Annotated in this window: 86 protein-coding genes; 30 read left to right on the top strand and 56 right to left on the bottom strand. The window is 74.6% G+C overall.

The features are described from left to right. Positions 1 to 312 precede the first annotated feature (312 nt). Positions 313 to 1,767: an OmpA family protein gene (locus Ani05nite_RS11750; RefSeq protein ID WP_203767848.1), complete on the top strand. Its 1,455-nt coding sequence runs from the start codon at positions 313 to 315 to the stop codon at positions 1,765 to 1,767. A 453-nt stretch (positions 1,768 to 2,220) separates the two neighbouring features. Here Ani05nite_RS11750 and Ani05nite_RS11760 read toward each other — a convergent pair whose 3' ends face one another. From Ani05nite_RS11760 to iolC, 11 genes are all read right to left on the bottom strand, one after another. Then, positions 2,221 to 3,081: a sugar phosphate isomerase/epimerase family protein gene (locus tag Ani05nite_RS11760; protein WP_203767850.1), complete on the bottom strand. Its 861-nt coding sequence runs from the start codon at positions 3,079 to 3,081 to the stop codon at positions 2,221 to 2,223. Further along, positions 3,078 to 4,106: a Gfo/Idh/MocA family oxidoreductase gene (locus Ani05nite_RS11765; protein ID WP_203767852.1), complete on the bottom strand. Its 1,029-nt coding sequence runs from the start codon at positions 4,104 to 4,106 to the stop codon at positions 3,078 to 3,080. Before Ani05nite_RS11765 ends, Ani05nite_RS11760 begins: the two co-directional genes overlap by 4 nt. Continuing rightward, positions 4,103 to 4,918, bottom strand: coding sequence for an ATP-binding cassette domain-containing protein (locus Ani05nite_RS11770; protein ID WP_203767854.1), 816 nt, complete (start codon positions 4,916 to 4,918; stop codon positions 4,103 to 4,105). The genes Ani05nite_RS11765 and Ani05nite_RS11770 overlap by 4 nt, the downstream gene beginning before the upstream one ends. A 90-nt stretch (positions 4,919 to 5,008) precedes the next feature. Then, positions 5,009 to 6,076, bottom strand: coding sequence for an ABC transporter permease (locus Ani05nite_RS11775; RefSeq protein WP_203767856.1), 1,068 nt, complete (start codon positions 6,074 to 6,076; stop codon positions 5,009 to 5,011). Between the two features lie 66 nt (positions 6,077 to 6,142). After that, entirely contained in the window at positions 6,143 to 7,138 is a 996-nt protein-coding gene (locus Ani05nite_RS11780; RefSeq protein WP_203767858.1) for a sugar ABC transporter substrate-binding protein, read from the bottom strand. 35 nt (positions 7,139 to 7,173) lie between these two features. Further along, positions 7,174 to 8,073: a sugar phosphate isomerase/epimerase family protein gene (locus Ani05nite_RS11785; RefSeq protein ID WP_203767860.1), complete on the bottom strand. Its 900-nt coding sequence runs from the start codon at positions 8,071 to 8,073 to the stop codon at positions 7,174 to 7,176. Positions 8,074 to 8,083: 10 nt separating this feature from the next. Then, positions 8,084 to 9,580, bottom strand: coding sequence for a CoA-acylating methylmalonate-semialdehyde dehydrogenase (locus Ani05nite_RS11790; protein WP_203767862.1), 1,497 nt, complete (start codon positions 9,578 to 9,580; stop codon positions 8,084 to 8,086). Positions 9,581 to 9,593: 13 nt separating this feature from the next. Beyond that, positions 9,594 to 11,447 (bottom strand): 3D-(3,5/4)-trihydroxycyclohexane-1,2-dione acylhydrolase (decyclizing), encoded by a 1,854-nt coding sequence (gene iolD, locus Ani05nite_RS11795; protein WP_203767864.1) that lies wholly within the window; start codon positions 11,445 to 11,447, stop codon positions 9,594 to 9,596. Beyond that, on the bottom strand, positions 11,444 to 12,319 hold the full coding sequence (gene iolB, locus Ani05nite_RS11800; protein WP_203767866.1) for a 5-deoxy-glucuronate isomerase: 876 nt from the start codon (positions 12,317 to 12,319) through the stop codon (positions 11,444 to 11,446). Before iolB ends, iolD begins: the two co-directional genes overlap by 4 nt. Next, positions 12,316 to 13,185, bottom strand: coding sequence for a Cgl0159 family (beta/alpha)8-fold protein (locus Ani05nite_RS11805; RefSeq protein WP_203767868.1), 870 nt, complete (start codon positions 13,183 to 13,185; stop codon positions 12,316 to 12,318). The genes iolB and Ani05nite_RS11805 overlap by 4 nt, the downstream gene beginning before the upstream one ends. Next, entirely contained in the window at positions 13,178 to 14,128 is a 951-nt protein-coding gene (gene iolC, locus Ani05nite_RS11810) for a 5-dehydro-2-deoxygluconokinase (protein WP_203767870.1), read from the bottom strand. Before iolC ends, Ani05nite_RS11805 begins: the two co-directional genes overlap by 8 nt. A 173-nt stretch (positions 14,129 to 14,301) precedes the next feature. Between iolC and Ani05nite_RS11815 the strand changes: the two genes are divergently transcribed. Continuing rightward, on the top strand, positions 14,302 to 15,066 hold the full coding sequence (locus tag Ani05nite_RS11815; protein ID WP_203767872.1) for a GntR family transcriptional regulator: 765 nt from the start codon (positions 14,302 to 14,304) through the stop codon (positions 15,064 to 15,066). Between the two features lie 14 nt (positions 15,067 to 15,080). Here Ani05nite_RS11815 and Ani05nite_RS11820 read toward each other — a convergent pair whose 3' ends face one another. The 6 genes from Ani05nite_RS11820 to Ani05nite_RS11845 form a co-directional block, all read right to left on the bottom strand. After that, a complete protein-coding gene (locus Ani05nite_RS11820; RefSeq protein ID WP_203767874.1) occupies positions 15,081 to 15,908 on the bottom strand; it encodes an aminoglycoside phosphotransferase/kinase family protein in 828 nt (275 codons plus the stop codon). Positions 15,909 to 15,949: 41 nt separating this feature from the next. Continuing rightward, positions 15,950 to 16,579: a hypothetical protein gene (locus Ani05nite_RS11825; RefSeq protein ID WP_239129707.1), complete on the bottom strand. Its 630-nt coding sequence runs from the start codon at positions 16,577 to 16,579 to the stop codon at positions 15,950 to 15,952. A gap of 9 nt (positions 16,580 to 16,588) precedes the next feature. After that, the gene (locus tag Ani05nite_RS11830) at positions 16,589 to 17,320 is read right to left on the bottom strand and encodes a class I SAM-dependent methyltransferase (RefSeq protein ID WP_203767876.1); all 732 of its coding nucleotides are present in this window, start codon (positions 17,318 to 17,320) and stop codon (positions 16,589 to 16,591) included. 76 nt (positions 17,321 to 17,396) lie between these two features. Then, positions 17,397 to 17,984 carry a GNAT family N-acetyltransferase gene (locus Ani05nite_RS11835; RefSeq protein ID WP_203767878.1) on the bottom strand — a complete coding sequence of 196 codons (588 nt, stop codon included), beginning with the start codon at positions 17,982 to 17,984 and terminating at the stop codon, positions 17,397 to 17,399. Beyond that, complete coding sequence (locus Ani05nite_RS11840) at positions 17,981 to 19,480, bottom strand: APC family permease (RefSeq protein ID WP_203767880.1); 1,500 nt, start codon at positions 19,478 to 19,480, stop codon at positions 17,981 to 17,983. Before Ani05nite_RS11840 ends, Ani05nite_RS11835 begins: the two co-directional genes overlap by 4 nt. Before the next feature lie 26 nt (positions 19,481 to 19,506). Continuing rightward, on the bottom strand, positions 19,507 to 20,154 hold the full coding sequence (locus Ani05nite_RS11845) for a GOLPH3/VPS74 family protein (protein WP_239129710.1): 648 nt from the start codon (positions 20,152 to 20,154) through the stop codon (positions 19,507 to 19,509). Positions 20,155 to 20,491: 337 nt separating this feature from the next. On the opposite strand from Ani05nite_RS11845, the gene Ani05nite_RS11850 reads away from it, so the two are divergent. The 4 genes from Ani05nite_RS11850 (at position 20,492) to Ani05nite_RS11865 (ending at position 24,937) form a co-directional block, all read left to right on the top strand. After that, the gene (locus tag Ani05nite_RS11850; protein WP_203767882.1) at positions 20,492 to 21,760 is read left to right on the top strand and encodes a DUF1800 domain-containing protein; all 1,269 of its coding nucleotides are present in this window, start codon (positions 20,492 to 20,494) and stop codon (positions 21,758 to 21,760) included. Positions 21,761 to 21,773: 13 nt separating this feature from the next. Next, a complete protein-coding gene (locus Ani05nite_RS11855) occupies positions 21,774 to 22,997 on the top strand; it encodes a DUF1501 domain-containing protein (RefSeq protein ID WP_203767883.1) in 1,224 nt (407 codons plus the stop codon). A 62-nt stretch (positions 22,998 to 23,059) separates the two neighbouring features. Further along, on the top strand, positions 23,060 to 23,830 hold the full coding sequence (locus tag Ani05nite_RS11860) for a dioxygenase family protein (protein ID WP_239129712.1): 771 nt from the start codon (positions 23,060 to 23,062) through the stop codon (positions 23,828 to 23,830). Between the two features lie 108 nt (positions 23,831 to 23,938). Further along, positions 23,939 to 24,937 (top strand): TerC/Alx family metal homeostasis membrane protein, encoded by a 999-nt coding sequence (locus Ani05nite_RS11865; protein ID WP_203767885.1) that lies wholly within the window; start codon positions 23,939 to 23,941, stop codon positions 24,935 to 24,937. A 74-nt stretch (positions 24,938 to 25,011) separates the two neighbouring features. On the opposite strand, the gene Ani05nite_RS11870 is transcribed toward Ani05nite_RS11865, so the two are convergent. From Ani05nite_RS11870 to Ani05nite_RS11880, 3 genes are all read right to left on the bottom strand, one after another. After that, positions 25,012 to 25,257, bottom strand: a complete 246-nt coding sequence (locus tag Ani05nite_RS11870) for a hypothetical protein (protein WP_203767886.1) — start codon at positions 25,255 to 25,257, stop codon at positions 25,012 to 25,014. Between the two features lie 255 nt (positions 25,258 to 25,512). Then, complete coding sequence (locus Ani05nite_RS11875) at positions 25,513 to 27,744, bottom strand: M4 family metallopeptidase (RefSeq protein WP_203767887.1); 2,232 nt, start codon at positions 27,742 to 27,744, stop codon at positions 25,513 to 25,515. A gap of 89 nt (positions 27,745 to 27,833) precedes the next feature. Further along, the gene (locus Ani05nite_RS11880; RefSeq protein ID WP_203767888.1) at positions 27,834 to 30,620 is read right to left on the bottom strand and encodes a helix-turn-helix transcriptional regulator; all 2,787 of its coding nucleotides are present in this window, start codon (positions 30,618 to 30,620) and stop codon (positions 27,834 to 27,836) included. Between the two features lie 192 nt (positions 30,621 to 30,812). On the opposite strand from Ani05nite_RS11880, the gene Ani05nite_RS11885 reads away from it, so the two are divergent. Further along, entirely contained in the window at positions 30,813 to 31,595 is a 783-nt protein-coding gene (locus Ani05nite_RS11885; protein WP_203767889.1) for a thioesterase family protein, read from the top strand. 237 nt (positions 31,596 to 31,832) lie between these two features. Here Ani05nite_RS11885 and Ani05nite_RS11890 read toward each other — a convergent pair whose 3' ends face one another. From Ani05nite_RS11890 to Ani05nite_RS11925, 8 genes are all read right to left on the bottom strand, one after another. Continuing rightward, positions 31,833 to 32,243 (bottom strand): VOC family protein, encoded by a 411-nt coding sequence (locus Ani05nite_RS11890; protein ID WP_203767890.1) that lies wholly within the window; start codon positions 32,241 to 32,243, stop codon positions 31,833 to 31,835. A gap of 48 nt (positions 32,244 to 32,291) precedes the next feature. Beyond that, positions 32,292 to 32,684, bottom strand: a complete 393-nt coding sequence (locus Ani05nite_RS11895; RefSeq protein ID WP_203767891.1) for a helix-turn-helix domain-containing protein — start codon at positions 32,682 to 32,684, stop codon at positions 32,292 to 32,294. A gap of 30 nt (positions 32,685 to 32,714) precedes the next feature. Then, positions 32,715 to 33,299 carry a hypothetical protein gene (locus tag Ani05nite_RS11900; protein ID WP_203767893.1) on the bottom strand — a complete coding sequence of 195 codons (585 nt, stop codon included), beginning with the start codon at positions 33,297 to 33,299 and terminating at the stop codon, positions 32,715 to 32,717. A gap of 8 nt (positions 33,300 to 33,307) precedes the next feature. Next, positions 33,308 to 34,504 carry an ABC transporter permease gene (locus Ani05nite_RS11905; RefSeq protein ID WP_203767894.1) on the bottom strand — a complete coding sequence of 399 codons (1,197 nt, stop codon included), beginning with the start codon at positions 34,502 to 34,504 and terminating at the stop codon, positions 33,308 to 33,310. Then, positions 34,501 to 35,238: an ABC transporter ATP-binding protein gene (locus Ani05nite_RS11910; RefSeq protein ID WP_203767895.1), complete on the bottom strand. Its 738-nt coding sequence runs from the start codon at positions 35,236 to 35,238 to the stop codon at positions 34,501 to 34,503. The genes Ani05nite_RS11905 and Ani05nite_RS11910 overlap by 4 nt, the downstream gene beginning before the upstream one ends. Next, positions 35,235 to 36,401, bottom strand: coding sequence for an efflux RND transporter periplasmic adaptor subunit (locus tag Ani05nite_RS11915; RefSeq protein WP_203767896.1), 1,167 nt, complete (start codon positions 36,399 to 36,401; stop codon positions 35,235 to 35,237). Before Ani05nite_RS11915 ends, Ani05nite_RS11910 begins: the two co-directional genes overlap by 4 nt. A 65-nt stretch (positions 36,402 to 36,466) precedes the next feature. Continuing rightward, positions 36,467 to 37,996, bottom strand: coding sequence for a sensor histidine kinase (locus Ani05nite_RS11920; protein WP_203767897.1), 1,530 nt, complete (start codon positions 37,994 to 37,996; stop codon positions 36,467 to 36,469). 7 nt (positions 37,997 to 38,003) lie between these two features. Then, positions 38,004 to 38,756, bottom strand: a complete 753-nt coding sequence (locus Ani05nite_RS11925; RefSeq protein ID WP_377880423.1) for a response regulator transcription factor — start codon at positions 38,754 to 38,756, stop codon at positions 38,004 to 38,006. Positions 38,757 to 38,947: 191 nt separating this feature from the next. On the opposite strand from Ani05nite_RS11925, the gene Ani05nite_RS11930 reads away from it, so the two are divergent. Then, on the top strand, positions 38,948 to 39,916 hold the full coding sequence (locus Ani05nite_RS11930) for an aldo/keto reductase (protein ID WP_239129714.1): 969 nt from the start codon (positions 38,948 to 38,950) through the stop codon (positions 39,914 to 39,916). Positions 39,917 to 39,951: 35 nt separating this feature from the next. Here Ani05nite_RS11930 and Ani05nite_RS11935 read toward each other — a convergent pair whose 3' ends face one another. Beyond that, on the bottom strand, positions 39,952 to 41,223 hold the full coding sequence (locus Ani05nite_RS11935; protein ID WP_203767899.1) for an efflux RND transporter periplasmic adaptor subunit: 1,272 nt from the start codon (positions 41,221 to 41,223) through the stop codon (positions 39,952 to 39,954). A 165-nt stretch (positions 41,224 to 41,388) separates the two neighbouring features. Between Ani05nite_RS11935 and Ani05nite_RS11940 the strand changes: the two genes are divergently transcribed. After that, positions 41,389 to 41,937, top strand: a complete 549-nt coding sequence (locus Ani05nite_RS11940; RefSeq protein ID WP_239129716.1) for a hypothetical protein — start codon at positions 41,389 to 41,391, stop codon at positions 41,935 to 41,937. Positions 41,938 to 41,996: 59 nt separating this feature from the next. Here the strand turns inward: Ani05nite_RS11940 and Ani05nite_RS11945 are convergent, their stop codons facing one another. Then, a complete protein-coding gene (locus Ani05nite_RS11945) occupies positions 41,997 to 42,461 on the bottom strand; it encodes a hypothetical protein (protein ID WP_239129718.1) in 465 nt (154 codons plus the stop codon). Between the two features lie 116 nt (positions 42,462 to 42,577). Here Ani05nite_RS11945 and Ani05nite_RS11950 point away from each other — a divergent pair, with 116 nt between their 5' ends. Next, complete coding sequence (locus Ani05nite_RS11950; protein ID WP_203767901.1) at positions 42,578 to 43,561, top strand: asparaginase; 984 nt, start codon at positions 42,578 to 42,580, stop codon at positions 43,559 to 43,561. 3 nt (positions 43,562 to 43,564) lie between these two features. On the opposite strand, the gene Ani05nite_RS11955 is transcribed toward Ani05nite_RS11950, so the two are convergent. Then, the gene (locus Ani05nite_RS11955) at positions 43,565 to 44,566 is read right to left on the bottom strand and encodes a LacI family DNA-binding transcriptional regulator (RefSeq protein WP_203767903.1); all 1,002 of its coding nucleotides are present in this window, start codon (positions 44,564 to 44,566) and stop codon (positions 43,565 to 43,567) included. Positions 44,567 to 44,659: 93 nt separating this feature from the next. Between Ani05nite_RS11955 and Ani05nite_RS11960 the strand changes: the two genes are divergently transcribed. Continuing rightward, positions 44,660 to 47,083: a glycoside hydrolase family 3 protein gene (locus Ani05nite_RS11960; RefSeq protein WP_203767904.1), complete on the top strand. Its 2,424-nt coding sequence runs from the start codon at positions 44,660 to 44,662 to the stop codon at positions 47,081 to 47,083. A 32-nt stretch (positions 47,084 to 47,115) separates the two neighbouring features. On the opposite strand, the gene Ani05nite_RS11965 is transcribed toward Ani05nite_RS11960, so the two are convergent. Continuing rightward, positions 47,116 to 48,336 carry an MFS transporter gene (locus tag Ani05nite_RS11965; protein WP_203767905.1) on the bottom strand — a complete coding sequence of 407 codons (1,221 nt, stop codon included), beginning with the start codon at positions 48,334 to 48,336 and terminating at the stop codon, positions 47,116 to 47,118. A gap of 43 nt (positions 48,337 to 48,379) precedes the next feature. Here Ani05nite_RS11965 and Ani05nite_RS11970 point away from each other — a divergent pair, with 43 nt between their 5' ends. Continuing rightward, complete coding sequence (locus Ani05nite_RS11970) at positions 48,380 to 49,465, top strand: ROK family transcriptional regulator (RefSeq protein WP_203767906.1); 1,086 nt, start codon at positions 48,380 to 48,382, stop codon at positions 49,463 to 49,465. 16 nt (positions 49,466 to 49,481) lie between these two features. Here Ani05nite_RS11970 and Ani05nite_RS11975 read toward each other — a convergent pair whose 3' ends face one another. The 8 genes from Ani05nite_RS11975 to Ani05nite_RS12010 form a co-directional block, all read right to left on the bottom strand. Continuing rightward, complete coding sequence (locus Ani05nite_RS11975; RefSeq protein ID WP_203767907.1) at positions 49,482 to 50,048, bottom strand: histidine phosphatase family protein; 567 nt, start codon at positions 50,046 to 50,048, stop codon at positions 49,482 to 49,484. A gap of 53 nt (positions 50,049 to 50,101) precedes the next feature. Continuing rightward, positions 50,102 to 50,716 (bottom strand): FMN reductase, encoded by a 615-nt coding sequence (locus Ani05nite_RS11980; protein ID WP_203767908.1) that lies wholly within the window; start codon positions 50,714 to 50,716, stop codon positions 50,102 to 50,104. Further along, positions 50,713 to 51,813 carry an LLM class flavin-dependent oxidoreductase gene (locus Ani05nite_RS11985; protein ID WP_203767909.1) on the bottom strand — a complete coding sequence of 367 codons (1,101 nt, stop codon included), beginning with the start codon at positions 51,811 to 51,813 and terminating at the stop codon, positions 50,713 to 50,715. Before Ani05nite_RS11985 ends, Ani05nite_RS11980 begins: the two co-directional genes overlap by 4 nt. A 156-nt stretch (positions 51,814 to 51,969) precedes the next feature. Further along, entirely contained in the window at positions 51,970 to 53,322 is a 1,353-nt protein-coding gene (locus Ani05nite_RS11990; protein ID WP_203767910.1) for a carbohydrate-binding protein, read from the bottom strand. Positions 53,323 to 53,413: 91 nt separating this feature from the next. Beyond that, the gene (locus tag Ani05nite_RS11995) at positions 53,414 to 54,517 is read right to left on the bottom strand and encodes a winged helix DNA-binding domain-containing protein (protein ID WP_203767911.1); all 1,104 of its coding nucleotides are present in this window, start codon (positions 54,515 to 54,517) and stop codon (positions 53,414 to 53,416) included. 9 nt (positions 54,518 to 54,526) lie between these two features. Further along, positions 54,527 to 54,928, bottom strand: a complete 402-nt coding sequence (locus Ani05nite_RS12000) for a hypothetical protein (RefSeq protein WP_203767912.1) — start codon at positions 54,926 to 54,928, stop codon at positions 54,527 to 54,529. Between the two features lie 95 nt (positions 54,929 to 55,023). Further along, a complete protein-coding gene (pgi, locus tag Ani05nite_RS12005; protein ID WP_275410534.1) occupies positions 55,024 to 56,655 on the bottom strand; it encodes a glucose-6-phosphate isomerase in 1,632 nt (543 codons plus the stop codon). Between the two features lie 80 nt (positions 56,656 to 56,735). Next, a complete protein-coding gene (locus Ani05nite_RS12010) occupies positions 56,736 to 57,110 on the bottom strand; it encodes a DoxX family protein (protein ID WP_203767914.1) in 375 nt (124 codons plus the stop codon). A 99-nt stretch (positions 57,111 to 57,209) separates the two neighbouring features. Here Ani05nite_RS12010 and Ani05nite_RS12015 point away from each other — a divergent pair, with 99 nt between their 5' ends. Continuing rightward, positions 57,210 to 57,677: a MarR family winged helix-turn-helix transcriptional regulator gene (locus Ani05nite_RS12015; protein ID WP_203767915.1), complete on the top strand. Its 468-nt coding sequence runs from the start codon at positions 57,210 to 57,212 to the stop codon at positions 57,675 to 57,677. A 12-nt stretch (positions 57,678 to 57,689) separates the two neighbouring features. On the opposite strand, the gene Ani05nite_RS12020 is transcribed toward Ani05nite_RS12015, so the two are convergent. The 3 genes from Ani05nite_RS12020 to Ani05nite_RS12030 are packed head-to-tail and all read right to left on the bottom strand — an operon-like array spanning position 57,690 to position 60,878. Next, entirely contained in the window at positions 57,690 to 58,301 is a 612-nt protein-coding gene (locus Ani05nite_RS12020; RefSeq protein ID WP_239129720.1) for a TetR/AcrR family transcriptional regulator, read from the bottom strand. Continuing rightward, entirely contained in the window at positions 58,298 to 59,176 is an 879-nt protein-coding gene (locus Ani05nite_RS12025; RefSeq protein ID WP_203767916.1) for an NmrA family NAD(P)-binding protein, read from the bottom strand. The genes Ani05nite_RS12020 and Ani05nite_RS12025 overlap by 4 nt, the downstream gene beginning before the upstream one ends. A gap of 43 nt (positions 59,177 to 59,219) precedes the next feature. Further along, entirely contained in the window at positions 59,220 to 60,878 is a 1,659-nt protein-coding gene (locus Ani05nite_RS12030) for an FAD-binding dehydrogenase (protein WP_203767918.1), read from the bottom strand. Between the two features lie 85 nt (positions 60,879 to 60,963). Here Ani05nite_RS12030 and Ani05nite_RS12035 point away from each other — a divergent pair, with 85 nt between their 5' ends. Both Ani05nite_RS12035 and Ani05nite_RS12040 read left to right on the top strand, forming a co-directional pair. Then, positions 60,964 to 62,178, top strand: a complete 1,215-nt coding sequence (locus tag Ani05nite_RS12035) for a PucR family transcriptional regulator (protein WP_203767920.1) — start codon at positions 60,964 to 60,966, stop codon at positions 62,176 to 62,178. 23 nt (positions 62,179 to 62,201) lie between these two features. Next, entirely contained in the window at positions 62,202 to 62,678 is a 477-nt protein-coding gene (locus Ani05nite_RS12040; protein WP_239129721.1) for an anthrone oxygenase family protein, read from the top strand. A gap of 9 nt (positions 62,679 to 62,687) precedes the next feature. Here the strand turns inward: Ani05nite_RS12040 and Ani05nite_RS12045 are convergent, their stop codons facing one another. Beyond that, positions 62,688 to 65,384 (bottom strand): putative bifunctional diguanylate cyclase/phosphodiesterase, encoded by a 2,697-nt coding sequence (locus Ani05nite_RS12045; protein ID WP_203767922.1) that lies wholly within the window; start codon positions 65,382 to 65,384, stop codon positions 62,688 to 62,690. A 281-nt stretch (positions 65,385 to 65,665) separates the two neighbouring features. Between Ani05nite_RS12045 and Ani05nite_RS12050 the strand changes: the two genes are divergently transcribed. Beyond that, on the top strand, positions 65,666 to 67,483 hold the full coding sequence (locus tag Ani05nite_RS12050) for a diguanylate cyclase domain-containing protein (protein WP_203767926.1): 1,818 nt from the start codon (positions 65,666 to 65,668) through the stop codon (positions 67,481 to 67,483). Positions 67,484 to 67,541: 58 nt separating this feature from the next. On the opposite strand, the gene Ani05nite_RS41825 is transcribed toward Ani05nite_RS12050, so the two are convergent. Beyond that, on the bottom strand, positions 67,542 to 69,290 hold the full coding sequence (locus Ani05nite_RS41825; protein WP_275410535.1) for a CBM96 family carbohydrate-binding protein: 1,749 nt from the start codon (positions 69,288 to 69,290) through the stop codon (positions 67,542 to 67,544). Positions 69,291 to 69,533: 243 nt separating this feature from the next. Here Ani05nite_RS41825 and Ani05nite_RS12060 point away from each other — a divergent pair, with 243 nt between their 5' ends. The 3 genes from Ani05nite_RS12060 to Ani05nite_RS12070 all read left to right on the top strand — a co-directional run bounded on the left by Ani05nite_RS12060 (position 69,534) and on the right by Ani05nite_RS12070 (position 72,162). After that, positions 69,534 to 70,742 carry a dipeptidase gene (locus Ani05nite_RS12060; protein ID WP_239129722.1) on the top strand — a complete coding sequence of 403 codons (1,209 nt, stop codon included), beginning with the start codon at positions 69,534 to 69,536 and terminating at the stop codon, positions 70,740 to 70,742. Between the two features lie 133 nt (positions 70,743 to 70,875). Then, a complete protein-coding gene (locus Ani05nite_RS12065) occupies positions 70,876 to 71,730 on the top strand; it encodes a polysaccharide deacetylase family protein (RefSeq protein ID WP_203767928.1) in 855 nt (284 codons plus the stop codon). 195 nt (positions 71,731 to 71,925) lie between these two features. Continuing rightward, positions 71,926 to 72,162: a GntR family transcriptional regulator gene (locus Ani05nite_RS12070; protein ID WP_203767930.1), complete on the top strand. Its 237-nt coding sequence runs from the start codon at positions 71,926 to 71,928 to the stop codon at positions 72,160 to 72,162. A gap of 8 nt (positions 72,163 to 72,170) precedes the next feature. On the opposite strand, the gene Ani05nite_RS12075 is transcribed toward Ani05nite_RS12070, so the two are convergent. The 8 genes from Ani05nite_RS12075 to Ani05nite_RS12110 form a co-directional block, all read right to left on the bottom strand. Beyond that, positions 72,171 to 72,875 (bottom strand): VOC family protein, encoded by a 705-nt coding sequence (locus Ani05nite_RS12075; protein WP_203767932.1) that lies wholly within the window; start codon positions 72,873 to 72,875, stop codon positions 72,171 to 72,173. A gap of 35 nt (positions 72,876 to 72,910) precedes the next feature. Continuing rightward, the gene (locus Ani05nite_RS12080) at positions 72,911 to 73,567 is read right to left on the bottom strand and encodes a response regulator (RefSeq protein ID WP_203767934.1); all 657 of its coding nucleotides are present in this window, start codon (positions 73,565 to 73,567) and stop codon (positions 72,911 to 72,913) included. Continuing rightward, positions 73,564 to 74,847, bottom strand: a complete 1,284-nt coding sequence (locus Ani05nite_RS12085; protein ID WP_239129724.1) for a sensor histidine kinase — start codon at positions 74,845 to 74,847, stop codon at positions 73,564 to 73,566. The genes Ani05nite_RS12080 and Ani05nite_RS12085 overlap by 4 nt, the downstream gene beginning before the upstream one ends. Positions 74,848 to 74,907: 60 nt before the next feature. Beyond that, complete coding sequence (locus tag Ani05nite_RS12090; protein WP_203767936.1) at positions 74,908 to 76,836, bottom strand: response regulator; 1,929 nt, start codon at positions 76,834 to 76,836, stop codon at positions 74,908 to 74,910. Positions 76,837 to 76,839: 3 nt separating this feature from the next. Next, the gene (locus Ani05nite_RS12095; protein WP_203767941.1) at positions 76,840 to 77,277 is read right to left on the bottom strand and encodes a response regulator; all 438 of its coding nucleotides are present in this window, start codon (positions 77,275 to 77,277) and stop codon (positions 76,840 to 76,842) included. After that, positions 77,274 to 78,407 carry a sensor histidine kinase gene (locus tag Ani05nite_RS12100; RefSeq protein WP_203767943.1) on the bottom strand — a complete coding sequence of 378 codons (1,134 nt, stop codon included), beginning with the start codon at positions 78,405 to 78,407 and terminating at the stop codon, positions 77,274 to 77,276. The genes Ani05nite_RS12095 and Ani05nite_RS12100 overlap by 4 nt, the downstream gene beginning before the upstream one ends. Before the next feature lie 71 nt (positions 78,408 to 78,478). Next, positions 78,479 to 79,792, bottom strand: coding sequence for a hypothetical protein (locus Ani05nite_RS12105; protein WP_239129732.1), 1,314 nt, complete (start codon positions 79,790 to 79,792; stop codon positions 78,479 to 78,481). A gap of 86 nt (positions 79,793 to 79,878) precedes the next feature. Then, positions 79,879 to 80,718: a formate/nitrite transporter family protein gene (locus tag Ani05nite_RS12110; RefSeq protein ID WP_203767945.1), complete on the bottom strand. Its 840-nt coding sequence runs from the start codon at positions 80,716 to 80,718 to the stop codon at positions 79,879 to 79,881. A gap of 130 nt (positions 80,719 to 80,848) precedes the next feature. On the opposite strand from Ani05nite_RS12110, the gene Ani05nite_RS12115 reads away from it, so the two are divergent. From Ani05nite_RS12115 to Ani05nite_RS12130, 4 genes are all read left to right on the top strand, one after another. Further along, on the top strand, positions 80,849 to 81,748 hold the full coding sequence (locus Ani05nite_RS12115; RefSeq protein WP_203767946.1) for an ABC transporter ATP-binding protein: 900 nt from the start codon (positions 80,849 to 80,851) through the stop codon (positions 81,746 to 81,748). Next, entirely contained in the window at positions 81,745 to 82,545 is an 801-nt protein-coding gene (locus Ani05nite_RS12120) for an ABC transporter permease (RefSeq protein ID WP_239129726.1), read from the top strand. The genes Ani05nite_RS12115 and Ani05nite_RS12120 overlap by 4 nt, the downstream gene beginning before the upstream one ends. Before the next feature lie 37 nt (positions 82,546 to 82,582). After that, on the top strand, positions 82,583 to 82,849 hold the full coding sequence (locus Ani05nite_RS12125) for a hypothetical protein (protein WP_203767947.1): 267 nt from the start codon (positions 82,583 to 82,585) through the stop codon (positions 82,847 to 82,849). A gap of 86 nt (positions 82,850 to 82,935) precedes the next feature. Next, complete coding sequence (locus tag Ani05nite_RS12130) at positions 82,936 to 85,041, top strand: M6 family metallopeptidase (protein ID WP_203767948.1); 2,106 nt, start codon at positions 82,936 to 82,938, stop codon at positions 85,039 to 85,041. Here the strand turns inward: Ani05nite_RS12130 and Ani05nite_RS12135 are convergent. After that, positions 85,014 to 85,820, bottom strand: a complete 807-nt coding sequence (locus Ani05nite_RS12135) for a cyclase family protein (protein ID WP_239129730.1) — start codon at positions 85,818 to 85,820, stop codon at positions 85,014 to 85,016. The two genes, Ani05nite_RS12130 and Ani05nite_RS12135, sit on opposite strands and share 28 nt — an antisense overlap. A 102-nt stretch (positions 85,821 to 85,922) precedes the next feature. Between Ani05nite_RS12135 and Ani05nite_RS12140 the strand changes: the two genes are divergently transcribed. Together Ani05nite_RS12140 and Ani05nite_RS12145 are read left to right on the top strand one after the other, a co-directional pair. Next, positions 85,923 to 86,534, top strand: coding sequence for a uridine kinase family protein (locus Ani05nite_RS12140; RefSeq protein WP_203767950.1), 612 nt, complete (start codon positions 85,923 to 85,925; stop codon positions 86,532 to 86,534). A gap of 341 nt (positions 86,535 to 86,875) precedes the next feature. Further along, on the top strand, positions 86,876 to 87,340 hold the full coding sequence (locus tag Ani05nite_RS12145; protein ID WP_203767952.1) for a hypothetical protein: 465 nt from the start codon (positions 86,876 to 86,878) through the stop codon (positions 87,338 to 87,340). Positions 87,341 to 87,355: 15 nt separating this feature from the next. On the opposite strand, the gene Ani05nite_RS12150 is transcribed toward Ani05nite_RS12145, so the two are convergent. Next, a complete protein-coding gene (locus Ani05nite_RS12150; protein ID WP_203767953.1) occupies positions 87,356 to 88,960 on the bottom strand; it encodes a sensor domain-containing diguanylate cyclase in 1,605 nt (534 codons plus the stop codon). Between the two features lie 118 nt (positions 88,961 to 89,078). On the opposite strand from Ani05nite_RS12150, the gene Ani05nite_RS12155 reads away from it, so the two are divergent. From Ani05nite_RS12155 to Ani05nite_RS42120, 4 genes are all read left to right on the top strand, one after another. Beyond that, positions 89,079 to 89,687 (top strand): MerR family transcriptional regulator, encoded by a 609-nt coding sequence (locus tag Ani05nite_RS12155; protein WP_239129734.1) that lies wholly within the window; start codon positions 89,079 to 89,081, stop codon positions 89,685 to 89,687. Further along, entirely contained in the window at positions 89,684 to 92,011 is a 2,328-nt protein-coding gene (locus tag Ani05nite_RS12160; RefSeq protein ID WP_203767955.1) for a VIT domain-containing protein, read from the top strand. Before Ani05nite_RS12155 ends, Ani05nite_RS12160 begins: the two co-directional genes overlap by 4 nt. A 127-nt stretch (positions 92,012 to 92,138) precedes the next feature. Further along, positions 92,139 to 93,044: a ricin-type beta-trefoil lectin domain protein gene (locus Ani05nite_RS12165; RefSeq protein WP_203767956.1), complete on the top strand. Its 906-nt coding sequence runs from the start codon at positions 92,139 to 92,141 to the stop codon at positions 93,042 to 93,044. 89 nt (positions 93,045 to 93,133) lie between these two features. Beyond that, positions 93,134 to 93,463: a hypothetical protein gene (locus Ani05nite_RS42120; protein WP_203767957.1), complete on the top strand. Its 330-nt coding sequence runs from the start codon at positions 93,134 to 93,136 to the stop codon at positions 93,461 to 93,463. A 158-nt stretch (positions 93,464 to 93,621) separates the two neighbouring features. On the opposite strand, the gene Ani05nite_RS12175 is transcribed toward Ani05nite_RS42120, so the two are convergent. Continuing rightward, positions 93,622 to 93,780, bottom strand: a complete 159-nt coding sequence (locus tag Ani05nite_RS12175; RefSeq protein ID WP_203767959.1) for a hypothetical protein — start codon at positions 93,778 to 93,780, stop codon at positions 93,622 to 93,624. 316 nt (positions 93,781 to 94,096) lie between these two features. Here Ani05nite_RS12175 and Ani05nite_RS12180 point away from each other — a divergent pair, with 316 nt between their 5' ends. Further along, on the top strand, positions 94,097 to 94,546 hold the full coding sequence (locus Ani05nite_RS12180) for a DUF4383 domain-containing protein (RefSeq protein WP_203767961.1): 450 nt from the start codon (positions 94,097 to 94,099) through the stop codon (positions 94,544 to 94,546). The last annotated feature ends 87 nt before the right edge of the window (positions 94,547 to 94,633 follow it).

The raw sequence follows: 94,633 nt of genomic DNA on the forward strand, positions 1-94,633 counted from the left end.
CCGGAGCGGGCCGGACAGGGTGGACCGGAAGGAGGAGCGGTCGGGCCGGATCTTGCGCACGTGGGTCGCCGTGGCGCGGCCGTCTAGGGTAAGGCGCGGGTCACCCTCGTCACGGGAGGTCAGGTGCGGCGCTCACTCGCCTTGGTCGCAGCCGGAGCGATCGCTGTTCTCGTCGCGGCCTGCAGCGACGACGCGGGCATCCCCGGGGGCGCGGCTTCCACATCCGCTGCGCCGGTCATGTCGTCCACGTCTGCGACCGGCGCGAGCAGCCCGCCCGCCCGGACCGTTCGGGCCGCCGGGGATGTTCTGCAGATGAGCGTCGGGCCGCTGGTCCGCTCCGGTGACGCCGTCGTCCTCACTGTGCAGACGCGGCTGGACCAGTCCGCCACGGGCGGCGCCCGAGTGCTCAGTCAGCACTTCTCGTCGCTGCTGACCACCTCGTTCGATGCCGTCCGGCTCGTCGACGAGAACGGGCGGCGGGTCTACGTCGTCTCCCGGCAACGCGACGGCAGTGGCTGCGTCTGCACCGGCACCGTGCGGTTCGAGGTCGGCGAGACCCGGCCGCTGCAGGCCGTCTTCGGCGGGGTTCCCGCCGGCGTGCAGCGGCTGTCGGTGATGCTGCCGTACGCCGGGGTCTTCACCGATGTGCCGATCGTCGACGGGGTGGTGCCGGCGCCACCCGCCGAGCGCACCAAGACCGGGCAGGTGCAACAGCCGCTCGACCCCGCGTCGGCCGCGCCGGCGTTCACCGCCGCCCTGGATTCGTACACCGAGCGGCTGGACGTGGCGGTGCGGACCCGACGGTCCGCCGAGCGGGTCGACATCAGCCTGGACACCGACGTCCTGTTCCGGCTCGACAGCGCCGAGCTCACGCCGGGCGCCGGCCGGTCCATCGCCGCGGCGGTCGCCGACCTGCGCGCCGCCGGTCCCGTGCCGCTGACCGTCACCGGCCACACCGACAGCACCGGGACCACCGCGCACAACAAGACGCTCTCCCGGAAGCGGGCCGAAGCGGTGACCGCGGCGCTGCGCACGGCGCTACCGGACGGCGAGTGGCCCAAGACCGTCGTGGCCGAGGGCGAGAGCAAGCCCGCCGTGCCGAACGACTCGGACGCCCATCGCGCCCTCAACCGCCGGGTCGCCATCACCTACCGGGCGCGGACCCAGAACCCGGTGACCGCGACCCCCACCGCGACCTTGGCGACCGCGCCCGCGACCCCGCTCACCGCGACCCAGGCCGCCGCCACCGCAACCCGGACCGCCGCGAATCCGTCGACCGGGGCTACGGCGCCGGCCCCGGCCGCGCTGCCGAAGACCAAAGGCAAACAGGGCCGGGCTCCGGACGGGGTCGAGGTGGCGATGCCACTCAACCGGGGCACCATCCGCTTCGTGCCCGGCCCGGTCACGGTACGGGGGCCGTACCTGCTGATCCCCCTCACGGCGCGCAACGTGGGCGACAAACCGGCGACCATCCTGGACTTCCTGGGCCAGGGCGTGTTCACGGTTCGCGACGAGTTCGACCCCTACGCCCGGTACGGCACCGCGGGCGTCCGCCTCCTGCAGGGTGACACCGCCGCCTACGGGCTCGACTACGAGTCCGCCCCCGGGGCCCACCGCTGCCTCTGCGACCGGATCCTCACCAAGGCCATCCCCGTGGGCGGCGAGCAGCTTCTCTCCCTGTGGTTCCCGGCGCCGCCCGTCGGCACCGGCGCCGTCACCCTCGACGTCCCCGACCGGATGAGGATCACCGACATCCCCCTCCCGTGACACCGCCTCACCCGGCACGGGGCGAGCCGTCACCGGCCCGGCGACCCTGCTCGGTGCCGAGGCCGCGCGTCGCGGAAGCCCGCAACGCCGGCAAGCCCGCAACGCCGGCAAGCCGGAAACGCCAGCAAGGCCGGAAAGCGCGGGAAGGCCAGGAAGGCCGGCAAACCCGGCAAGCCCGGGAAGGCCGCGATGGCGAGGAAGGCCGGCAAGTCCGGGAGGGCCGGCAAGTCCGGGAAGGCCGGCAAGTCCGGGAAGGCCGGCAAGGCCGGCAAGGCCGGCAAGGCCGGCCCGACGCGGCCAGCGACAACCGCTCCCTTCGGAAGATGCCGTCCCTTTCCGAGAAGAGAGCAAACGCCACCCCACCCGGACAAGGAACAGAGGCCGTCGCCCCCCCAACTAGGCGAGAACAGCCTCTGCCCGACATAAGCTGCCGCGACGGCTATGTAGACCCCCTCACAGGCCGTACTTGGCCGCGTACCGGTTGACCTGCTCCAGGTTGAACCGCCCGCTCTCCGCCGCCCGCTCCTCCCAAGCGAACACGCACACCGTCGCGATCCCCTCGAAGTTCACCTCCGCCAGCGTGCGGAAGAACAGCTCCCAGTCGACCTCGCCCTGCCCGATGTCCAGGTGCTGGTGCACCCGCACCGTCGAGCCCGGCGGGTTCACGATGTAGCGCAGTCCCGACGAGCCGCGGTGGTCGAACGAGTCCGCGATGTGCACCTGGGTCAGCAGCGGGCCGGCGTGCCGCACCACCGCCGCCAGGTCGCCGCCCTGGTGGAACGTGTGCGGGGCGCAGTACAGGAAGCTCACCAGCGGCGAGTTGATGCCCTTGACCAGGTTCACCCCGGCGATCCCGTCCTCGACGAAGTCGTCCGGGTGCGGTTCCAGGACCAGCCGCACGCCCTCGCGTTCGAAGATCGGCAGCAGTTCCTCCAGTGAGCGCCAGAACTGGGCCTCGCTGGCCGCCGCGGCTTCCGGGCGGCCGTTGAACTCCGAGTTCATCACGTCCACGCCGAGGTCCACCGTGATCTCGATGGCCCGCTTCCAGTAGCGGACCGCCGCCTGGCGTTCGTCCTCGTCCGGCCCCGACCACTTGTACAGCGGCAGCACCGAGGCCACCGACACCTCCGCCGCGGCCAGTTCCCGCTTGAACGCGGCCACGTCCGCCGACGACGCCCGCGGGTGCAGGAAGAACGGCAGGAAGTCGTCGCGGGGTGACAGCTCGATGTGGCGGTAGCCCAGGTCCGCCACCACGCGCGGCAGCGAGAGCAGCGGCACGGTGCGCAACATGTACGGGTCCAGCGCGATCCTCACGGCAGCACCGCCACGGTCCCGTAGAGGGCGGGCCGGGGCGCCAGGTCCACCGGCACCCGTTCCCCCGTGCGCAGCGCCGCCACGCCCGCGTCCGACACCACCGCCGCCGCGTAGCCGTCCCACGCGTTCGGGCCGACCGGGGCGCCGCCGCCGGCCAGCGAGTCGATCCACTCCTGGATCTCCACGTCGTACGCGCCCAGGAACCGTTCCCGCCAGTCCACCGGCACCGGCGTCGAGCGTTGCCGCGCGGTGCGGACCACGACGGGGCTGAGTTCGCCCAGCGCCGCCGTGCCGTCCTCGCCCACGACCTCGCCGCGGATGTCGTAGCCGTACCGGATGTTGACCGAGATCTCCACGTCCACCAACGCGCCGCCGGCCATCTCCAGGATCAGCAGCAGCGGGTCCTGCAGCGGGCCGCCGTTGCGGCTGCGGCGCGGGATCAGCACCCGCGCCGCCGAGATCTCCTCGCCGAACATCCAGCGCACCATGTCGATCTCGTGCACCGCGGTGTCGGTGATGGCGCTCTCCTTCTCGTAGAAGGACGGCACGCTGGCGTTGCGGTGCGCGCAGTGCATCATCAGCGGCGTGCCGATGGCGCCGCTGTCGACCACCTGCTTGAGCGCCCGGTACGCCGCGTCGTACCGGCGCATGTAGCCGACCTGCACCAGCCGGCGGCCGGCCGCCACCTCCGCCCGCACGATCCGCAGGCAGGCGTCCTGCGTGGTGGCCAGCGGCTTCTCGCAGAAGACCGGCTTGCCGGCGGCGATCGACGCGAGCACGTACTGCTCGTGGGTGGGTCCCCACGAGCAGACGACGACCGCGTCGACCGCCGGATCGGCGATGAGGTCCTCGCCGGTGGCGTGCAGGGTGGCGCCGGGCAGGCCCTCGGCCACCTTCTTGGCGGTGTCCACGTCGACGTCGGTGACGGCGGTGACCGCCACCCCGGCCAGCACCGTGGTCATCCGCCGGATGTGGTCGCGGCCGATCATCCCGGTGCCGATGACCCCGACCCGCAGCACGCTCATCGGCCGAGCTCGTGGGAGAGTTCGGTCAGTTCGTCGCCGCCGGCCATCTGGGTGGTCAGTTCGTCCAGGCCGACCTCGGAACGGTTCTTGTCCAGCACCGTGCCGCCGAGCTTGAGGATGATGAAGTGGTCGCCCACCAGGTAGGCGTGGTGCGGGTTGTGGGTGATGAACACGACGCCCAGCCCGGCGTCGCGGGCCGCCGCCGTGTACTTGAGCACCACCCCCGACTGCTTGACGCCCAGCGCGGCGGTCGGCTCGTCGAGGATCAGCACCCGGGCGCCGAAGTAGACGGCCCGGGCGATCGCGACGCACTGGCGCTGGCCGCCGGAGAGCGTGCCGATCGGCTGGTTGATGTCCTTGACGACGATGCCCATCTTGCGGAGCTCCTCGTCGGCGATCCGCTTCATGTCCCTGATCTTCATGCCGGCCAGCGGGAACCTGCCCGCGGTCAGCTCCGAGCCGAGGAAGAAGTTGCGCCAGACCTCCATCAGCGAGACCACGGCGAGGTCCTGGTACACGGTGGCGATCCCGTGGTCCAGGGCCTCCCGCGGGGACGCGAAGGTCAGCTCCTTGCCGTCGACCTTGAGGCTGCCCTCGTTGTGCGGGTGCAGCCCGGACATGATCTTGATCAGGGTGGACTTGCCGGCGCCGTTGTCGCCGAGCACGCAGGTGACCTCGCCCGCGTTCACCCGCAGATTGATGCCGCGCAGGGCCCGGATGGCCCCGTAGCTCTTGCCGATGCCGGTCATCTCGATGAGCGGCTCGCCCTTGCGCAGGTGCGAGTCGGCGTGCTGGGCCAGGGTGTCGGTCATGACTGAACCTCCTTCGACAAGCCCTCGTGGCCCTCGCCGACCAGGCCACGGCGCACGGCACCCCGGTGCCGCTCGGTGCAGTCGGTCATGTCATCCCACCTTCCGTGCGGTGGACATCCGCTTGACGTACAGGTTGACCAGCACGGCGAGCAGCAGCATGACGCCGAGGAAGGCCTTGAACCAGTTCGGGTCCCAGCCGGCGTAGACGATGCCGAGGCTGGTCATGCCGAAGATGAACGCGCCGATGGCGACGCCGATCGCGTTGCCGTACCCGCCGGTGAGCAGGGTGCCGCCGACGACCGCGGCGATGATGTAGAGGAACTCGTTGCCGACGCCGTTGCCGGCCTGCAGGGTGTTGAACCGGTACAGCGTGTGCATGCCGACGAACCACCCCAGGAACGACACCGTCATGAACAGGCCGATCTTGGTGCGGATCAGCGGCACGCCGACCGCGCGGGCGCTGTCCGGGTTGCCGCCGACCGCGTAGATCCAGTTGCCGGTGCGGGTGCGCTGCAGGATCCAGGCCGCCAGGGCGACGAACAGCAGCCACCAGATGACGGTGATCCACACGGTGACCGGGCCGACCTTGAAGCTGGACGCGAAGATCTTCTGCAGCGAGCTGAAGCCGTCGATCTGGCTGATGTCGGTGCTGGACACCGAGCCGGTGACCAGCTTGGTGACGCCGAGGTTGGCCCCCTGCAGCACGAAGAACGTGCCCAGCGTGATGAGGAAGCTGGGGATGCCGGTCCGCATCACCAGGAACCCGTTGACGAAGCCGATGAACAGGCAGAACGCCAGCGAGACGACGGCGCCCACCCACAGGTTCATCCCGACGTACCAGCAAAGCATGGAGTTGACCAGGCCGGCGGTGGTGGTGATGACGCCGGCGGAGAGGTCGAACTCGCCGCCGATCATGAGCATGCCGACGCCGACCGCGACGATGCCGATCGTGGACGACTGGTAGAGGACGGTGAAGAAGGACTCGCCCGACCGGAACGCCGGGGCGGAGACCAGGAAGAAGATGAAGATCAGGACCGCCGCGACGAGCGCGCCGACCTCGGGCCGGGCCAGCAGGCGGTTGGACAGGCCGAGGCTGACCCGGTTGGACGCCTCGGAGGGCGCCGCGGTGGACGGAGGGGATGTCTGGACGTTGGTCATGACTGTGCTCCGATGACAGTGCCGGGAGAGGTCCCGTCGCGACCCGGGAACTCCCCCGGAGAGCGGCTACCGGGTGTTGGTCTTGGTGAACGGCAGGATCTTGTCGATGTTCGACTTGTCCACGAAGGACGGCCCGGTGAGCACCGGCTTGCCGCCGCCCATGTCGTTGCCGTTCTTCAGGTTCAGGTAGAGCGCGCTGACGGCCAGGTAGCCCTGCACGTACGGCTGCTGGTCGATGGAGAACTCCACCTTGCCGTCCTGGATGCGCTGGGCGACCTCGGCGTTGAGGTCGAACGTGATCAGCTTGGCCTTGCTGGCCGCGGCGTCCATCGCCTTGAGCGCGTCGACCGCGATCGGCGCCCCCAGGGTGACGATGTAGTCGATGGACTTGTCCTGCGACAGCTTCGCCTGCAGCGTGGACACCACGGAGGAGTCGTCGGCCCCGTTCACCTGGAGGTTCTCCGTGCCGGGCACCGCGCTCTTGACGCCGGCGCAGCGGGCCTCCAGGGCCACCGAGCCGGCCGCCTGGATCACGCACAGCGGGTGCTTGGCGCCGGCCTCGCCGATCCGCTTGCCGGCGGTGGAGCCGGCCAGGTTCTCGTCGGAGCCGAAGTACATCAGGGCGCCGAGCCGCTGGTACTGGTCGATGCCGGAGTTGAAGCCGACCACCGGGATCTTCGCGTCGGTGGCCGCCTTCACCGAGCCGGCCAGCGCGTCCGGGGTGACCAGGGTGGTGGCGATGCCGCTCACCTTGGAGTCGACCGCGTTCTGGATGAGCACGGCCTGCTTGGACGCGTCCGGGTCGTTGGAGTACTTGAGCGTGACGCCCTCGTCCTTGGCGGCCTGCTGGGCGCCGGACTTGATCTTGTCCCAGAAGGTGTCACCGGGGGTCTCGTGCGTGATCATCGCGATCGTGTAGCCGGAGCTGCCGGCGGCGTTGCCGCCCCCGCCGGAGTTGTCGTTGGTGGCCTGCCGTCCGCCCTCGCTGCAGGCGGTCAGGCCGAGGGCGGCCACCGCCGCCAGGGCCAGCAGGCGCGCACCACGGATGCGACTCAGCGTCATGAGTTTCCTTCCTTCACACACGGGTGGAGCGGCCGTCACAGGCCGACGGAGGTCAGATAGGCACGGGTACGGGTGGCGATCGGCAGGGGCACGTCGAAGTCGACCGGGTACATGTCCTGCTCGACGACGACGAACAGGTCGGCGTCCAGTTCGCCGAGGGCCTCGAGCACCGACGGGATGTCGGGCCGGCCCGCCGGCGGCTCGACGCTGGCGCCCAGCGCGACGGCCCGGCCGAAGGCCATGTCCTCGCGCGCGGCCCGCTCGGCGATCGCCGGGTCCATCTGCTTGATGTGCACGTAGCCGATCCGCTCGGGGTACTTGCGGATGACGGCCGGGACGTCGGCCCCCCGGTAGGCGAGGTGGCCGGTGTCGAGGCAGAGCGAGACGTACCGCGGGTCGGTCTCCTCCAGGAAGCGCTCGGTCTGCGCCTGGGTCTCCACGTGGTAGTCGGCGTGCGGGTGGAACTGCATGGTCAGGCCGTACTCCTCGGCCAGCATCCGGCCGAGCGTGTTGCTGTTGTCGATCAGCGCCCGCCACCGTTCCGGGCTCAGCTCGGCCGGCTCGTGGTAGGCGCCGGTGACGTCGTCGCGGTAGCCGGGCACCGGGACGAAGATGAGGTGCCTGGCGCCGAGCGCCGCGGTGAGCGCGGCGACCTTGCGGGTCTCCGCCAGCACGGCGTCGAAGTCCTTGTGCGGGCCGCCGGCCCCGGCGACGGTGCCGCCGGCACAGGTCAGCTCCCGCCGGTCGAGCTCGTCGCGCAGCTGCGCGGGGTCGGTGGGCAGATAGCCGTACGGGCCCAGCTCGAGCCAGCGGTAGCCGGCGCCGGCCAGCTCGTCGAGGAACCGCTGCCACGGGGTCTGCCGGGGGTCGTCGGCGAACCAGACGCCCCACGAGTCGGGGCAGCTGCCCAGCCTCAGATTGCGGATCTTGTTCATGTGTCCGTCCTCAGCTCGCCGTCGGGAAGTGCATGCTGGCGCCGTGCGCGGCCTCGACGTGCGGCCAGCGGGAGGTCACGACCTTGCCGCGGGTGTAGAACGAGACGCCCTCGGGGCCGTGGATGTGCTTGTCGCCGAAGAGGGAGTCCTTCCAGCCGCCGAAGGAGTAGTAGGCCATCGGCACCGGGATGGGCACGTTGATGCCGATCATCCCGACCCGCACCCCGCGCTGGAACCGCCGGGCGGCCTCGCCGCTGCCGGTGAAGATGGCCGTGCCGTTGCCGTACGGGTTGGCGTTGATGATGTCGATCGCCGCGTCCACGGTGTCCGCGCGCACCACGGACAGCACCGGCCCGAAGATCTCCTCGGTGTAGACGTCCATGCCGGTGCGCACCTGGTCGATGACGGTGGGGCCGACGAAGAAGCCGTCCTCGTAGCCCGGCACCTTCAGCCCGCGGCCGTCGACGAGCAGCTGGGCGCCCTGCCGCTCGCCCGTACCGATCAGGCCCTCGATGCGGTCGCGGGCCGCGGCCGTGACCACCGGGCCCATCTCGCTCCTCGGGTCGCGGCCGGCGCCCACCACGACCTCGTGGGCCTTGCGGGTCAGGATGTCGCTCAGCGGGTCGCCCGCCCCGCCCACGGCGACCGCGGCGGAGATCGCCATGCAGCGCTCCCCGGCCGAGCCGAACGCCGCCGCGGTCAGGTGGTTCGCGGCGTACTCGAGGTCGGCGTCCGGCAGGATGATCGCGTGGTTCTTGGCGCCGCCGAGGGCCTGGACCCGCTTGCCGGTCGCGGACGCCTGCTGGTGGATGTAGCGGGCGATCGGCGTGGAGCCGACGAACGACACCGCGGCCACGTCGGGGTGCCGCAGCAGCGCGTCGACGGCCACCTTGTCGCCGTGCACCACGTTGAAGACGCCGTCCGGCAGCCCGGCCTGCCGCCACAGGTCGGCGACGAAGTTCGACGCCGACGGGTCGCGCTCGCTGGGCTTGAGCACGAACGTGTTGCCGCAGGCGATGGCGACCGGGTACATCCACATCGGCACCATCACCGGGAAGTTGAACGGGGTGATGCCGGCGCACACGCCCAGCGGCTCGCGGAAGCTGAACACGTCCACGCCGGTCGAGGCCTGGTCGGAGTACTCGCCCTTGAGCAGCTGCGGGATGCCGCAGGCGAACTCGATGACCTCCAGGCCGCGCTGCACCTCGCCGGCCGCGTCGCTGAGCACCTTGCCGTGCTCGTCGGAGACCAGCTCGGCCAGCGCCGGGACGTTGGCGTTCACGAGCTCGCGGAAGTTGAACATGATCTTGGTGCGGGCGCTCAGCGACGCCTGGCTCCAGGACGCGAAGGCCGTCCGGGCCGCCGCCACGGCCGCGTCCACGTCGGCGTCCTCGGCCAGCACGACCTCGTGCTGCTGCCGGCCGGTGGCCGGGTTGTAGACCGGGGCGCGGCGGGTGGCGGCGCCACCGGTGAGGCTGCCGCCGATCCAATGTTCGATGGTGGTCAAGGCACTGCCCTCTCTAGAGATACTGCCGCTGGCCGCGCTTGGCCGTTTCGTAGGCGGTCCGGGCCGCCCGGGTGCTGTCCAGCGCCGAGACCTCCGAGACGGGCACGTCCCACCAGCTCTCGCTGGACGGCACCGGGGACAGCGGGTCGGTCTCGATGTGCACGACCGTGAGCCGGTCGGCCTCGCGGGCCCGCTTGAGACCCTCGCTCAGGTCGGCGATCGTGCGGCAGCGGATGACGTTCGCGCCCAGGCTCTCGGCGTTGGCGGCCAGGTCGACCGGGAGCCGGTCGCCGTCGTAGTCGTCGTCCGCGCCGCGGAAGCGGTAGCTGGTGCCGAAGCGCTGTGAGCCGAGCGACTCCGACAGCGCGCCGATCGAGGCGAACCCGTGGTTCTGCACCAGGACCACGATCAGCTTGATGCCGTCGGCCACGGCGGTGACGAGCTCCTGCGCCATCATCAGGTACGAGCCGTCGCCGACCAGCGCGTACACCTCGCGGGAGGGGTCGGCCAGCTTGATGCCGAGCGCGCCGGCGATCTCGAAGCCCATGCAGGAGTAGCCGTACTCGACGTGGTACTGCTTCGGGTCCCGGGCGCGCCACAGCAGTTGCAGGTCACCGGGCATGCTGCCGGCCGCCTGCACGACCACGTCGCGCTCGCCGCAGGCGTCGTTGACCGCGCCGATCACCTCGCTCTGGGCGGGCAGCGGGCCGTGCCCGAGGTGGTAGGCGTGGTCGACCTCCCGCTGCCAGGCCGCGACGTCCTCCCCGTAGGACAGGTCGGACCGGTACCCGTCGAGAGCGGGGGTGAGGGCAGCCAGTCCGGCCCGGGCGTCGGCGACGACGGACACCGCACTCTGCTTCGCCGCGTCGAAGCCCGCGACGTTGATGTTGACGAACCGGACGTCGGGCGCCGCGAAGGCGGTCCGGGAGGCGGTCGTGAAATCGCTGTAGCGGGTGCCGATGCCGATGATCACGTCGGCCTCGCGGGCCAGCCGGTTGGCCACCGGCGTGCCGGTCGAGCCCACTCCCCCGACCGCGTTCGGGTGGTCCCAGCTCAGCGCGCCCTTGCCGGCCTGGGTGTCGGCCACCGGGATGCCGGTGGCGCGGGCGAAGGCGTCCAGCTCGGCGGAGGCTTCCGCATAGATCACCCCGCCGCCGGCGATGATCAGCGGACGGCGGGCCGCACGGATCAGCTCGGCGGCGCGCTCGATCGCGGCCGGCTCGGGGACCGGGCGGGCCACGTGCCACACCCGCTTGGCGAACAGGGCGTCCGGGAAGTCGTACGCCTCGGCCTGCACGTCCTGCGGCAGGCAGACCGTCACCGCGCCGGTCTCCACCGGATCGGTCAGCACCCGCATCGCGCCCAGCAGGGCCGACGCGAGCTGCTCGGGCCGCCACACCCGGTCGAAGAAGCGCGACAGCGGCCGGAACGCGTCGTTGACCGACACGTCGTAGCCGCGCGGGTCCTCCAGCTCCTGCAGCACCGGCGCCGCGACCCGGGTGGCGAAGACGTCGCTGGGCAGCAGCAGCACCGGGATCCGGTTGACCGTGGCCAGCGCCGCGCCGGTGAGCATGTTGGTCGAGCCCGGCCCGATCGAGGCCGTGCAGGCCATCGCCGAGAGCCGGTTCCTCATCCGGGCGTAGCCGACCGCGGCGTGCACCATGGCCTGCTCGTTACGGGCCAGGTGGTAGGGCATCTGGGCGGAGTGGGTGCGCTGGGCCTGCAGCAGGGCCTGGCCGACCCCGGCGACGTTGCCGTGGCCGAAGATGCCGAAGCAGCCGGCGATCGCGCGCTGCTCGGCGCCGTCGCGCTCGGTCCACTGGTTGGCCAGGAACGTGACGACGGCCTGGGCGACGGTGAGTCTCACGGGCGCCTCCTCTCGGTTGCGGACGTCAGGGGCAGCCGGGGGTCCATCGCCTGGTCGTTCCAGGCGCCCCGGACCCAGGCGTGGGCCGGGTCGTCGGAGAACAGCCACCGGCGCTCCCCGGGGCCGGCCATGACGTTGAGGTAGTAGAGGTCGTAGCCGGGGGCGGCCATCGAGGGGCCGTGCCAGCCGTAGGGGATGAGCACGACGTCCCCGGTGCGCACCTCGGCGCAGATGTCGATCGGGCGGTCGGGGTGGCCGTACACGCGCTGGTAGCCGGCCCCGGCCGCGCCCGACGGCGAACCGGCGACCTCGAAGTAGTAGATCTCCTCCAGCGCGGTCTCGCCCTCGCCCGGCGCGTCGTGCTTGTGCGGCGGGTACGACGACCAGTTGCCGCCCGGGGTGAGCACCTCCACCGCGATCAGCCGGTCGGCGGCGAACGAGTCCGGCGTGCAGAAGTTGTTGACCTGACGGCTGGCCTGCCCGGCCCCCCGCAGCTCGACCGGCACGTCCTCGGCCGGGCCGTAGCGGAACGGCAGCCGTTGGTCCGCCCGCGCCGCCGGCAGGGCGAACCGGCCGCCGTTGGCCGCCCGCACGGTGACCGCGGCGTCGCGGGGCAGGTACGCGAAGTCGGTGACCCGGCTGAACACCGACCGCCGCCCGGTGAGGGTGACCCGTTCGTCGTCGCAGGTGACGTCGCAGCCGCCGGCGAGCGGCAGCACGATCATCTCCTCGTCGCCGGTGGTGAAGCTGACCCGGGCCCCCACGGCCAGCTCGACGATCCGCAGCCCGCTGAAGCCCCACCCCGCGCGGCCCGGGGTGATCACCGTCTCGAACGGCTTGCCGGCGGCGTCGCCGCGGCGCAGCAGCGTCATAGCAGGCTCACCGCCCGGTCGACCGCCCCCGCGACGTCCCCGCCGGGTGGGTAGAGCAGGCTGCGCCCGATGACCAGGCCCTGCACGGTGGGCTGGGCCAGGGCCTTGCCCCACTGCGCGTACGCGGCCTCGGCGTCCTCGGCGACCTCGCCGCCCAGGATCAGGGCGGGCAGCGTGGTCGCCGCCATGACCCGCTCCATCTCCGCGACCACGGGCACCTTCAGCCAGGTGTACGCCGAGGTGGTGCCCAGCCCGGCGGCGACCGTCATGGCCCGGATCATCGACTCGGCGCTGAGCTCGTTGCGCACCCGGCCGTCGACGCGGTGCGAGATGAACGGCTCGACCATCGCCATCAGCCCGTGCCCGGCCAGGTCGCCGACGGCCCGGCCGCAGCTCTCCAGCGTGGCCACCGTGCCGGGGTCGTCGGGGTCGATGCGCAACAGCATCTTGCCGCCGGCGAACCCGGCCGCGGCGAGGCTGTCGCCGTCGTACGCGGTGAACCGGTCGTCGATCTCGAAGCTGGTGCCGGCCAGCCCGCCGCGGTTCATCGACCCGATGACCACCTTGTCGTCGAGCGCGCCGAGCAGCAGCAGGTCCTCGAGGATGTCCGGGGTGCCCAGCACGCCGTTGACGCCCGGGCGTTCCAGCGCGGTGCAGAGGCGCCGCAGCAGCTCCGCGCGGTTGCCCATGGCCAGCGGGTCGGGCCCGGCGCGCAGCGCGCCGCGGGCGGGATGGTCGGCCGCGATGATCATCATGCGGCCGTGCGCGCCGCGCCAGCTCGCGGGCCGGCGGCGCGCGGCCGCGGCCCGGGCGACGGCCTCCGGGCGGTCGGCCCGGAGCGTGACCAGTTCGTGGACGTCAAGCACGGCCGGCCTCCTCGAGCAGCGTGCGCACCTCGGACTCGGTGGGCATGGCGTCCGCGCAGGCCAGCCGGGTGGTCACGATCGCGCCGGCGGCGTTGCAGAAACGCATCACGGCCTCCAGGTCCCACCCGGAGAGCAGGCCGTGGCACAGCGCGCCGCCGAACGCGTCGCCGGCGCCGAGGCCGTTGACCACCTCGATCGGCACGGGCGGCACCTGCACCTCCTCCTTGCCGTTGGAGGCGAGCACCCCGAGGGGCCCCTGTTTGACCACGGCCAGCTCGACGCCCGCCTCGTGCAGCGCCCGCGCCGCGGCGCGCGGCTCGCGGACGCCCACCGCGGTCTCGCACTCGTCGAGGTTGCCGACGGCGACGGTGACGTACGGCAGGGCCCGGCCGATCCACTCCCGGGCCTCCTGCCGCGACGACCAGAACATCGGCCGGTAGTCGAGGTCGAGCACCGTGATGCCGGCCCGGTCGCGCTCGCGCAGCGCGGCCAGCGTGGCCTCCCGCGACGGGGACTGGCACAGGCCGGTGCCGGTGACCCAGAAGACGTCGGCCGACCGGATCGCGGCCAGGTCCAGCTCGGACCCGGCGATCTGCAGGTCGGGGGCCGTCGGGAAGCGGTAGAAGTAGAGCGGGAAGTCGTCCGGCGGGAAGACCTCGCAGAAGGTGACCGGGGTGGGCAGGCCCGCGACCGGCGAGACGAAGCGGTCGTCCACCCCGAAGCCGCGCAGCGCGTCGTGGACGAACTCGCCGAACGGGTCGGCGCCGGTGCGGCTGATGACCGCGCTGCGGCGGCCGTAGCGGGCGGCGGCGACGGCCACGTTGGTCGGGCTGCCGCCGAGGAACTTGGCGAAGGTGCGGACCTCGCGCAGCGACACGCCGACCTGTTGCGGATACAGATCGACGCCGATGCGGCCCATGGTCAGAACTTCATCTGCGGGCATGCGTCCCCCTCGTGACAGTGGGATGGACGTGGTGAGCGGCGCCTGGCGTGTCGTGCCGGTGACGGCGCGAGGAAGATTCGGGTGCGGGAGAGCTCGGCTCGTTTCGATGTAATAACGTGGGGGCTTCCACGTCAATACTTTGTCATGACAAACTGAAAAACCAGGGGGGACTCATGGCAGCCGATCTTTCCTCAGCCCGCAGCCCGGTACGCCCGGTCGAGCTCGACCGGACCAGTCCCGTGCCCCTCTACTTCCAGGTGGCCAGCCGCCTGCAGGAGCTCATCGAGCAGGGCGAGATCGGCGTGGGCGCGCGCATCGAGAACGAGGTCGACCTGGCCGAGCGGCTCGGCGTCTCCCGCCCGACCACCCGCCGCGCGATCCAGTACCTGGTGGAGCGGGGCATGCTGGTGCGCAAGCGCGGGGTCGGCACCCAGGTCGTGCACCCCAAGGTGCGGCGCCCGGTCGAGCTGTCCAGCCTGTACGACGACCTGGTCAGCGCGGACCGCCGGCCCCGCACCGAGGTGCTGGACCTGCGCGTCGCGCCGGCCCCGGACGCGGTGGCGGAGGCCCTGGCGCTGGCCCCGGGCAGCGAGGTGACCTGGATCGAGCGGCTGCGCTACGCCGGCGACGAGCCGCTGGCGCTGATGCACAACGCGATCCCGGTGGACCTGATCCGGCTGGAGGCGGCCGACCTGGCCGCGTACGGGCTGTACGAGCTGCTGCGCCGGGCCGGCTTCGTGCCGCGCATCGCCACCCAGGTGATCGGGGCCCGCTCGGCGACCACGGCCGAGGCGCGCACCCTGCACGAGAAGCGCGGGGCGTCGCTGCTGACGATGACCCGGACGGCGTGGGACGCGGGCGGGCGGGCGCTGGAGTACGGGTCGCATCTGTACCGGGCCAGCCGGTACAGCTTCGAGCTCAACCTGTCGGCGGGCTGAGCCGGTCGCGCGCCTCAGGCCAGGGCCCGCCCGAGGAGATGGCGGTGGCGGGCGATCCAGGAGGCGCTGCGGGCCCGCCAGGTGATTCCCCAGAGGACGGGATAGCCGTCCGCGGCGACGGCGGCGGTGCTCTGCGCGGTGACACCGTGGGCGAGCGCCTCGGCCCGGGCGCTGTGCACGGCGACGTCCAGCAGACGCTCGGGGAAGCTCGCGCGCTGCGCCCGGGCGAGGCCGTAGCCGTCGACGATCGCCCGGGCCTGGCGAGCACGCGTCGCCGCGTCCGGCAGGCCGTGCAACGCGGCGATGTCGTCGTCGTGCAGCTGCGCGTTGAGCCAGGTCGCCGCGGCCAGCTCCCAGACGGGATCGACCGGCCCGGCGAACTCCCAGTCGATGAGCGCCCGGGGCGAGCCGCCGACGCCGACGATGTTCCACGGGCCCGGGTCGCAGTGCCCGTGGACCGTCCGCTCGCCGTCGAGCTCGCGCAGCCAGCTCGGCTGCCACTGCGCGCCGACGGGCGGCCGGAAGCCGGCCGTGGCGCTGTGCAACCGGCGGAGCAGCCGGCCGATCTCGGCGGCCGCCTCCGGCGACCACGCCCGCGGATGGGCGCTCCCGCCGGGAACGTAGGTGACCGCGAGCCGGCCGTCGGGCGCATACCCGTCGCCGACCACGCGCGGGGCGCCCTCGAAGCCCTCGTCCTCGAGGTGGCGCAGCAACGCGATGACCCCGGCGGCCCACGGACCGGCCTTCTTCAGCACCACACCGCCGGAGAGCGCGGCACCGGCCGTCCGCTCACCGCTGCCGTACGTGCTCAGGCGCGCCTCAAGACCGGGCTCGGCATCCACGCGCCCACCCTGCCAGCCGCACCGCGCGCGGGCCAGCCCTTTCAGCGGGGCTCGCCGTGCCAGCGCCACGAGGTCAGCCGGGCGCGGTCCGGCAGGGCGATGCGGCCCGTCGCCCACAGCAGCGCCGGCCACCGGTCGCCCGTGGCGGGCGCGCCGGGGAACAGCCGGTGCAGCACCCGCACGCAAAGCTCCTCCGGCGGCTCCCAGGGCAGCTCCAGCCCGGCCGCGACGTCGCGCATGTGGACCAGGGTCTCCACCACGCCCATGGCGGCGAAGCCCTCCGGGTCGGACGCGCCGTAGACGTGGTGGGCGCGTACGTCGGCCGGGGTGACCTCGACCATCGCGGCCAGCAGGGCGCCGCAGGACTCGAGCACCTGGATCAGGCCGGCCCGGCCGTCGGCGGGCACCGCGTAGATGGTCAGCGCGGGACCGCCCGGGCGGCGGTAGTCCCAGCCGAACGGCACCGGCCCCTCGACGGACGGCCGGCGCGGGCCGAGCTGGCCCGCATAGGCGAACAGGTCGTCGGCGATGTGCTCCACCGTCTCCCAGCAGTCCCAGTCGAGGTCGCCGGCCGGCACCCGCCAGTCGCGCGTCACCGCCGCCGTCAGCGTGTCGGCCGCGAGGCGCACGGCCTGCCGGACGTCGGCCGCGGTCACCGGGTCGGAGGGCATGGGACGATCCTAAGGGCGGCGGGCGACAGTGACGATCTCCCGGCTATGCGGGGTCAGCGGCCCGCCGTGCCAGTCGCCGTACTGCTCGTCGAGCCGGAAGCCGGCCTCGCGCAGCAGCCGGTTGAGCGCGTCCGGGCCGAGGAAGCGCAGCGCCTGGCTCCGCTCGTGCACGATGTCGCCCCGGACGCCGGTGACGGTCTCGGTGCAGGTCACGACGTCGTCCACGACGGACTCGACCCGGCGGGTGACCCGCAGCAGCCGGCCGTCGGCGGCCACCACGTCGACCGGGTGCTCGGGCGTCCAGCTCTCCCAGCCGCGGGCCAGCGGGTGCCGGGTCTCGAAGACGAACCGCCCGCCCTCGCGCAGCGCCGCCCGCACCCCGGCCAGGCCGGCCCGGATCTCGCCGTCGGCGACCAGGCACTGGAACGCGTGGCCGGCCATGACGGCCAGCTCGAACTCCTGCTCCCAGGGCATCCCGGCGGCGGCGCCGAGCACCCACTCGACGTCGGTGCGCCGCCGGGCGCGGCGCAGGTACACCGGGTCGGGGTCGATGCCGGCCAGCCGGCCGCGGTGGCCGGCTTCCCGCGCGTGGTGCAGCATCGCCCCCGTTCCGCAGCCCACGTCCAGCACCGCGCCGGCCGCCATGACGTGCCGGTGGTGGTACGCGTCGGCCGGGTGGTGCACCGGGTCCCAGGGGTTCACCAGGTCGTAGAGGGCGGCCACGTCGGCGTCGGAGAGCACAGCAGCAGCATCGCCGACACCGGGCCCGCGCGCCAGGCCGGGCGCCACCGCGAGGGTGGGCGCCCGGCCCGGCGGCTCAGGCCCGCCACATCCGGTAGAACGGCGTGTCGTCCGGCATCCGGATGTCGAACGGCATCATCTCGGTGTAGCCGTACCGGCGGTACAGCCGGATGTTGTCGTCGTTGGTCGCCTCCAGGTAGGCCGCCGTGCCGCCCAGGTCCTGGTGGGTGCTGTCCATCAGCGCGCCGCCCAGGCCGCGGGACTGGTGGTCCGGGTGCACCGCCAGGAACGCCAGGTGCCAGTGCGGGTCCACCGGGTGGTGCTTGTCGAACAGCTCGTCCAGGGCGTGGAAGTGCGGCAGCCACTCCCCCGCCAGCGCGGCGAGCCGGTCGTCGTAGTGCGGGATCTCCGGCATCTCGACCGTACGGTCGAACCACACGGCCGCCGCGGCCAGCCCGCCCGCCGGGTCGTCGATCACCTCGACCTTGCCGCACAGCGGCGCGTGCTCGGTGAGCATCGTGAAGAAGTCGCTCATCACCCGCAGCCGCGACTGCGGGTCCGGGACCAGGGAACGGTTCTGCTCCAGGTCGTCGAAGGACAGCGCGATGAGCGCGCCGACCGCGCCGAGCTCGGCCTCGGTGGCGGGGCGGATGACCGGGTTCACTGGTGTGCCTCCAGGGTGGTGGTGCGGGAGAAGCCGGTGCCGGCGCTGCGCGCGCCCAGGCCGATGCCCTCGTAGACCCGCGGCCGGGTGCGGCGCAGGATCAGCGCCCAGCCGGCGCCGGCCGCCGTCAGCACCGCGTAGGCCAGCGGCACAGCCCAGGTCGGGGTGGAGCCGGGCGCGACGCCGAACAGGACGGCGATGTTGGTCAGCGCCAGGTAGGTCACCACGATCAGCAGCAGCGTGCCGAGCACCGGCGCGCCGATGCGGTGCCAGGCGTCCTCGCCGTGCGGGTGGCGGCCGAAGTAGCCGAGCACCGCCCCGGAGGTCACCGTGATGAGCAGCAGCACGCCGATGCCGCCGGTGGTGCCGCCCCAGAAGAACAGCTGCACCAGCGGGTCCCAGCCGGCCAGCGCGTAGACCAGGATGGCGGTCAGGCCGAGCGCCGACTGGGCGAGCGAGCCGTTCTTGGGCGCGCCCGTGGCCGGCACGGTCCGGCCGAAGGCCCGCGGCAGCACGCCCTCGCGGCCCAGCGAGAAGGTGTACCGGGCGATGATGTTGTGGAACGAGATCATCGCGGCGATCAGCGACGTCAGGAACAGGGCGTGGCCCAGGTGCAGGGCGGTGCCGCCGAGCCGGTCGGACGCGAGGTTGAAGAACAGCTCGGGGCCCTCGGCGCCGGCGCGGGCGACCGGGTCGGCGCCGGCGGCGGAGATCATCGCCCAGGCGGAGAAGGCGTACAGCACGGCGATCAGCGCGACCGCGATGTAGGTGGCCCGCGGCACCGTGCGGCGCGGGTCACGGGACTCCTCGCTGAACACCACGGACTGCTCGAAGCCGACGAACCCGGTGACGGCCATGACCAGCAGCGCGCCCGCGCCCGTGCCGGCCAGGCTGCCCGGGTTCAGCGGGGCGGACGAGGCCGCGAAGTCCGGGGTGAGGATGTCGGCGAAGCTGAACACCACCACCAGCACGATCTCGGCGACCAGCAGGGTGGCCAGCACCTTGCCGTTGACCGCGACGTCGCGGACGCCGAGCACGGCGACCAGCGCCCAGGCGGCCAGCGCGATGCCCCACCACGGGAGCTCGACGCCGAACCAGTCGGCGATCAGCGGGGTGGCGATCGCGCCGAAGCCGCCGTACGAGGCGATCTGGAAGCTGTTGTAGGCCAGCAGGGCGACCCACGCGGCGCCCACGCCGAACGGGCGGCCGATGCCGCGGGCCACGTAGGCGTAGAAGGCGCCGGCGTTGGCGATGTGCCGGGCCATGGCGACGTAGCCGACCGAGAAGACGGCCAGCACGAGCGCGACGGCCAGGAACGCGATGGAGATGGCGGTGAGTCCGGTGACCGCGAGACCGGTCGGGACGACGCCCGCGACGACGGTCAGCGGCGCGGCGGCCGACATCACGAAGAACACGACGGCCGCGACGCCGAGCCGGTCGCGGGCCAGGGCGGTCGACAGCTGGCTGGGTCTGGCCGGGGTGGAGGTGCGGGACACGGGGGATCTCCCAACGGGACAGGGGGTCAGGCGCGGCGGGCCATGACGGCGTCGCCGACGGCGGCCTCTGCGTGGCCGACGAGATGGTGCAGCGGGGCCGGCAGCCGCCGGCGCAGCTGGTCGAACAGGTGGTCGCGCTCGCGGGCTTCGAGCGTGACGAGCACGTGCTGGTCGAGGCCGGTGGCCAGCACCAGCCCGGTCAGCACGAGATCGGGGCCGTCCAGCAGCTCGCCGCGGGTCGCCGCGATGCGGATCCGGGTGCCGGGCCAGGCGGCCAGGGCCGGGTCGGTGGGCACGAACCGCACTTTGGTGCCGAGCAGGCCGCGTTTCTCCTCCCGGCGGACCAGGCCGATGCGGGCGAGGCGGCGCTCCACGAGCTCGGTCGCCACCCCGGTGGCCAGGAAGGCGATCCAGTCGCGGATCTGGCGGTGGTGGCTCTCGCGCAGCAGCTGCTCCAGCACGGCCGAGGTGGCCGGCTCGGGGGTGGGCCGGTCGTCGAGCAGGGTGATCTGGTTGTCGGCCAGCTCCAGCCGGCGCCAGAAGACCAGCTCGCCGAGCAGCGCGGCGGCCAGGCCGAGACCGAGGGTGGCCGGGGTGAGCAGGCAGCGCCCGCGGGCGGAGTCGTGGGCCGCGAGATACAGGTCGTCGGCGAGCGGCAGCTGGGTGGTCGCCACTCGGTGGTCTCCTTCCCCTCGTACGCGGACACGGCCGAGCGACCGCGGGCCACGATGACGGGCGGTGAGGGCTTGCTGACCGAGGCAGGCGGCGGCGCCACGACCGGTTACGGTCAGCGGCGTCCGGGCAACACCGCGTAGCTTGCCAGCGGCCCGCGCGCCGCGCAATGTCCAGAGTGGCCGGATCCGAAATGCATCCTGTGTGAGGCCCCTGAGCTGCGGAGATACCGGGAACGAGATCGAGAAAGTTAACATCGTCTTCATCTGCGGCCGGCGCGAACGCACACCGAACGCCATCCTTACCGAACGCTTACCCGGCGGGCCTAGCCTCGCCGACATGACCGACCGGACCACGGTGTCCCATCTCCTGCGCAGGCTGACCTTCGGGCCGACGGCCGCCGAGGTCGACGCGGCCGAGCGCGCGGGCGCCGGCGCCACCCTCGACCGGGTGCTCGAACCGATCGGCCGCCCCGTCGAGCTGCCCGCCCTGCCGCCCGGCGGCGCGCCGCCCCGGGGCGCGAGCCGGGCGGAGAAGCAGCAGGCGCGCCAGGCGGCCCGCGCCCAGCTGACCGCCGCCACCCGCTGGTGGCTGACCCGGATGGCCACCGAGCCGGGCGCGGCCGAGAAGCTCACGTTCTTCTGGCACGGCCACTGGGCGACGTCGGCGCAGAAGGTCCGCTCCGCGCCGCTGATGCTGACCCAGCAGCAGACGTTGCGGCGCTACGGCGGCGGGCCGACCGGGCCGCTGGTGCGGGCGATGCTGCGCGATCCCGCGCTGATTCTCTGGCTCGACGGGCAGAAGAACACCCGCCGGGCCCCGAACGAGAACCTCGCCCGGGAGCTGATGGAGCTGTTCACCCTGGGCGTCGGCGCCTACGGCGAGGCGGACGTGAAGGCGGGCGCCCGCGTGCTCACCGGCTGGCAGGTGGACCGGGCGACCGGGCGCGCCGAGCTGGTCGCCCGCCGCCACGACGACGCGCCGGTGACGCTGCTGGGCAGCTCCGGCCGCTTCGACGTCGACTCCTACGCCGACCTGCTGGTGCGGCATCCCGCGCACGCGCCGTACCTGGCCGGGCGCCTCTGGTTCCGCTACGGCTCGGGCACGGCGGCGGGGCCGGACACCACGGCCCGGCTGGCCGCCGCGAGCCGTGGCGGAGCCGGCGCGATGCTGCGCGCGCTCGCCACCGACCCCGCGTTCGCGGCCACCGCCGGGCAGCTGGTGAAGCAGCCGGTCGAGTGGATGGTCGGCGCGGTCCGGCAACTGGGCGTGGATCCGGCGAAGCTGCCGGCGGCGGGGCTGCGCGCGCTGGGGCAGGTGCCGTTCCGGCCGCCGAGCGTGGGGGGCTGGCCGGCCGGACCGGCGTGGCTGACGACCTCGTCGACCCGGGCCCGGCTCACCTACGGCCAGGCGCTGGCCGCCCTGGCCGGCGCGGCGGTCGAGGACCTGGCCGCCGCCGCCCCCGGCGACCGGGTCGAGGCCCTGGCCCGGCTGCTCGTCGTCGACGCGTGGACCGGTCGGACCGCCGCCGTGCTGCGGGCAGCGGCCGGCGCGCCCCAGCGGCTGCTCGCGCTCGGCCTGGCCAGTCCCGAATACGCCGTCCACTGAGGAGACCACGAGCATGGACACGATCACCCGGCGCCGATTCCTGACCGCCAGCGGCGTCGTCGCGGCCGGCGCGCTCGCGGCCGGCGGCACCGCGTACGGCCTGCGCGACGTGCTGGCCACCGCGGGCCGGCGCGAGCCCGGCCGGATCCTGGTGCTGGTCACGCTCTACGGCGGCAACGACGGCCTCAACACCGTCATCCCGTACGCGGATCCGGCCTACGCCGCGGCCCGGCCCGGCCTCGCCTACGACGAGGGGCAGGTGCTCGCGCTGGCCGACGGCTTCGGGCTCAACCCCGGACTGAAGGGCCTGCACCACCTGTACGGCCGCCGGCGGCTCGCCGTCGTCCGCGGCGTCGGCTACCCGCGGCCGGACCGCAGCCACTTCCGTTCCATGGACATCTGGCAGACCGCCGCGCCCGAGCGCCCGGGCACCACCGGCTGGCTGGGCCGGTGGCTCGACACGGCGGGCCGGGACCCGCGCCTGGCGATCTCGTTCGAGCCGGTCCTGCCGCCGCTGCTGGCCGGCGCCACCTGCGCGGGGGCGACCGTGCCGGGCGGCGCGCTGACCCTGCCCCGGGGCGTCACGACGCCGGTCCTCGGCGGCTTCGGCGCCCCGGCCGCGGGTGAGTCGCCGGCGCAGGCGCGGGCGGCGGCCTGCTTCGCCGACCTGGTCCGGGTGCAGGGACTGCTGACCGAGGTCGGCGCGGGGGACGACGAGGACGGCGAGGACGCCGGCGGCGCGACCGCCACGGGCGGGCAGGCGCCCCCGCTGGACCGGCAGCTCGCGCTGGTGGCCCGCTGCGTCGAGGCGGGCGCCGCCACCCGCGTGTACTCGGTCTCGCTCGGGGGCTTCGATCTGCACGCCGACGAGAAGACCGCGCAGGAGGCGCTGCTGACCAAGCTGGACCGGCCGCTGGCCGCGTTCGCCGAGCGGATGGCCGGCAGCGAGGCCGGCCGTGACGTGGTGGTGGCGGTCTACTCGGAGTTCGGCCGCCGGGTGCGGGCGAACGCGTCGGACGGCACGGACCACGGCACGGCGTCCAACGTCCTGCTGCTGGGCGCCGGCATCCCGGGCGGCCTGTACGGCGAGCCGCCGAGCCTGACCGACCTGGACGACGGCGACCTGCGGCACACCGTCGACTTCCGCGACGTGTACGCCATGCTGCTGGCCGACGTGCTCGGCGCCGACCCGGAGCCGCTGCTCGACGGCTGGACCGGCCGCCTGACATTTAGTTGACGTTTCAACTAAATGGCCGTACGCTGGAGCCCAGTACTTGAAGCGTCAAGTCGGAGGCCCTCATGAGCGCCATGCCCGCCCTGTTCCTCAGCCACGGCGCCCCGCCGCTGGTCGACGACCCGACCTGGGTCGCCCAGCTGCGGGCGCTCACCGCCGGCCTGCCGCGTCCCACCGCGATCCTGATGGCCTCCGCGCACTGGGAGTCGGCGCCGCTGATGCTGGGCGCCACCGAGCAGGTGCCGCTGGTCTACGACTTCGGCGGCTTCCCCCGGCACTACTACGAGGTGCGGTACCCCGCGCCCGGCGCGCCCGAGCTGGCCGCCCGGATCGAGAAGCTGATGCCCGACGGCGAGACCGTCACCCGCACCGACCGCGGTCTCGACCACGGGGCGTACGTGCCGCTCACGGTCATGTACCCGGACGCCGACGTCCCGGTGCTGCAGATGTCGCTGCCCACCCTCGAACCCGGCCGGCTGCTGGAGCTCGGCCGCCGGCTGGCGCCGCTGCGCGACGAGGGCGTGCTGATCGTCGGCTCCGGCTTCACCACGCACGGGCTGCCGTTCCTGCGCGACTTCCGCCCCGCGGCGGCGGCGCCCGGCTGGTCCCGCGACTTCGACGCGTGGGCGGCCGAGACGCTGGCCCGCGGCGACGTCGACGAGCTGGCCGCCTTCCGCGAGCGGGCGCCCGGGATGCCGTACGCGCACCCGACCATCGAGCACTTCGCGCCGATGTTCCTGACGCTGGGCGCGTCCGGGAACCCGGAACAACGCCCGGAGCAGCCGATCGAGGGTTTCTGGATGGGCCTGTCCAAGCGGTCGTTCCAGGTCGCCTGAGCCCTCCCCGTTCCGGTGGCTCCCAGGATGTTCCCAGTCTGACCAGGGAATCTTGTGGGTACATTCCGTCAACACCCCCGCCCACCCACGCCCGGAGGTTCCTTCCCCATGCTGGAGGTCACCGCGCTCGGCTGGACGCTGACCATCGCGGTCATCGTCGCCCTGCTCGCCCTCGACCTGGCCCTCGGCGTGCTGCGCCCGCACGCCGTCGGTTTCCGCGAAGCCACCGCCTGGTCCGTCTTCTACATCGCCATCGCCATCGCGTTCGGGCTGGTGTTCGCCTCGGTCGCCGGCTGGGACTACGGCACCCAGTACTTCGCCGGCTACATCGTCGAGAAGAGCCTGTCGGTCGACAACCTCTTCGTCTTCGTGATCATCATGGGCACCTTCGCGGTCCCGGAGAAGTACCAGCAGGAGGTGCTGACCTTCGGCATCATCATCGCGCTGGTGCTGCGGGTCATCTTCATCGCGCTGGGCGCCACCCTGCTGTCGCTCTTCTCGTTCATGTTCCTGATCTTCGGGCTGATCCTCATCGTCACGGCGGTGCAGCTCTTCCGGCACCGCGACGAGGACCCCGACCCCGACAACGCCGTGGTGCGCGCGGCCAAGCGGGTCTTCCCGGTGACCAAGGACTTCGTCGGCGGCAGGATGTTCACCCGGATCGACGGCAAGCGGACCGCCACCCCGCTGTTCATCACGCTGATCGCGATCGGCAGCGCCGACCTGCTGTTCGCGCTCGACTCGATCCCGGCCGTGTTCGGCGTGACCGAGGAGGCGTTCATCGTCTTCGCGGCCAACGCGTTCGCCCTGCTCGGCCTGCGGGCGCTCTTCTTCCTCGTGAAGGGCCTGCTGGACCGGCTGGTCTACCTCTCCACCGGGCTGTCCATCATCCTGGCCTTCATCGGCGTCAAGCTGGTGCTGCACTGGGCGCACAAGGACATCAGCACGGGGGTGCCCGAGGTCAGCACGCCGGTCTCGCTGGGGGTCATCGTCGTGGTCCTGATCGTCACCACGGTGGCCAGCCTGATCAAGGTCCGCAAGGATCCCGACACGGTGGCGCACGCCGGCAGCCTGCGCGCCCGCGAGGACGTGCCCGCGGAGGACTGACCCGACGACGAAACGGCCCCGGCGACAGTGCCGGGGCCGTTCGCGTCCGGGTGCGGCACGGGCGCGGCGGGGCGTCAGGCGCGGAAGCCGCCGATGCCACTGCCGGCGCGCTGCCGCTCGTGGTCCTGCTGGTTGAGGATCTCGCGGATCTCCCGCGTCTCCTGGAGCGTGTGCCGGCCCAGGATCAGGTCGAGCTCGGCGCGCTCGGCCGGGGTCCGGAACGCCGCGAGCTCGGCGCCGAGCCGGCGCCGGGCGTTCCGCTCGGTGCGACGGTTCGCCAGGTTCACGCGGACGTCGCGCAGCTTGGTCTTGATGGGCATGATCCTTCTCCTCACGATGAGTGACGGCGAAAGCCTCGTCGCTTCCTGCTACAACCATCCGGCCCAAAGGCTTCCACACCAAATCGACCAGGTAAAAGCTTCGCTCCAGAAGTGACCACGGCCACCGGATCGCTGTAGCCCACGTCACTCTCCGTCGCCGCGGTCCTGGTCAGACGATCGCGCCGGGCGCCCGTGTTCCCGGACACAGCGAAGGCCCGCGGCGAGCGCCGCGGGCCTCCGGAGTGGGCGGACCGGTCAGAGCGTCAGGGTCCAGGTGTTGAGGTAGCCGGTGTCCGCGCTGTACACGTCGCGGACCTGGAGCTTCCAGGCGCCGTCGGCGGCCTCCGAGGAGAGGTTCGCCGTGTACGTCGTGGCCACGTTGTCCGCGCTGTCCGAGCCGCTGCTGTTCTTCAGCCGGTACGCGGTGCCGTCCGGGGCCACCAGGTCGACGACCAGGTCACCGCGGTAGGTGTGCACGATGTTCACCGCCACGGTCGAGGTCGACGACGCGTTGCGGGCGCAGCCCGTGATCGAGATCGTGCTGCTGACGGCCGTGCCGGCGTCCGGGATGGACACGTCCGTGCCGTTGGTGCCGGCGCAGCTGCCGCCGGTGCCGCCGGTGACGGTCAGCGTGTAGGTGGCGGTGTGCGTCGCCGAGCCGGTGCCGGTGACGGTCACGGGGTACGTGCCCGACGGCGTCGCCGCCGTGGTGGCGATCGTCAGCGTCGACGACGAGCCGGAGGTGACCGAGGCCGGGCTGAACGAGGCGGTCGCCCCGCTCGGCAGGCCGGCGGCGGACAGCGCCACGGTCTGCGCCGAGCCGGAGGTGGTCGCGGTGCTGACGGTCGTGGTGGCCGACGAGCCCGCCGCGACGCTGCCCGAGGCGGGCGACGCCGACACCGAGAAGTCGTTGGTGGGCGTGCCGCCGGTGCAGGTCGCCTCGCCGCTGACCGCCGGGACGCTGACCGCGGCCCAGGCCGCCTTGACGGCGTTGAACTCGGCGCAGCTCGGGGCGTACAGGTTCTTCGCGGCGGCCAGCGTCGCGGTCCGCACGCCGGAGTGCTTCCACGTCGAGGTCTTCGACTGCATCGCGTTGTAGTAGATCTCGCCGGCCTTGCGGATGCCCAGCCCGGTGACCGTGCTGGAGTTGCAGGTGGGGCTGGCGGGCTGGCCGTTGGTCGGGTTCGAGCCCTCGGCGGTCAGGTAGAACCAGTGGTTCAGCGGGCCGGCCGCGGCGTGCACCTCGGTCGACGGGATCGACGAGGAGTAGCAGTTCGGGTCGCCGGCCAGCGACGGGTTGTACATGTACCGGATCGGGCCCTGGCCGACCAGGTCGACCTCCTCGCCCACCGAGTAGTCCGGCGGGTCCAGCGGGCTGTTGGCGTACGCCTCGGTCAGCGCGCCGAAGATGTCGCCGGTGGACTCGTTGATGCCGCCGTTCTCGTTGCCGCTGCCGGCGCCGCCCGGCGTGGTCTGGAAGACGGCGTGGCCGAGCTCGTGGCCGACCACGTCGATCGGGGTGGCCTGGCGGGTGTTCGCCTGGTTGTGGCCGAAGTTGACGTACGAGCCGTTCCAGTACGCGTTCACGTCGGCCAGCCCGACCCGGATCGGCGGGGTGTTGCCGTTGCCCAGGATGCCGTTGCGGTTGAACCACGACGAGAACATGTCGACCTCGCGCTGCGCGCCCCACAGGGCGTCGACGCAGGCGGTCTCCAGGTTGGTGCCCGAGCCGTTGCCCCAGGCGTCGTCGGTGCCGGTGTACGCGGTGCCGCCCTGCCCGCCGCAGCGCAGCCCGGGCCGGGTGGTGTCGGTCATCGAGTACGACGAGCCGGAGCCCGACGTGCTGATCGTGACGTTGCCGTAGTAGTAGCCGTTGCCGGTGCCTTCCCGCACGTAGTCCACCTGGTCGACGACCACGCCGGTCGCGGCGTCGACGAAGATGTGCAGGTTGCTGGGCTTCTGCTCGGCGGTGCGCCCCTCGACGACGGCCTCGTAGACCAGCTTCGGGCTGTCCCCGGCCAGCACCTTCAAGGTCGGCACGCCGGCGCTGTCCACCGTGGCCAGTCGCCGGCGCGCGGTGGCCGCCGCCTGCGCCGCGGTGATCTTCGGGGTGGTGCCGACCGAGATGGCGGCGGTCTCGGCGACCGCGGTGTCCTTGACCGTGCCGGCCGCGTCCGTGGTGACGACGACGTCGCCGCCGACCACGGCCAGGCCCTTGAAGGTGCGGGCGTACGTCACGTACTGCAGGCCACGCGTGCCCTGCACGACGCCGGTGCGCTTGAGGGTGTCACCGGCGGAGCGCCGCAGCACCCGGGCCTGGCCGGGCTGGGCGACGAGGCTGTCCGCGGCGGACGCCGCGAGAGCCGCAGGGGCGGGGCTGGGGCTGGGCGCCTGCCGCGGGCTCGCGGTGGCCGGCGTCGCCGCCAGGGCGAGCGCCGCGCCGGTGGCCAGGGCCACCGAGGCTGTGATGAGTTTCCGACGTCCCACGCTCGTACTCCTTCTCTCGACCCGGTCAGGGCGAGGCCTGGGCGCGGAGTCCCGGGGTCGGGAGGCACCAGGCTGACTGAGCAGTGACGCTATGCATCGACGACCGTCACCGAATCAGGGAAAACCCTTGTCGGCGCCGGGCCGGCCGCGGGCAGCCGGGACGACAGCTGGGTGCGCGAGCGCACGCCGAGCTTGCGGTAGACCCGGGTGAGGGTGGCCTCGACCGTCTTGACGCTCAGGTACAGCTGGTTGGCGATCTCCCGGTTGCTCGCGCCGTCGCGCACCAGGCCGGCGATGCGGGCCTCGGTCGAGGTCAGCCCGAGGTCGGCGGGCTGCGTCGAACCACCCTCGGTGCGCGCCAGCGCCCGCTCGGTCTGCTCGGTCCACGGCTTCGCGTCGGCCGCCAGGAACAGCGCCAGCGCCGCGCCGATGGCCCCCCGGGCGGCCGCGTACCGGCGGCGGCGCCGCTCGGCGCTGCCCTGCACCAGCAGCGCGTGGGCCTGCTCGATCGGCTGGCGCAGCTCGGCGAAGTGCCGGGCGGCCGCCGCGGAGAGCCGCACCGCCGCGTCGGCCCGGCCGCTCTCGGAGAGCACCACGGCGGTGGCCCGGTCCAGGTAGCCGGCGACGCCCGGATGCTCACCCAGCGGCGCGGCCGCCGCGCGCGCCTCGGCCAGCATCAGCTCCGCGGCGGCGTGCTCGCCGAGGGCCGCCAGGCCGCCGGCCAGGTCCCCGCGCCACCGCACGATCATCGGATCGGTGGCGCCGCCCTCCAGCTCCCGCAGCCGGCGCAGCGCCGCCACCCCGGGGCGCGTCTCGCCGGCCCGCAGCTCGGCCAGGCCCAGGGCATGCAGGTTGCGGCGCAGGTAGAGGCGGTCGCCCTCCTGCTCGGAGGCCCGCACGCCGCGGCGGGCGTACCCGGCGGCCGCGGCGAGGCTGCCGCCGGTGAGCTCGGCGACCGCGGCCGTGTACCAGGTGGGCCCGGGGCTCAGGCCGGCCTGTTGGGCGGCGGCGACAGCGCGGTGGGCGTACCGCAGGGCGTCGCGGCACCGCCCGGCCCGGCTCGCCACCTCCGACAGGCTGCGCAGCACCTCGACCAATGCCTCGCCGGTGCGGTCCTGGTCGGCCAGGGCGAGCAGCCGCAGCAGCTCGGCGCGGGCCTCGTCGAGGCGGTCGTCGACCATGGCGAACCGGGCGGCGAGGTAGCGCGGGCCCATGTGCAGCCAGCCGGGCGCCAGCGGGGCCGGCAGGGCCAGCGACCGCTCGAGGGTCCGCGCCCAGCGCGGCTCGCCGCGGACCCGCTGGATCTGGGCCAGCGCGCTGAGCGCCATCGCCTCGGTGGCCGGGTCGCCGGCGCTCTGCGCCGCCGCGGCCGCGCCCACCGCCCAGTCGGCCGCCGTGGCCGGGTCGCCGGCCAGCATGGCGGCCCAGGTGAGCCGCAGCCGCACCGGGGCGATCAGGGTGACGTCGTCGCCGGCCTCCTGCAGCGCGGCGGCGAAGGTCTCCCCCATGTCGGCCAGCGCCTGCCCGGCCAGGTCGATCAGCACGAGCCGGGCGGTCACCCGGTGCCGGGCCGGCGCGTCGGCGGCGGCCAGCACGGCCTCGGCCGCGCGCCCGGCGGTGGTGGGCGCGCCCACGGTCAGCGCGGTGCCGGCCGCGGCCACCAGCCAGTCGAACCGCGCCGCGGCCAGGCTGCGCGGGCAGCGGTCCGCGGCCAGCAGGTACAGCTCGGCGGCCGTGCGCCCGTCGCCGCGGCCCAGCGCCCGCTCGGCCGCGGCGACCAGGTCGGTGGCCACGTCGGCGTCGGGCCGGCCGCTGCGCAACGCGCGGTGCCGGACGTTGTCGGTCTCGTCGAGCGCGGCGTTGGCCAGCGCGTCGTGCACCCCCGCGCGCCGGGCCGCGCCCGCGTCCTCGGCCAGGACCGTGGCCAGCGCGGGCGGGACGAAGCGGATGCTCTCGCCGTGCAGCTCGATCAGCCCGGCCGCGGCGGCGGCCCGCAGGTCCCGGCCGGCGTCCTCGTGACCGGCCCGGATCAGCGTCGTGACGGTCGGCTCGGTGGCCAGCGCGGCCACCAGCAGCGTGCCCGCCACGGGCGCGGGCAGGGCGTCGATGCGCCGGCGCAGCATGGCCCGGGCCGGCTCGGGCAGCGGCGCCGGCCGCCAGGCGGGGCCGGCGCCGGCCGCGCCGCCCAGGGTCAGGGCCAGGAACGGGTTGCCGCCGCTGGCCTGGTGCAGCCGGCTGGCCGTGCGGCAGGGCAGCCCGTGGGCCTCGAGCAGCGCGGTGAGGTCGTCGGCGGCCAGCGGCGGCACCAGCAGGTCGGCGACCGGGGCGGGACACAACCGGGCGGCCCGGTGCCGGCCCGCGGGGTCGGGGAACCGCTGGGCGGCGACCACCCGTACCCGCGGGCCCGGCCGGCGGCGCATGGCGAAACCGATCAGCTCGGCCGACTCGGCGTCCAGCCACTGCACGTCGTCGATCACCAGCAGCACGGACCGGGCCCGGGCGCAGTGCGCCAGCAGGCCGGGCAGTACCAGCCGGCGGGCCAGGGCCGGGGTGCCCGCGCGGGGCGCCGTGCCCCGGCGCAGGACGGCCAGCGCGGTGCGGTGGGCGGGCGGCAGGGCGGCCAGGGCCCCCGGCGGCAGCTGGGCCACGAGGTCGGCGACGCCCGCGTACGGCAGGCGGCGCTCCCCCGGCGCGGGCCGCAGCCGGACCACCAGCTCGCCGCGCGCCCGGGCCGCCGCGGCGACGGCGTCCAGGAGCGCCGTCTTGCCGATGCCCTCCGGGCCGTGCAGCGCCACCCCGCCGCCGGCGCCCAGCCGCGCCGCCACGGCGTCCAACAGCGCCGCCCGGCCGAACAGCGTGGGCGTGCCCGTCTGCACGCGGGTATCCAGGCCGACTCCCCACCTAGACCGGATCAGGCGTCCCTCAGCCTAGGAACTCGGTGACCACACATCAATGGTTGCGCATGTGTCACTTCTTGCGGCGCGGCCCGCCCGCCACCGGCGGAATTCCCGCCCCGGCGCCGCCCGGCCGCCGGAAACGGCGGATCCGGCGGCCCGTAGGGTCGAGGGATGATCAGCTACTTCGAGCGGGCCGGCGCGGGCCGGTTCCGGCCCACCGCCGCGACCGGCGGCGCCTGGGCCGTCGACGAGCAGCACATCAGCCCGATGACCGGCCTGATCGTGCACGCCGTCGAGCAGTTCGCGGCCGCGCGCGGCGCCGACGGCATGGTGGTCGCCCGGGTGAGCATGGACATCCTCGGGGTGCTCAAGCTCGAGGAGTTCGAGATCCGGGTCGAGACCGTGCGGCCGGGACGCACCATCGAGCTGGTGGAGGCCGTGGTGATCGCCCGCGGCCGGCCCGCGGTCCGGGCCCGGGTCTGGCGGCTGGCCGAGCACGACACGGCGGCCGTCACGGGCGGCCAGGGGCCGGCGCTGCCCCACCCGGAGACGGCGACCGGCTGGGCGATGTCCGACGCGTGGCCCGGCGAGTTCATCACCACCCTCGACGTCCGCCCGATCGGCACGGTCGGCCCGGGCCGCACCACCGCCTGGGTCTCCACCCCGCTCGACCTGGTGGCCGGCGAGCCGGTCAGCAACCTCGCCCGCTACCTGGCGCTGGTCGACACGGCCAACGGCATCGCGATCCGCGAGTCGCCCAAGGAGTGGCTGTTCCCGAACCTGGACCTGACGATCCACCTGCACCGGCAGCCGCGCGGACCGTGGACCGGCCTGGACACCACTGTGGTCTTCGGCGCGCGGGGGCACGGCCTGACCTCGACCACGCTGCACGACCTGGACGGGCCGGTGGGCCGCGCCGAGCAGATCCTCACGGTCCGGCCGGCGGCGCGGTAGTCAGTCACCCGTGCCGGCGCCGCTGGACTACGACCGGCCGCACGGCGTCGAGGTCGCCCTCTCGCTGGGCCGGCTGCCCGCACCACCCGGATCGGCAGCGCCGACGGCGCCCGCCGCACGCTCGGCGGCGTCCCGGCTGCTGCCGAACTCGCGGCTGCCGTCCGACGCCGGGTGGGGCCACGCGGCGTACTTCATCGCCGGCAACGCCTGCGTGGGCGGCCTGGCCGCGGCAGGCGTTCAGGCCTGCGGCTGGGTGAACCGGACGGGGTTGCCGAACGGGTCGCGCAGGCCGCAGTCGATGCCGTACGGGCGCTCGGTCGGCTCCTCGGTGAACTCGACACCCCGCTCCCGCAGCGTCTCGTAGGTCTTGCGGCAGTCGTCGGTGCTGAAGATGAGGTGCCCGCCCATCGCCCCCTTCGTGATCAGCTCGCGGACCTGCCGGGCGGTCTCCTCGGACATCGAGGGGCCGCCCGGCTTCTCCAGCAGGACGTGCCGGTCGGGCCGGCCGGGGACGCAGACGGTCAGCCATCGCATGAAGCCGAGGTCGACGTCGGCGCTGACCTCCAGGCCGAGCTTGCCGACGTAGAAGTCGAGGGCCTCGTCCTGGTCCAGGACGTAGATCTGGGAGTGCGTGATCGCGGTGAACATGGGTGTCACGCTACGGCTCCGGGCCGGCGGATACTTCTCCGAAACTGCTCAGCCGGGCCGGGTCCAGGCCATCGTGTAACAGGTCGGCACGACCCCGTTGGCCTTGGTCCGGGCCCGGTACTCCCGCGGCGACCGGCCGACGACGTCGCGGAAGGTGCGGCTGAACGTCCCCGGGCTGCCGAAGCCGACCCCGTAGCAGATGTCCGTCACGCTCTGCCCGGTCTCGCGCAGCAGGAACATCGCCCGTTCGATCCGGCGGCGCTGCAGGTAGCGGTGCGGGGTCTCGCCGAAGGTGGCCCGGAAGGTGCGGGTGAAGTGGGCCGGCGAGACGTGCGCGATCCGGGCCACGGCGGCCACGTCCAGCGGCTGGGCGTACGCGCGGTCCATGGCGTCCCGGGCCCGCAGCATCCGGCGGTTGCTCTGTTCCACGGCGCGGCTCACCCCGCCATGACATCACAGCGCCGGGCGGCCTCAGCCTCTGCTCCTGGTCACCGTCGTCGCGGTGACCGTGCCCTCGCCGTCCGCGGCGCCCTGGACGCTGACCGTGTCGCCGGCCTTGACGTCCTTGAGCTCGGCCGCGGTGGCCGCCCGCACGGTCGTCCGCCCGCTGGTCCGGACGGTCACCACCGTGCCGTCGGCGGTCTCCACGTAGATGGTGGTGCCGTTGATCAGCTTGACCGTGCCGGTGGTCGGCGCGGCGGTGGCGGCGGTGGCCGCCGCGGTGGGGGCCGCGGTGGGGGCCGCGGTGGGGGCCGCGCCGCCGCCGAAGGCGCCGGCGGGGAAGCCGCCGGCGCCCGCACCGGTCCGGGCCCCGGCGCCGGCGCGGCCGGTCGCCGCGGTGGCGCTCGGGCCGTAGTGCTGCTGCACCTGCAGACCGCCGAGGAAGCCGGCCAGCAGCAGCGCCGCCGCGCCCAGCCCGAGCGTGCCGCGGTTCCACCAGCGCCGGGGGGCGGCCCGGGCGAGCTCGCCGGCGAGGGTGTCGTCCCGGTCGTCGTCCGGCTCGGCAGCGGCGGGGACCGCGCTCAGGACGGCGGTGTCGTCGGAAGAAGGGGTCACTGCCGTCCTCACTCGTAGCGCAACGCGTCGATGGGGCGCAGCCGGGCCGCGCGGGCGGCGGGCAGGCCGCCGAAGAACAACCCGATCGCGATGGACACGCCCAGGGCGAGCCCGACCGAGCTGGGCACGATCACCGGCTGCACCCCGACGATGGAGAAGCTGCTGCCGGCCAGCGCGGCGGCGACGCCCAGCGCGCCGCCGAGCACGCTCAGCAGCGTGGCCTCGATCAGGAACTGGGTCAGGATCACCCGGCGGGGCGCGCCCAGGGCCTTGCGGATGCCGATCTCCCGGGTCCGCTCGGTGACCGTCACCAGCATGATGTTGGTGATGCCGATCCCGCCGACCAGCAGGCTGATCGCGGCGACCGCGCCGAGCAGGGTGGTGAAGGTGTCCGCGGTCTCGGTCTGGGTGGCCAGCAGCTGCGAGGCGTTCTGGATCCGGTACGGCGCGGTGGCCCCGGCCGCGACCGCGAGCCGCTGGTTCAGGATCGTCGCCACCTGCGCCTGCACGGCGTCCACCCGGTCCGGGCTCTTCGCCCGCACCAGGATCGAGGTCAGCGCGCCGTAGCCGGTGACCACCTGGCGCACCGCGGCCAGCGGGGCGACCGCGGTGTCGTTGCCGTCCTGGAAGCCGGTCGAGCTCTTCGGGGCCAGCACGCCGGTCACGGTGAACAGCGCCCCGCCGACGGTGACCTGCTGACCCACCGGGTCGGCGCGGGGGAACAGCTCCTCGGCCACGGTACGGCCCAGCACCACGACGCGGCGGCCCTGCGCCTCGTCGTCGGCGGTGAAGGCCGACCCGCTGCCGACCGGGGTGTTGGACGAGGCGAACCAGCTCGCCGTGGTGCCGACGAACTGGTTGACGTCGTGGTCGGCGCCGGCGAAGGTGAGCGTGGCGGCCGCGCTGACCACCGGCGAGACCGCGGCGACGTCCGGCGCGAGCTGCGGGTCGGCCAGCGCGTCGGCGACCGGCTCGGTCAGGGCCGGGCCGGTGGAGCCGCCCCGGCCGGCGCTCATCACCGTGACGGTGTTGGTGCCCAGCGCCTCGATCCGCTCGTTGATCGCCTGCGCGGAGCCGTTGCCGACCGCGACGAGCAGGATCACGGCGGCGACGCCGATCAGGATGCCGAGCATGGTCAGCGCCGAGCGCAGCTTGTTGGCCGCCAGCCCGCGCAGCGCGAACCGGAGCACCTCGGCGAAGCTCATCGGCCAGGCCGTCCCGGCCGGGCGCCGACCGGGACCCGGTCCAGCGGCGACTGGCGGACGTCGGTCACGATCCGGCCGTCCACCAGCCGGATCAGCCGCTTGGCGCGGTCGCCCACCTCGGGCTCGTGGGTGATCAGCACGATCGTCCGGCCGGCCGCGCTGAGCTGGTCGAAGACCTCCAGCACGTCGGCGGTGGAGCGGGTGTCCAGGTTGCCGGTGGGCTCGTCGGCCAGCAGCAGGGCCGGCTCGGTGACCAGCGCCCGGGCCACCGCGACCCGCTGCTGCTGGCCGCCGGAGAGCTGGTTGGGCTCGTGCCGGGCCCGGTCGGCCAGCCCGACGAGGGCGAGCGCGGCCATCGCCCGTTCGCGCCGCTGCCGCGGCCGGACCCCGGCGTAGGCCAGCGGCAGCTCCACGTTGGCCAGCGCCGAGGTGCGCGGGATCAGGTTGAACGCCTGGAAGATGAACCCGATGAGCCGGTTGCGGGCCAGGGCCAGCTGGCGGTCGGCGAGCCGGCTGACGTCGACGCCGTCCAGCAGGTACGTCCCCGAGCCGGGCCCGTCCAGCGCGCCGAGGATGTTCATCAGGGTGGACTTGCCGGAGCCGGACGAGCCCATGACCGCCACGTAGTCGCCCCGCTCGACCAGCAGGGAGACGCCGCGCAGGGCGTGCACGGTGGCTTCCCCCGTACCGTAGGTCTTCCGCAGCCCGCGCACCTCGAGCACCGGCCGGGTCACCGGGTGCCCCGGCCCGTGCCGCCGCCGGGGAAGCCGCCGCCCGGCGCCGCGCCACCGCCGGGGAAGCCGCCCGGCAGGCCGCCGCCGGGGAAGCCGCCGGTGGTGCCCGTCGTCGCGCCGGTGGTGGTGATCACGACCTGCTCCCCCGGTGTCAGCCCGGAGGTGATCTGGGTGACCTGGTCGCCCTCGAGCCCGATCTCGACGGCGCGGACCTGCTGGACGCCGCCGGCCAGCACGGTGACGGTGTGCCGGTTGCCGACGGTGGTCAGCGCGGCCGCGTTGACGTACACGGCGTCGGTGACCTCGCCGGTGACCACCGCGACGGAGACGGTCTGGCCGGGCCGGGCGCCGGCCGGCACCCGGTCCAGGCTGAGCGTCACGCCGTAGGTGACCACGTCGTTGGCGGTGGTGGCCTGCGGGTCGACGGCGACCACCCGGGCGCTCTGCCGGGTGCCGCCCAGCGCGTTCCAGGTGACCGTGGCGGCCTGCTTCTCCTTCAGCCTGGTGGCGTCGGCCTCGGCGAACGCGGCGGTCACCTGGAGCCGGGTCAGGTCGGCGATGGCGATGAAGCCGCTGCCGGCCGAGGTGGAGGAGGCCGAGGTGGCGGACGAGGAGCCCGCCGAGGAGCTGCCGAGGGTGCCGTTGACCGCGACCACCGTGCCGGCCATCGGGGCCTTGAGCGTGGTGCCGGCCACCGCCGCCTGCGCCTCGGTGACGGCCAGCTCGGCCTGGGTGACCTCGTTCTCCGCCGACGACGGGTCCGAGCCGGCGTCCTCGGCCCGGTCCACCGCGTCCCGCGCCGCGTCCAGGTCGGCCTCGGCGGCGGTCAGCGTCCGCTTCGCCGCGCCCGGATCGACCCGGGCGAGCACCTGGCCCTTGGCGACCTGGTCGCCGACCTTGACCGCGATCGAGGTGACGGTGCCCCCGGTCTCGAAGCCGGCGTCGGCGGAGGCGGCGCTCTCCAGCGAGCCGTCGGCGGTGACGGTGGCCGTGACGGTGCCCTGCTGGACGGGCAGGGACCGCACGGACGCGGCGGCCGCGGCGCCGTCCGGTCCGGACACGATCCCGTACGCCCAGAGACCGCCGGCGACGAGCGCCAGGACCAGGACGGCGTTGACCGCGACCGAGGGACGGCGCAGGGAACGCGGAGGGGGCGCAGGCATGACGGACACTGTGGCGACACCCGCTCGGAGGAACTTCGGCTTTGGCTGGGAGCCAGCTCGGAACCTCAGCGGACATCCGCCCCGGAGCTGGGCAGCAGGACGCGGAAGGTAGCGCCGCGCCCGGACGGCGGGTCCAGCTCGACCCAGCCGCCGTGGCCGTGGGCGATCGCCGCGACGATGGACAGCCCCAGCCCGGAGCCGCCGCCGCGGCCCCGGGTGCGGCTGGAATCGGCCCGGTAGAGCCGTTCGAAGACCCGCGGCGCGTGCTCCGCGGGCACGCCCGGGCCGTCGTCGCTGACCTCCAGGACCGCCAGCGGTACGCCGGTGCGCACCGTCCCCGCGTGCACGGACCCGGGCGCCGGCCGGTGCCCGGCGACCCGTCCCACCCGTACGGTGACCCGGGCCCCGGCCGCGGTGTGCTGCAACGCGTTGGCGACGAGGTTGGTGGCCACCTGGCGCAGCCCGTGCTCGTCGCCCAGCACCATGGGCGGTACGAAGGTCTCCGAGTCGTCGTCGAGGGTGGCCAGGCGTACCGGCCGGTCCGGGACCCGGGCGTGCGCGTCGCGGATGGTGTCGGCCGCGATCTCCAGCAGGTCCACCGGGCGCAGCGCCGGCGGCCGCTGCAGGTCGAGCCGGGCCAGCAGCAGCAGGTCCTCGACCAGCACCCCCATCCGGCCGGCCTCGCCCTCGATGCGGCTCATCGACTCGTCGAGCTGCGGGCCGGGCGGGGCCCCGCCGCGCCGGTAGAGCTCCGCGAAGCCGCGGATCGAGGTCAGCGGGGTGCGCAGCTCGTGCGAGGCGTCCGCGACGAACTGCCGCAGTCGCCGCTCGGAGGCCGTGCGGGCGGACACCTCGTCCTCCAGCCGGGCCAGCATCAGGTTGAGCGCCCCGCCGAGCCGGCCGGGCTCGGTGTGCGGGTCGGTGTCGGCCACCCGGCCCGAGAGGTTGCCGGCCGAGATCGCGGTGGCCAGCCGCTCCATCGCGGTCAGCGGGCGCAGCCCGAGCCGCACCACGAACGCCGCGCCCGCCCCGAGCAGCGCCAGGACCAGCAGCGTCACCCCGGCGTCGATGAGCAGCAGCCGCTCGCCGGTCTGCTCGACCTCGACCAGCGACGAGCCGATGACCACCGCGCCGCCGGTCCCGGGCGTCGCCGCCGCGAGCAGCCGCCAGTCCGCGCTGTCGTCCGCGGCGGCCACGGTGTACGGCCGGCCCGTGCTGGCGTGCGCCAGCACGGTGGTCAGCGGCGCCACCGGGGGCCGGCCGGCCTCGGCGGTGGAGCTGCGGTCGGACGCCAGCGTGCCGGTGGCGGTGTAGACGTAGACCACCTGGTCGGCGCCGAGGCGCAGCTGCCGGTTGCGGGTCACGGCGCCGCCGGGCGGGGGCAGCGCGGCCCGCTGGGCGCCGGCGAACGGGCGGGACATGCCGGTGAGCTGTTCGTCGATCCGGTCCCGCAGGTAGCCGCGGATCAGCAGCAGCCCGGCGGCGTCGGCCACGACCAGCGCGAGCGCGGCCAGCGCGCCGACGACCAGCACCAGCCGCGAGCGCAGGGTCCAGTGGCCCCACCGACGGGGACGCCAGCGGGGCCGGGCCCTCACGGCCGGCTCACTCCTCGCCGCCGCGGGGCAGCCGCAGCGCGTAGCCGACGCCGCGCACGGTGTGGATCAGCGGCGGGCCGGCCTTGTCGATCTTGCGGCGCAGGTAGTACACGTAGGACTCGACGATGCGCCCGTCGCCGCCGAAGTCGTACTTCCAGACCCGGTCCAGGATCTGCGCCTTGCTGACCACCCGGCCCGCGTTCACCAGCAGGTACTTGAGCAGGTTGAACTCGGTGGGCGACAGCTCGACCAGCCGGCCGGCCCGGCGCACCTCGTGGGCGTCCTCGTCGAGCTCGAGGTCGGCGTAGCGCAGCACCCCGGCGTCGTCCGGCGTCAGCTCGGGCCGGCTGCGCCGCAGGATCGCCCGGATCCGCAGCACCACCTCCTCGAGGCTGAACGGCTTGGCGACGTAGTCGTCGGCGCCGGCGGTGAGCCCGGCGACCCGGTCCTCGACCGCGTCGCGGGCGGTCAGGAACAGCACCGGCGTCGAGCGCCCGGACGCGCGCAGCCGCCGGGCCACGGCGAAGCCGTCCAGGTCCGGCAGCATCACGTCGAGCACCACCAGGTCGGGCTCGAAGTCCTCGACCGCGACCAGCGCGCCGTGGCCCGACTCGGCCACCCGCACGTCGAAGGCGACCAGCCGCAGCGTGGCGGAGAGCAGCGCGGAGATGTTGGGCTCGTCGTCGACCACCAGGACCCGGGTCGGCCGGTCGGCCGGTGGGTCGCTCAGCGCGACGGAACCGCGGTTGTCGGGATGCACCGCACAGGGATATCAGCGCCCCCTGTCAATACCGTAGGAATCCGCTGGGAGCGACCTGGGCCCGGTTCTGCGGGTCGAGGCCGGCGCTGTGCCGGTGCCGTCCGGCTCGGCGTGCGAGGCTGGGCGGTGTGGCCGCGGGGCGTACCGCCGGTGTGTCCGGGTCGTGCTGGCTGATGGTGAGAGGTGCTGCGGTGGAGTTCACACGGCTGGGTCGGACCGGGCTCAAGGTCAGTCGTATCGGGCTGGGGTGCATGAGCTACGGGCAGGCCGCGGCCGGCATGCACCAGTGGACCCTGGACGAGGATGCCGCGGCGCCGTTCTTCCGGCAGGCCGTCGAGCTGGGTGTGACGTTCTGGGATACCGCCAACGTCTACCAGGGGGGAACGTCCGAGGAGTTCGTCGGCCGGGCGATCACCCGGTTCTCCCGGCGCGAGGAGATCGTGCTGGCCACCAAGGTCAGCGGGCGGATGCACGACGGGCCGGGCGGCAGCGGCTTGTCCCGCAAGGCCGTCCTCGAGCAGGCCGACGCCTCGCTGCGGCGGCTGGGCACCGACTACATCGACGTCTACTACATCCACCGCTTCGATCCCGACACGCCGGTCGAGGAGACCATGCGGGCCCTCGATGACCTGGTCCGGGCCGGCAAGGTGCGCTATCTCGGCGCGTCGTCGATGGGGGCGTGGCAGTTCGCCAAGGCGCAGCACGCCGCCGTGGTGAACGGCTGGACGTCGTTCGCGGCGATGCAGGACCAGTACAACGTGCTCAAGCGCGAGGAAGAGCGCGACATGATCCCTCTGTGCCTCGATCAGGGCGTCGGGTTGACGCCGTACTCGCCGCTGGCGAAGGGCCGGGCCGCCCGGCCCTGGGGTCAGCAGACGACCCGGTCCTCGTCGGACAACGTGGCGCAAGCGTTCGACCGCGACGTCGACGAGCCGGTGGTGCACGCGATCCAGCGGGTCGCCGAGGCCCGGGGCGTCGCGATGGCCCGGGTGGCGCTGGCCTGGGTGCTGTCCAAGCCGGTCGTTTCCTGCCCGCTCGTGGGAGCCACCAAGCCACACCACCTGACCGACGCCGTAGCCGCTCTCGAACTCGATCTCACCGCCGGGGAGATCGCCGACCTGGAGGCGCCTTACCTGCCGCAGGACAACTACTGGTGGTGATCGTCGGCCGAGGGAACGCTGGTGACCCGCCCCGCTCACCACGAGCGGGCCACGGCGGCGCCCTCGGCGAGCCCCGAGGTGATCTCGGTGTACCGGTCGCCGCGCAGCCCGACGCCGACCCCGGCGCGCGTGCCGTCGCGCAGCACGGTGCCGGTGGCGCCCGCGATGTCGTGCACGGCGGTGCTCGGCAGGCGCAGCACTCCGGCGGCCGAGCCGGTGGTGACCCGTACCGCGGCGCTCTGCCCGACCAGCAGGTCCTCGGGGGCGTCGGTGAAGGCCAGCACCACGCCGTACCGCACCAGCGTGCCGTCGCTCGTGCCGGCCGGGTCGACCTGGACGACCGTGGCGCCGAACTCCCGGCCCGCCCGGTCGGCCAGCGTGACGGTGGCGTGCCGGCCGACGGCGAGCCGGTCGGCGTCGGCCTCCGGGAAGTCGGCGCTGACCTGCATGGCGGAGACGTCGGCCAGGGTGAGGAACGCGGCGCCGCGGCCGACCCGGGCGCCGACCCGGCCGGCGACCGAGAGGATCCGCCCGGCGATCGGGGCGGTGAGGGTGGCCCCCTCGAGCTGGTCCTCGGCCTCGGCCACGGCGACCTCGGCCTGGTTGACCCGCTGCTGGGCGCTGAGCACGGCGTCCCCGCCGCCGCTCTGTCCCGGCCGGCCGCCCTGGTTGCCCGGCGCGGTGGCGCACGACCCGGCGGTGCCGCGGGCCGGGGCGGGGCTACGGGTCGGGGCGGGGCCACGGGTCGGGGCGGTGGTTCGCGGCGGCGCCGAGGTCCGGGTGGGTGCGGGGGTCGCTGACGGCGACGCGGTACGGCCGGCCGTCGGCGCGCCGCTGCTCGCCGTGGCGGACACGCCGGCGTACGCGGCGGGCACCAGCCCGCAGGAGGTCGAGGGCGTGGCGGCGGTGGCGCTGTCGCGGGCGTCGGCGAGGGCTTCCCGCGCGGCGGCAAGGGTGTCCCGGGCGGCGTTGACGGCCTTCGCCGCGTCGGTGTCGTCGACGGAGGCGAGCTCCTGGCCGGCCGTCACGACCGTGCCCGCGCGCACCTTGATGCTGTCCACCGTGCCGGCGACGGTGAACGACAAGCTGCGGGTCTGCGCCGGCTCGACCGTCCCGGTGGTGGCGACCTCGGTGGTCACCGCGCCCCGGTCCACCCGCACGGTGGCGGCGGCGGCCGGGCGCACACCGGCGCCGGCGGTCATCGCGCGGGTCACGCCCGCGGCCACCAGCAGGACCACGAGGACCGCGGCGGCGAGCCACACCCGCCGCCGGTTCGCGCCGCGCCAGGCGGTCAGGCCGTTACCCATGGTCGCAAAGTGTGGCCGAGGGTCCTCGCCGCCGGCTCGGTCCCACCTCGGAGTTGCCTCGGAGGCGCGCGGGGCGCTCACAGCCGATTCCGAGTTCGGCCGGAGGTTGCGGCGAGGTCGACGGTCTTGGCTGGACCGTCCTGTCCCCCTCCGTGAGGAGAAACCGTGCCGCAGCTCAGAAACACGTCCCCCCGAGGCATCGCCGGGCTGGTCGTCGCGTCCGCGGCGCTGCTGTTCTCCGTGGCCGCGTGCGGCGGCGGCTCGGACACCCCGGCCACCGGGGGCGCCGACCGGGGCGGCGGCGCGTTCGCCGCGTACACCGCCTGCCTGGTGAAGAACGGCGTCACGGTGACCTTGCCGTCCGGCGGCCCCCGGGTCCGCCCCTCGGGCGGGCCGTCCGGCTTCCCGTCCGGGCGGCCGCGGCCCTCGGGCAGCGCCGGACCCGGCGGCGGTCTCCCCGGCGGCGGTGGCTTCGGCCGGCCGGCGGGCGTCGACGACGCGACGTGGCAGAAGGCGCAACAGGCGTGCGCGTCGGTGCTGCCGAGCGGCCGGCCGGGCGGCAACGGCCGCGGCGCCGGGATGAGCGCGGCGTACCGCAACTGCCTGCGGGACAACGGCGTGACCCTGGACCAGGGCGGGCCGGCCACCGACGATCCGGCTGTGCGGAAGGCCGTCGAGACCTGCCGGCCCCTGGCCCCGAGCGCCACGCCCTGAGCGGCGCGCCCGGCCGGCGTCGCCGTCCGCGTCCGCGCGGGGCGGCGCCGGTCCGGGGCTCACCCCTGCGGGCGGGACTCCGACAGGTTGGTCCACCGGTCGGCCAGCTGCCGGCGCCGGCAGGCCACCAGGTGGCTGGCCAGGATCGCCGGCAGGCCGCCGCGCACGCACACGTCCGCGCCGGCGGTCAGCACGGCGGCGACCAGCTCGGCCCGGGCGTCGTCGTCGACCAGGACGACGATCCGGGTACGCCGCGGCAGCGCGGCCCGCGCGGCCAGCACGTCGGCCTCGGTGGCCCCGCTGAACAGCACGATCTCGCCGGGCCGGACCCCGTCGAGGGTGTCCGGGTGGCGCAGCGACCACCCGGACGGCAGGTGCGCGCCCAGCGTGGCCACCCGCCCGCGGTGCCCGAGCACCGCGACGACCGGGCCGCGCCGCGGCGACGGCAGGTCGGGCACCGGCACCGCGGTCGAGTTGGGCGTGAACGCGCGGTTGGTCTGGTTCCGGTTCAGCTGCACGAGCATCTCTGTGACCCCCCAGGTGTGGCGTGCGGTGTGTGCTGAGAACAGCCAACGCGGTCAGCCTGGGCCGGCCATGTGCCCCGCCTGTGCGTCTGTTGACAGTGGGTAGGGTGGCCGTCGTGACCAGGGTCGTGGTGTGCGGGCTGGGCGGCACCATCGCGATGACGGCCGGGCCCGACGGCCGGCTGGCCCCGGCCCTGCGCGCCGGGGACCTGATCGCGGCGGTGCCCGGGCTGGCGGCGCTCGGGCTGGAGCTGGAACTTCTCGACGTGGCCCGGGTGCCCAGCGCCTCGCTGCGGACGGCGGACGTCGTGGGCCTGGCCCGGCGGATCGGCGCGCTGCTGGCCGCCGGCGCGGACGGCGTCGTGGTCACCCAGGGCACCGACACCCTCGAGGAGTGCGCGTACCTGCTCGACCTGCTGCACGAGCGGCCGGAGCCGGTGGTGGTCACCGGGGCGATGCGCCACCCGCTGCTGGCCGGGGCGGACGGGCCGGCCAACCTGCTCGCCGCGCTGACCGTGGCCGCCGACCCGGGGGCGCGCGGGCGCGGAGTGCTGGTGGCGTTCGCGGACGAGGTCCACGCGGCGGCGCGGGTGCGCAAGGCCCACTCGACCAGCCTGACGGCGTTCGTGTCGGCGACCGGCGGGCCGGTGGGCCGGCTGGTGGAGGGCCGGGTGCGGTACCTGGCCGGGCCGGCCCCGCGGGTGGTGCTGCCCCGGCCGGCCGGGGACGGGCTGCCGCGCGTACCGCTGATCGTCGCGGCCCTGGGCGCCGACGCGCCGGAGCCGGACCTCGCGGCCGACGGGCTGGTCGTGGCCGCCTTCGGGGTGGGCCACCTGCCGGAGTGGTGGGCCGAGCCGCTGGCCGAGCTGGCCCTGCGGATGCCGGTGGTGCTGGCGTCGCGGACCCTGGCCGGGCCGGTGCTCGCCGACACCTACGGCTACGCCGGCTCCGAGCGGGACCTGCTCGAGCGCGGGCTGATCCCGGCCGGGTTCCTGGAGCCGGTCAAGGCCCGGATGCTGGTGCTGGCCGTGCTCGCGGCCGGCGGCGGCCGGGCGGAGGTCCGCGACGCCCTGGCCGTCGCGGGCGGTCCGGGCGGGTGACGGTCAGGCCGAGGCGCGCGCGACGACCGTGACGATCCCGGTCAGCTCCGCCGCGGGCGCCGCCCGGCCGTGCACCGCCGCCAGCACCGTCGCGGCCAGGTGCGCCGCCACCGCGGCCTGGTCGGTGGTCACCGTCGTCAGCGCCGGTACGGCCAGCCGCGCCGCCGGGATGTCGTCCACCCCGATGACCGCCAGGTCGGCCGGCGCGCGCAGGCCCGCCCGGCGCATCCCGGCCAGCACGGCCAGCGCCACGTCGTCGTTGTACGCGCACACCCCGGTCACGCCCTCGGCGTGCCACGCCCGCACGGCCGGCGCCGCCGCGTCGGCGTCCAGGGGCACGACCCGCACCGACGGCGCCGCCAGCCCCCGGCCGGCGCAGGCGGCTCGCGCACCCGCCAGCCGCGGCTCGGAGAAGATCCGCACCCGGTCGTCGTCCGGGCAGGCGTACCCGATCGCGGTGTGCCCGGCCGCCGCGAGGTGCCCGGCCTGGAGCCGGCCGACGTGCCGCTGCGGCGCCTCCAGCTCGCGGGGCGGCGAGGCGCCGCGGCCGAGCAGGCCGACGACCAGGGCGACCCCGGCCGCGCGCATGGCGGCGATCTCGGCCGCGGAGAAGTCGGTGAACGCCAGCACCGCGGCCGGGGTGATCGCCTTCCACAGGTCGGTGATCGGCCGGTCGGCGTGGTTGCCCGGGTGGGCCACGAAGGTCATCCCGGCCCGGGCCAGCTCGGTGGAGAGGTTGCCGAGCAGCGTGCCGACCTCGGGCCCGATCGGCCAGTCCGGCAGCAGGCAGAGCACCACGTCGGAGCGGCCCGTGCGCAGCGCGCGGGCGGCCGCCGAGGGCGCGTAGCCCAGGCTGGTGGCCGCCTCCCGGACCCGGCTGCGGGTGGCCGCGGAGATGGTCTGGTGCGGGGTGTCGTTGAGCACGTAGCTGACCGTCGCCCGGGAGACCCCGGCCAGCCGGGCGACGTCGGCGCTGGTCACCCGGCGTGTCGTGGGGTCTGTCATAAGGGGCACCTCTTGCCGCGCGCCGCCGCGTCCGTTTACGTTGCTGACACGAGCAAGTTACACGTGTCAGCTCCCCCTGGCGAAGAGGCTTCCATGACGACCGCTGTCCCGCCCGACCACGCCACGCTCCTGGAGCGCCTCACCCTGGACGCCAAGGTCGCGCTGCTCACCGGGGCCACCACGTTCACCCTGGCCGCCGAGCCGGCGATCGGCCTCGGCGAGATCCGGCTCTCCGACGGCCCCACCGGCGTGCGCGGGCTGAAGTTCACCGGCGGCCGGATCGTCGCGCTGCTGCCCAACGCCACCCTGCTGGCGTCGTCCTGGGACGAGGGCAGCCTGGAGGAGACCGGGCGGCTGCTGGCCGAGGAGGCGCTGGCGCAGCGGATCCACGTCGTGCTCGGGCCCACCGTCAACCTGCACCGCACCCCGTTGGGCGGGCGGCTCTTCGAGGCGTACTCCGAGGACCCGCTGCTGACCGGCCGGCTGGCCGCCGCGTACGTGCGCGGCCTGCAGCAGCTGGGCGTCGCCGCCACGCTCAAGCACCTGGTGGCCAACGAGAGCGAGACCGACCGCAACACCGTGGACAGCGTCGTCGACGAGGCGACCCTGCGCGAGCTGTACCTGCTGCCGTTCGAGATCGCCGTGGCCGACGCCGACGCGTGGTCGGTCATGGCGGCCTACAACGACGTCAACGGCCGGGCGGCCACCGAGCACGACCGGATCAACAACGGGATCGTCAAGGGCGAATGGGGCTTCCGGGGCCTGATCATGTCGGACTGGTTCGCCACCCGTACCGCCGGCCCGGCCGCCAACGGCGGTCTCGACCTGGTCATGCCCGGCCCGGGCGGCCCGTGGGGCGACGCGCTGGTCGCGGCCGTGCGCGCCGGCGAGGTCGACGAGGCCGTCATCGACGACCACCTGGGCCGGCTGCTGCTGCTGGCCGAGCGGGTGGGCGCGCTGGGCCGGCCCCGCGACTACCCGGCCGAGCTGCCCGCCCCGGACAGCGCCGTCCGCCGCGAGCAGCTGACCCGGCTCGCCGCGCGGGGCATGACCGTGCTCAGCAACGACCACGCCGTCCTGCCGCTGGACCCGGCCGCGTCGGTGGCGCTGATCGGCCGGCACGCCGTCGAGACCATCGACATGGGCGGCGGCTCGGCCCAGGTGAACCCGCCGTACCAGGTCAGCGTGGCCGAGGGGCTGACGGCCCGGCTCGGCGACCGGGTCACGGTCGTCGACGGGGTCGAGGTCCGCACCAGGCCGGTGCCCGCGCGCGGCGGCTTCCTGACCGACCCGGTCACCGGCGAGCCCGGCATCCGGGTGGTGCTGCTCGACGCGGACGGCGCCGAGTTGGAGCAGCGGCACGCGGCCAACGCCACCACGATGGTCGGCCTGGACGACGACTTCACCGGCGCCGTCGCCACCGTGGTCCTGCGCGGCCGCATCACCCGGCCCGGCCCGGTCGAGCTGGGCGTGCTCGGCGTCGGCGACTGGCGGATCCGGGCCGGCGATGCCGGGTCCACCGTGGAGCTGCGCACCTCGGGCCGGGGCTTCGGCGAGGAGATCCTCACCCCGCCGCTGCACACCGGGCGCTACGAGGTCGGCGAGGGCGAGCTGCTGGAGGCAACCGTCACGCTGCTGACCGGCGACCAGTTCGCCGGGGCCGGCCTGTTCGGGCTGATCGGCCACCCGGCCTCGCGGGAGACCGTCGACGTGATCGACGAAGCGGTCCGGGCGGCCGCCACCGCCGACGTGGCGGTGGTCGTGGTCGGCCTGACCGAGGAGCAGGAGACCGAGGCGGTCGACAAGAGCACCCTGCACCTGCCGGGCGCCCAGGACGCGCTGATCGAGGCGGTGGCCGGGGCGGCGCGGCGCACCGTCGTGGTGGTCAACGCGGCCACCCCGGTCATCATGCCGTGGCTGTCGCGGGTCGACGCCGTGCTCTGGGCCGGCCTGCCCGGCCAGGAGGGCGGCCACGCGGTCGCGGCGGCGCTGCTCGGCGACGTCGAGCCGGCGGGCCGGCTCGTCACCTCGTTCCCGGCCGCGGACGGCACGTCACCCGCGTGGTCGGTCACCCCGGTCGACGGCAAGCTGGTGTACGCCGAGGGCCGGTTCATCGGCTACCGCGGCCACTTCGCGGGCCGGGCGCCGGCCGCCCCGGCGTTCTGGCTCGGCCACGGCCTGGGCTACGGCGCCTGGGAGTACGCCGACGCCCGCCTGATCCCCGGCGACGCCCCGGCGGTCAGCGTGACGGTGACCAACACCGGCGAACGGGACAGCCGCGAGGTCGTGCAGCTGTACTTCCAGCCGGCGGACCACGACGAGCCGGTGCGGCTGGTGGGCTGGCAGGGCGTCGACGTGCCGGCCGGCGGTTCCACCCGGCTGACCGTGGCGGCCGACGCGCGGATGTGGCGGCGGTGGGACACCGCGGCGGGGAGCTGGGGATCGGTGGGCGCGGGCGGGGAGCTGCTGCTGGCGCGGGGGCTCGGCGACATCCGGGCGACCGTCGCGCTGGGCTGAGCTGAGCCGGGCAGCGGGCCGGGCCGTTCCGGTCAGGTCAGGGCGGGCTCGGGGACCGGGCCGCGCCGCTGGGCCGCGAAACTCAGCGCGGCCAGGCCGAGCCCGGCGACCGCCAGCCCCACCCCGACCCAGGTCGGGGCCAGGTAGCCGTGGCCCCGCGCGATCACCAGCCCGCCCAGGGCCGCGCCGAGGCTGTTCGCCACGTTCATCGCCGACTGGTTCACCGCCGCGCCCATCAGCTGCGCGCCCGGGGCCACCGCGATCAGCCGGGCCTGCAGCGCGGGCCCCAGGAACAGGCTGGTCGCCCCGACCAGGAAGGCGCCGGCGAACAAGCCCGCCGGCGTGCCCGCGGCCAGCCCGAAGAAGACCACCGCGGCGATCACCGCGGCGAAGCCGGTCAACAGGCTGCGCCGCAGGTCACGGTCGGCGAACCAGCCGCCCAGCGCGTTGCCCACGGTCATGCCCAGCCCGACCGCGACCAGCACCCACGGCACGGTGGTCGGGGCCAGCCCGGTGACGTCGGTGGTGACCGGGGCGAGGTAGCTGTCCACGGCGAAGAAGCCGGCGAAGCCCACGGCCGCGGTGGCCGCGACCAGCCACACCTGCGGCGTACGCAGCGACCGCAGCTCGGCCCGCGGCGAGCCGTCGGCCACCGCGGCGACCGCCGGCACGATGGCCAGCACGGCGACCAGCGTCGCGGCGAACACCACGGCGATGACCAGGTACGCGATCCGCCAGCCGGCCGCCTGCCCGAGCCGGGTGACCAGCGGCACGCCGACCACGTTGGCCGCGGTCAGCCCGCTGAGCACGGCGGCGTACCCCCGGGCGGCGTTGCCGGGCCCCATCAGGGTGGCCGCGAGCAGGCCGGCCGCGCCGAAGTACGCGCCGTGCGGCAGCGCCGCGACGAACCGCGCGGCCAGCACCAGCTCGAACGTCGGGGCGAGCGCGGAGGCGACCGTCCCGGCCGCGAAGAGCACCAGCAGACCCAGCACGAGCCGCTTGCGGGGCACCCGGGCGGTCAGGGCGGCGATGGTCGGCGCGCCCACGACGACGCCGAGGGCGTACGCGGTGATGGTCCAGCCGGCCCGGGCGACGGCGTCCGGCGCCGACCGGGCGTACGCCTCGGGCAGCAGGTCGCGCGCCACGTCGGGCAGCAGGCCCATCGCGGCGAACTCGGTCAGCCCGATCGCCACCCCGCCCAGGGCGAGGGCGAGCAGGGCGGCCCGGCGGCGCCCGCGGCTGAGATCATCCACGGTCGACGACTTTAGCAACAGCGTTGCGTAATACAGTGGCGCGATGGCCGATCTCACGTTCCTGCGGGGTTACAACGAGGCCCTGGTGATGGCGGTGGCCCGCACCCTGCCGGCGTTCGAGCGCGCGACCATCGCCGCGGCGACGGGGCTCACCCCGCAGGCGGTGTCCAAGGTGCTGGCCCGGCTGGTCGACGACGGCCTGATCGCGCCCGCAGGCGTGCGCCGCCCGGCCGTCGGCAAGCCCGCCGGGGTCTACCAGCTGGTCGCGGACAGCCGGTACGCGATCGGCGCGCACGTGGCCCGCCGTACCCTGCGGCTGGTCCTGACCGACCTGGCCGGCGCGGTCCGGGACTCGGCGGTCACCGCCCTGCCGCCCGACTTCACGCCCGGCACGCTGCTGCGCGAGCTGGCCGCGGGCGTCGGCCGTCTCGCCGCCGGCCCGGCCGGCGGGCGGCTGACCGGGGTGGGCATCGGCATGGTCGGGCCGCTGGACCACGCCCACGGCACCGTCCGCGACGCGCACCGGCTGCGGCACTGGCACGACGTGCCGCTGCGGGAGCGGGCGGAGCAGGCGCTGGGCCTGCCGGTGCACCTGGACAAGGACGTCACGGCCGGGGTCACCGCGGAGGCGTGGCGGCACGGCCCGGAGTTCCGCGACGCCGCCCTGATCATGGTGGAGTCCGGCGTGGGCGCGGGCCTGTGGCTCAACGGGGCCGCGCACCGCGGCGCGCACACCAACGCGGGCGAGTTCGGCCACACGGTGGTCGACCTGTCCGGCCCGCCGTGCGTGTGCGGACGCCGCGGCTGCCTGGAGGCGGTCCACGACCGGGCCGTGGCGGCCGGCGACATCCGCGGCGCCGCCCGGGTGCTGGCCGTGGGCGTGGTCAACCTGGTGCAGACCCTGGACGTGGCGCACGTGGTGCTGGCCGGCGCGGACCTGCTCGCGCACGCCGGGACGTACCGCGCCGAGGTGGAGCAGGCGGTCCGCACGCAGGTCCCGCGGGCCGACTGGCAGCGGGCCGAGGTGACGCTGTCGGGCCTGGGCGCCGACGTGATCGCGGCGGGGGCGGCGATGCAGGTCCTCGAGGCCCGCTACGGACTGCCGGGCCGGGTCGCGCCGCCGCGGTGAGCCCGGGCCGGCGGCCTCAGGAGGCGTTCCAGGTGTCGATGACCGGGTTGCCGTGCTCGAAGCCCAGCGTCGACAGCGTCGCCGTGCCCAGCTTGAGCAGCCCGCCCCCGGCGGCCGGGAGGCCGATCCAGCGCGCGCCGGCCACCCGCAGCGCATGGCCGTGAGCGATCAGCGCCACGTCGCCGCCGTCCAGCGCGGCGCGGGCCCGCTCCAGCACCCGGTCGAGGCGCGCGGCCACCTCGGCCGGCGACTCGCCGCCGGGGGCGCCGTCGGTCCACAGCGACCAGCCGGGCCGGGTCTCGCGGATGGCGGCGCTGGTGACCCCTTCGTACTCGCCGTAGTTCCATTCGGCGAGGTCCTCGGTGGTCTCGGTGACCGGCAGCCCGGCCAGCTCCGCGGTGCGCAGCGCCCGCTTGCGCGGGCTGGAGATGACCGCGGCGAAGGTACGCCCGGCGAGCCGCGCCCCGGCCGCGCGGGCCTGCCGCTCCCCCGCCTCGGTCAGATCGAGATCCGTGTACGAGGTGTGCTTGCCCACCGCACTCCACTCGGTCTGCCCGTGCCGGATGAGCACGATCTCCGCCATGACACCCCCACTTGTCGTTGCCGTCCTTCCTACCCGGGCCGGCGGGCGGCCACTCAGCCGCCGGCCAGCAGTTCCGCGAAGGAGGTGGTGAGGGCGAACGGGTCCTGGACCGTGGCCGGTTCCCGGCGCTCGATCTCGCGGGCGAGCTCGTCGGCCGCCCGGTGGATGCGGCCGCGGAGCTGGCCCTCGCCCTCGTCGCCGCCCCAGTCCTCGGACGCGGCGAACACCGCCGTGGGCAGGGTGACGGCCCGCAGGTAGGCGAACATCGGCCGGACGGCGTGCTCGAGGGCCAGCGAGTGCCGGGCCGTGCCGCCGGTCGCCGCGATCAGCACCGGCTTGCCGGCCAGCGCGTCCCGGCCCAGGACGTCGAAGAAGGACTTGAACAGGCCGCTGTAGGACGCGTTGAAGATCGGGGTGACCGCGACGAGCGCGTCGGCCGCCTCCACGGCGTCCAGCGCGTCCTTCAGCGGCGCCGGCGGGAAGCCGGTCAACAGGTGGTTCATCAGGTCGTGGGCCAGGTCGCGCAGCTCGATCACCCGGACCGTGAGCCGCACGCCGAGGCCGCCGGCGGCGTCCACCGCCGCCGCGGACAACCGGTCCGCGAGCAGGCGGGTCGACGACGGCTGGCTCAGCCCGGCCGAGAGCACGACGACAGTACGCTGCTTCATGCCTGCACCTTCTCCTGCTCCTGCCGGGTGGCCGCCGCGACCAGCGAGGCGTGGGTCGGCGCCTCGGGGACGTGCGCCGGGCGCAGCGCCGCGAACTCCTTGCGCAGCACCGGGACGACCTCCTCGCCGAGCAGGTCGAGCTGCTCCAGCACGGTCTTGAGCGGCAGGCCGGCGTGGTCCATCAGGAACAGCTGGCGCTGGTAGTCGCCGACGTAGTCGCGGAAGCCCAGGGTGCGGTCGATGACCTGCTGCGGGCTGCCGACGGTCAGCGGCGTCTGCTCGGTGAACTCCTCCAGGCTCGGGCCGTGTCCGTAGACCGGCGCGTTGTCGAAGTAGGGCCGGAACTCCCGGACCGCGTCCTGGCTGTTGCGGCGCAGGAACACCTGGCCGCCGAGGCCGACGATGGCCTGGTCGGGGTCGCCGTGGCCGTAGTGGGCGAAGCGCTCGCGGTACAGCGCCACCATCCGCTGGGTGTGCGAGGCCGGCCAGAAGATGTGGTTGGCGAAGTAGCCGTCGCCGTAGAAGGCGGCCTGCTCGGCGATCTCGGGGCTGCGGATCGAGCCGTGCCAGACGAACGGCGGGACGCCGTCGAGCGGGCGCGGGGTCGAGGTGAACGACTGCAGCGGGGTGCGGAACTTGCCCTTCCAGTCGACGGTGTGCTCGCGCCACAGCCGGTGCAGCAGGGCGTAGTTCTCGATCGCCAGGGGGATCCCGGCCCGGATGTCCTTGCCGAACCACGGGTAGACCGGCCCGGTGTTGCCGCGGCCCATCATCAGGTCGACGCGGCCGTCGGCGAGGTGCTGCAGCATCGCGTAGTCCTCGGCGATCTTGACCGGGTCGTTGGTCGTGATCAGCGTCGTGGACGTGGACAGCAGCAGCTTCTCCGTCCGCGCCGCCACGTAGCCGAGCAGCGTGGTGGGCGAGGACGGGACGAACGGCTCGTTGTGGTGCTCGCCGAGGGCGAAGACGTCCAGGCCGACCTCCTCGGCCTTGCGCGCGATGGCGACGATCGCCTTGATCCGCTCGTGCTCGGTCGGCGCCCGCCCGGTCGTGGGGTCGGGCGTGACGTCGCCGACGGTGAAGATCCCGAACTGCATGACCGCTCCTGAGCTCCGGCCGGAACCCGTCGTCCCGGACTGCCTCGCACAACGCCTTTGACTCGTCAACTATTTCAGATTCAAAGAACCGGCGGGAAGTGCGGCTCCGGTCACACCCGGCCCGGGGCGACCCGGGCCGGGCTCGGGAGGGGGCGGTCAGCGGCCCTGCAGGGCCTTGACGTTGTCGCCGAAGGTCCAGCCGCGGGAACCGTCCCAGTTGATCGACCACGTCATCAGGCCCTTGAGGTCCCCGACGCTGCGGTAGGCCTGGGCCACCTGCGCCGGCGTCAGGTAGCCGCCGCCCGCGCCGGGCTGGGCGGGCAGGCCCGGAACCTGCTTGTCGTAGGGGACGCGGATCGTGGTGCCCTGCACGGTGAGGCCGTTGTTGAGGCACTGCGTCTGCACGGTGAAGCCCTGCACGGTGCCGGCCTGGTACGAGTCGCCGGCGCAGCCGTACATGCTGCCGTTGTAGTACTGCATGTTCAACCACCACAGCCGGCCGTTGTCCACGTACTTCTTGATGATCGGCAGGTACGAGCCCCAGATCGAGCCGTAGGTGACGCTGCCGCCGGTGACGTACGCGGTCTCCGGGGCCATCGTCAGCCCGAAGGTCGAGGGCATCCGGGCCAGCACGCCGTCGATGATCCGGATCAGGTTGGCCTGCGACGCCGACAGCGTGGTGATGCTGCCGCTGCCGGTCAGGCCGGTCTCGATGTCGATGTCGATGCCGTCGAAGTTGTACCGCTGCAGGATCGGCACGATGGTCGCCACGAAGCGGTCCGCGACCGCGCTGGAGCTCAGGTCGATGCCGGCCGCCGCGCCGCCGATCGACATCAGCAGGGTGGCCCCGGCGGCCTTGGCCGCGCACATCTCCGCCGGGGACGAGACCCGCACGCCGGCGTCCATCCCGTCCTCCCAGAGCACGGTGCCGTCGGAGCGGATCACCGGGAAGGCCGCGTTGATCACGTTGTAGCCGTGCTGGGCCGGCCGGCTGTCGTTGATCGGGACCCAGCCGAAGCCGGGGTGCACGCCGTTGCCCGCCCCGTCCCAGTTCTCCCAGTAGCCGACGAGCACCTTGCCCGCGGGCCGCGGCTTGACCGCGCACGTGCTGCCGCCCGGCGGCGCCGTGGTGGGCGGGGTCGTGGTGGGCGGCGTCGTCGTGGGCGGGATCGTCGTGGGCGGCGTTGTTGTGGGCGGCGGGGTGGTGGGACCGCCCGTGCAGGCGCCGAGGTCACTCCAGAGCGACGGGGTGGCGGCCGGGTTCCAGCCGGCGCCGGCGTACGCGGTGTGGGTGACCAGGGCGGAGTAGAGCCGGCCGCCGTAGGTGACCTGGGTGCCGGCGGGGTAGACGGGGCCCTCCGTCCACGCCGGCGCGGAGCAGGCCACGGCGGCCGCCCGGATCGGGACCCCGGAGACCGCGGCCAGGCTGTCCGGGGCCAGGACCACGGCCGTGGCCACGGTCATGGCCGCCCCGGCCACCAGCGCGAATACGGTACGACGTGTGCTCATGGCGGCTCCCTGACGTATCGACGACCGTGCCGGTCCTCCCCATCCTCACGGCGGTCCACCCGAATATCAAGGGTTGTTAACAGATAATGGCTCAGGTCCAGCGCACCCGCAGGGGCAGGCCGTGGAAATCCGCGTACGGCCGCAACGCCGCCTCGGCCGCCGTCCGCTCCGCCGCGCCGAGCGGGACCAGCGGCTGCACCTCGACCGTCACCGCCTTGCGGCCCAGCGTCCGGGTCCAGGTGCCGGCCACCCGGCCGCCGCGGACCAGGGTGGCGCGGAAGACCCCGTTGCCGCCCGGGACCACCGCCGCCAGGTGCTCGGCCGCCATCATCATGGCGCGGTCCTTGTAGCCCAGCATGTACTCGTCGAAGCCGGGCAGCGCCAGCCATTCCGCGGCCGGCCCGGCCGGCCCGGCCGGCCCGGAGTCGAGCAGGGCCGGGTCGACGACCATCTCGGCGCCGTCGACGCGGACCGTGGTGAGCCGGTCGCCCGCCTCGGCCAGGCCCGCGCGGGTGTCCGCCATCGTGAGCCCGGTCCAGCGCGCGAAGTCGGCCCGGGTGGCCGGGCCGTGGCTGCGGAAGTAGCGCAGCGCCATGATGCCCAGCGCCTCGGCCCGTTCCGGCCGGCGCGGCTCGGGCGCCCACTCGTCGAGCAGCACGAACGTCTGCTCCTTGCCGAGGTGCGGCGCGATGCAGGTGACGCCTCGCTGGCTGGCGTACCAGAGGATGTGGTAGCCCATCTGCGGGCCCAGCTCGACGCCGGCCTCGGCCAGGGCGGCCAGGCACTGCGCGCGGGTCAGCCGGTTGCCCTCCAGGGCGGTGGCCAGGACCTCGACGCCGCGCTCGGCGATGGCCTCGGACAGCCCGATCGTCTCGCGCCGCTTCGCCGCGCCGGCCAGCGCGCGCACGCCCATCAGCTCCAGCATCCAGCGCGCGTCGGCCGGCGGGACCAGGTGGACGGTGCCGCGCATCGGCCAGGTGCGGATCGCCTCGCGGCGTTCCAGGGCGGCGGAGACGTCGTCGACCGTCCGGCCGGGCAGGCGCACCCCCAGCGACCACAGCCCGCTGGCCATGTCCTGGGCCTGCATCGCGCCGAACCACTCGACCACGCCGGCCACGTCGTCCGCGGCGGGCGGCGGGGCCAGCAGGAGGCTGCGCAGGCGCAGGGCCAGCGCCTGCGACGTCGTCCATTCCACAGCAGCAGCCTAGAGCGCGCGCCCGGTGCGGACTCCCCCGGTCGGCGCGACGTGATCCTCGAGCGGCGAGCCGGACGGGCCGGTGGGGTCCTCCGCGCCGGCGGGCGGCTCGCCCGGCCGGGTGTCCTGCCGCGGCTGCTCCCGGTTGTGCGGGACGAGGTGGCAGGTGTTCTCCTTCCAGTAGCAGTAGACCGTGTCGCCGGTCGGCAGGAAGCACCAGATGCTCTCGCTGTAGGCGCCCTCGGCGAGGACGCCCCCGTTGTGCTTGCAGAACACGAAGATGTCCACGATCTCGGGCACGAAGGGGCCGTTGTTGGTGGCCGCGGCCGGCGTCGCGGTCAGGCCGAGGACGGTCAGGGTGGCGGCGGCGCCGAGGGCGGCCGCGCGGCGGGAGATGCGGGTGAGCCTCATGGCCTCACCGTAGGAACGCCGGCGCCGCCGGTCATCACGAGATCGTGCCAGCGGTCGCGGGGCGCCCGCTCGGCCGAGCGGGCGCCCCGGAACCGTCAGCGGCCGCGCTGGGCGCGGTACCGGGCGATCAGCGCGCTGGTCGACGAGTCGGTGTCGCCGGTCGGCGCGGACGACCCGGTGAGCAGCGGGGCGAGCTGGTTGGCCATGACCTTGCCGAGCTCCACGCCCCACTGGTCGAAGGAGTTGATCTCCCAGATCGTGCCCTGGGTGAAGGTGATGTGCTCGTACAGCGCGATGAGCTGGCCCAGCACCGACGGGGTCAGCTTCTCGGCGAGGATCGTGGTGGTCGGGTGGTTGCCCGGCATCACCTTGTGGGCCACGATCTCCGCCGGCGCCCCCTCGGCCTCGATCTGCTCGGCGGTGCGGCCGAAGGCCAGCGCGCTGGTCTGGGCGAAGAAGTTCGACATGAACAGGTCGTGCATCTCGCCGGTGTCGTGATTGGGCACGCTGAAGCCGATGAAGTCCGCCGGGATCAGCTTGGTGCCCTGGTGGATCAGCTGGTAGAACGCGTGCTGGCCGTTGGTGCCGGGCTCGCCCCAGAACACCTCGCCGGTCTGGAAGTCCACCCCGGAGCCGTCCAGGCGCACGTGCTTGCCGTTGCTCTCCATGGTGAGCTGCTGCAGGTACGCCGCGAACCGGTGCAGGTACTGCGAGTACGGCAGCACCGCGTGCGACTGCGCGCCCAGGAACGTGTCGTACCAGACGTTCAGCAGCCCGAGCAGGGCCGGCACGTTGCGCTCCAGCGGCGTGGTGCGGAAGTGCTCGTCCACGGCGTGGTAGCCGGCCAGCAGCTCGGCGAAACGCTCCTTGCCGATCGCCAGCATCACCGACAGCCCGACGGCGGAGGGCAGCGAGTAGCGCCCGCCGACCCAGTCCCAGAAGCCGAACATGTTCTCGGTGTCGATGCCGAAGTCGGCCACCCGCTGGGCGTTCGTGCTGACCGCCACGAAGTGCTTGGCCACCGCCGACGAGTCGCCGCCGAGGCCGGCCAGCAGCCAGTTGCGGGCCTCGGTGGCGTTGGTCAGCGTCTCCTGGGTGCCGAAGGTCTTCGACACGATGACGAACAGGGTGGTCGCCGGGTCCAGGTCGTGCGTCTTGGCGTACAGGTCGGTGGGGTCGATGTTGGAGATGAAGCGGCACTGCAGCCCGGTGTCCGCGTACTCCTTCAGGGCCTCGTAGGCCATGACCGGCCCGAGGTCCGACCCGCCGATGCCGATGTTGACCACCGTGCGGATCCGCTGGCCGGTGGCGCCGGTCCACTCGCCGGAGCGCACCCGGTCGGTGAACGCGCCCATCCGGTCGAGCACCTCGTGCACGTCACGCACGACGTCCTGACCGTCCACCACGAGCGTCGCGTCGCGCGGCAGGCGCAGCGCGGTGTGCAGCACGGCCCGGTCCTCGGTGACGTTGATGTGCTCGCCGGCGAACATCGCGGCGGTCCGCTCGCGCAGCCGGGCCCGTTCGGCCAGCGCGACCAGCGCCGCCAGCACCTCGTCGGTGACCAGGTTCTTGCTGTAGTCCACGTAGAGGTCCGCCACCCGGGCGGTGAGCCGCTCGCCACGCCGTGGGTCACTGTCGAACAGCTCGCGCAGGTGCACGCCCGTGAACTTCTCGGCGTGCCCCTGCACGGCCTGCCACTCGGCGCTGCCGGAAACGTGTTCGCTCATTGCCATTGACTCCCGCCTGGACTGAACTATCGCGTTCATCGTGGCACGGATCGCAGCGGCCTGCCGCGAACTGGCGGCGCTCAGAACGCGTACGGGCCGAACCGCCCCCAGGCGACGAACGCGCACAGCAGCAACAGGACGATGCTGGGCACCATGCCCTTGTAGTCCTTCATCCGGGCGTGGGTGACGGCGGCGCCGATCATCACCAGCGCCAGGCCCAGCGCGGCCAGCGGCACGAGGACGGGCGCGATGTCGAGCGCGGCGGGCAGGATCAGCCCGACCGCCCCGAGGATCTCCACCGCGCCGATGGCCTTGACCATGCCCGGGGAGAACAGGTCCACCCAGGCCATCCCGGCCTTCTTGAGATCCTCCTTGCCGCGCGCCACCTTCATGACGCCGGAGGCGAGGAACGCGAGCGCCAGCACACCGGCGACGACCCACAGGACGATGTTCATGCCAGAGCCCTTCGAGAGTTGAACGTTCTCGTGAACCGTAGGCCCTGTGACTTGAACGGTCAACCATGAGAGACGTGAACGTTCAGGTACGATCGCCGGGTGGGCGACGAGGTGAACTGGCTCGACGAGCAGCAGCTGCAGTCCTGGCGCAGGTTCGCCGCGCTGCTGGTGGTGCTGCCCGCGGCGCTGGACGGCGAGATGCAGCGCCGGGCCGGCCTCACCCAGTTCGAGTACGGCGTCATGGCCGGACTGTCCGAGGCGCCCGGCCGGGCCATGCGGATCAGCGCCCTGGCCCAGTTCGCCCAGGGCTCGCTGTCGCGGCTGTCCCACCTGCTCAAGCGGCTGGAACGGCGTGGCTGGGTCCGCCGCGAGCTCGACCCGGTCGACGGCCGCTACACCAACGCGATCCTGACCGACGAGGGGTACGCCCGGATCGTGGAGATCGCGCCGGGCCACGTGGCGGACGTGCGCCGGCTGGTGGTCGACGTCCTCACCCCGGCGCAGCTGCGCCACCTGGGGGAGATCAGTGACCGGCTGCTGCGCGGCATCGCGCCCGGACCCTGCTGAGCGCGGGCCGGGTCAGGCGTCGCCGGCCGGCGGCCCGGGGCGGAAAGCCGCCAGCACCCGGTCGACGACCCGACGGGCGAAGGCCGGGTCGACCGTTCCCCCGCTGACCGCGCGCCGGTGGAACACCGGACCGGCCAGCAGGTCGAGGACCTCGCCGGGATCGGTGCCCGCGGGCAGCTCGCCGCGGGCGACGCCGCGGGCGATCACCTCGCGGATGACCGCGTGCCGGGCCTCGGCCTCCCGGCGGTGCAGGGCGGCGAAGGCCGCGTCGCGTTCCGCGGCGTCGATGAGCGCGAACATCAGCGCCGTGGCGGGCCCGGTCGTCAGGGCCAGGGCGAAGCCGGTCAGCAGCTCCGTCAGGTCGCCGCGCAGCGAGCCGGTGGCCGGGTCGGCCGGCGGCCGCAGCACGCCGGCGAACACGTCCAGCACGAGGGCGGCCTGACTGTCCCACTGCCGGTAGATCGTGGTCTTGGCCACGCCGGAGCGGTCGGCCACCGCCTCGATCGTGGTGGCCGCGATGCCGCGCTCGCTCAGCAGCCCCAGGGCGGCGTCGAGCACGGCGGCCCGGCTGCGCAGCACGCGCGGATCGGCCCGCCGCGTCGCCGGGGGCCGCTCAGCCGTCACGGCGACATCCACAGCCCGCGCTGGTCACTGACATACTGTGCCATGGTGCGGGGCGGGCGCCCGAGCAGCCTGCCCAGGGTCGGGTCGACCGGCGCGGCCTGCCCGCGCCGCAGGCCGGCGTGCAGCAGGGTCTGCACCACGCACTGCAGCAGCGGCAGCCGCCGGCGCCGCAGGTGCCGCAGATACCCCGGGATGCTCGCCGGCTGGTAGCGGATGCGGCGGCCCAGGTTGTCGCTGAGCAGCGCGGCCACCTCGGCGAAACTCAGCGCCTCCGGCCCGGTCAGCGTGTACGCGGTGTCGCGGTGCGCGCCGGGATCGCGGAACACCACGGCGGCGACGTCGCCGATGTCGCGCACGTCGATGAAGGCGGCGCGGCCCGACCCGGCCGGCACGTAGATGCGGTCACCGGACCGGATGTCCTCGCGGTAGGCGTCGGCCAGGTTCTGCGCGAAGAAGCCGGGCCGCAGGATCGTCCAGGCCTGGCCGGAGGCGCGCAGGTGGGTCTCGACGCGGTGGTGCGGCACGACCCGGTTGGTGTCCGCCCCGGTGACCGAGGCGAACACGACCGGGCCGGCGCCGGCGCGGGCCGCGGTGTCCAGCAGCGCGTTCAGCGTCGGCCCGACGCGGGCGATCGCGGGCGGGCGGACCAGGAACAGCCCGCCCGCGCCGGCCACCGCCGCCGGGAAGGTGCCCGGCCGGCGCAGGTCGAGGTGGACCGGCTCGGCCGGGGGGAAGAGGGCCCGCAGCCGGTCCACGTCGGTGCCCGCCACCCGGACGGGCAGGCCCGCGCCGAGCAGCGAGCGGGCGACGGCGCCGCCCACGTTGCCCGTCGCGCCGGTCACGAGAATCGGGCGGGAGGCGCCGGTGTTCGTCATTACGCTACGGTAGCGTAGCGAACTGCGACGGTGGCGGCCAGGGTCAGGCGGTCGCCGCCGCGGCGGCCCGGCCGGCGGTACGGCCGGAGAAGAGGCAACCGCCCAGGAACGTGCCCTCCAGGGAGTTGTAGCCGTGCATGCCCCCGCCGCCGAAGCCCGCCACCTCCCCCGCCGCGTACACCCCGGGCAGGGGCGAGCCGTCCGCGCGCAGGACCCGGGCCGAGAGGTCGGTGTGCAGGCCGCCCAGGGTCTTGCGGGTCAGGATGTTGAGCCGGACCGCGATCAGCGGGCCCGCCGCCGGGTCCAGCAGCCGGTGCGGCGAGGCCACCCGGATGAGCCTGTCGCCGCGGTAGCGCCGGGCCCCGTGGATCGCGGTGACCTGGGCGTCCTTGCTGAACGGGTTGGTCATCTCGCGGTCGCGGGCCGCGATGGTGCGGCGGAGCCGGTCGACGTCGAGGGCCGGGCCGTCGTTCTCCGCGGCCAGCTTGTTCATGCCCGCCACCAGCTCATCCAGCCCCGGCGCGACCACGAAGTCGGCGCCGTTGCGCTTGAACGCCTCCACCGGCGGGGTCGCGCCGGGCCGGACCCGGCCCAGCACCTGGCGGATGCTCTTGTCGGTCAGGTCCGGGTTCTGCTCCGAGCCCGACAGCGCGAACTCCTTCTCGATGATCTTCTGGGTGAGCACGAACCAGCTGTAGTCGTAGCCGGTGGCCATCAGGTGCTGGAGCGTGCCGAGCGTGTCGAAGCCGGGGAACAGCGGCGCCGGCAGCCGCGCGCCGGTGGCGTCCAGCCACAGCGACGACGGGCCGGGCAGGATGCGGATGCCGTGCTGCGGCCAGATCGGGTCCCAGTTGCGCAGGCCCTCCACGTAGTGCCACATCCGGTCCGGGTTGACGATCCGGCCGCCGGCCGCCTCCGTGATGGCCAGCATCCGGCCGTCCACGTGCGCCGGCACGCCGGACACCATCCGCTTCGGCGGGGCGCCCAGCCGGGCCGGCCAGGCCTTGCGGACCAGGTCGTGGTCGCCGCCGATGCCGCCCGAGGTGACGATCACCGCCTGCGCCGCGTACGCGAACTCGCCGGTCTCCTCCCGCGAGCTGCTCTCCCCGCGCCGCACCCCGCTGGCCACCAGCGTGCGGCCCCGCACCCCGGTGACCACCCCGCCGGTCGTGACCAGCCCGTCGACGCGGTGCCGGAAGCCGAAGCGGACCAGGCCGCGCTCGGCCGCCGCGCGCACCCGGCGCTCGAACGGCGCCACCAGGCCCGGCCCCGTGCCCCAGGTCAGGTGGAACCGGGGCACCGAGTTGCCGTGCCCGTCGGCCGGGCCGCCGCCGCGCTCGGCCCAGCCGACCACCGGGAACAACCGGTGGCCCATGGCGCGCAGCCAGGCCCGCTTCTCCCCCGCCGCGAAGTCCACGTACGCCCGCGCCCACTGCCGCGGCCAGTGGTCCTCCGGCCGGTCGAACTGCGCGCTGCCGAGCCAGTCCTGCCAGGCCAGGTCGACCGAGTCGCGGACGCCCATGCGGCGCTGCTCCGGCGAGTCGACCAGGAACAGCCCGCCGAACGACCAGAACGCCTGGCCGCCGAGGCTCTGCTCGGGCTCCTGGTCGAGCAGCAGCACCCGGCGTCCCGCATCGGCCAGCTCGGCGGTCGCCGTCAGCCCGGCCAGTCCCGCCCCGACCACGATCACATCTGCGTCCATGCGCCCACGGTAGGCATCTTCGTGCCAAGATGGTGGTCCGTCGAGGCGGACTTCCGCCCTTGCCTTATCACCGAGGTGACAAGTCGTGCTGGAGCCGCGCGTCGCGGAGCTGCCCGCCGAGGTCGGCGAACGGCTGCGGGCGGAACGGCCGGCGCTGCGCGACCGGGTGCTGGGCACCATGCGCGCGGCGATGAGCGGGCAGGGCCGGTCGCTGACCGGCGGGCAGGGGCGCGGGCTGACCCTGGGCGTGGAGACCGCGGTGGAGGCGTTCGTGCGGGCGGTGGCCGAGCCCGCGCACGATCCCGACGGCACCCGGGAGGTCTTCGTCGAGCTGGGGCGCACCGAGTTCCGGGAGGGCCACAGCGTCGACGCGCTGCGCTCCATCCTCACCCTCGGCGGCCGCGCCATCTGGGCCTACCTGGTCGAACGGGACCTGCCGCCGGCCGTGCTCTACGTGCTGGCCTCGGCGCTGTTCGGCTTCATCGACGCGCTCGCCGGGGCCGCGGCCGAGGGCTACCTCGACGAGCAGCGCCGGCACGCCCGCGACTGGGACACCACCCGGCGCCGGCTGATCACGCTGCTGGTCCAGCCCGACCCGCCGGGCGCCGCGGCGATCCTGGCCGCGGCCGACGCGGCGCGCTGGCGGCTGCCCGGGTCGGTGGCCGTGGTCAGCGTCGAGGGCACCGACGGCGAGCACCTGGCCCGGCGCGCCGGCAGCGGCACGATCGCCACGGTCATCGACGACGCCACCCGGCTCATCCTGCCCGAGCCGGCGACCCCGGGCCGCGTCGCGCACCTGGCGGCGGCGCTGGCCGGGCAGCGGGCGGCGCTCGGGCCGGCGGTGGCGCTCGACCAGGCCCGGCTGTCGTACCGGCTGTCCCGGCGGGCGTTGCAGTTGCAGCGGGCCGGGGTGCTGCCGAGCGCCGCGCTGCTGCCGTGCGACGAGCACCTGGTCACGCTGATCCACGCGTGGGAGCCGGGGCTGGCCGGCCGGCTCGCCGGGCGGTGGCTGGCCCCGCTGGAGGCGCTCGGCGCGGCGGAGCGCGAGGTGCTCGCGGCCACGCTGCTGGCCTGGCTGCGCGCGCAGGGGCAGGTGCTCGCGGCGGCGGCCGCGCTGCCCGCGCACCCGCAGACGGTGCGGTACAGGATGCGCAAGATCCGGCGGTTGTTCGGTGCGGCGCTGGACGACCCGGACGCGCGGCTGGCCCTGCAGCTCGCGCTGACCCACCGGGCGGCCGGGACGCTCGCGCATGGGCCGGGGAGCCTCGACGATGGCCGCCGGGGCGCCGCCACCGGTTGACTGGCGGCATGTACGCACTGAGGGTGACGGCACTTCTGGCCGCGACCATGACCACCGGGCTGATGGCCGGCGTCTACGGTCTCTATCAGCACACGATCATGCCGGGGCTGGGCCGCACCGACGACCGCACGTTCGTGGGCGCCTTCCAGGCCGCCGACCGGGCCATCATCAACCCCTGGTTCCTGACCGGCTTCGTGGGGGCGGTGCTGTGCACGGCCGCGGCGTGCCTGCTCAACGCCGACCGGCGGCTGCTGCCGTGGCTGCTGGCCGCGCTCGCCCTGAACGTGCTGGTGTTCGCGGTCACCGTGACGGTCCACGTGCCGCTCAACGACGCGCTCAAGGCGGCCGGCGACCCCGGCCGGATCGCCGACCTGGCGGCGGTCCGCGAACGCTTCGACGAGGCCCGCTGGGCCACCTGGAACCTGGTCCGCACGCTGAGCTCCACGGCGGCGTTCGGGTTGCTGTGCTGGGCGCTGACGGTCCGCGGCCGGATCCGGTAGCCGCCCGCGTCAGGCCGGGACGACCAGCACCGGCGCCGGTTCCGCGGCGAGCATCCGGCCCGCCTCCTCCGCCGGCACCGGCCGGGACAGCAGGAAGCCCTGGGCCAGGTCGCAGCCGAGGGCGCGCAGGGTGGCGAGCTGCCCGGCCTGCTCGATGCCCTCGGCGACCGTGGTCATGCCCAGGCTCGCGCCCAGCCGCACGATCGTGTGGACCAGCGCCTCGTCCTCGCGGTCGCCACCCAGCCGGTCCACGAAGGACCGGTCGATCTTCAGGATGTCCATCGGGTACCGGCGCAGGTAGGCCAGCGAGGAGTACCCCGTGCCGAAGTCGTCCATGGCCAGGGTGACGCCCAGCGCCTTGAGCCGCTGGAGCTGGGTGAGGTTCTCGTCGGTGTCGGTGAGCAGCACGCTCTCGGTCATCTCCAGGCACAGCTGGTCGACCGGCATGCCGGTCTCGGCGAGCACCTCGGCGACCATCGCGGACAGGTCGCCGTGCTCGAACTGGCGCACGGAGACGTTCACGGCCATCTTGAGCCGCCGGCCGCTGCCCGCGCCCCAGGCCACGGCCTGCCGGCAGGCCTCGGCCAGCACCCAGCGCCCGAGCGGCACGATCAGGCCGGTGGTCTCGGCGATGCCGATGAAGTCCAGCGGCGAGACCATCCCGCGGGTCGGATGGCGCCAGCGGACCAGCGCCTCGAAGCCGACGATCGCGCCGGTGCGCAGGTCCACGGTGGGCTGGTAGTGCAGGGCCAGCTCCTCGCGGTCCAGGGCCAGGCGCAGGTCGGCCTCCAGCTCCAGCCGCCCGACCAGGCCGGCGAGCATCCCCGGGTGGTACGCGGCCAGCCCGGCCCCGCCGGCCGCCTTGGCCCGGTACATCGCCAGGTCCGCGTTGCGCAGCAGCTGATCGATGTCGCCGGCGTCGGCGCCCCCGGCCAGCCCGATGCTGGCGGCCACCGGCAGGTCCCGCTCCCCCACCCGGACCGGCTCGGCCAGCGCGGCCGCGATGCGCCCGGCGACGGCCTCCGCGTCGGCGAGCGCCGTCGGGGACGTGATCACGACGCCGAACTCGTCGCCGCCGAACCGCGCCACCGTGTCGCCCTCCCGGACAGCGGCCCGCAGCCGGTCGGCCACCTGCACGAGCAGGGCGTCGCCGGCGGCGTGGCCGAGGCTGTCGTTGATCTCCTTGAAGCCGTCCAGGTCGAGCAGCAGGACGGCGGTGCCGGCGCCGTCGCGGGCCAGCGCCTCGAGCGCCCGCTCGCGGAACAGCGCCCGGCTGGCCAGTCCGGTCAGCGCGTCGTGGTACGCCTCGTGCACGAGCTGTTCCTGCAGCTCGGTGGCGTCGTGGATGTCGCGGGTGTTGAGCACGTACCCGCGGACGGACGGGTCGTGCACCAGGTTGGTGATGGTCATCTCGGCCAGCCGCAGCCGGCCGTCCCCGTGGCGCAGCGGGACCTCGACCACCACGACGCCGAGCGGCTGGTCGCGCACCGACTCCAGGGCCGCGGCGAGCCGGGGCGCCGCCCGGCGCCCGGCCACGTCGAGCAGCCGCAGGCCCAGCAGCAGCGAGGCCGGATAGCCGAAGATCCGCTCGACCGACTCGCTCTGGAACCGGATGGTGGAGTCGGCGTCGATGACCGCCACCGACTCCGAGCTCTGCAGCACCAGGGCGCGGAACCGCAGCTCGCTGGCCCGCAGCTCGGCCGTGCGGCGCGCGACCCGCGCCTCCAGGTGCCGGGTGAGGTGCCGGTTCTCCAGCAGCGTCAGCAGCTGCCGGGCGATGATCAGCACGATGAGCACGGTGCGGCAGGCGGCGAAGAACGGGTCCACCTCGCCGACCAGCGCGTAGTGGACCACGCTGCAGACCAGCGCGACGAGCACGGCCGCGTACGGCAGCAGCACCGCGAGCGACTGCCCCTCGGCGGGGCCGCCGGCCGGGGCGGCGGTACGGCCCGCCGGGCGCAGGGCGGCCAGCAGGATCATCGCGAAGCCCGTGAACCAGCCGGCGTCCAGCGGGCCGCCGGTGTGGTAGACGTGGTGCAGGCTGACGTAGACGTACAGGGTGTCGGCGACGCCGAGGGTCACCATGCCGGCCAGGATCAGCGACAGCGCGCCGGCGTCGCGCCCGCCGCGGCGCAGCAGCGCCAGCACGTACAGCGCGACGGTGATCAGCACGACGTCGCTGAGCGGGTAACCGAGCAGGACGAGCCGGGCCAGCGGGCTGGCGGCGCCCGCGGCGAGCAGCGGCGCGAGGACCAGGATCCAGCTCACCAGCAGCAGCGAGGCGGCGATCATCAGCCCGTCGACTACGCTGCGGACCCGGTGCGCCGCGGACTGCCGGCCCACCGGGACGGCCAGCAGGCCGGCCGCGACCAGCGGGACCATGCCCAGGTAGCCGACGTCGGACGGCCCGGGCGCCGGCGCGTCGTGGCCCTGGACGAGCTCGGCGTAGGTCCAGCTCACCTCGCCGGCGCACCACAGCAGGACGCCCAGGCCGATGCCGCCCCAGGCGACGCCCAGCCGGCCCCGGTGCCGCGCGGCGCGCACCAGGCAGGCGAGCCCGGCCGCGAGGGTCATCAGGACGGTGCCGAGGTCGGAGACCGCCCGGGTGACGCCGCGGCCGCCCGTTCCGGCGGTCATCCACGCGGCGAACACGACCACGGCCAGCACGACCACGACGGTGCCGGGGCGTGGTCGTCTGAGGATCATCGGAGTCGTCCCCCCGTCCCGTGGTCGGCGCCCGCCGGCGTGGCGTCTCCGTCGAAGATCGGGCCGGCGCCGGGCCACCTGAGGCTTTCGCGGGCTTTCCCCGGCGGCCCGGCCCCGGCCGGCCACGCCACGGCGGGCGTCGTCACAGCCGCGGGCGGCGCCGATGTCTCAGGTCCTCCGGCCCCCGCACGATGGACAGGCTGCGACTCCCACCCCCCGGGGGCGCCGGGCTGGAGGAACGGGCGATGGTTCCGCGTACGGGCAGACGGACGGCCCCGCCGGTGCCGGTGGCACTGCTGCGGGACCGCGGCATGCGGGCCCTGCTCGCCGTCGCCGTGCTCGGCGTCGCCTGGTACGCGTGGCCGGTGGCCGGCCTGCCGGTGCGGATCGCCGCCTACTGGCCGATCCAGGTGGCCCTGGACGTGGTGCTCGCCGCGGGCTCGTGGCGGGTGGCCCGCGACGCGGCGGCGCCGGCCACCACCCGCCGCTTCTGGCGGTCCATGACGGCCGCCGCGGTGCTGTTCACCGCCGGCGACCTGGTGCAGACGGCGCAGTCCGCGCGTGACCTGACCGTCCACGGACTGGTCAGCGGCGACGTGCACCTGGTGTTCATCCTGGCCGGGATGGCCCTGCCGCTGTGGACGATGCTCACCCACCCGGTGCGGGCCACCGGGCGTCAGCGCCTGGTCTTCTGGCTGGACGCGGCCACGGTGATGACCGCCGCCGCCGGGTTCATCTGGTCCTTCGTGCTCAGCGCGGTGGTCGGCGCGGGCACCGCCCTGGTGCTGCTGAACAGCATGCTGGCGGCGGTCATGCTGATCCTGTTCTTCGGCATCACCAAGCTGGTGCTGGGCGGCGACGCCCCGTTCCGGCCGGTCGCGGCCGGCATCGCGCTGGTCGGCGTGGCGCTCACCGCGGTCGGCGCCGGGGTCGACGGGCTGGCCCCCACCGTGCACCCGGCGGTGTCCATGCTGGCCAGCTTCGTGCCGTGCGTCATCATGGCGGCCTGCCCGCGGGCGCAGACGGTGGAGATGCGGGTCGCCGCCACCGCGCCGCCGCGCCGCCGGCGCCGGCCGTTCAGCCTGCTGCCGTACGGGGCCGCGCTGGCCACGTACACCGCCGGCCTGGCCAGCCTGATCGACCAGGGCCTGTCCGCCCGCAGCTGGGGCCTGCTGCTGGCCTCGCTGCTGGTGACCCTGGTGGTGCTGGGCCGGCAGATCACCTCGTTCGTCGACAACGCGGTGCTGCTGCGCCGCCTCGGCGAGCAGGAGAGCCGGTTCCGCTCGCTGATCGAGCACTCGTCGGACCTGACCGTGATCACCGACCGGGGCGGGCGGATGACCTTCACCAGCCCGGCGGTGACCCGGATGCTGGGCTACGCGAGCGAGGAGCTGCACGGCTCGACGCTGCACGACCTGCTGCACCCGCAGGACCGGCCGGTCGCCGCGGCCGGTGGCTCCTGGCAGGGCCGGGTCCGGCACCGGGACGGCTCGTGGCGCTGGCTGGACGTGGTCGCCACCGACCGGCACGACGACCCCAGCGTCGGCGGGCTGATCTCCAACGCCCGGGACATCACCGAGGCCCGGGCCTTCCAGGAACGCCTGCGCTTCGACGCCACCCACGACGCGCTGACCGGCCTGGCCAACCGCGCGCTGTTCCACCGCCGGATCGCCGACGCCGCGGAGCAGCCCGGCGCCGGCGCGCGTACCGGGGTCCTGGCCGTGGACCTGGACGACTTCAAGATCATCAACGACACCCTGGGCCACCACGTCGGCGACCGGGTGCTGACCACGGCGGCCGAGCGGCTGCGCGGCTGCGTGCGCGACGGCAGCGACACGGTGGCCCGACTCGGCGGCGACGAGTTCGCGGTGATCCTGACCGGCACCACCCCGGCCGAGGCGGCGGCGACGGCCGCGCGGATCGTGGCGGCGCTGTCCGAGCCGGTCACCGTCGAGGGTCACGTGCTGGTCGTACGGGCCAGCGTGGGCGTCGCCACCGGGCCGAGCGAGCGGGCCGGCACGCTGCTGCGCGCCGCCGACGCCGCCATGTACGACGCCAAGCGCAGCGGCAAGGGCACGATGGCGGTGGCCGGCGGCTGAGCCCGGCACGAGCCGCCCGGCAGGCCCGCCGGGCGGCTCGTGAGCTGGGGTGCGGACGTCAGCGGAGCTTGACGTCGAAGAGCTTGTCGGCGGCCAGCGTGCGGAACGCGGCCAGCGCGGTCTTCGTGCTGTCGATGCTGATGTCGCGGTCGCCCTGGTCGTCGTGCTTGGTGTCGAAGTAGACGATCGCCTTGATGCCGGGCCGCTTGCGCAGCTCGGGCAGCACGCTGGTGAAGCCGGCCGTCTTGTCCGCGACCTTGCCGACGCGGTGGTACACGCCCCACTCGGCGACCATGATCGGCTTGCCGGCGTGCCGGGTGGCGGCCCAGTCGTACCAGCCCAGGCCGCCGGTGGCGGGCTCGCGGTCGAGCAGGTCGGCGAACATGCCGTAGTGGTAGTAGCCCTTCTCGGCGCTCACGTACGAGTCGAGGCCCATCCAGTCCACCACGTCGTCGCCCGGGTAGAGGTCCTTCCACCAGGACTGCGCCATCCACTTCTCGTTGCCCATGTAGGCCATGACGTTGATCGCGTTGCTGACGCCCTGGGCGCGCAGGCGCAGGATCGTGTGGCGGTACATGGCGGCGAAGTCCTTGGCCTCCCAGCCGGAGCCGGCCCGGGCCACGACGTCGTTCTCCGGCTCGTGGTTGAGCACCAGGAAGAACTTCTCGCTGAACCCGCCCTTGATCCGGGCGGCGAAGCGGTCGATCCGCGCGTCCTGCTCCCCCCGGGCGACCTTGGCCCAGGTCGAGCCGTACGCGATCTTCCAGTTCAGCAGCAGCACGCGGGGGTGGGCGGCGTCGCGGGCCATGGCCGTCTCGGCCTTGGTCGGGAACGGCTCGTCACCCTTGTGGTACGCGTGGAAGATGCTCGCGGTGCGGCCGCTGAGCTTCTCCCAGTCCTTGAGCGCCTCGTCGCGGGGCGCGTCGGTGAAGCCGCCGGCGGCGGCGCCCCAGAGCACGCCGCAGGACGGCACGAGCTTGGCGCCGGTGACGCACTCACCCTGCGGCGGGTCGACGGGCGCGGGCGGAGTCGGGGTCGGCTCGCCCGTGGCGGGGGCGGTGGTGGCCGGGGCGGTCGTGGCGGGGGCGGTCGTGGCCGGGGCCGTGGTGGCGGGGGCGGTGGTGGTCGGGGCGGTCGTGGCCGGGGCGGTCGTGGTCGGGGCGGTCGTGGGCTCGGCGGCCGGTGGCGGCATGTCCTCGTCCTCGATCGGGGTGGCCGGCGGCACGACCGGCGACGACGGCGCGGTCCCGGTGGTCACGGTCAGCACCGGGCCGCCCCACTTGCCCTCGGCCGAGCGCAGCCGGGTGACCGCGTTGGCCGCCGAGGACTGCACGGCGAACGAGTAGACGCCCGGGCCGGTGACCGCGGCGCCCAGGTCGAAGGTGAGCTCCTCCGCGCCGGCCGGCGGCGTGACGGAGCCGACGACCGCGCCGGGCGCGGGGGCGTTGGCCGCGGTGAGCTGCCGCTCGGTCCAGCCGTTGTCCGTCCGGCGCAGGGTCACCGTGCCGGCGGCGCCGCCCACGGTGATCAGCCGCAGCCGGGCGCCGGTGACCCGGGCGCCCGCCGGGACCAGGAACTTGACGAAGCCGATCTTGGTGTCGCCGTCGAGCCGGCCGATCGCCAGCTTGTCCTCGCCGCCGAACGTGGTGTCCTTGCGGCCGCTGGACACGTACGCGTCGTCAGCGGCGGCCAGGTTCAGCTCCCCGGTGGCGGCCGCGGCCGGCGCGGACGCCACCATCGCGGTGCCGGCGCCGGCCACCAGGGCGGCCAGGGCGGTCACGGACTTCTGCAGCTTGGTGCGACGCAATTCGGATCTCCCCCGCATTGTCCGGCCGCGTCTCGGCCGGGCATGGGGAGAAGATTCCGGGGCGCCCGGTGCGCGCGCCGTGCCCGTGCGGGTGCCGGCCGGTTGCGAACGAGCCGGACGGCGCGACTTGAGGATTCCGCGGGGCGGCCTGCGCGCGGTTCGCCCGGTTCCGTCCTATGCTCCGGGCCAGTGATCATCGTCCGTTCGGACCGGTCCGGGTCCGGAGCCTGAGGAGCAGCGCCCGTGTCCGTCGTCGACCTCGCCCTGCGCGCCGCGCCCGTCATCGACGGGCACAACGACCTGCCGATGGCCCTGCGGGAACGCGCCGGCTACCGCGTCGACGGCCTGGCCGCCGGGCGCGCCGAGTTCCACACCGACATCGCCCGGCTGCGCGCCGGCGGGGTCGGCGGCCAGTTCTGGTCGGTGTACGTCCCGTCGGACCTGAGCGAACCGGACGCCGTGGTGGCGACCATGGAACAGATCGACGCGGTGTACCGGCTCGTCGCCGCGTACCCGGACGACCTTGCCGTCGCGTACTCGGCCGACGACGTCGAGGCGGCCCGGCGCGGCGGCCGGATCGCCTCGCTGATCGGCATCGAGGGCGGGCACAGCCTGGCGACGTCGCTCGGCGTGCTGCGGTCCTTCGCCCGCCTGGGGGTCCGCTACGTGACCCTGACCCACAACCACAACACCTCGTGGGCCGACTCGGCGGCGGACGTGCCGCGCGTGGGCGGCCTGAACGACGAGGGCCGGGCCATCGTCGCGGAGATGCAGCGGATCGGCGTGCTGGTCGACCTGTCGCACGTCGCCGCCACCACGATGCACGCGGCGCTGGACGTGGCGACCGCTCCGGTGATCTTCAGCCACTCGTCGGCCCGGGCGGTCCACGACCACCGCCGCAACGCCGGCGACGACGTGCTGGTCCGGCTGCGCGACAACGGCGGCGTCTGCATGGTGACGTTCGTGCCGCTGTTCGTCTCGGCCGAGGTCGCCGCCTGGACGGCGGCCGCCGACGCGGAACGCGAACGGCTCGGGCTGCCGGCCGAGCCGGACCCGTGGCCGAGCGCCCCGCGGCCGGGGCGGGAGTCCGCACCCGCCGCGGGCGGGTCGTCCGGCGCGGGCGCGCCCCCGCCCGAGCCGTTCCGGGCCTGGCTGGCCGCGCACCCGCGGCCGGAGGCGACCATCGCCCAGGTGGCCGACCACGTCGAGCACGTCCGGGCGGTGGCCGGGCTGGACCACGTCGGCCTGGGCGGCGACTACGACGGCTGCGACCGGCTGCCGGCCGGCCTGGAGGACGTGTCGGGCTATCCGCGGCTGCTCGCGGAGCTGGCCCGGCGCGGGTGGGGCCAACCGGAGCTGGAGAAGCTGACGGGCCGCAACATCATGCGGGTGCTGCGCGAGACGGAGGAGGCGGCCGAGGAGCCGCTGTGGCCGCTCGCCCCGGCCCGGTAACACACCGGCGCCTCGGCCGAAGGACGGAGCCGGCGCGAGGTGATCTCCGGCCCGCGCCGGATACCCGCCGGGGACCCCGCCCGGGACGCTCCCTGTGGCGCCGCGCTCCCGCGGCGCGGACACGGGGGAAACCATGGCAGCGCACGTCCGGATACCGCGGCCCAGCCGGCGCACCCTGCTGCGCGGCGGCCTGCTGGCCCTCGCCGGGGCGGCGGCCGGCGCCGTCGGCGCGAGCGAGGTGCCGCGCTGGTGCGGGTGGGACCGGCCCCCGCTGGGCGGCGGGTACGCGGCGGCCGCGGACACCCCCGCCGCCGCCCGGCACGCCGACGTGACGGTGCGGTACTACGCCGAGACCCGCGAGAAGGTGGTGGCGCTGACCTTCGACGACGGGCCGGGTCCCCGGTGGACGCCGATGGTGCTCGACACCCTGGCCGCCGCCGGGGTGCCCGCCACGTTCTTCATGGTGGGGCGGCGGCTGCGGGAGCACGCCGCGCTGGTCCGGGGACGGCTGGACGGCCACGAGGTCGGCAACCACTCCTGGTCGCACGACGACCTGGCGACCCTGGACCTGCCGCGGGTCACCGCCGAGCTGTCCCGGGCGCACGACGTGATCGGGGAGGTCACCGGGCGGGCGCCGACGCTGATGCGGCCGCCGTTCGGGCACCTGGGCGGCTCGACGCTGCTGGCCGCCGACTCGATGGGCTACGACATCGTGTTGTGGAACCGGCAGATGCGCGAACGCGCCTACGCCGCCGACCCCGGCGCGCAGGTCCGGGCGATCGTCGACGGGGCGCGCCCGGGCGACATCGTGTTGGCCCACGACGTCGGCGCCGACCGGCGGCTGGTGGCCCTGCGCGGGCTGGGCGCGATGATCGCCGGACTGCGGGACCGCGGCTACCGCTTCGCGACGGTCTCCCAGCTCCTCGCCGCCGCCCCGGACCGGCCCTCCGCGCCGGCGCCGTCGGCGCGCTCACCGCACTCGTCCTGAGCGCCGCCGGCCACCGGTGGGTAGGGGACGGCCCAGCTGATCACCACCGGGCCGTCACCTCAACCACGAGCCCGACGCCTTGCGCCGGGCCACGCTGTCTTCACCAGATTACCCCTCCAATACCTACACGTCTATACACGTCCATACAGGTACAATGACGTATGCGGCCGGGATTGGTCGTCTAGCGTTCGGAGCGTGATCGATCCGGAGGGCATGAAGCCCGTGTACGTACAGGTGGCGGACGTCATCGCTGCCCGTATCGGGCGCGGCGAGCTCGCGCCCAACAGGCCGATCCCGAGCGAGACGGCGATGGTGCAGGAGTTCGGCATCGCGCGGGGCACGGCCCGCCGGGCCGTCGAGTTGCTGCGCGAGCGCGGCCTGGTCGCGACGGTTCCCGGCCGTGGCACCTTCGTGCTTCCCGCGGCGGGGTGACCGGGCGGTCAGTCGCGGTCCTGCCAGGTGCTGACGCAGGCCTCGTTGCCCTCGGCGTCGGCCAGCACCCAGAACGCCGGCGCCCGCTCGTCCGACAGCAGCCGGCCGCCCGCGGCCAGGGCGGCCCGGATCCGCGCCGGGGCCTCGTCGGGCGGCACCGACACGTCCAGGTGCAGCCGGTTGCGCTGCGCGCGCGGGCCGCTCAGCTGCTGGAACCAGACCGGCGGCCCCTGGGCCAGCGGGTCGACGATCGGGTCCCGCGGGCCGTCCGCGCCGCGCCGGCCGGTGTAGCCCAGCACCGCCTTCCAGAACGGCCGGATGTCGGCGATGCTCAGCGCGTCGACGGCGATCTCCAGGGCCTGCACCGAGCGCCGCCCGTCGGCGTCCGGCTCCAGCGGCAGGCCCATCTCCGCGGCCGTGGTCGCGATCAGGCGCGCGTGGGCCAGTTCCCGGCCGGTCAGCCCGGCCGCGTCCGGCGGGTGCAGGACCAGCTCCAGCCGGCCGGGCCGCAGGTCCAGCCGCAGGCACTGGTCGGCGCCCTCGCCGCAGGCCCGGATCAGCTCGGTGGCGACCTCCGCGACCTGCCAGAGCGGACCCAGCCGGATCGAGGCGCGCAGGTCGCCCAGCACGTAACGCCAGCCGAGGCCGTCGACCGCCGCGGCGACGGCGGACCCGCCGGGCGCCACGTCGTCGTCCGTCGTCTCGCTCGTCATTCCGGCATGGTCTCACCCCGGCCCGCCGGGGCGGGTCAGGCCAGGCCGGCGTCGTGGACCAGCAGGGCGATCTGGACGCGGTTGTTCAGGTCCAGCTTGACCAGCAGGCGGGAGACGTGCGCCTTGACCGTCGCGACGCTCATGAACAGCTCGGCGGCGATCGCCGCGTTGGAGCGGCCCTGCCCGACCAGCATCGCCACCTCGCGTTCGCGCTCGCTGAGCCCGTCCAGCGCGGCCCGGGCCCGCTGCCGGCCGTCGGGTGCGGGCGCCGCCACGTGCGCGATCAGCCGCCGGGTCACCGTGGGTGACAGCATCGCCTCGCCGTGCGCCACCCGGCGCACCGCGTGCAGGATCTCCACCGGCGGGGTGTCCTTGAGCAGGAAGCCGCTGGCCCCGGCCCGCAGCGCGCGCAGCACGAACTCGTCGGCGTCGAAGGTGGTCAGCACGATCACCTCGGGGGCGCCCGGGCGCCGGCGCAGCGTCTCGGTGGCGGTCAGGCCGTCGATCCCGGGCATCCGGATGTCCATCAGCACCACGTCGGGCCGGTGGCCGGCCACCGCGGCCGGGACCTCGCTGCCGTCGGCGGCCTGGCCCACCACCGCGACGTCGTCGGCGCCGGACAGGATCATCGTCAGGCCCGCCCGGACCAGGGCGTCGTCGTCGACGATCAGCACGCGGACCGGTTCGGTCACGGCGTCGTCCCCGGCCGCGCCCACGGGAGCCAGGCGGTGAGGGTGAACCCGCCGTCGGCGCCGCGCCCGCTGGTGAGCCGGCCGCCGGCCAGGGTGGCCCGCTCGGCCAGCCCGACCAGCCCGGTGCCGGTGCCGGGGATCGCCACCGGCGCCCGCCCGCCGACCGGCGCGGGGTTGTGGACGTCGATGCTCAGCCCGGCGCCGGGCGCGCCGGACACGCGGACCCGCACGGACGTGCCGGGGGCGTGCTTGCGGGCGTTGGTGAGCCCCTCCTGCACGATCCGGTACGCCGCCCGCGCCGTACCCGCCGGCACCTCGGCCGCCTCCTCGACCCGCAGCTCGAGGCCGACCTTGACGCCGGCCGCCCGGGACTCGTCGGCGAGCGCGGGCAGCTCGCGCAGGGTGGGCTGGGGGCGCTCGGGGGCGTCGTCGCCGGCCGGCTCGCGCAGCACCCCGATCACCTCGCGCAGGTCCTGCAGGGCCTGGTGGGCGCTGGCCCGGATCACGCCGGCGGCGCCCGCGACCTCGGCCGGCGCCGCCCCGGGGTGGATCTCCAGGGCGCCGGCGTGCAGGCTGAGCAGGGAGATCCGGTGGGCCAGCACGTCGTGCATCTCCCGGGCGATGCGGGTGCGTTCCATCGCCCGGGCCTGGACGACGCGCAGCTGCTGCTCGGCCTCGGCGCGCTCGGCGCGGTCGCGCAACGACACGACGAGCTGGCGGCGCGAGCGTACGACCATGCCCCAGAGCACGATGATGGCGAGGAACAGGGCGCCCCAGGCGAGCGACTCCGCGACGTGGGTGCCCCGCTCGGGCCGCAGCAGGCAGAAGACGGCGTTGGAGGCCAGCGCGCCGAGGGCGACGGCCCCGGTCACCGCGAAACGGCGGTGCACGGCCACCGTGAACAGAATGATCATGGTCGCGAGCGTGGCGCCGACCGAGAACGCCGCGCCCACCATCGCCAGGACGGCCAGCGGCACCGGGTACCTGCGGCGCCACCACAGCGCGACGGTCAGCCCGACCCCGGCGACCAGGTCGCACCAGACCAGCCAGGCCGGGGTGCCGACCCAGTTGGTCAGCACGATCGGATCGGCCCGCAGCAGGTCGAAGCCGGTCAGCAGCGCCCAGCCGAGGGACACCGCGAAGCCGAGCGCGTCGACCGCCCAGTCGCGCGTGGTCCGGCGGGCGCGCACCTCGGCCACCCGGCCACGCAGCTCCGACGGCAGCAACCAGTGGTACTCCGGCGGCCGGCGGCCGGCCCGGACCATCGTCAGCTCCCCCATCGGGGTCATGCTACGGGCGGCCGGACGCCGCCCGATACCGACCAAAGTCGACGCCTCGGCCTATCCCCCGGCGCCGGGCGGCCGCAGCAACCCGTGCAGCTCGCGCAGGAGCGCCGCCGTCTCGAAGGGCTTGCGGATCAGCGGGGCGTCCGGGGGCAGCTCCTGGCCGCCCGGCGTGGGGCCGTTGGTGTAGCCGGACATGAACAGCACGGGCAGATCCGGCCGGCTGTGGCGCAGCTCCGCCGCCAGCCGGGTGCCCGACATCCCCGGCATGATGATGTCGGTGAGCAGCGCGTCGACCGTGATGTCGTCCTCGAGGCACATCTTCAGCGCCTCCTGCGGATCCGCGGCGGCGTGCACGCGGTAGCCCGCCTTGACCAGGGTGCGGCGGACGATGTCGCGGACCGCCTCCTCGTCCTCGACGACGAGGATCCACTCACCGCCGCCGGCGGCGCCCGCGGCGGCGGGAGCGGCGACGGCCTCCGGCACGGCGGCCGCGCTCGCCGGCAGGCTCACCCGCAGCGTCGTGCCGAGCCCGTACCGCGACTCGAGGCTGATCGTCCCGCCCGCCTCGGTCACCGTCCCGTACGCCGTCGACAGGCCCAGCCCGGTACCTCGGCCACGCCCCTTGGTGGTGTAGAACGGCTCGAAGGCGCGGGCGGCGACCTCCGGCGTCATGCCGCAGCCGGTGTCGCTGATCGTGAGGCTGACGGCGGCGCCGGTCCCGCCGGGGCCGGGCTCCGTGCCGGTGACGATGCTGAGCCGCCCACCCGCGGGCATCGCCGCCCGGGAGTTCACCAGGGCGTTCATCAGCACCTGCTCCAGCTTGCTGCGGTCCATCACGACCGGGGGCAGTGCCGCCGCGAGGTCCGTGGTCACCTCGATGTCCTCGCCCAGGGTGCGGCTGAGCAGCCGGTGCATGTCGGCGACGACGGCGTTGACGTCGAGGATCTCCGGCTGCGACGGTTCCAGCCGGCTGAAGATGAGCAGCTGGCGGGTGAGCCCGGTGCCGCGTACGGCCGCCTGTTTGATGCCATCGAGGTCGGCCCGGCCCGGGTGGTGGCCGGGCAGCTCCTCGCTGAGCATGTCGGCGTACCCGGCGATCACGGCCAGCAGGTTGTTGAAGTCGTGGGCGATGCCGCCGGCCAGCTGCCCGAGGGAGTCCAGCCGTTCCGCCTGGCGCAGCTGGCGTTCCAGCTCGGCGCGCTGCCGGTCGGCCGCGACCTGTTCGGTGATGTCGCGCAGGATGCCCTCGACGGCGACCGGCCGGCCGCTCGGGTCGAGGACGGCGACCGCCCGCTGCTCGGTCCACGCGACCTCGCCGGAGGGCCGGCGCCAGCGGACGGTGAGGGTGCCCGGGTGCGCCGAGCGCCAGGACCGCTCGATCAGCGGCCGGTCCTCGGGCTCCAGGACGGCGAAGATGAGCCCGGGGTCGGCGTAGAACTCCTCGGGCCGGTGGCCGGTGACCGACTCGACGGCCGGGCTGAGGTACTCCATCGCCGGCGCGGGCCCGCCCCGGTACCGGAAGATGATGTCCTGGGCGTGCTCGGCCAGCAGGCGGAACCGCTCCTCGCTGTCGCGCAGCGCGGCCTCGGCCCGGCGCCGCTGCCGCCGGTCGGCGGCCTCCCGCAGCTCCCGCTGCACCGCGGGGGCCAGCCGGGTGAGCCGGCCCTTGAGCACGAAGTCGCGCACCCCGGCCCGCATCAGGGCCGCCGCCGCCTCCTCGCCGACCTGACCGGAGACCAGCAGGAAGGGGATGTCCGCGTCGCGGGCCCGCACCTGCTCCAGGGCGTCCTCGGCGCGGAAGCCGGGCATGTCGTAGTCGGAGATGACCACGTCGGGCGGCCGGTCGGCCAGGACCGCCGCCACGCCGGCCGCCGAGTCGGCCCGCACGTGGGTGAGCGACAGGCCGGCCCGGGTCAGCTGCCGGATGATCAGGACGGCGTCGTCCGGGTTGTCGTCAACCACGAGCACGTGGATGGCGGCCATGGCTCAGTCGCCCCGGTTCGGCGGCATCGGCTCGTTGACCAGCAGCCAGTACAGGCCCAGCACGTTGGCCGCCTCGACGAAGTCACCGAACACCACCGGCTTGCGCACGAAGCTGTTGGCCCCCAGGCGGTAGCTGTCCACGATGTCGCGTTCCTCGTTGGAGGTGGTCAGCACGACCACCGGCAGGGCCCGGGTGCGCTCGTCGCCGCGCAGGGCCCGCAGCACCTCCAGGCCGTCGACCTTCGGCAGGTTGATGTCCAGCAGGATCAACGCCGGGTGCAGCGGGCGGCTCCCGTCGGACGGCAGCAGCAGCCGCAGCGCCTGCTCCCCGTCGCCGGCCACGATGATCTCGTTGCCCATGTGGTTCTTGCCGAAGGCCCGGACGGTGAACAGGACGTCGTCGGGGTTGTCCTCGACCAGCAGGATCGGGCCCTCGATCATCGCAGCACCCAGCCGGCCGGCGAGGGGGTGAGGCTGAACCGGAAGATCGCGCCCTGCCCCGGCTCGGAGCGGGCGTGGATCTGGCCGCCGTGGCGGGTGACGATCCGGTGCACGATGGCCAGTCCGATCCCCGTGCCCTCGAACTCGCTGGCCGAGTGCAGCCGCTGGAACGGCTGGAACATCTTGTGCGCGTAACGCATGTCGAAGCCGGCGCCGTTGTCCTGCACCGAGAAGACGTCGACCCCGTCGTGCTCGTGTCCCGAGAGCCGGATGACCGCGTCGCCGCGGTGCGCGGTGAACTTCCAGGCGTTGCCCATCAGGTTCTGCAGCACCAGCCGGATCAGGTGCGGGTCGCCCTGGGCGACCAGCCGGTCCGGGATGTCGAACTCGGCGTCCCGGTCCGGGTCGCGGCCGCGCAGCTCCGTCGCGATCTCCCGGGCCAGCCCGGCCAGGTCGGTGGGTTCGCGGCGCAGCTCCACCCGGGTGGCCCGGGACAGGTGCAGCAGGTCGTCGATCATCTGCGCCATCCGGGCCACGTTGGCCTGGATCCGGTCCAGGTACTGCCGGGCCTGCTCGCCGAGGGCGTCGCTGTGGTCCTCGAGCAGGATCTGGCTGAAGCCGGCCACCGAGCGCAGCGGGGCCCGCAGGTCGTGCGACACCGAGTACGCGAACGCGTCCAGCTCCCGCGTCGAGGCCTCCAGCTCGGCGGTGCGCTCGCGGACCCGCATCTCCAGCTCGTCGTTGAGCCGGCGTACCTCCTGCTCGGCCAGCTTGCGCTCGGTGATGTCGGTGGAGATGCCGCAGACCGCGTACGAGGTGCCGGCCGCGTCGGTGAGCGGGAACTTCACCGTCACGTAGGTGCGCAGCCCGTCCTCGCCGGGCGCCTCCTCCTCCATCTGCACAGGGAAGCCGCGGGCGAACGCCAGCAGGTCGTTGGCGCGGAAGGCGTCGGCGACGTCGCCGGGGAACAGGTCGTGGTCGGTCAGCCCGACGATGTCCTCGCGGCGCAGCCGGAACAACCGCTCGTACTCGCGGTTGACCAGCAGGTACCGGCCGTCGGCGTCGCGCATGTAGATCACCGCGGAGGTGTGGTCGATGAGCGCCATCAGCTGCTCGTGTCCGACCGTCACCGGTGTTCGGGCGCGGCCCGCGGGCGGCCCGCCGGCGCTCACCGGAGCTTCCACCGCTCACCCCCAGCGGGTCAGGCCACCAGGGTCACCGTGGCTTGCGCTTGCGGCCCTGAGGGTGACCGTACCCCGTCGGTGGTGACTTTTGTGGGGATATCTTCGGCCAGCACCCGGCGCAGCGGGGCGAGCAGGTGGTCGCGGCGGGCGCGGGTGAGCCGCTGCAGGAAGGTCTCGGTCATGCCGGTGGTGCCGGCCCGGTTGGAGACCAGCGGCTGATCGCCCTGGCCCGCCGCGTCGCGCCGGTTCTGCGGCGTGAACAGGAACTTCTTGCTCAGCATCAGGTGCGCGCCGGACGCCCGGGCGTGCGCGGTCAGCAGGGTGTACCAGTCGGCCAGGGCCGGCTCGCGGCCGACCAGCCGGCGCAGCTCGGCGGGGCTCGCCGTGGCCAGCGCGCCGTCCGCGACCCCGAGGGTGGCCAGCAGGTGCTGCGGCAGCGACGGGCGGGCCATGACCGCCTCGATCATCGCCCGCTCGTCGCTCAGCAGCGCGGGGAACAGCCCGCGGACGTGCGCCTCGTAGTCCGCCGCCGGGACGCCGAGCAGGAAGTCGCGCTTGAGCGCCTCCGGGTCCAGCGCCCCGCTGGGCGGGATGTCGTCCGGCGTCCAGTGGACCGCGAACTGGCGGAACACGTCCATGAAGTGCTCCGCGGGCATGCTCTGCTCCGCCGGCAGGCCCGCGAAGGTGACGAACAGCTGGCGCATCGCGTCGAGCAGGATGGTGGCCGTGCGGACCCGCAGCACCGCCTCGTCGCCGCCCGGCCGGGCCCCGTCGGCACCCAGCGGCGCCAGCAGCTCGTTCACCGCGAGCTCCACCGCCTCGCTGCGTTTGACCAGGGCGAAGAAGCGCTGCTCGCCGCCGGTGCCGGTGTAGCTGCGGATCTCGCCGTCGTCGAAGATGCCGGGCAGGGTGGACAGCAGCTCGTCGCCGAGGCGCACCTGCACCGTGCCCACGTTCCAGCGCACCAGCGACGCGTAGCTGTCGCGGTGGCAGTGCCCGGTGCCGGTGTGGTCGGCCAGCGCGGCGAAGTACGCCAGGAACGGCACCTGGGCCGCGCCGACGGTCAGCCCTTCGAACGCCTGCCGCGGGTGGTCCTTGCCGGCCGGGGTGCGCTGCTGGAAGTGCCGGGCCACCGAGGCCCCCACGAAGCCGAGGTGCACGAGCAGGCGCTGGGCGTCGAGCCGGTCCAGGCACTCCGGGCGGGGCAGCCCGGGCAGCAGCTCCTCGCGCAGGACGTCGGTCAGCACCCCGGGGGCCACCTGCCCGGCCAGGATCGCCCGGTTGAGCGCCGGCAGCTCGTCCCGGACCCAGGAGCCCACCCCGTCGAGCATCACCAGCGCCCCGTCCCCTCAGCAACCGTGCCGCGGTCGTGCCAGGGGGGTGACCACACCGTACGACACGGACGGGGCCCGCGGCGTCAGGTCAGCTCACGGGGCTGCTCCGACGAGGGCTCGTCCCGCAGGTACAGGTACCAGTAGGTGCTGGCCACGAAGACCACGGCCCCGACCAGGTTGCCCAGGAAGGCCCACAGCCAGTTGCGCAGCACGTCGTCCCAGCCCAGGTCCGGCACCCCGGCGAAGATCGCGGCCGGCAGGAAGAACATGTTGGCCACGACGTGGTCGAAGCCCATGGCGACGAACGCCATGATCGGGAAGAAGATCGCCAGGATCTTGCCCGAGACGCTGTCGGCGGCCAGCGACACCCACACCGCGAGGCAGACCAGCCAGTTGCAGCCGACCGCGCGCAGGAAGATCTGCCAGTCGGTCTCGTGCAGCCCCTTGGCCTGGGCGATCCCGGCCAGCCGCTGGTAGGTCATCGCGCCGGAGGTGCCCGCGTCGCTGCCCAGGTGGCCGATGACGCCGGTCTGCACGGCCAGGAAGTAGGCCACGAACAGCGCGCCGGCCAGGTTGCCGAGCAGCACCAGGGTGAGGTTGCGCAGCAGGTCGGCCCAGCGCACCCGGCCCTGCATGGCGCCGATCGGGATCAGCAGCATGTTGCCGGTCAGCAGGTGCGACCCGGCGATCAGCACCAGGACCAGGCCGAGGGTGAACGCCGCCCCGGTGAACAGGGTGGGCAGACTGCCCCAGGTCGCCGGGTCCAGCCCGGACGAGACCGCGATGGCCACCAGCCCGCCGAAGGCGATGTACGCCCCGGCCAGGAACGAGCCCACCAGGGTCTTGTCCCACCGCAGCCGGGCCTTCTGCACGCCCGTCGCCACCGCGGCGTGCGCGATGTCCGCTGGTTCCTTGATGCCCATGGCCCGGGCATACCCGTCGATGCCCCGCCTACTCGCACCGACCGAAGTCGGTGCCGGGAACCGACCAAGGTTCGCCGGCGCCGACCGTCGGCCGACGCGGCGGGCCGGCCGGCGGCGGCAGGCTGGACCCATGATCACGGTCGAACATCTGAGCAAGCGGTACGGGGACCACCCGGCCGTCGACGACGTGTCGTTCACCTGCACGCCCGGCACGGTGACCGGCTTCCTCGGCCCCAACGGCGCGGGCAAGTCCACCACGATGCGGATGATCTGCGGGCTGACCCCGCCCACCGCCGGCGCCGCCACGATCGACGGGCAGCCGTACCGGCGGCTGGGCAATCCGGGGCGGCGGATCGGGGTGCTGCTGGACGCCTCCGCGCAGCACGCCGGGCGGACCGGGCGGGAGGTGCTGACCCTGGCCGCGCTGACCATGGGCGTCGACCGGCGCCGGGTCGGGGAGAGCCTGGACCGGGTCGGGCTGAACGGCACGGCGGCCCGGCGGCGGGTGAAGGCGTACTCGCTGGGCATGCGGCAGCGGCTCGGGCTGGCCTGCGCGCTGCTCGGCGACCCGGGCATCCTCATCCTGGACGAGCCGGCCAACGGCCTGGACCCCGAGGGCATCTACTGGATGCGCGGGCTGCTGCGCGACTTCGCCGACCGGGGCGGCACGGTGCTGCTCTCCTCGCACCTGCTGCGCGAGGTGGAGGCGGTCGCCGACCGGCTCGTCGTCATCGGCCGCGGGCGGATCGTGGCCCAGGGCGACAAGGCCGAGCTGCTGGCCGCGTCGGGCACCGTCGTGCGGGCGCTGGACCCGGCCGCCCTGGAGGCGGCGCTGGCCCGCGCCGGGCTGCCCGGCACACCGACGACCGACGGGGGCGTCGTCGTGCAGACCGGCGCGGAGGCCATCGGCCGGGTGGCCGCCGAGGCCGGTCTGGTGCTGCTGGAGCTGCGCCCGGCCGGCAGCGGCGGGCTCGAACAGATGTTCCTGACCCTGACCGCCGGTGACTCGGTGCAGGAGGCCGTCCGATGACCGCCGTGCAGACGACGCCGATCGCGGCGCCCGGTGCTGCGCCCGGGGCGCCGGTGCGCCGTACCGGCATCCCGCTGGCCCGGCTCACCCGGATCGAGCTGCGCAAGCTGGCCGACACCCGCTCGGGTCTGTGGTTGTTGATCGTGATCGGGCTGGCCGCGGCCGGCACCACCGCGATCATGCTCGCCGCCTCGCCGGACGCCGAGCAGACCTTCGCCGGCCTGCTCTCCTTCGGGCTGCTGCCGGCCTCGGTGCTGCTGCCGGTGCTGGGCATCCTGTCGATGACCAGCGAGTGGTCGCAGCGCACGGCGCTGACCACGTTCACCCTCACCCCGACCCGCGGGCGGGTGGTGGCGGCCAAGCTGGTCGCGGCGGTGCTGATCGCGGTGGCCACCACGGTCGCGGCGGCCGCGCTGTGCGCGGTGGGCAACCTGATCGCCATCGGCACCGGGGGCGACGGCAGCTGGCGCCTGGGCCCCGGCCTGGCCGGCCAGCTGCTGGTCAACCAGGTGGTGTTCGTGCTGATGGGCTCGGCCTTCGGCGCGCTGCTGATGAACTCGCCGCTGGCCATCGTGCTGTACTTCGCCATCCCGACGGCCTGGTCGGTCCTCGGCGAGATGGTCCGGTGGCTGCGCACGGCGGCCGGCTGGGTCGACATCAACCTGACCTCGGTGCCGCTGAGCGAGCCGGGGATGACCGGCGGGCAGTGGGCCCGGTTCGCGGTGGCGGCGCTGGTCTGGGTGGTGCTGCCGCTGATCCTCGGCACGGTACGGGTGTTGCGGCGCGAGGTGTCCTGAGGTGCGCGCCGGCCGGGCGCGGGGCTAGGGTCGGGGCATGCCGATCGGTGCTCAGCCGCCCGGCCGGCGGGGCACCGTCGGCCAGCCGTACAGCGCGCTGAATCTGCGGCTGGTGCTGGCCGCGTTCGGCTTCGTGGTGTGCACGGTGCTGGCGATCGTGCTGTGGCGCCGGGGCTGGACCGTGCCGGGGTGGCTGCTGGCGGCCTGGGCCCTGGTCGCCGTCGTGGACATGGTGGTCGTGCAGCTGCGGCGGCGGGCCCGGCGCCGCGAGGAGGGCGGCCGGGGGCATTCCCTGTTCGAGTAGCCCGCGTCTTGCCCCTTTTACCCGGTTAAGCCGGGTAACGTCCCCTTCTGTGCGCGCCTCACCGGCGCGGCGCCGAAGGGAGTTCCATGGCCCGCCTCCGTTTCGCCGCGGTCGCCCTGCTCATCCTGCCGCTGCTGCCGATCGCCGGATCGGCCTCGGCCGCCCCGCGCCGGCCCGCGGCGCCCGCCGCCCCGGTGGCGCCCGACGCCCGTGAGCTCACCCGCAAACGCCTCGACGTCTCCGGGCTGCCGCTGCGCCGCGCCGCCGAGCGCCGGGCCCGGGCCGCCGCCGCGGACACCCCGCCGGCCGGCACGGTCCGGTCGTGGCCGGCCCTGGACGACATCAAGGGCACCCTCTACCGCAAGAAGTTCACGCTGCGGGCGGTGGGCGCGCACATCGAGGTCTGGGTCGCGGACGACCTGGCCTTCCCGGCCGGTGACTGCCGCGCCGCATCCTCCGTGGAGGTGACCGACGCGCAGCTCGGCGCCCTGGTGCGGGAGTTCGACGAGACGATCTACCCGCGCGAGACGACGGCGTTCAGCGTGCCCCGCGAGCGGGACGGCACGGCGGCGATGCTGACCGGCGCCGACTACACCGGCGCCGGCGGCCGGACCGTCACGCTGGTCGACAACGTGCGCGACGACAACTTCGCCGAGTTCCCGAAGACCCCGACCTACATCGCCGGGTTCTTCTCCGCGCAGATCAACGAGCTCGTCGACCGCAACGTCATGACGATCGACGCGTACGACTGGCGGCACCGCACCGGCGCGGCGCCCCCCGACGAACCGACCGCCGACCTGTGCACCAGCCGTCCGGCCCGGCCCCGGATGTACGAGGGCACGTTCGCCCACGAGTGGCAGCACCTGCTGCAGTCGTACACCGACCCCGGCGAGGAGGTCTGGGTCAACGAGGGTCTGTCCGACTATGCCCAGACCCTGGTCGGCTACGTCGACGGCACCGCCACCGTCTACCACCCGGGCGCCGACAGCCACCTGGCCTGCTTCCAGGGCTTCGGGCTGGTCCGCACCCGCTACAACACCAACCCCCGCGACTGCGGCGGCGCGCAGAACTCGCTGAACCTGTGGAACGAGGGCGCGCCGGCCGAGGTGCTCGCCGACTACGGGATGGCGTACCAGTTCATGCTGTACCTGCGCGACCGCTTCGGGCCGGCCGTGCTGGAACGGCTGCACCGCGACGGCGAGCACCGCGGGCTGGCCGGGGTGGCCGCGGCGCTGGGCCCGGACGTGAAGCTGACCGCGGTGACCCACGACTTCCTGACGATGAACCTGGTCGACAAGATCGTCGGTGACACCCCGGGCGGGACGATGGCGGGCGTGCCGAGGCGCAAGGTCGTCTCGGCGAGCGTGCGGTCGACGGTCAACCTGGCCAACCCGGCCTCCTTCGACTACCCGGGCGCCGCGCCCAACGGCGCCGACTACGTGCGGCTGCGCGACGCGTCCGGCCGGTTCCTGCGCGGCTCGCAGCTGACGGCGGTGACGTTCAAGGGCGCGCGGACGCTGCCGCCCCGGCCGCTGCAGTGGACGGTGCGTGACGGCGCCCTGTTCTCCGGCGACACCGGCGACCTGGACGCGGCCGCCGTGGTGCCGGTGACCGTGCCCGCGGCCGACCCCGTCCTGCGGTTCCGGGCGCGGTACACCGTCGAGGCCGGATACGACTACGGGTACGTGACCGTGTCCACCGACGGCGGGAAGACCTACGTCGCGGTCCCCGGGAACCACACGGTCGCGGCGCCGTACGGCCCGGCGCTCAACGGGCACTCCGACGGCTTCGAGGCACAGACCTACGACCTGAAGGCGTACGCCGGCCGGCGGATCCTGCTCGGCTTCCGCTACGTCAGCGACGCCACGGTCAACGAGGGCGGCTGGCTGATCGACGACGTCGCCGTGGGCGCCACCGAGCTCAGCGACGGCAGCGCGTTGACCGGCTGGCGCTCGCCCACCCAGATCGTGCCGGTGCGCGTGCCCGGCTGGCACGTGCGGCTGGTCGGGCTGGACGAGGCCGGGCGGCGGGCCCGGCAGGTCGGCGCCGCCCAGTACGCCGCGCTGCGCGACTACCCGAAGGTGGTCGCGATCGTCGGCCAGGTCGACCCGGGCGGCCGGATCACCCAGTACGCGCCCTACGCGCTGACCGTCAACGGCGTGCTTCAGCCCGGCGGGGGCAGCACCCCGTAGATCAGCGCGGTGGAGCCCGAGCCGGCCTTGTTGATCTGCCCGCCACACAGGACGTACGCGCCGGTGGCGGGCAGCGCGCCCAGGTTGGCCAGGATCTCCAGGCTGATCCGGTGCCGCTGGTAGACCAGCCGGGAGACGGCGTACGAGGCGTCGGTGCCGAGGTCCGGGCCGAAGGTGTCGGTGCCGGTGCCGCCCCGGTGCCCCAGCCGTCCGGTGTCGACCAGCCACCGCACGGCCTCCGGGCTGAAGCCCGGCTGGTGCAGGACGCCGTCGGCGTCCTGGTTGAGGAACGCCTCGGTCCCCCAGCGCGACTCCCAGCCGGTCCAGAGGATCACCATGGACTCCTCGGGGATGCGCCCGTGCCGTCGCTCCCAGTCCCTGAGGTCGCGGACGGACAGCGCGAAGTCGGCGTCGCGGGCGCACCGGCGCCGTACGTCGATCTTGACGGCGGGGAGGAAGAGGTCCGCCACGTCGAGGTCGTCGGCGAGCGCGGCCCCCGCGGTGAAGTGCCCGGGCGCGCCCCAGTGCGTGCCGGTGTGCTCGCCCTCGCGGACGAACTGCAGGTAGAAGCCGTCGCGCTCGAGGGTGGCGACGGTCTCCAGCTCGAACGCGGGGTCGCCGGGGTAGACGGTGGTGGTCGCCGGGTCGTTGACGTGCGAGAGGCTGACCAGCCCGAGAGCGAGCCCGGGTCCGCGCCGCCGGCCGGCGCGCGCCTCGCCGCCGATCAATGCCCCCGCCAATCCGGCGCCCGCCGCACCCAGCATGTGCCGTCGTCGCATGTGCACCCCGTCCGGTCATCCTGCCCCATCGCGCCCCGCGCGTTCTTGCTATCCCGTCACCACAGCCGGTGTCAACGCGAGTGCGCTGGGCAATCAAGGGACATGAGACGGTGGCGGGTCGCGACGGCGGACGAGGTGTGCACGCGGGTACGGCGGGCGGTGGGCGAGCCCGCCGGCCGGCCACCCGTCCTCGCGGTGGACGGGCCCGGCTCCGGCGGCAAGTCCACGTTCGCGCGCCGGCTGGCGGACCTGTGGACGGGCGCCACCGTGGTGCACACCGACGACATCGCCTGGCGGCACGCCGTGCTGGACTGGACCGCGCTGCTCACCGAGGGGGTGCTGGCGCCGGTCCGGGCGGGACAGCCGGTCGCGTACCGGCCGCCGCAGTGGGACGCGGCCGGCCGGCCCGGCGCGATCGAGGTGCCCGCGGAGAGCACGCTGGTCATCGTCGAGGGCGTCGGCGCGGGCCGCCGCGAGCTCGCGCCGCTGCTGGACGCGGTGGTGTGGGTGGAGTCGCCGCGGGAGGACGTCGACCGGCGCGACGCCGAGCGGGTCGCGGCGGGCGAGACCACGCCGGCCGACTACGCCGCCTGGAAGGCCGAGGAGGACCCGTTCCTGGCGGCGGAACGGACCTGGGAGCGCGCCGCGTTCGTCATCGCGGGCTGGCCGGCGCTGCCGCACGACCCCCGGGCCGAATTCGTCATCTGCAGCTGAGGACGGCCATTCGGTCAGGCGACGCGACCTGTTCGGTTACCGCGGCGCGCGCCGATCCCAAACTTACGATCATGGCAACGCCGACGACGGGGGTTGCCATGGCACCGATGAGCGCTGCGCCGGAGAACAGGGGCGGGCATTGGCGGCCACCGCCCCGGCAACGGCCTCCGCACAATGCCGCCCGGCGATTGCCCGACGGTTTCGGCGGCCGGCCCGACGCGGCGTCCGGGGCCGGCCCGCGACGGTCGTCCGGGTCCCCCACCGGCCGCCGAACGCCTGGCCAGCGCCCCACCGGGGACGACAAGCCGGCGCGGGCGGCGATCGTCGGGGCGGTCGAGGAAATGCGCGAGGAGCTGCCCCGGATCTCCGTCGGCGGGCTCTGTCAGCAATTCCGCTGCCGCGGCGGCGGATGGGCGCTGGTCACCCGCGAGGATGTGCGGATGGCCCTGGCCGACATCGAATGCGCGGAACGGCGGGAATTCGTCGCGCCGCCCGGATCGGAGAATGCGCGGCGGCCGGCCGCGAGAACTCCGCACGGCTGCTGGCCGCAATTCCAGCAGGCGGTGGCCGCGTTGAGCGACGGCGGCTGCGGCGCCGCGGTCATCCTGCGGTCGCTGCGCGAGGCCGGCTGGCGGCAGGTCGGCCCGGACGAGGTGGCCGGGGCGCTGCGGCGGATCAAGGCGGCGAACGCGGCCCGGCACTTCGGGCCGGGACGGCCCCTGCCCGCGCCGCGGCAGTCCGCGCCCGGCCTGTGTCCGTCCTGCGAGGTCCCGGTCACCGACCTCGGCCGGTGCCGCTGCTCCTGAGCTCCGCCCCGGCGGTCACTGGGCCAGGGCGAGGGCCAGCCGGCCGGTACGGGCCTTCTTGGCGGCGTACATCGCGGTGTCGGCGCGGGCGATGAGCGCGTCCGGCGCGCCGGTGCCGGCCTCGCCCCAGGCCACGCCGATGCTGGCCTGGGGCAGCAGGCGCGCGCCGGCCAGCTCCAGGCAGCTCTCGCCCAGCGCGGCCAGCAGCGTCTCGCCGATCCGGCGGGCCTCCTCGGCGTCGGCGACGTCGGCGCAGATGACCACGAACTCGTCGCCGCCGAAGCGCCCGACCACGTCGCCGTCGCGCACCGCGGCGCGCAGCCGGCCCGCCACGTGGATCAGCAGCCGGTCCCCGGCCGCGTGCCCGTACCGGTCGTTGACCTGCTTGAAGTCGTTGAGGTCGATGAAGACGACCGCGGTGCCGCGGGTCCGGCCGGGCCCGGCCAGCGCCTCGCCGAGGGCGGCCAGGGTGGCGGCCCGGTTGCGGCACCCGGTGAGGGCGTCGAAGGTGGCCCGCTGCCGGAGCTCGTCACGCAGCCGGACGTCCTCGGTGACGTCGGTCAGGCCGATGATCGCGCCGGTGACCTCGCCCGAGGCGGCGGTGAGCGAGCGCAGGCCGGCCCGGACCCGGCGCAGGCCCCGGTGGTCGCGGTGGCCGTACTCGACGTCGGCGTCGCCGCCGGTGCTGAGGACCCGGGCGACGGCGTCCTCGACGGCGGGCCGGTCGCCGGGCACGATCGGGCCGAGGAACTCCCCGCCCAGGACGTCGCCGAGGCCGGCGCCGATGGCCCGGGCGGCGCGCTCGTTCTGGTAGACGATGCGCCGGGCCGCGTCGATCTGCACGATGCCCATCGGGATGGTCTCGGTGAGCCGGCGCAGCAGCTGCTCACCGGCCCGCAGCGCGTCCTGCGCGGCCATCTCGTCGGAGATGTCGAGCATCTCGGCCACCACCCGCGGGTCCGCCGGGTCGGTCAGCCAGTTGTGGTTGGTGACCTCGAACCAGATCGGCGTCCCGTCGCGGTGCAGGTGCCGCAGGCGCACCCGGCGGGCCTCGCCCGGCGCGGTCGCCAGCATGTCCATCCAGCTGGCGATGGCCCGCTGGTGGTCGTCGGGGTGCACCAGGTCCAGCGAGCGGGTGCCGGTCAGCTCGGCGGCCGTCCAGCCCAGCACCAGGGCGATCTCCTCGTCGGCGGCGGTGATGACGGCGACCTGGTCCTTGCGCACGGTCACCAGCCGGGGCTTGATCAGCTCGGCCTCCAGCGACCGGCCGTCGGGGTGGGTGGCCAGGCCGGTGAGGAAGACGACGTAGACGCCGTACCGGTGGGTCATGTCGAGCAGGTGCAGCCGGACCAGCTCGGCCGGCGCGGCGAGCGGGTGGATCAGGCAGTTGGCCAGCCCCTGGGCCAGCGTGCGCTGCCAGGTCTCGATCGCGATCTTCTGGTCCTCGGCGACCACCAGGGCCAGGGCCGACTGGGCGCCCACGATCGGGCGCAGGCCGCCGGTGTCGAGGCCCTCGGGCAGGGGCACGAACAGGCCCATCGCCGAGACCGTGCCGATGAACGCGTCCGGATGCTGCCGCAGCATGGCGGCGAACACGTCGTCGCGGGCGGCCGGGTCCATGGTCACTTCTTCGGGCATACGTCCCGCATCGGCACCCCCGGCGCCGGATCAAGGAAAATCACCGCCCCCAACGTTGACACTGTCACCGTGACAGTGTCATTGTGGGGGCGTGTGGACGATGGACGAGCTGGTGGACCGGGTGCGCCGGGCGCTGGCCGACGAGTACCCGGGCGCCCCCAACGGCCGGGTGCGCGACGTGCCCGACCGCCGGGCCATCCGGTGGTACACCACGACCGGGCTGGTGGACCGGCCCGCCGGGATGCGCGGGCGCACCGCCCTCTACGGGCCGCGGCACCTGCTGCAGCTCGTGGCCCTCAAGCGGCGCCAGGCGCAGGGGCACACCCTGGCCGCGATCCAGGCCGAGCTGGCCGGCGCCGGCGACGCCGAGCTCGCCGCCGTGGCCCGCGTGCCCGAGGACCTGCTGACCGGCGCCGGCGAGCCGGCCGCGGACGGACCGGTGCGGGCCCGCTTCTGGGCGACCCCGGCGGCGGCGCCCCCGGTCGCCGCAGCGGCCGCGACACCCTCCCCGACCGCGGCCGCGCCGCCGGCCGCGGCCCACCCGGTGGGTGGCGTCGCGCTGGGCGGGGGCGCGATCCTGGTGCTCCCGGTACGCCCGGACGCCGCCGACTACGCCGCCATCGCCACCGCCGCCCGACCTCTGCTGGACCTGCTCGCCGCCCGTGGCCTGCTGGCCGGCGACACCCTCGACGATGGGAGCCCGTCATGACCATTTCCGTCACGCCGATGGATCGCTCGGAGCTCGGCCGCGTCCGCATCCTGCCCGACGCCGGCCTCGGCGCGCTGCACACCGACCGCGGCAACCTGCCGCTGGACCGCCTCGACGTGCAGGCGGCGATCAGCGGCCTGGTCGCCCGCACCACCGTGACCACCGAGTACGTCAACGCGCACGACACCCCGCTCGAGGCGACGTACATCTTCCCGCTGCCGGACCGCGCCGCCGTGACCGGCATGACCATGACCGCCGACGGCCGCACGGTCGAGGCCGAGCTGCAGGAGCGGGCCCGGGCGCGGGAGCACTACGACCAGGCCATCCAGGCCGGTCAGCGGGCCTCCATCGCCGAGGAGGAACGCCCCGACGTGTTCACCATGCGGGTCGGCAACATCCGGCCCGGCGAGCGGGTCACCATCGCGCTGTCGCTGGTCGGACCGCTGCCCTGGGAGGACGGCGCCGCGACGTTCCGGTTCCCGCTGGTGGTGGCGCCCCGCTACGTCCCCGGCGCGCCGCTGCCCGGCCCCGCGGTCGGCTCCGGCCAGGCCCAGGACACCGACGCGGTGCCCGACGCCTCCCGGATCACTCCCCCGGTGCTGCTGCCCGGCTTCCCCAACCCGCTGCGGCTCAGCATCGGCGTCGACATCGACCCGGCCGGGCTGGCGCTGGGCGAGGTCCGCTCCAGCCTGCACACCGTCACGGGCGAGGGCGGCCGGGTGCAGATCGCGCCGGGCGAGCGCGCCGACCGCGACTTCATCCTGCGGCTGCCGTACGCGGGCGACGGCTCCGGCGCGGTGTGCGTCGCCGACCCGGACGCGGACGCCGGCGAGGGAACCTACCAGGTGGTCCTGGTGCCGCCGGACGTCACCGCCGCGGGCCGGGCCAAGGACGTGGTGCTGCTGCTGGACCGCTCGGGCAGCATGGGCGGCTGGAAGATGGTCGCCGCCCGGCGCGCCGCCGCCCGGGTGGTGGACACCCTCACCGGCGCGGACCGCTTCGCCGTGCTCACCTTCGACCACCAGGTCGACCGCCCGGACGAGCTGGGGACCGGCCTGTCCGAGGCGACCGACCGCAACCGTTTCCGCGCCGTCGAGCACCTGTCCCGCGCCGACGCGCGGGGCGGCACCGAGCTGCTCACGCCGCTGCGCGAGGGGCTGAGCCTGCTCGCCGACTCCGGCGCCCGCGAGCGGGTGCTGGTGCTGGTCACCGACGGCCAGGTGGGCAACGAGGACCAGATCCTGGCCGAGCTCACCCCGCTGATCGGCGCCACCCGGGTGCACACCGTGGGCATCGACCGGGCGGTCAACGCCGGCTTCCTCGGCCGGCTGGCCGCGCTCGGGGCGGGCCGGTGCGAGCTGGTGGAGAGCGAGGACCGCCTGGACGAGGCCATGGCGCAGATCCACCGGCGGATCGCCGCCCCGGTGCTCACCGACGTGACGATCACCGCGGCGGAGTTCTCCGTGGCGACGGACACCCCGCGCACCGTGTTCCCGGGTGTGCCGCTGGTGGCCCTCGGCCGCTACACCGGCGTCGCGCGCGGCACGCTGACCGTCCGCGGCCGGACGCCCGACGAGGAGGAGTTCGTCCGGGAGATCCCGGTCCGCGACAGCGCCGAGCGGGCGATCACGCAGCAGTGGGCGCGGGCCCGCCTGCGGGAGCTGGAGGACCGGTACCTGACCGGGCGGCACGAGCTGGAGCAGACCATTGTGGCGACCTCGCTGCGCTACGGGGTGCTCTGCCGGTTCACCGCGTACGTGGCGGTGGACAGCCGGGTGGTGACCGAGAACGGCCAGGTCCGCCGGGTCACTCAGCCGGTGGAGTCGCCCTCGGGCTGGGACATGTTCGACGCCCCGGCCGCGCCGGGCATCACGCTGGCCGCGATGGCCGCGCCGGTGGCGCCGCCGGCCGCCGCGCCCCGGTCCGGTGGCTTCGCGCCGGTGCGGGCCTCGGCGATGCGCTCCGGGCCCCGCCCGTTCGCCCAGGTGCCGGCCGGCCTGGCCGGGGCGGCCGGCAAGCTCGCCGCGCCGGGCAGCTCGCCACTGACCGTGGCCGACCTGACCGCGATCGTGGCTGTGGAGGCCGAGCGGCTGCGCGCGGCCGAGGGCTGGCCGGCCCGCGAGCGCCGCGACCTGCTGGCCGACCTGGCCAGCCGGCTCGGCGCCCTGCTGGAGGGGCGCGACGACGCGGAGCTCAAGGCGCTGCGCCACCTGGTCGACCGGCTCCGAGCCGACGGCAGCCTGCCGGAGAAGTGGGCCCTGGCCCGCGAGACCCTGGCCGCGTTCGCCCCGGCGCCGCAGCGCAAGGCGTTCTGGAAGCGCTGAGCGGGCGGCCGCCGGGCAGGCCGAGACGCCCGGATCGCGGTACGGTGCAGGTCGATCCGGGCACAGGCGGATCCGAGCAGAGGCGGATCCGGGCACAGGCGGATCCGGGCACAGGCGATGGGACGCGATGACCGACCGGGACGACGACGGCGATCCGCTGCTGGTCCGCCCGTACCTGCGGGAGGAATCGGGCGAACCGGCGCCGGACGCCTCAGCGCAGACCTGGCCGGAGGCGGCGGCGGAGCCCGTGGCGCCGCCGCCGCCGGCCGCTCCCGTCGCCGTCCCCGGTCCCCGGCGCGCTCCGGGAGAGCGCCGGCCGCGCCGCCGCCCGCTGCTGCTGGCCGCCGTGGCCCTGGTCGCCGTCCTGGCCGGCGCCGTCGCCCTGGTGGCGTCGCTGCTGCCGGAGCGCCGCCCGGGCGCCGCCCTGCCGGTCGAGGCCCCGCTGCCTCGCGTGGTCGTCTCCGCGCCGGCCCCGGCCACCACCCCGGCGTCGCCCGCGACCACCGCGGCCCGGACGAGGGCGGCGGACCGGACCCGGGCGGCGAGCAGCCCCACCGCTCCCTCCGCGGCGGGGCCGACGGCCACCCGCACCAGCGCGGCCGCGGTCCCGGCGCCGACGGCCACCACCACCCCGGCGCCCCGGCAGCTGGTCCCGCCCGCGGCCGACCGGGTCGGCCGGATCCTGGGCGTCGGCGGCCTGTGCCTCGACCTCAACGGCGCGGTGGCCGTCGACGACAATCACATCCAGGTCTTCACCTGCAACGACACCGCCGCCCAGAGGTGGACGGTGGCCGCCGACGGCACCCTGCGGGTCATGGGCAAGTGCGCCGTGGCGGCCGACGACGGCACCGTCCGCATCACCGGCTGCGACGGCCGGCCGGCCGCCCAGTGGCGGGCCGGCGGGAACGGCACGCTGCTGCAGCTCGCCACCGGGGACTGCCTGACCGATCCGGGCTCCGGCACCCGGTCGGGAACCGGGGTCCGGATCGAGGACTGCTCCGGGGCGGAGCGGCAGCGCTGGCAGCTGCCCTGACGGTGTCCTGACCGGTCAGTGCGGCAGGAAGACCGACCGCACGCAGTTGGCGGTAACCCTCGGCGGCGTCGGCCAGCGGCATGGCGTGGGTGGCCAGGTGCTCGGTCACCAGCTCGCCCCGGGCCATCCGCCAGCAGCCCGGCGGCCCGGGCGGCCAGCTGACCGACGGCGCCGGCGCCCCCCACGGCCACGACGTCGCCCGGTCCCACCCCGCCCAGGTCGGCGCCGATCCAGCCGGTGGCGGCGGCGTCGGCGGCGAACACCGCCCGCTCGTCGCCGACCTCGTCCGGCACCCGGAACGCGCCGACGTCGGCGAACGGCACCCGGATGTACTCGGCGTGGCTGCCCAGGTTGCCACCCATCGCGTGCGAGTAGCCGAAGCAGCCGCCGGGCGCCTGGCCCCCACAACGTCTCGGTGATCGCCGGGTTGGTTGGATGTAGCCGCCCAGCAGGTGCAGGTCCGACCCGCAGGTGACGGTGCGGGTGACTTTGACGATGACGTCGCCGGGGTCGCGCAGCTCGGGGTCGGGCACGTCGTTGACCGCGAGCTTGTCGACCCCTTGCCATTGCACCGCCTTCACAGCAGACCTCCTCGACGGCCGCGGGCGGTCGCCGCCCGCAGCGCCTTGTTCAGCAGGGTGGGCTCGGTGGTCGGGCCGCCGGGCGTCGGCACGTAGCCCACCTCGAGCAGCGCGCGGGACTCGCGCAGGGCCCGCCGGATGTCCTCGGCGGACACGGCGCCCGAGCGCGCGGAGATCTCGGTGCCGCGGTCGCCCGGGGGCGGGACGGCGCTCGACGTCGACGGCCTCGCCGAGCGCGGCCAGCGGGCCGGGCAGCGGCCCCGCGGCGACCTCGTCGAACGGCCGGTTCACGGTGATGACGTGCCGGCGCCCGGCCGGGCGCGGGGGTCGTCGCGATGCGTTGTGCGGTCACGGCTCCGGCGGCAACGACGCCGACCGTGAGAAGGACTTTCCGGTTCGTCGCATGCAGCGGGGGTTTGTACCCCGGTTGCAAGGGCATCCGGCTGCCCCGAAGGTAGAAAGGAGAGACCCATGGCCACCAGATCGACCCCGGCTGTCGGCTCGGCGCGCACCCGCGTGCAGACCGCCGCGCTCGTCGTCGCCGCCGTGTTCGTGCTCGTCGGCGTGCTCGGCTTCATTCCCGGCATCACCTCGAACTACGACGCCCTGAGCTTCGCCGGCCACCACTCGGAGGCGAAGCTGCTCGGCGCCTTCCAGGTGTCGATCCTGCACAACATCGTCCACGTGCTGTTCGGGCTGGCCGGTTTCGCCATGGCCCGGACGGCGTCCGGGGCCCGGCTGTACCTGATCGGCGGCGGCGCCGTCTACCTGGTGCTCTGGCTGTACGGCCTGATCGTGGGCCAGGACAGCTCGGCCAACTTCGTCCCGGTCAACCCCGCGGACGACTGGCTGCACCTGATCCTCGGCCTGGGCATGATCGGCCTCGGCCTGGCGCTGTCGCCGAGGGCGGTGCGGCGCTAGCCGGTCCGGCCGGCCCGCGCCGGCCGTCGCGCGAACGCGGCCCGGCCCCGGTTCTGAGGGCCGGGCCGGGCTCAGTCCGGCGGCCTC

The sequence above is a fragment of the Actinoplanes nipponensis genome (genome assembly GCF_016862275.1).
GTDB classification, from domain to species: domain Bacteria; phylum Actinomycetota; class Actinomycetes; order Mycobacteriales; family Micromonosporaceae; genus Actinoplanes; species Actinoplanes nipponensis.

Bases quoted from the DNA above. Each gene is read 5' to 3' on its own strand.
- Ani05nite_RS11860 (WP_239129712.1), top strand. From the start codon at position 23,060: ATGAGCGCCATGCCCGCCCTGTTCCTCAGCCACGGCGCCCCGCCGCTG.
- Ani05nite_RS12150 (WP_203767953.1), bottom strand. From the start codon at position 88,960: ATGGACCCGGCCGCCCGCGACGACGTGTTCGCCGCCATGCTGCGGCAG.
- pgi (WP_275410534.1), bottom strand. From the start codon at position 56,655: ATGAGCGAACACGTTTCCGGCAGCGCCGAGTGGCAGGCCGTGCAGGGG.
- Ani05nite_RS11970 (WP_203767906.1), top strand. From the start codon at position 48,380: ATGGCCGATCTCACGTTCCTGCGGGGTTACAACGAGGCCCTGGTGATG.
- Ani05nite_RS11985 (WP_203767909.1), bottom strand. From the start codon at position 51,813: ATGCAGTTCGGGATCTTCACCGTCGGCGACGTCACGCCCGACCCCACG.
- Ani05nite_RS12145 (WP_203767952.1), top strand. From the start codon at position 86,876: ATGCGCGAGGAGCTGCCCCGGATCTCCGTCGGCGGGCTCTGTCAGCAA.
- Ani05nite_RS11785 (WP_203767860.1), bottom strand. From the start codon at position 8,073: ATGAACAAGATCCGCAATCTGAGGCTGGGCAGCTGCCCCGACTCGTGG.
- Ani05nite_RS12065 (WP_203767928.1), top strand. From the start codon at position 70,876: ATGGCAGCGCACGTCCGGATACCGCGGCCCAGCCGGCGCACCCTGCTG.
- Ani05nite_RS12160 (WP_203767955.1), top strand. From the start codon at position 89,684: ATGACCATTTCCGTCACGCCGATGGATCGCTCGGAGCTCGGCCGCGTC.
- Ani05nite_RS12115 (WP_203767946.1), top strand. From the start codon at position 80,849: ATGATCACGGTCGAACATCTGAGCAAGCGGTACGGGGACCACCCGGCC.
- Ani05nite_RS11825 (WP_239129707.1), bottom strand. From the start codon at position 16,579: ATGCCCTCCGACCCGGTGACCGCGGCCGACGTCCGGCAGGCCGTGCGC.
- Ani05nite_RS11945 (WP_239129718.1), bottom strand. From the start codon at position 42,461: ATGCTCGTGCAGCTGAACCGGAACCAGACCAACCGCGCGTTCACGCCC.
- Ani05nite_RS12090 (WP_203767936.1), bottom strand. From the start codon at position 76,836: ATGGCCGCCATCCACGTGCTCGTGGTTGACGACAACCCGGACGACGCC.
- Ani05nite_RS12120 (WP_239129726.1), top strand. From the start codon at position 81,745: ATGACCGCCGTGCAGACGACGCCGATCGCGGCGCCCGGTGCTGCGCCC.
- Ani05nite_RS12140 (WP_203767950.1), top strand. From the start codon at position 85,923: ATGAGACGGTGGCGGGTCGCGACGGCGGACGAGGTGTGCACGCGGGTA.
- Ani05nite_RS11915 (WP_203767896.1), bottom strand. From the start codon at position 36,401: ATGCCTGCGCCCCCTCCGCGTTCCCTGCGCCGTCCCTCGGTCGCGGTC.
- Ani05nite_RS12030 (WP_203767918.1), bottom strand. From the start codon at position 60,878: ATGGACGCAGATGTGATCGTGGTCGGGGCGGGACTGGCCGGGCTGACG.
- Ani05nite_RS11890 (WP_203767890.1), bottom strand. From the start codon at position 32,243: ATGTTCACCGCGATCACGCACTCCCAGATCTACGTCCTGGACCAGGAC.
- Ani05nite_RS11775 (WP_203767856.1), bottom strand. From the start codon at position 6,076: ATGACCAACGTCCAGACATCCCCTCCGTCCACCGCGGCGCCCTCCGAG.
- Ani05nite_RS12180 (WP_203767961.1), top strand. From the start codon at position 94,097: ATGGCCACCAGATCGACCCCGGCTGTCGGCTCGGCGCGCACCCGCGTG.
- Ani05nite_RS12155 (WP_239129734.1), top strand. From the start codon at position 89,079: ATGGACGAGCTGGTGGACCGGGTGCGCCGGGCGCTGGCCGACGAGTAC.
- Ani05nite_RS11765 (WP_203767852.1), bottom strand. From the start codon at position 4,106: ATGAGCGTGCTGCGGGTCGGGGTCATCGGCACCGGGATGATCGGCCGC.
- Ani05nite_RS11855 (WP_203767883.1), top strand. From the start codon at position 21,774: ATGGACACGATCACCCGGCGCCGATTCCTGACCGCCAGCGGCGTCGTC.
- Ani05nite_RS12095 (WP_203767941.1), bottom strand. From the start codon at position 77,277: ATGATCGAGGGCCCGATCCTGCTGGTCGAGGACAACCCCGACGACGTC.
- Ani05nite_RS11980 (WP_203767908.1), bottom strand. From the start codon at position 50,716: ATGAAGCAGCGTACTGTCGTCGTGCTCTCGGCCGGGCTGAGCCAGCCG.
- Ani05nite_RS11750 (WP_203767848.1), top strand. From the start codon at position 313: ATGAGCGTCGGGCCGCTGGTCCGCTCCGGTGACGCCGTCGTCCTCACT.
- Ani05nite_RS12045 (WP_203767922.1), bottom strand. From the start codon at position 65,384: ATGATCCTCAGACGACCACGCCCCGGCACCGTCGTGGTCGTGCTGGCC.
- Ani05nite_RS11905 (WP_203767894.1), bottom strand. From the start codon at position 34,504: ATGAGCTTCGCCGAGGTGCTCCGGTTCGCGCTGCGCGGGCTGGCGGCC.
- Ani05nite_RS12000 (WP_203767912.1), bottom strand. From the start codon at position 54,928: ATGAGGCTCACCCGCATCTCCCGCCGCGCGGCCGCCCTCGGCGCCGCC.
- Ani05nite_RS11870 (WP_203767886.1), bottom strand. From the start codon at position 25,257: ATGCCCATCAAGACCAAGCTGCGCGACGTCCGCGTGAACCTGGCGAAC.
- Ani05nite_RS11815 (WP_203767872.1), top strand. From the start codon at position 14,302: ATGGCAGCCGATCTTTCCTCAGCCCGCAGCCCGGTACGCCCGGTCGAG.
- Ani05nite_RS11990 (WP_203767910.1), bottom strand. From the start codon at position 53,322: ATGAGCACACGTCGTACCGTATTCGCGCTGGTGGCCGGGGCGGCCATG.
- Ani05nite_RS12125 (WP_203767947.1), top strand. From the start codon at position 82,583: ATGCCGATCGGTGCTCAGCCGCCCGGCCGGCGGGGCACCGTCGGCCAG.
- Ani05nite_RS11770 (WP_203767854.1), bottom strand. From the start codon at position 4,918: ATGACCGACACCCTGGCCCAGCACGCCGACTCGCACCTGCGCAAGGGC.
- Ani05nite_RS12085 (WP_239129724.1), bottom strand. From the start codon at position 74,847: ATGGGGGAGCTGACGATGGTCCGGGCCGGCCGCCGGCCGCCGGAGTAC.
- Ani05nite_RS12010 (WP_203767914.1), bottom strand. From the start codon at position 57,110: ATGAACATCGTCCTGTGGGTCGTCGCCGGTGTGCTGGCGCTCGCGTTC.
- Ani05nite_RS11885 (WP_203767889.1), top strand. From the start codon at position 30,813: ATGATCAGCTACTTCGAGCGGGCCGGCGCGGGCCGGTTCCGGCCCACC.
- Ani05nite_RS11850 (WP_203767882.1), top strand. From the start codon at position 20,492: ATGACCGACCGGACCACGGTGTCCCATCTCCTGCGCAGGCTGACCTTC.
- Ani05nite_RS11935 (WP_203767899.1), bottom strand. From the start codon at position 41,223: ATGGGTAACGGCCTGACCGCCTGGCGCGGCGCGAACCGGCGGCGGGTG.
- Ani05nite_RS12165 (WP_203767956.1), top strand. From the start codon at position 92,139: ATGACCGACCGGGACGACGACGGCGATCCGCTGCTGGTCCGCCCGTAC.
- Ani05nite_RS11960 (WP_203767904.1), top strand. From the start codon at position 44,660: ATGACGACCGCTGTCCCGCCCGACCACGCCACGCTCCTGGAGCGCCTC.
- iolB (WP_203767866.1), bottom strand. From the start codon at position 12,319: ATGACGCTGCTGCGCCGCGGCGACGCCGCCGGCAAGCCGTTCGAGACG.
- Ani05nite_RS11865 (WP_203767885.1), top strand. From the start codon at position 23,939: ATGCTGGAGGTCACCGCGCTCGGCTGGACGCTGACCATCGCGGTCATC.
- Ani05nite_RS12130 (WP_203767948.1), top strand. From the start codon at position 82,936: ATGGCCCGCCTCCGTTTCGCCGCGGTCGCCCTGCTCATCCTGCCGCTG.
- Ani05nite_RS11975 (WP_203767907.1), bottom strand. From the start codon at position 50,048: ATGGCGGAGATCGTGCTCATCCGGCACGGGCAGACCGAGTGGAGTGCG.
- iolC (WP_203767870.1), bottom strand. From the start codon at position 14,128: ATGCCCGCAGATGAAGTTCTGACCATGGGCCGCATCGGCGTCGATCTG.
- Ani05nite_RS12105 (WP_239129732.1), bottom strand. From the start codon at position 79,792: ATGCTCGACGGGGTGGGCTCCTGGGTCCGGGACGAGCTGCCGGCGCTC.
- Ani05nite_RS12025 (WP_203767916.1), bottom strand. From the start codon at position 59,176: ATGACGAACACCGGCGCCTCCCGCCCGATTCTCGTGACCGGCGCGACG.
- Ani05nite_RS12075 (WP_203767932.1), bottom strand. From the start codon at position 72,875: ATGACGAGCGAGACGACGGACGACGACGTGGCGCCCGGCGGGTCCGCC.
- Ani05nite_RS11780 (WP_203767858.1), bottom strand. From the start codon at position 7,138: ATGACGCTGAGTCGCATCCGTGGTGCGCGCCTGCTGGCCCTGGCGGCG.
- Ani05nite_RS11955 (WP_203767903.1), bottom strand. From the start codon at position 44,566: ATGACAGACCCCACGACACGCCGGGTGACCAGCGCCGACGTCGCCCGG.
- Ani05nite_RS12135 (WP_239129730.1), bottom strand. From the start codon at position 85,820: ATGCGACGACGGCACATGCTGGGTGCGGCGGGCGCCGGATTGGCGGGG.
- Ani05nite_RS12110 (WP_203767945.1), bottom strand. From the start codon at position 80,718: ATGGGCATCAAGGAACCAGCGGACATCGCGCACGCCGCGGTGGCGACG.